Genomic DNA, 113,139 nt, shown 5'->3' on the forward strand with positions numbered 1-113,139 from the left:
CGACTGCTCGGCCACGCCATTCACCTCGTTCATCGTGCGCAGCAGGTCGCGCGGCGGCGCGCAAATTTCGCGCGACGTCGCGCCGATCTCGGTCGTCGTCGCCGCGGTTTCGTTCGCGGTCGCCTGCTGCTCGCGCGATGTCGCCGCGATTTCGGCGACCGACGTCGTCACCTGCAGCGACGACTGCTGCGCGCGCGCGACCAGCTCGGTCAACTCGTCGGCCATCCGGTTGAAACCCGTCTCGAGCGTGCCGAATTCATCGCGGCGGCGCAGGTCGAGGCGGCGCGTCAGGTTGCCGGTGCGCATCACGTCGTGCACCTCGACGAGCCGCGTCATCGGCACGGTGACGGAACGGTATAGCCCGTAGCCCAGCCCCAGCGCGGACAGCAGCACGATCGCCAGCGCGGTCGCGAGCACGACCTCGGTGTCCTGCACGGATTCGCGGATCAGCTTCGCGGACTGGTCGGCGAACTTGCGGTTCTCCTGCACCAGGATATTTGCGTTGCGCACGACCTCGGCCCATGAAGGCTGCACCTTCGCATAGGCGGCGATGGCCTCTTCGCGCGACACGCGACTCTTCTGCACCGCGTCGTTCAGCAGCGGCAGGTAGCGGTCGAAGGCGCCTCGAAACGTCGCGAAGCGCTGGCGGTCGTCATCGCGGAACGTCGTGTTCTGGTAGTCGACCGACAACGACTCGACCTCCTTGAGCGCCTCGCCGATCTTCGCGAAATCGCGCTGCACGAGTTCGGGATCGGTGTCGACGAACGTCGCCTGCTGCAGCGCCGTGAACGATTCGTTGACCGCCCCGCGCAGCGACGCCGCGAGATAGACGCCGGGCAGCGAATCGCGTTCGATGCTGACGGCTTCGCTGTTGATCGCGCGCAGGCGCTCGTAGGACACGCCGGCCATCACCAGCATCAGCACGAACAGCACGCCGAAGCTGATCAGGATACGGTTGCCGAGCGTCAGCCGGGCGGCGCCGCTCGTCGTGTGCAGGCTTTCATTGGTCGCGCGGGGCGTCACGGTGGCCATGTTCGTTATGGGCTTTCTAAAATCAGCGTTGAAAAAATCTGCACCCGCCTGCGCGCCGGACGGCGCGCCACGAGCGCATCGGGGTCTGCGGGCAACGCGGCACCGGCGGGCCGCGCCGCGAAATCATCGCTCCGCTTGTGCCGGCAGCCGAAGCGCGACCATGAAGCCGCGCGCCGTATTGCGCATCAGGATCTGGCCGCGATGCCGCGCGGCCGTCGCGCGGACGAACGCAAGCCCGAGGCCGAAGCCGCCGCGCGCCGCGCCATGCACGGATTCGAGCCGCACGAACGACTCGGTCGCGGCCGTGCGCTGCTCGGGCGCGATGCCGGAGCCGGCGTCCTCGACGCCGATCAGCCAGGCACCGTCGTCGTCGCTCAGCGTGCAATGCACGTCCGTACCGGCCGGGCCGTACTTCAGCGCGTTGTCGATCAGGTTCGCGACCGCGCGCGTGAGCATCATGCGGTCGCCCATCGTCACGCACTCGGTGTCGGGCACGTGGGCAACGACCCGGCTGCCGAATCCGGCCGCCTTCTCCCACAGCTGGTCGACCGCGTCGAGCACGATCTCGTTGAGGCTCAGGACCTCGTGCGCGCGGCGTTCCGACTGCGCGCGGGTCAGGTGGATGAAGCCGTCGGCGAGCGCGAGCGCGCGCCGGGCGTGGCCGGCAATGCGCTCCATGATCGCCGGCATGTCGCCGTGCTCGGTCCGGTAGACCTCGAGCAGCGCGAGAATCGACGTCTGCGGCGAGCGCATGTCGTGCGACAGGAAATCCAGCGCTTCGTCGCGCTGCCGCGACATCAGGTACGAATTCGAGTGATAGCGGATACGCGCGGTCAGCTCCATCGCGTCCGGGAGCTTCACGAGATAGTCGTTCGCGCCGGCGATGAACGCCTCGCGCTTGACGATCGGCTCTTCCTTCGCCGACAGCACGATGATCGGCACGCGTGCGGTGTCGGCGTTCGCGCGCCACGCGCGAACGAGGTCGAGGCCGTCGATTTCCGGCATCACGAGATCCTGCAGGATGACCGTCGGCTTCACGTCGCGCGCGACCGCCATCGCCCGGTGCGCGTCGGTGCACACATGCAGGTCGATATCGTGCTCGCTGCGCAGCGCGCGACGGATCACCTCGCCGACGAACGGCTGATCGTCGACGAGCAGAACCGATAGCCCCGATTCGAGACAATCCGGCGCATTTTCACCGCTGGATTCTTTCATAAATACCGTTTCAAACGCCAAATCTCCAATTGATTCTTTCATAGGAGTTGTTTATCCGACTTGGACGCCATCTTAAAATATGGCGGCAGAGAAATCCGCCTGTGTTGCCGATCTGGCCTGTCGGCATTGCCTCGCGGGGATCCGAACGCCGAATTCACCCCGACGACGGTCGCATTACCTCCGCGCGCTTTCTCTCAATAAAGATAACCGGCTGATTCTAAATGAAATTAGAACACAGCATCTATCTCCTTCCGGTTTAGTTTTGCCAAATATGGTGAGAGAGCGGAATTCAGATAAATCAGATCATTTCCGGGCGCGAAAGACGACAACGTTTGCGAAGCCGTCGCCACGAGGTTTGCATGCGCTGCAAGGCCCACGCGTCGAACGTATCGGGGCCGGATTTCGATGCGACGGAATCGGGGAGGTGGAAACGGGAAAAGCACGCGCCGCGACCGGATCGGCCGCGACGCGGCAGGCATGGAACGCCGCCGGCCGGGGCCGGTGGCGCAGCAAGGCGGCCGTGCGCTCACCGCCCGGCCGCGCGGCCGGTTACCCGCGCGCGTGCTGCGCGGACACTTCCTGCAGGTCGAGATCGCGCTCGACCATGTGCAGCATCTCGTCGTGAATGCGGCCCGAACGATGCAGGCGCAGCAGTTCCACCCGCCCGGCCTTGATCGCGGCCAGCACGACATCGTAGTGAGCGACGCGGACCTCCGCCGGATATTCGGGCTCGTTCTTCGCCCGCTCGGTCAGTTCCGCACGATACGTGTATTGCTCCAGCAGGCGCGGGTGAATCACCTTGCCGCTATCGTCGCGCACCAGCGGCTGGATCGCCGCGAGCTGCGCTGCCTCGATATGCGCCCACGTCTGCGGCTCGGTCAGGTGATGCGCGGCGCGCTCTTCGCGTTGCGGCAGGCGCAGCAGCCGGATCAGCGGCCCGATGGTCGTGCCCTGCAGCAGCACGGTGACGAGGATCACCGCGAACGACGCGACCAGGATCACGTCGCGGCCCGGCAGCGCCTCCGGCAACGACAGCGCGATCGCCAGCGTCACGACCCCGCGCATGCCGGCCCAGCTCATGACCGTCGCGGCCTTCCAGTCGGGCGCGCCGCCGCGCCGCACGATCCCGCGCACCGGCCACTTCAGCGCCTCGACGGCATAGACCCACACGAAGCGCGATACGATCACGGCCGCCAGTACCGCGAGCACGGCCGGCATCATCGTGGCGAGCACCTGCTCGAAGCCGCCGAGCCGGTGGATCGCGCCGCGCAGCGACAGCCCGATCAGCACGAACACCAGCGCTTCGAGCAGGAACACGATGACCTGCCAGAACGCGGTGCCGCGCGTGCGCACGGCCGCCGAGAACACCTCGTGCTGATGCCAGCCGACGATCATGCCGGTCGTGACCGTCGCGATCACGCCCGACACCTCGGCCATCTCGCCCGCGATGTATGCGATCCAGCCGGCGATCACCGCGACGGTGACCACCAGGTAGTCGTCGTCGAGCAGCTTCAGGAACCACACGACGAGCTTGCCGACCAGGAAGCCGACCACGACGCCGCCGAGCCCGAGTTCCGCGAAGCGCACGACCGCGTGCTCGAGGCTGAACGCGCCCGTCAGCGCGGCGGCGACCGCGAAGCGGAACAGCACCAGGCCCGCCGCGTCGTTCAGCAGGCTCTCCCCTTCGAGCAGCACCATCAGACGGCGCGGCAGCGCGACGCGTTCGAGCACCGCCTTCGCGGCCACCGCATCGGGCGGCGACACGATCGCGCCGAGCGCAAAGCACGCGGCCCACGGCAGCGACGGCACGACCCAGTGCACGGCAAAGCCGACCGCGAACGTCGTGAACACCACGGCGCCGATCGCGAGCAGCAGGATGCCGCCCACATTGCGCTTGAACTCTTCCCACACGGTGAAATACGCGCCGTCCATCAGCAGCGGCGGCAGGAACACGAGCAGCACGAGTTCCGGATCGAGGTTGATCGGCGGCAGGCCGGGAATGAACGCGATGCCGATGCCGCCGATCAGCAGCGCGGCCGCTGGCGGCAACCGCAACCGCTTGGCGATGTATTCGAGCGCGACGATCGCAAGGAATGACAACAGAACCAGCTTGAATGCCGAGACGGGCGACATGAATCGACCTCGTGAGGAATGAATGCGCACGCCAGCCGGTGTCGTACCCCGGTTGGCCATTTCGCGCGATTACATCACGATGCGATGCGTGCAGTCGAGCGCGTTCGGCCGGCGCGGCACGCGTTGCCGCGACGATGGCGCACGGCGGGCATCGCCGCGATCCGTCGGTGCGCGCCGAAACGAAAACGGCACGCGAGCCGGCGCGATTCGCCCGCCCGCGTGCCGTCATGCGGCGCCCCGCGCGCTAGCGGCGCCGCACGACCATCAGGCGCGGCTCGGTCATGTCCTCGATCGCGTAGCGGATCCCTTCGCGGCCGAGCCCCGAATCCTTCACACCGCCATACGGCATGTTGTCGACGCGGAACGACGGCACGTCGTTGATCACGACGCCGCCCACCTCCAGCTCGTCCCATGCGCGCTGCGCATGCGCGAGCGAATCGGTGAACACGCCGGCCTGCAGCCCGAAGTCGCTGTCGTTGACGCGCGCGAGCGCATCGTCGAAGCGCTCGAACTTCTCGAGGATCGCGACCGGACCGAATGCCTCCTTGCGATAGAGGTCCTGTTCGCGGCCGACGTTTTCCAGCAACGTCGCCTCGAACATCGCGCCGTCGACCTTGCCGCCCGCGACGATCTTCGCGCCCGCCGCGACGGCCGCATCCATCCAGCCCGACAAGCGGCGCGATTCGGATTCCGAGATCATCGGGCCGACGAACGTCGACGGATCCTTCGGATCGCCCATCTTCAGCGAACGCGTCTTCGCGACCAGCTTGTCGCGCAGCGCGTCGTACAGGTCCGCATGCACGAGGATCCGCTGCACGCCGATACAGCTCTGGCCCGACTGGTAATACGCGCCGAACGCGAGACGCTCGACCACGTAGTCGAGCTGGTCGCGCTGGTCCGCGTCGACGATCGCCGCCGCGTTGCCGCCGAGCTCCAGCACGACTTTCTTCTTGCCGGCCTTCTCCTTCAGCGCCCAGCCCACGGCGGGCGAGCCCGTAAACGACAGCAGCCTGAAGCGCTCGTCGGTCGTGAACAGGTCCGCGCCGTCGCGATGCGCGGGCAACACCGAGAATGCGCCCTTCGGCAGGTCGGTTTCGGCGAGCACCTCGCCGATGATCAGCGCGCCGATCGGCGTGCGGCTCGCGGGTTTCAGCACGAACGGACAGCCTGCGGCCAGCGCCGGTGCGACCTTGTGCGCGGCGAGGTTCAACGGGAAGTTGAACGGCGAGATGAACGAGCACGGGCCGATCGGCACACGCCGCGTATAGCCGGTGTAGCCTTGCGCGCGGGCCGAGATCTCGAGGTTGATCACTTCGCCGTCGATGCGCACCGACTCCTCGGACGCGACGCGGAACGTATCGATCAGCCGCGTCACTTCGCCCTTCGAATCGTTGATCGGCTTGCCGGCCTCGATGCACAGCGCCTCGGCCAGCTCGTCGAAGCGCTCGCGAAAGCGCGCGACACAGTGGTCGAGCACCGCCTGCCGCTTGTAGGCCGGCAACTCGCGCATCGGCTTCGCGGCGTCGACCGCCGCGCCGATGGCCGCATCGATCGCCTTCGCGTCGGCCAGCGCGACGCGCGTCGCGACCTTGCCGCTGAACTTGTCGGTGACTTCCAGCTCGGTGTTCGCGTAGACGGCCTCGTTGGCCAGATGGTACGGATAGGTATCCTTCAGCATGGAACGCTCCTTCCGGTGAACGGCGGATTCAGAGTTGCGCCGACAGGCGCTTGATTTCGCGGTTGAGCACGCGCTCGTTGTCCGAATAGTCGATCGGCACGTCGATCACGTGCACGCCCGGCGTCGCGAAGCAGTCGCGCAGCAGCGGCTCGAGATCGTCGGCCGCTTCGACGCGATGCCCGTGCGCGCCGTAGCTCTGCGCATACGACACGAAATCGGGGTTCTTCAGCGTCATCGCGAAATCGGGGAAGTTCATGTTTTCCTGCTTCCAGCGGATCATCCCGAATGCATCGTCGCGCAGGATCATCACGACGATGTCGAGCTTCAGCCGCACGGCCGTTTCGAGTTCCTGCGAATTCATCATGAAGCCGCCGTCGCCGCACACGGCGATCACCTTGCGCTGCGGATGCACGATCTTCGTCGCGATCGCCGACGGCAACCCTGCGCCCATCGACGCGAGCGCATTGTCGAGCAGCAGCGAGTTCGGTTCGTGCGCGCGCCAGTAGCGCGCGAACCAGATCTTGTACATCCCGTTGTCGAGACAGACGATCCCGTCGACCGGCAACGCGTTGTACAGGTCGTTCACGATCCTCACCGGGTACATCGGGAAGCGCGGGTCGCGCTGGCCCTTCTCCAGGTGCGCGTCGAAATGCGCCTTGATCATCTTGAATCGCTCGAAATCCCAGTGCGCCTGGGGCGTTACCGCTTCCTTCATCTGCCACACCGCGTTCGCGATGTCGCCAACGACTTCGATCTGCGGGAAGTAGACGGGATCGACCTGCGCGCCGAGGAAGTTCACGTGGATCACTGTCTTGTCGTCCGTGCGCATGAAGAACGGCGGTTTCTCGATCACGTCGTGGCCGACGTTGATGATGCAGTCCGCGTGCTCGATCGCGCGGTGCACGAAGTCGCCGTCGGACAGCGTCGCGTTGCCGAGCCACAGCGGATGCGTTTCGTCGATCACGCCCTTGCCCATCTGCGTCGTAAAGAACGGGATGCCCGTCTTGTCGACGAATTCGAGCAGCATCTTGCAGGTCGTCTTGCGATTGCCGCCCGCGCCGATCATCAGCAGCGGATGGCGCGCGGCCTGGATCGCGTCGACCGCGTGCGCGACCGCCTTCTCCTCGGCCACCGGCCGCCGGCTGTAGCTGCGCGGGATCGGCTTGCCGTCGCCCTCCTCGTGCGCGATGTCTTCCGGCAGTTCGAGGTGCGCGGCGCCCGGGCGCTCCTCCTCCGCGCGGCGGAACGCCTCGCGCACCGCCGATGGAATGTTGCCGATCGACACGATCTGCCGCGTGAACTTCGTGAGCGGCTGCATCATGTCGACGACGTCGACGATCTGGAAGTGGCCCTGCTTGCTGGACTTGATCGGCTTCTGCCCGGTGATCATCAGCATCGGCATGCCGCCGAGCTGCGCATACGCGGCGGCCGTCACGAAGTTGGTCGCGCCCGGCCCGAGCGTCGCGAGACACACGCCGGTGCGGCCCGTCAGGCGGCCGTAGGTGGCGGCCATGAACCCGGCCGCCTGCTCGTGCCGGGTCAGCACGAGCTTGATCTTCGATCGCCGCAGCGATTCGAGCAGATCGAGGTTTTCCTCGCCGGGAATGCCGAATACGTACTCGACGCCTTCGGCTTCCAGCGCCTTCACGAACAGATCCGATGCTTTCATGGGGGACTCTCGGTTGATGCCGCCTGCCCGGCTTACGGGCGCGCGACGTTCAGAACGCGCGCCGGCCTACGGCACGCGGACGCTTTACCTACTGGACACTGACCACGGCACTGCCCGCCGTGCAGAACACGGCGGCGCCTCCATGTGCAGGAGGACAAACGGATTCGCCCGCGCGCAGCAAGCACACGCGGGCGGCAAGGACGTTTTTGATTGTAGACGGATTCGCGGAATTCCGACTTCGGCCGAATGGCCGGGTCCGGCCGCGCGAAAGGGTCGGCCTGACGGCCAATTCGACCTCAAGCGGCGCGCGCGGCCCTATCGTTGGGGGCAACCCAATTTCATTCATCGAACCTGTGAACCATGGTTGACATACTGAGATCCATGCCCTACAGTGCCCCTACATTCAGTATCCGGACCACCGATGTCTTCGACGCGTGGTTTGCCGGCCTGCAGGATCGCATCGCCAAGCGGCGCATCCAGGCCCGCATCGACCGCCTGTCGATGGGCAATCCGGGCGACTGGAAATCCGCCGGCTCGCCCGTCGTCGAAATGCGTATCGACCACGGCCCCGGTTATCGCGTCTACTACGTCAGGCGCGGAACGATATGGGTGATCCTGCTCTGCGGCGGCGACAAGTCGACGCAACAGGCGGACATCCGCGCCGCGCACGCGATGCTCGAGCGGCTCGACCTGGAGTAACCGATGGACAAGATCAAGACCCGGCCATGGGATTCGGCCGAACACCTGAAGACCGACGACGACATGGCCGACTACTTCGAGGCCTGTCTGCAGGAAGCCGGCGACGACCCGGCCTTCATCGCGCATGCGCTCGGCGTGATCGCCCGCGCGCGCGGCATGTCGCAGGTCGCGCGCGACGCGGGCCTGTCGCGCGAAGGGCTGTACAAGGCGCTGTCGCACGACGGCAATCCGAGCTTCGGCACGATCCTGAAGGTGATCAAGGCACTCGGCCTGCAACTGCACGGCGCGAAAGCGCACGCGTGATGCGGAGCACATGGCATCGCGCCCGCTGCGCGATGCACGTGGCCGCGTCGATGCAACTACCCTGCCGCCCCCGAACAAGCCAAGCCCGATCGCTGCCGCGAAAGAGCTGCGCGATCTGCGGGCCCCGCCTGGCAACCGGCTCGAAGCGTTACACGGCGATCGGGAAGGCCAGCACAGCATCCGCATCAACGAGCGATGGCGGATCTGTTTCGAATGGCGCGACGATGGCCCCGCCCAGGTCGAGATCGTCGACTATCACTGACTGGAGCCTCGCATGCTCAAGAACGGAATGCGCCCGATTCATCCGGGCGAAGTCCTGCGGGAAGAATTCCTGGTTCCGCTGGAAATGAGCGTCAATGCGTTGGCGCTCGCGCTGAACGTGCCGGCGACGCGCCTGCACGAAATCGTCAAGGAACGGCGCGGCATCACCGCCGACACGGCTTACCGGCTCGCGCGCTACTTCGATACGTCGCCGGAATTCTGGCTGAACCTGCAGGCCGCTTACGACCTGAAGACTCTGCCGACGCGCAGCGAGATCGACCGCAAGGTCGAACCGCGTGAACGCACGCACGCATAGGCACCGACCGACGCGGTCGTTCCCAGCGCAGCCGCATCAATGCAGCCACCCCGCGGCCCAGCGCGGCACCAGCGACACCAGATACAGCCCGAGCCCGATCAGCCCGCCGACCAGCGTGCCGTTGATGCGGATGTACTGCAGGTCCTTGCCGATGTTCAGCTCGATCTGCCGCGACATTTCACGCGCATCCCAGTTGCGCACCGTATCGCGGATGTGACGCATCAGGAAATCCGCGAAATCCGGCGCCATCTCGTGCACGGCCTTCTCGATGTGCTCGTTCAGCGACGCGCGCAGCGCCGGGCTTTCCGCGAGCCGCGCGCCGAGCCAGCCGCCGAGCGTCGCGGCCTGCCGGTGCAGCGTCGAATCGGGCCGTGCGAGATCGGCCTTCAGCCATGCGCGCAACTGGTCCCACAGATCGCGCACGTAGTCGTTGAACGCGTCACCGTCGCGGATGTAGCGCTTGATCTCGTCGCCCTTCGCGATGAACGCCGGGTCGTGCTTCAGCCGCTCGGTCAGCCGCACGACCGTGCGGTCGAAGCGCTGCCGCAGCTCGTGTTCGGGATCGGCCGCCACGCCCTCGAGCACGCGGCTCACCGCGCTCGCCAGCATGCGCGCGCCGTTCTCGCCGAACCACTGCGTCGGCATGATCTTCTCGATCTTCGGGTACTGCGTCTTCAGCCATTCGACGATGAAGCCCGCGATCACCTCGCGGTTCTCCTCCTTGTCGAGCACGTCGACCACCTGTTCGATCGCATCGTCGAGCAGCGCCTGGTGGCGGCCGTCCTTCGTCAGCGTATCGAGGATCGCGCCGGCCGATTGCGACAGGTCGATCCGGTCGATCACCGCGCGGAACGCGTCGTGGACGAACGACTGGATCCGCGCGTCGTCGGTCATGTCGAGCGCGAAGCTCATCAGCTTCGTCACGTAGCCGCCGAGCGCGTCGGTGTTCGCGGGCTCGCCGAGCCACGCGCCGAGTTTCCGCGCGGGATCGTGCTGGCGGATCTGCGCGGCGAGCGCGTCGGGGCCGAGGAATTTCTCGCGCACGAACACCGCGAGGTTGTCGGCGATCTTGTCCTTGTTCTTCGGGATGATTTCGGTGTGGCGCGACACGAACGGGATCGGCACGCGGCGGAACAGCGCGACGACCGCGAACCAGTCGGCAAGCGCGCCGACCATCGCAGCCTCGGCAACCGCCTTGAAGCCGTCGACCCACGGGCCGCGCGGCAGCAGGATCGTCGTGACGAATACCGCGACGGCGGCCAGCAGCAGCCATAGCGCGCGGCGCTTGCTGCGTTTCAGTTCGAGGGCTTTGTCTGTCGTCATGGGCGACCGGTGAAACGGCAATGCCGCTAATATGCACCGATCGCCGGCCCGCGACAAACCCGCACGCATTGCGCGCGCCGGGAATGTTGTCCTGAACGGGTTTCTTCCTGCGTTTGAGCTATCCGACGCGAACACGGCCGCCCCGGCCATGTTCGTGCCTTGCCTCAGAGAAACGTTTTCAGGTTCACGGCAGGATCGGCGAGCTTCACCGGATCGGGCACGGCCCCTGCCGCAATCAACCGCCGCGACGCGCCGATGTCGCGCCCCAGGTTCGCCGCGGCCACCGCCGCGATCTTCCCGTCGCCATCCAGCCCGAACACCGTGAACGGCCCGCTCGCGGGATCGCCGCGCACGACGGTCGTCCGCTCGCTGCCGAACAGCCCGAGCATCTGCAGATTGCAGTCGTACTGATCGGACCACAGCCACGGCAGCTCGGCATAGATTTCGTCCGCGCCGAGCAGGTTCGCGGCCGCGACGGCCGGCTGGTTTTCCGCGACCTGCCACGACTCGATCCGCACGTGACGCCCGAGCAGCGGATTGAAGTGCATCGTCACCTCGCCGGCGGCGAAGATCGCGCGATCGGCCGTCCGGCATCCCGCGTCGACCCGGATCCCGTTGTCGACGTCGAGGCCGGCCGCCTGCGCGAGTTCGACATTGGGCACGACGCCGATCCCGACGACCACGATATCGGCCGGCACGTCGCCGCGATCGGTCTCGACGATCGCGCCGCCGCCCGGTGCGCGGCGAATCTCGCGCGGCAGCGTCGCCATCTGGAAGAGCACGCCGCGCGCGTCATGCAGTTGCCGCGCATACGCGCCGACGACTTCCGGCAACGCACGCTGCAGCAAGCGCGCAGCCGGGTCGATCACCGTCACGTCGCAACCGAGCTGGCGCGCCGCGGCCGCCACTTCGAGGCCGATGAAGCCGCCGCCGAGCACCGCCACGCGACGCCCCGGCGCGAGCTGCGCGCGCAACGCACGCGCGTCGGCCACGGTGCGCACGTAATGCGGGACGACGCCTTCGTCGACCGGCCCGCCGAACGCACGCACGCGCGAACCGGTCGCGAGCACGAGCCGCGTGTACGGCACCGTCGCGCCGTCGTCGAGCCGCACGCGCTGCACGGCGCGCTCGATCGCGTCGACGCGCGAGCCGAGCCGCAGCGTGATGCGCTGCGCGTCGTACCACGCGGCATCGCGGATAAACGCGCGCTGCTCGCCGCCGTCCGTCAGCAGCGCGTCCTTCGACAGCGCGGGCCGGTCGTACGGCAGCTCGCGCTCCGCGCCGATCATCACGATGCGTGCGTCGGCGTCGCGCGCGCGCAGCGCCTCGGCCGTGCGCCGGGCCGCGTGGCCGGCGCCGACGATCACGAACGGGTCAGCCGACATTGACTTCCACCTGCCCGTCGACGATCCGGATCGGATAGGTCCGCACCGGCTCGGTGATCGGCGCGCATTTCGGCGCACCCGTGCGAATGTCGATCAGCCCCTGGTGCAGCGGGCATTCGACGCAGCCGTCTTCCACATAGCCTTCGGACAAGCGCGCGTGACCATGCGAACAGAGGTCATGCATCGCGAACAGTTCGTCGCCGATCCGGAACACCGCGATCGGCTTCTGGCCGGCGACGCGCGCCGCCGGTTCGTCTTCGGAGAATTCGTCGAATGTGCCCAGCGGGTGCCATTCGGCGAGCGTTGCTTCGGTCATGTCGTTTCCTTGGCTGTCGGATCGGTCAGATCGGGGTGGCGAGCAGCGTCTGCACGCGCGACGTGTCGTAGATCACGCGCTTGGTCTTGTAGCGCAGCCCGTCGGGCGTGCGCACGACCGTGTCGTAGTACTTGCCGGCCTGGTACACGTTCGATTCGCCGTTGCTGCGCGTCTGCACGACCACGTAGTTGCTCTCGGTGTCGATCTCGCCGTCGCGTTCGGCGACGATCGTGAGGCCCGACGTCATGTGCCGGTACGTGTGCTCTTCGAAGATGTTCGCGTGCCGCAGCGACACCACGCGATCGCGCAACATCCGCTGGTTCGTGCAGTGGACGATCCCGACCGGCAGCCCGAGATCCGCGTTCTCCTTCGGCACGATCTCGTACGTGCAGTCCTCGGTGAACATTTCCGGCCAGTGTTCGAGCCGGTCGTTGTCGAGGTGGCCGATGTAGCGGTTCTGGAGCATGTAAATCTCGAACCACGTCTTCATGTCTTCCGTCAGGTTTTCCATCGTTCCGCGCTCCCGCTTCAATAGCCCATCAGCTTCTGATAACCGACCCAGAACTTGCGGATCAGGCTTTCGGTGATCACCGTGTCCTGCTGGTCCGGATTGCCGCGCGACATCTCGATCACCGACGTCGCGTCGGCGTCGCGCACCGTGCCGCGCTGCACGAGTTCGGTCGCCTCCGTGTCCTCCATCGAGATGTAGCCGGCCGGCCCGACGAGGTTCGCCTGCTTGATGCGCAGCGCGCGCAGCTCGGGCGTGTCGTCCGCGTAGCCGAAGAAGTGGAAGATCAGCTCGAAGTTGTCCGGCCCCTTCGGCAGGATCTGGCGCGCGACCAGCGTGTTGTGGATCTGCTGGATCACGAGCTGCGGGAAGATCGGCTGGATGTGGTTCGTGCAGTCCTCGTCGTATTCCGACACGAGATCGAGGATCGACTCGTCTTCGAGATGGAAACCCTCGTCGAACGAGCGGATGTTCTGCTGCTTGTACGCTGCCGACGTGTCGTCGCCCGTCTTCGTCACCGTGATGATGCTGTGCAGCCCGTGGTTCGCATCCGGAATCGAGCGCGCCTTCATCCCGACGCGGAAGATGTTGAAGGTCGTATGGAACAGGTGCAGCATGCTCGCGTGATACGGGTCCTTCACGTTCTCCATGTACAGCTTCCAGTTCGACTTCGAATACTGGCGCGTGCAGCCGAGATACTCGATCGGCTTGTGGAAGATCCGGTCGATCCACGGACGCATCTGCTCGCCCAGGTATTCGGGCAGCGGCGCGACCTCGTCGCTGAAGGTCGCGAACACGAGCCCGCGATAGCTGTCGACGCGCAGCTTGCGCAGCCCGTGCTGCTTCGGGTCGAAGTCGGCCGGCATCCCGGTCATCCCCTTCTGGCCGCGCCGGAACGGCACGCCGAGCAGGTTGCCCTGGTTGTCGAAGCTCCACTGGTGGTAGACGCACGTGTGCGAGCTCGCGTTGCCGCGCGACTTGCGGCAGACCTGCGCGCCGCGGTGCGCGCAGCGGTTCACCCAGGCGGACAGCGTGCCGTCCTCGGTGCGCGTGACGACGACCGGCGTATCGCCGACGAACGTGCTCTTGAAGTCGCCGGCGTTCGGGATTTCCGCTTCCAGCGCGACGAAATTCCAGGTCGGCCCGCGGAAGATGCGTTCCTGCTCGCGATCGTAGACCGCGCGCGAGCTGAACACCTTGTACGGCACGCGCGAACCGTCTTCGTGCGGAAAGCGCACATCGGACGCGTCGTCACGCGCGGCGAATACGACGGGCGATTCTGTCTGCTCCATGTCGGACTCCTTGTGGTTCCGGTTCGTTGATTCCATGGAGCCGATTTTTGAAAAGCTAATATTCGGCGGCTATCCGGAAAGTGCGATTGCGGCGGCGCAATATCCACTTTCGGCGGATTTCTGCGCTAGCATGGCGACACACGCGACCCGGCGCACGATCGCGACCCATTCGTCGGATCGAAGCGCGCGTCCACACCAAGGCCGATGCCCATGTCCCCAACGTCGTTCGAGCCGCTTGCGCTGCGCGCGCACCGGCTGTTCGAATCCCGCGATCTCGACGAGACGCGCGAGCGGATCTCGCGCGTGATGCAGCCGCACGCGCTGCTGCCGAGCGGGCGCGTGCAAGGCGCATCGCATATGGATTTCGTCCGGCTCGGCGGGCTCGGGATCGGCACCATCGCGTTCGGCGATGCGATGCGCGTGCAGGTCGACGCCGTCGACGGCTATTACCTGCTGATGTTCTGCCTGTCCGGGCAGGCGGAAGTCCACGCGATGGGGCGCCGGCTCGGCGTCGACGGGCAGACGGGCGTGCTGTGCGCGCCCGGCGAGCGCTTCGACGCGGTGCTCTCCGCCGACTGCGAGCAGTTCGTGCTGCGCATCGATGCCGCGACCGTCGGCTCGCTGACCGGCGACCCGCGCGCGATGCTCGACCCCGTGCTGCACATCAGCGATGCCGCGCTCGCCGCGTGGCGCCAGCAGCTGATGCTCGTCGCCCGCTCGCCCGAATTGCTCGAACGTGCGAATGCGAACCCGCGCGTCGCGTCGCAGCTCGAGCATCTGCTGATCGATCTGCTGATCGAAGGCCACCCGCCATCGATACCGAGCGCGCGCCTCGATCCCGCGCCGGGATTCGTGCGGCGCGCGCAGGAGTTCGTGAACGCGCACTACGCGCAACCGCTGCAGCTCGCCGATATCGTCCAGGCCGCCAACGTGCCGGAGCGGACGCTGCGCGACGCCTTCCTGCAGTTTCGCGGGATGAGCCCGATGCAATACCTCCGCGCGACGCGGCTCGAGCATGCGCGGGAGTTGCTGCGCGGGTCGGCGTCCGAGCGGCGGATCGCCGATATCGCGCTCGATTGCGGGTTCACGCACCTCGGGCGGTTCGCGATCGCGTACCGGGAGAAGTTCGGCGAATCGCCGTCGGAGACGCTCGACGGGAAGCGGTAGGTGGGTGACGGGCTTGTCGGGCTTGTCGGGCTTGTCGGGCTTGTCGGGCTTGTCGGGCTCGGCTGCCTTGTCGCCTTGCTGCCTTACCCGCCTTACCGCCTTACCGCCTTACCGCCTTACCGCCTTACCGCCTTACCGCCTTGCCGCCTTGCTGCCTTACCGCCTTACCGCCTACCGGCCTGGTAGGCTCGCTGCGCACCTGCATCTACGGCAAAAGACATCGCATCGCGCTGCCCTCTCCACATTCGGCGTAGCGCGGCGAAATTGACCGTTAGTTGCAATCGATACAGAAACGACCGGCCCTACGCCGCCGGCGCGATCATCGCCCGCGCGATCGCGCAGAACGCGGTCGTCGCGGCGCTTTCGCCGTGCAGCCGGCGGCTCATGATGATCGGCGACGTCGCCGTGGGTTCCGGCAGCCGCCGGTAGACGACGCCCTTCACGCGCACGCCTTCCACGCTTTCCGGCACCAGCGACACGCCCACCTGCGCGGCGACGAGCCCGAGCGCCGTCTGCAGTTCGCGCACCTCGTGCACGGCCGCCGGCACGAGCGCGCCGTCGCGCAGCGCGGACAGCTGCTGGTCCGCGAAGCTCGGCCGCGGCGTGCTCGGATAGACGATCAGCGTCTCGTTCGCGATGTCCGCGAGCGTCAGCGGCCGGTCCGGATCGGCGAGCGGATGCCCGACCGGCAGCGCCGCGATCAGCTTTTCCTCGATCAGCGCCTCGCGCACGAGCTGGTCGTCGTCGAAGCGCAGGCGGCCGAACCCGACGTCGATCCGCCCGCCCTTCAGCGCGCCGAGTTGCTCGAGCGTGAACATTTCGATCAACGACAGCTCGACGTCCGGCTGCGCCTCGCGAAACGCGCGGATCACGTCCGGCAGCGCGCCATAGAGCGTCGACGGCACGAAGCCGATCACGATCCGCTCCGACAACTGCGCGAGCCGCCGCGTCAGCGGGCCGAGCTCGTCGGCCTGTTCGACGACCCGCGTCGCCTGCGCATAGAACACGCGGCCCGCGTCGGTCAGTTTCAGCGGCCGCGCGCCGCGCTCGAACAGCGGCAGCCCGACCTCGTCCTCGATCGCCTGGAGCTGGCGGCTCAGCGGCGGCTGCGTCATGTGCAGCCGCTCCGCGGCCCGCGTGATGTTCATTTCCTCCGCGACGGCGATGAAGTACCGGAGCTGGCGCAATTCCATTTCATGCCTCAAAGGTATGGAAGTAGTCGGAAAGAGTGTTGGACGACGCCGGGCGGGAATTCCTACCATGTGCACCAACAGGAGGAATCGCATGATAGCAACTGCCGCCACCATCGAACGCATCGACACGCTGCTCGTCGACGTGCCGACGATTCGGCCCCACAAACTGTCGGTCGCCACGATGAATTGCCAGACCCTCGTGCTGGTCCGCGTTCGATGCACGGACGGTATCGAAGGCGTCGGCGAGGCGACCACGATCGGCGGACTCGCGTATGGCGAGGAGAGCCCCGAGAGCATCAAGGTCAACATCGACACCTACTTCGCGCCGCTGCTGCAAGGCATGGACGCGACGCGTCCGGGCGCTGCGATGGCGCGTGCGCGCAAGCTGTTCCAGGGCAACCGGTTCGCGAAGTGCGCGCTCGAAACCGCGCTGTTCGACGCGCAGGCGCGCCGCCTCGGCGTGCCGCTGTCCGAGTTGTTCGGCGGCCGCACGACCGACGCGGTCGACGTGGCCTGGACGCTCGCGAGCGGCGACACGCAGCGCGACATCGCGGAAGCCGAGGCGATGCTCGACGCACGCCGCCATCGCGCATTCAAGCTGAAGATCGGCTCGAATGCGGTCGACGACGACGTCGCGCACGTGATCGCGATCAAGCGCGCGCTCGGCGAGCGCGGCGACGTGCGCGTCGACGTGAACCAGGCCTGGACCGAAACCGATGCGATCCGCGCCGGCGCACGACTCGCCGACGCCGGCGTGAGCCTCGTCGAGCAGCCGATCGCCGCGACCAATCGCGCGGGGCTCAAGCGCCTCACGCAGCTCGCGCAGATTCCTATCATGGCCGACGAAGCGCTGCACGGTCCCGTCGATGCGTTCGCGCTCGCGCAGGACCGCGCGGCCGACGTGTTCGCGGTGAAGATCGCGCAGTCGGGCGGCCTGCTCGGCGCGGCGAGCGTCGCATCGATCGCGTCGGCGGCCGGCATCGACCTGTACGGCGGCACGATGCTCGAAGGCGCGGCCGGCACGATGGCGTCCGCGCAACTGTTCAGCACGTTCGGCTCGCTGAAATGGGGCACCGAGCTGTTCGGCCCGCTGCTGCTCACCGAGGAAATCCTCGTCGAGCCGCTGCGTTACCAGGATTTCAAGCTGCACCTGCCGGCGACGCCCGGCCTCGGCATCACCTTCGACTGGGCCCGCATCGAACGGATGCAACGCGACGCCCGCTGATCCCGCACGACACGACAACCGAAACCGGAGACACAGATGAACAAGCCAGCCATCGACGCCCTGCTGAAGACCTTCGACGACGCCGCGGAAAAGCCCGGCAATCCGCGCGTGCGCGCGATCGTCAACCGGATCGTGAAGGACCTCTGCTACACGATCGAGGATTTCGACGTGCAGCCGAGCGAGTTCTGGACCGCGCTCAACTACCTGAACGAAGCCGGCCGTGAATTCGGGCTGATCGCCGCGGGCCTCGGCCTCGAGCGCTTCCTCGACGTGCGGATGGACGAGGCCGAGGAGAAGGCCGGCTTCCACGGCGGCACGCCGCGCACGATCGAAGGGCCGCTGTATGTCGCGGGCGCACCGGAATCGGTCGGCCATGCGCGTCTCGACGACGGCACCGATCCGGGCCAGACGCTGATCATGCGCGGCCAGGTGCTCGGCCAGGACGGCACGCCGATCGCGAATGCGCTCGTCGAGGTATGGCACGCGAACCATCTGGGCAACTACTCGTACTTCGATCAGTCGCAGCCGGCGTTCAACCTGCGCCGCTCGATCCGCACCGACACCGAGGGCCGCTACAGCTTCCGCAGCGTGCTGCCGGTCGGCTACAGCGTGCCGCCGGGCAGCAAGACCGAGCAACTGCTCGACCAGCTCGGCCGCCACGGCCATCGTCCGGCGCACATCCACTTCTTCGTTTCCGCGGACGGATATCGTAAGCTGACGACGCAGATCAACATCGAAGGCGATCCGCATATCTGGGACGACTTCGCATTCGCGACCCGCGAAGGGCTGATCCCGAAGATCAAGCAGGCCGAGGGCACGGAAGGCAAGCCGTATGGCGTCGACGGGCAGTTCGCGCTGATCGACTTCGATTTCTCGCTGCTCAAGGACAAGCAGGACGTGCCGGCAAGCGAAGTCGAGCGGGCACGGGCGCAGGCCTGAGCGGCCGTCCCGTTCGACGAATCGACAACGCAAGGAGCGCAGGATGCTGTTTCATGTGGAAATGACCGTCCGCCTGCCGGCGGACATGGACCCGGTCAAGGCGGCCACGCTGAAGGCCGAAGAGAAGGCGATGTGCCAGCGGCTGATGAACGAAGGCGTCTGGCGGCATCTGTGGCGGATCGCGGGGAAGTATGCGAACGTCAGTATTTTCGACGTCGAAAGCGTGCAGCAGCTGCATGACCTGTTGAGTCAGCTGCCGTTGTTTCCGTATATGGAGATGGAAGTGCGGGCGCTGTGCCGGCATCCTTCTTCGGTGCGGGAAGATGATCGGTAAGAAGTGAATGTGCAGCGCGGCGTTATCGAACGGCCGCGCGAAGCACGACCCGGGCGGCCGGCGATTTTCTCGCCGGTCGCCCGGGTCGTTTTGCAGCCGCCGGGTTCAGGTAGCGCCCCGCATCACGACGATGCAGTGACGATCACCGCTCGCTCGCCAGATGCGCCGCGAACCCGACCGTCCCCGGCGCGATTTCCGCCTTCAGCGTCAGCGCCGGAATGTCGTAGTCGCCCGCGTTCTGTCGCCGGAACGGAATCGGCTGCGCGGTCCACAGTTCGTCGAGACGCTTGCCGAGCGCCGCACGCGTTTCGTCGAAGCGCCCGTCGTCCATCCGGTGCGTCTGGTAGATCACGAACGGCGGCAGCACGTCGAACCCCGGGTAATACAGAATCCCGTGCTGGATCGGGAACAGCACGTCGTCGATCGGCCCGTTGATGCCGCGCGCGCTGTAATGCGACTCCCAGCCGCCCGTCGTGACGATCACCATCGCCCGTTTGCCCGCCAGCGAACCTTCGCCGTAACGGTCGCCCCAGTGCAGGTCGGAATGCTCGCCGACGCCGTACGCGAAGCCGTACGCATACACCCGCTCGACCCAGCCCTTCATGATCGCCGGCATCGAGAACCACCACAGCGGAAACTGCAGGATCACCGCGTCGGCCCGCTTCAGCTTGTCCTGCTCGCGCGCGATGTCGTCGCGCTGCATGCCCGTCTCGAACGCGCGCTTCGAATCGAGTGCGGGATCGAAGCGCGCATCGGGCGCACGGTCGGTCACGTCATCCGCGTCGAACGCGGCCTTCCAGTTCATCGCATACAGATCGGTCACCTGCACGGCATGGCCTGCCGCTTCGAGATGCTCGACCGCGAAATCCCGCAACGCACCGTTCAGCGAGCGCGGTTCGGGATGGGCATAGACGATCAGCACGTTCATGTTCAATGCTCCGTTGATTGAATGACTGCAGGATGCCGTCGCCGAAGGTATATTGGAAATGAATTCCCGATATCCCAGGTATAGCCGTGAACAATCTCAGACGACTGGATCTGAACCTGCTGGTCACGCTCGACGTGCTGCTCGCCGAGCACAACGTCACGCGGGCGGCCGAGAAACTGAACATGTCGCAGCCGTCGGTCAGCGTGCAGCTGCAGAAACTGCGCGACCTGTTCGGCGATCCGCTGTTGCTGCCGGGGCCGCGCGGAATGCGGCCGACCGCGCGCGCGGAAGCGTTGCGCGAGCCGCTGCGGGACGCACTCGAAGCGGTCGAACGCGCGGTGCTGACGGCCACGCCGTTCGATCCGGCAACCGCGACGAATACGTGGCGCGTAGCCGCAACCGACTACGGCGAATCGACGATCGTGCTGCCCGCGCTGAACACGCTGCGCTCGGCCGCGCCCGCGACGCGCCTCGCTGTCGTCGAACTGGTGCCGCCGCGCCTCGAGCAGGACGCCGAGCGAAACGGTATCGACCTGGCCTTCCACACGACCGAGGGTTCGCCGGAAGGGATGCGGCGCCTGCCGCTGTTCGTCGAGCGTTACGTGCTGGTCGGCCGTGCCGGTCATCCGAGGCTGAAGCGGCGCCCTACGCTCGCGCAGTTCGGCGCGCTGGAACACGTGATCGTGTCGCCTGACGGCGGCGGCTTCTTCGGCGTGACCGACGAAGCGCTCGCGAAAGCCGGCGCCACGCGGCGCGTGGTGCTGTCGGTGCCGCATTTCCTGTTCGTGATGACGGCCGTCGCCAGCACGGACCTCGTCGCGATGCTGCCCGAGCGGCTGGTGCGCAACACGCCCGCATTGCGCGTCGTGGAGGCGCCGGTCGAGGTGCCCGGCTACGAGATGTCGATGCTGTGGCACGAGCGCGTGCACCGCGATCCGGCGCATCGATGGCTGCGGGAGACGATTGCCGCGTCGGTGTAGATCGCCAGCCGGACGGTCGGCGCAGTGAGGTCACCGCGAGGTTCCGAGACACGACGTGCGCAGCGCGATGCAGCGAAGAGCACGGAGCAGAAACGGGCTTCTTACTAATGCGGCTTCATGCGTCGGCCGCCTTCGCCGACCGCCCTCGCCGGTCGCCCGAATCCGCCCGCCCGAAGCCGGTCGCCGCACGAACACATTCATTCAGCACTTGAAACCGCCTCAAACACTGTATATATTTACAGTGCTTTTGTACCATTTGACCCGAATTCCGTCACCCATGACGGACGGACTTTTGTGAGGCGACCATGTTCCAGTCATCCGCATTCGATCCCGAGCAACCCGGCTTCAATCCCGTCCACTTCGAGCGTGCCGCGCGGCAAGCGGTCGTCGATCTTCAGCGTGTCGTCGGCGGCCCCGCGCAGCGGGCGCTCGGCTTGCGGCGCCGCAGCCATCCGGCCGCCGTCCGCACGATGAGCTGGCAGGCGCTGCTGAATGTCGAGGAGCTGGCGTTCTCGAACACCGGCTTCCTGAACCGCAACGATCCGATGGTTGTCGACGCCTTCATCCGGCTGCGCGACAGCCGGATGGTCGCCGCGGACGTCGAGGAAGCCGTCGACTGGAAGCGCGACGACGACGATCTGCCCGCCGTCTATCTGATCGTCAAGGCGATGCTGGAAGCGGAAGAGCGCGAGACACAACGCGTCGAGATGGAGTGACGGCGGCGCCTCGCGGCCGTACCGTTACAGCCGCGCCGCGAGCCGCGCGCCCTGATCGATCGCACGCTTCGCATCGAGCTCGGCCGCCAGTTCCGCGCCGCCGATCAGATGCACGGAGCGTCCGGCCGCCTGCAGCGGCGCGAACAGCGCGCGCTGCGGTTCCTGCCCCGCGCACAGCACGATCGTGTCGGCTTCGATCAGTTCGTGATCGGTGCGCTGCTCGCCGTACGACACGTGCAGCCCGCGCGCATCGATCAGTTCGTAGTTCACGCCGCCGATCATCTTCACCTGCTTCATCTTCAGCGTCGCGCGGTGAATCCAGCCGGTCGTCTTGCCGAGCCCCTTGCCGAGCGGCGCGGCCTTGCGCTGCAGCAGCGTCACTTCGCGAGCGGGCGCCGCGACCTGCGCGCGCGTCACGCCGCCGCGCGTCGCGGCCGGATCGGTCACGCCCCACTCCGCTTTCCACTCTTCCAGATCGAGCGTCGGCGACTCGCCGTCCTGCACCAGATACTCGGCGACATCGAAGCCGATGCCGCCCGCGCCGACCACCGCGACACGCCGGCCGACCGGCTGCCTGCCGGCGAGCACGTCGATATAGCTGAGCACGTTCGGCCCGTCCTGGCCGGGAATCTTCGGGTCGCGCGGCGCCACGCCGGTCGCGAGCACGATCTCGTCGTAGCCGCCCGCGATCAGGTCGCTCGCATCGACGCGGCGGTTCAGGTGCAGGTTCACGCCGGTCAGCTCGACCTGACGGCCGAAGTAACGCAGCGCTTCGTCGAACTCCTCCTTGCCCGGAATCCGCTTCGCCATGTTGAACTGGCCGCCGATCTCCGGTGCCGCCTCGAACAGGTCGACGTGGTGGCCGCGCTGCGCGAGCACGGTCGAGCATGCAAGCCCGGCCGGCCCGGCGCCGACCACCGCGATGCGCTTCGGCTGCTGCACGCGCGTATAGATCAGCTCGGTCTCGTGGCAGGCGCGCGGGTTCAGCAGGCACGACGCGATCTTGTTCCTGAACGCGTGGTCGAGACACGCCTGGTTGCAGCCGATGCAGGTGTTGATCTCGTCGGCGCGGCCCTGCGCGGCCTTGACGACGAACTCGGCATCCGCGAGCAGCGGGCGCGCCATCGACACCATATCCGCGCACCCGTCCGCGAGAATCTGCTCGGCCACTTCGGGCCGATTGATCCGGTTGGTCGTCACGAGCGGAATGCCGACCTCGCCCTTCATCTTCTTCGTCACCCACGCGAACGCGCCGCGCGGCACCGACGTGGCGATCGTCGGCACGCGCGCCTCGTGCCAGCCGATCCCGGTGTTGATGATGGTCGCACCCGCGCGCTCGACGGCCTTCGCGAGCTGCACGGTCTCGCTCCAGTCGCTGCCGTCGGGAATCAGGTCGAGCATCGACAGCCGGTAGATCAGGATGAAGTCGCGCCCGACCGCTTCGCGCGTGCGCTCGATGATCTCGATCGGCAGGCGGATCCGGTTCTCGTACGAACCGCCCCACTGGTCGGTGCGCTTGTTCGTATGCATCGAGATGAACTGGTTGATCAGGTAGCCCTCGGAGCCCATGATCTCGACGCCGTCGTAACCGGCCTCGCGCGCGAGCTGCGCGCAGCGGACGAAGGCACGAATCTGCCGCTCGACGCCGCTTGCGCTGAGTTCGCGCGGCGCGAACGGCGAGATCGGCGACTTGATCTTCGACGGCGCAACCGCGAACGGATGGTAGCCGTAGCGGCCGGTATGCAGGATCTGCAGCGCGATCTTGCCGTCGTCCGCATGCACGGCGTCGGTGATCACGCGATGGCGCCGCGCGCCGGCCGACGTCATCAGCGTGCCGCCGAACGGCTTGGTCCAGCCGGCCACGTTCGGCGCGAAGCCGCCAGTCACGATCAGGCCGACGCCGCCGCGCGCGCGTTCGGCGAAATAGTCGGCGAGCCGCGGCAGCGTCTTGCGGCTGTCCTCGAGGCCCGTGTGCATCGACCCCATCAGCACGCGATTCTTCAGCGTGGTGAAGCCGAGGTCGAGCGGCGCGAGCAGATGGGGAAAGGAGGTCGTCATGATGATCCTGCCGGTAAGCGATGCGTGTCATCGTAGGCTGCGCGCCGCCTTGAACGTGAGGGGGCAAACAGCCATAATGCTTGTCATTTCCGGCCAAATCGACATGACCTCCCCGTCACGCAAGGATCACCTCGGGCTACGCCGGCCGACGATTCCGGTCGCCTATACGCGCCTGCTGCTGCAGGCGCTGGCCGCACGCGGCGTCGATCTGGCCGCCGTGCGCGCGGGCACCGGGCTGCGCGATGCGGTGTTGGCCGAACCGGACGCGCGCGTCGCGCCGTCGCAATGGGGCCGGCTCGTGCTCAACGCGATCGAGATCGGCGGCGATCCGGGCATCGGGCTCGCGTTCGGGCTGCTGCTGAAGCCGACCGCGCACGGCTTCCTCGGCTATGCGACGCTGACCGCGCGGGACATCCGGGAAGCGCTGGTCGTCACGCAGCGCTACTTCCGGATGCGCAACCGCCAATATCGGCTGACCTATGCGGAGGACACGCACGGCGCGACGCTCGAACTGCACGGCGTGCAGGCGAGCCCCGTGCTGCAGCATCACGTGATGTTCGAGTTCGTGCTGACGGGGCTCGCGCAGAACATCTCGCAGTGGTCCGGACGCGCGTCGCCGCCGATCGTGCTGCGCTTCACGTGGCCCGAGCCCGGTTATTTCGCGCGTTATCGCGACCAGTTGCCGCCGGTCGAATTCGGCTGCGCGGCGAACGCGCTGTGGATCGCGCACGACGTGCTCGACTGGCCGCTGCCGCTCGCCGACGAAGTCGCGCACCGGCAGGCGCTGGTGCAGGTCGAGCGCGAGTATGCGCAGGTACGCCAGGAGGAAGGCGATCTCGTCGAGCGCGTGCGCGCGGAACTGGCGCGAACGGCCGGCGACTATTCGAGCCCGGAGGCGCTCGCCGACGCGCTGCTCGTGTCGACGCGCACGTTGCGGCGCCGGCTCGAGGACGCCGGGTCGAGCTATCGGCAATTGCTCGACGAAGCGCGGTTTCGCGACGCGAAGCAATTGCTCTGCGCATCGGACCTCGACCTGAAGACGATCGCCGAGCGGCTGCAGTTCACCGACCCGGCGAATTTCACGCGCGCATTCCGGCGCTGGGCCGGGCAGACTCCGAGTGCGTATCGGGAAGCGGCCGGCGACCCGGCGAGCGAGTAAGCCGGAAAGCGCGCGCTCGCGCTCCGTCGCCCGTATCGACCTGCATCGCCGACGTGAACGGAACCACGCGCTGCCCGTCAGCAGCCGACGAAGATCCGCGCACCGCCACCGCCCTCGCGCGTATCGATCAGCGGCTCACCGATGTGAACGATCCGTGCGCCCCCGTCAGCCGTCGACGAAGATCCGCGCACCGCCACCGCCCTCGCCCGCCTCGATCCGCACATCGCCCGTCGCGGCGACGATCGCGTCGTACACCGCGTCGGTCACATACACCACCGGCACCGCGATCGCATACAGCTCGGCGGCGACGATCGCGCCGATCGAGATGATCAGGTCGCGCTCCTTCAGCACGATCCCGACCGGCCCCGTGCCGTTGCGCACCGCTTCCGCGAGCACGCTGCTGCTCGAACTCGAGCCCTTCGCGTGCGGCATCACCATGATCCGGCCGGCGAGACTTGCACCCGCCTGCGGATGCCCGCGATCGACGATCCGCCCCGCCCCCGAGTCGTAGCCGCCCCAGAAGCTGAGCGGCTTGTCGAGCACGATCGTCTTCGCGCATGCGCTGCCCGGCACGAGCGTGTCACCCGTCAGTTTCCCGATCGTTGCATCAGTCATCGAATCGCACCTTTCCTTCGAACGCGGAACGCACGCACTCGCGCATGCTGCCGTACGCCACCGTGACGCCGATGTTCGCGGGCGCATACGACGCCCACTTCCCCGAGTTGGTCATCACCAGGCCCGACAGCTGTTTCATGACCGGCGTGATGTACGTGCAGGTATCGACGACGATCTGGATGCCGCGCGCGTCGAACTTGCCGGCGAGCCCGAGCTCGCCCAGCTCCCACAGGATGAAGCGGCTCGTGTTCACGTAGAAATCGCACTTCGGCCGGCCGTCGAACTGATCGAGCAGCGCGTCGAGCGTGCGGAACTCGGCCAGCGAGAAGTGCGGCGTGCCGAGCGCGACCGCGACGAGCGCATCGCCGGCCGCGCCGTGGTTCAGCGTGCGGCGGATCTCGTCGAGATCGGCCATCGCGACATCGACCGTGCGCTGTGCCGCCCGCCCGTGCAACGCGGCGTCGAGCGTCGGCGCCTCGGGCGTGACGCCCACCGCATGGAACAGCGCGACCGCCCCGCTCGATGCGGCCGCCGCGCCAAGCGCCTTGAGTTCGTCTTCGGTGGTGTCGGCGGGCAACCCGACGATCGCCGGCACGATCGCGCCGGCGATCCGGCCGATCAGAAGCCCCAGCGCCGCGAAATAGATGTCGCGCGAGGGCCGGTTGCCGAAGTCCGGCGCGTTGAACACGATCCGCGCCGCGCGATTCGCTTCGACGTGCAGCCCCGCATACGGCGCGCGCCCGGTGATCGCGGCGGCCAGGTCGAGAAAGTCGCCGTAGCGGCTGGTACGCGCACCGAGCACCGAATTGGCGAACACGATCGCATTGGATTCGGCCCACGCGATCTGCTCGCCCAGGCGCGGACGATTCTTCAGCTGATACGGCGCACACGTGAAGCTCGATTCGCAGCCGAGCTGCAGATGCGCATCCATCAGCCGCTGCGCGTCGCGCTGGATCGCGCGGTCGCCGTGATACAGCTCGGGATGGATCAGGTCGAGCGACCCGACGTTCAGGGTGGTCGGCACCGCGACCTGCGCGCCGGTGTCGACGAAATACTCGACGAAGTCGAGGCTGGTCCGGCCGTGGTAAAGACAGCCGTCGATATGCGCGGACGTGATGTCGATCAGGTGCGGCGCCGACATGACGTCGGCCGTGCGCGCGACGATCCGCATCGCGCGTGCGACGCCATCGCCGAATGCGCCTCGCAACATCGCGTCGTCGCGCTCGCTCAATTGCAGCATGGGGGCTCCTCGTGTCTCGTCCGGTGGATCCGGATCGCTTTTGTCATACTACCGCGCGCGTCGCGCCTAGCGCTGCGCCGTCAGGCTGAACAACTCGTCGCGCAACGCCTGGGCGCGGCCCTGGCCGAACTGCGTCTCGAACTCGTCCTGCGCGGCTTGCCACGCGACCTTCGCCTGCGCGTAGGTGCGCTCGCCGAGCTTCGTCAGGCTGAGCGCATGCGCGCGGGCGTCATGCTCGGACGCGGCCGCGGCGACGAAGCCGTCGCGCTGCAGCGGCTTCAGCGCGCGCAACAGCGTCGTGCGGTCCATCACCAGCCGATCGGCGAGTTCGCTCATCAACAGGCCGGGCCGGTGCGACAGGTTCGCCATGATCGAGAACTGCGCGGCCGTGACGCCGACCGGGGCCAGATGCCGCTCGTAGAGTTGCGTGACGAAGCGCGCCGCCTGACGCAGCGCGAGGCAATTGCAGGCCTGGGCCATCTGGATGTCGTTCATGACCGGCAATTTATATGTGCATATGCATAAAGTCAATGTACACTCGGCCGTAACAGGGCCGGCGCCGGCCGCGTGCATCCGGTGCCCCGCCCTCGCTTCGAGGAGACGGACATGGACTACATCGACAAGCTGCGGATCTTCCGGTCGGTGGTGGAAATGCGCAGCTTCACGCGCGCGGCCGACATGCACGGGCTCGCGCGGCCGGTCGTGTCGCGGGCGGTCGCGGATCTGGAAGCGCGCTTCGGCAGCCGCCTGCTGCACCGGACCACGCGCCAGGTCTCGCTGACCGAAACCGCCGAGCGCATCTACGAGCGATGTGCAGCGGTGCTCGACGAACTCGACTCGCTGGAAGCGCAGGCGCAGTCGCACACGCGCGAGCCCGAGGGGCTGCTGCGGCTCGTCGCGCACACGACGGCCGCGCTGAACCGGCTCGTGCCGCTGATCGCCGGTTTCAAGGCCGCGCATCCGAAGGTGCGGCTCGACGTCACGCTGACCGAGCGCCCGGTCGACCTCGTCGGCGAAGGCTACGACATCGGCATCGTCGTGCCGTACATGCTGACGAGCGAGACGACCGTCGTGCGGCTGATCGAACGCATTCCGGTGGTGATCGTCGCGACGCCCGCCTACCTGCGCGCGCATCCGCGTCCCGAAACGCCGGCCGAGCTCGCCGGCCACGCGTTCGTGCCGATGTCGCCGTCGCTGCGCCGGCCCGCGCTGTCGTTCCGCGTCGACGGCGACACGCTGACCGTGCCGCTGAGCTTCGACGTCTCGTCGAACAGCCCCGTCTTCAATCGCGAAATGGTGATGCACGACTTCGGCATCGGCGTCGTGCCGAGAGCGCTCGTCGAAGCCGAACTCGCGTCGGGTGCGCTCGTGCAGTTGCTCGAAGGCGCCGATCTCGTCGACGCGTTCGTGGAAATCAAGCTCGCCTACGCGAACCGCGCGCTGCTGCCCGCGAAGGTCAAGGCGTTCATCGACTACACGGCCGCGTACTGCGACCGCGAAGGCTCGATTGTTCCGGCCGCGGCCTGATCCGGCGCACAAACGCGCCTTTCCACCGCCGATTGGTACAGCCACGGCACTAATCTGATCCCGTCTCGCCGCTCGCTTCGCATCGCGTGGCCACCTAATATGTGCACATGCACAAGTCCACGCTTATCGATGACGATTGCTTCGCGGTCCGGCAAGCCGCCCGGCGGATCTCGCAGTTCTACGAGCGCTACCTGTCGCGGGCGGGCGTCACGCCATCGCAGTACAGCATTCTCGCGCTGCTGCGGGAGCGTCCGGGCCTGACGATGGCGACGCTGTCGACCGTGCTGGTGATCGAGCGCACCGCACTGTTGCGCGCGCTGAAGCCGCTGGTCGGCGCGGCGCTGGTCACGGGCCGGCTCGAGCCGCGTTGCCGGCGCCAGACGTTCGCGCTCACCGCGCACGGCGAAACGAAGATCGCCGACGCGCATGTGCACTGGCTCGCCGCGCAGGAAGCGTTCGAGCAGCGGTTCGGGCCGGCGCAGGCGGCCCGCCTCAGAGACGAGTTGTTCCGGATCACGCACAACCTGCCGGAACGCTAACTTCCCCGATCGGCGACGCGTCGTCGGTCGTTTCAATAAGTGCATATACATAGGTGAATCGATGGAAACGACCCAAGCCGCTGCCTCCCGCGAGGCAGCCACAACCGATCGGCCGGCAAAGCAGCGCCGCGTGCCGTGGATGCGGATCGCGGTGGCCGCCGTCGTCGTCGCGGTCGCGGCCGCGGCGCTCGACTGGCAGTTCGTGCTGCGTTTCCAGGAGAGCACCGACGATGCGTATGTCGGCGGCGACGTGACGGTGCTCGCACCGAAGGTGAACGGTTTCGTCGACAAGATCCTCGTGACCGACAACCAGCGCGTGAAGGCGGGCGACGTGCTCGTGCAGCTCGATGCGCGCGACTACGATGCGAAGCTCGCGCAGGCGACCGCCGAAGTCGACAGCGCGCGCTCCGCGGTGGCCGAACTCGAAGCGAAGCAGCAACTTCAATACGCGGTGATCGGCCAGCATGCGGCGGACCGGAATGCGTCGTCGGCCGAGCTCACGCGTGCGTCGTCCGATCGCGTGCGCTACCGCGAGCTCGTGAAATCCGATGCGGTGTCGAACCAGATCGTCGAGCGCGCGGACGCCGACTATTCGAAGGCGGATGCGGCCGTCGCGCGCAGCGACGCCGCGCTGCTCGCGTCGAAGCGGCAGCTCGACGTGCTCGGCGCGCAGCTCGCCGATGCGCGGGCCCGCGTGAACACGGCACTCGCCGCGCAACGCGTCGCGGCGCTGAACGTCGAGTACACGACGATCCGCTCGCCGGTCGACGGTTACGTCGGCAACCGCACGGGCCGCGTCGGGATGCTCGCGAACGTCGGCGTGCCGCTGCTGACGGTCGTGCCCGCGGCCGGGCTGTGGATCGACGCGAACTTCAAGGAAGACCAGCTGCGCAAGATGCGGGCAGGCGATCGTGTCGATGTCACGCTCGACGCGTCGAGCACGCGCCTCTACGGCCGTGTCGACAGCCTGGCGCCCGCGACCGGCGCAACCTTCAGCGTGCTGCCGCCCGAGAACGCGACCGGCAACTTCACGAAGATCGTCCAGCGCGTGCCGGTGCGCGTGCATCTCGATCCGCAGCCGGGCATCGAGCATGTGCTGCGCCCCGGTCTCTCCGCGGTCGTGACCGTGCATACCGACCACGCGAACTGAACGGGAGCCGACGATGACCACCGCGATTTCCGGCGACCCCGCGTCGCAACCGACCAAGCAGCGCGTCTTCGCGTTCGCGCTGATGTGCGTCGGCTTCTTCATGGCGACGCTCGACATCCAGATCGTCGCATCGTCGCTGCGCGACATCGGCGGCGGCCTGTCCGCCAGTCAGGACGAGCTGTCGTGGGTGCAGACGGCCTACCTGATCGCCGAGATCATCGTGATCCCGATGTCGGGCTGGCTGTCGAAGGTGATGTCGACGCGCTGGCTGTTCACCGCGTCGGCGGTCGGCTTCACGATCACGAGCATGCTGTGCGGGCTCGCGTGGGACATCAACTCGATGATCCTGTTCCGCGGGTTGCAGGGCGCGCTCGGCGCCGCGATGATCCCGACCGTGTTCACGACCGCGTTCGTGCTGTTCCCGGGCAAGCAGCGGCTGATCGCGTCGACGACGATCGGCGCGCTCGCGTCGCTCGCACCGGCGATCGGGCCGGTGATCGGCGGCTGGATCACCGATCAATGGTCGTGGCACTGGCTGTTCTACCTGAACCTCGTGCCGGGCATCGCGGTGGCCGCGCTGGTGCCGCGCTACGTGCACATCGACGCACCGGACCCGAGCCTCGTCAAGCGCGGCGACTATCTCGGCATCGTGCTGATGTCCGGCTTCCTCGGCTGCCTCGAATACGTGCTCGAGGAAGGCCCGCGCAAGAACTGGTTCGGCGATCATGTGATCGTGTTTTGCGCGTGGATCTCCGCCATCTGCGGCTTCCTGTTCATCGTGCACGCCCTGACCGCGGAAGACCCGATCGTCGACCTGCGCGCGCTCGCCGTGCGCAACTTCGGGATCGGCAGCCTGCTGTCGTTCGTGACGGGCATCGGGATCTTCGTCACCGTGTTCCTGACGCCGCTGTTTCTCGCGCAGGTGCGTGCGTTCAGTTCGCTGCAGATCGGCATCGCGCTGCTGTCGGTCGGCGCGTTCCAGTTGCTCGCGCTCTGCGCGTACGCGTTCGCCGCGCGCTACTTCAGCATGCGCGCGCTGCTCGTGTTCGGGCTGATCTGCTTCGGCCTCGGCTGCTACCTGTACACGCCGATCACGCACGACTGGGGCTGGCGGGAACTGCTGCTGCCGCAGGCGCTGCGCGGTATCGGCCAGCAGTTCAGCGTGCCGCCGATCGTGACGATGGCGTTGGGCTCGCTGCCGCAGTCGCGGCTGAAATCGGCGAGCGGCCTGTTCAACCTGATGCGCAACCTCGGCGGCGCGATCGGCATCGCGGTGAGCGCGACGATGCTCAACGACCGGCTGAACTTCCACTACCTGCGCCTGAACGAACACGTGAGCGCCGGCGAGCCGCAAGTCGCGTCGCTGCTCGACCGCCAGGCCGCGTACTGGACCTCGGTGGCCGGCAACACGCTGGATACCGCGCAGGCCGGCCTCGCGAACCTGCACCGCCTGATCTATCGGGAAGCGCTGACGCTCACCTACGCGGATGCGTACTACGCGCTGTCGCTGTGCTTCGTGGTCGCGCTGGTCGCCGTCGCGTTTTCCCGTCCCATCACCCTCAACGCGCCGCCACCGGACGCGCACTGAAGCCAAGGTCGTCATCATGAAAAAGCTACTCGTCGCGCTGGCCGTCAGCGCCTTCGCCGCAGGGTGTGCGGTGCAGCCCGCGCAGCATCCCGCGCTGCACGATTCCGTCCAGTCGCTCGCGCCCGCCGCGTGGGACACCGACGTGCCGCGCGCGGACATCGACGCCGCCGCGTGGTGGGCGCAGTTCAACGACCCCGTGCTCGACCGGCTGATCGCGACCGTGCTCGACGGCAACCTCGATCTGCAGGCCGCCGCCGAACGCGTGAAGCAGGCGCAGGCGCTGACCGTGCAGAAGCGCGCGGTGCTGCTGCCCGAACTCGACGCGACCGCGCATGCGGCCGACGAGCGCAAGAACACGCCGCCGCCGCTCGGCTACGTGCGGCAGGCCGGCGCGGGGCTCGCGCTGAGCTGGTCGCCCGACGTGTTCGGCGGCGAACGGCTCGACCTGCTGGCCGCGCAGGCCGAGCTGGTCGGGCAAAAGCATGCGGAAGACGCGATGCGGCTCGCGCTCGCGGCCGATGCGGCATCCGCCTATGTCGACCTGCGCTGGGCGCAGCAGGAATTGAAGATCCTGCAGGACAACGCGGCGATCCGCCGGCACGCGCTCGAACTCACGCGCAAGCGGCAGGCGTTCGGGCTGTCGACGGAGCTCGACGTCACGCGCGCGCAGAACCAGCTCGATGCGCTCGAAGCGCGGATTCCGCCGACGCAAGCGCAGATCGCGCATCAGCTCAACCTGATCGCCGTGTATTCGGGCCGCACGCCCGAGTCAGTCGACCGGCTCGTGCTCGTGCAGGCCGGCGCGATTCCGGCGCCGCCGGCCGGGTCGCCCGCCACGCTGCCTTCGCAGGCGCTGCTGCGCCGGCCGGACGTGCTGACCGCCTACGCGCAGGTCGAGCGGCGCGCGGCGCAGGTCGGTGTCGCGAAGGCCGAGCGGTATCCGAAGTTCTCGCTGAACCTGACGGACGGAATTCTGGCCGCGTCGTATCTCGGGTTGCCGACGCTGACCGACAACCTGTTCAGCGCGGCGTTGAGCGCGACGAGCCCGATCTTCAACGCGGGGCGGATTACCGCCGATATCTCGCAGAGCGAAAGCCGGATGCGCGAGTCGGAACTCGGGTTGCGGCAGACGATGCTGCAGGCGTTGCGGGAGGTCGAGGACGCGCGCGTGAACCTCGTCAGCAGCGATGAAGCGACGCAGCGGCTCGGCAGCGCGCTCGCGGCATCGGACAAGGCACTCGGGCTCGCGAACCAGCTCTACAAGGGCGGCGCGACGGATTTTCTGGACGTGCTGTCCGCGCAGGAGGTGTATCTGCGGGATTCGGACGCGCTCAACCAGGTCCGGCGCGAGCATGCGCTGGCGGCGGTTGCGCTGTATCGGTCGCTCGGCGGCGGATGGAGCCGGAACGATGCGGCGGACGGGACGCCGGCGGCGCCGGTGGCTGTGGCCGCTGCGGTCGTCCCCGCGGCAAAGGAATGACGACGGCCGCGGTGCAGTGCGCTCAGCCGGCTTCGGGCCACCGGTAGCCGATCACTTCGCTCAGCGGATACGCGAGCTCGCGCACTTCGTCGAGCTGGTTGCCGCCGAACAGATGCACGTGCCGGTCGTCGTGACGCAGATAGAACCCGACGTGGCCCTTCCAGCTCGCGGGATCGTCACGCGTCAGGATCGCGATGCAGCCGTACACCGGCCGCTCCAGCGGGCGGCCCCATTCGAGCCACGAACGCGCAAGCGCGGAGCCCGTGCCGCGGATGCCGGCATGCGTCATGCACCAGTTGACGAACGACGAGCACCACGAAATCTTGTCGTCATAGCCGACGAGGTTCGTGTGGTTGTTGTATTCGACGATGCGCGGATTGATGCTGCCGGGCGGAAAGCGGCGGATGCCCAGCTCGGCCAGCGCGACGCGCATCCACGGCGGATGGCCGGCTTGCGGGTTGCCCTCGGGGTTCGATCGGATCACGACGGTCTCGGGTTCGGTTGTCGGAACGGATCGCGAATCTTCGCACGAATGCGGCGACATGACAGCGTGTGCTCGAGCCGTTCCGCGAGATCGACTACCATCTGACCAATCCAGCGATTTCCAAGCAACCTCCTCCGCAGCGAGGCCGCTCGCCATGACTACCCGCCCGGACGGCTCGCTGCCGTCCCGCACCGACAACGCGACGAACCGATCAAGCCAGGACACGGACGCAAAACCGCGCGTCATTCCGCTGCCGGCAAATCTTCGGCAGATACCGTCTTGCGAAGGGATTCCCGACCGGTTCAACACCTATCTGCTCAACATCGGTTTGATGCTGTTATTCGGCACGATGTTCGTCGGGTTGCTCGTAGCGCCCTTCATAGATGCGTCCTCGTCGCGCACCGGGTTCATCGGCTTCGTTCTATGGATTTGCATCCTGGCCTGCCTCGCCTGGATGGTGGTGATCGTGATTCGCGCGACGATGAATATCGGTGGCTGGTTTCAGGTCGACGCAACCGGCTTCCGATATGGCATCGGCAAGCGCACGGATCCGTCCGCCCCGCAGCAGGAACAGTGCATCGAATGGCGCGAAATCGTGCCGAGTCAGGACATGCGCTGCGACGTCGAGTACAACACGGCATCCAGCATAACCATGAGCGCGGCGAACTTCCAGTTCTGGCGACGCGGTGCCAAGCGAGAACCGGCGAAGCGCTACACGCTGCCGGCGAGACTCGCGGAGTTCGACGCGGACAATGCCATTCGCTGCATCCGCTTCAGGAATCGTCACGACCTGCTTGTCGCGCTGCTGTGCGGCCTCGCACATCAGGGGCTGCGCTTCAATCCGAGCGCGTTCATCGCCGCCGGAATTCACCCGGAAACCTGGCAGCCGCTCGCGAAGGCGCGACGTCCGGCCATCGTCTATTTTTCGATCGCCGGCACACCGGCGCTTCTCGCCTTCTGGATATGGGGAAGCCTGTCGCTGCCCTTTTCGCTGGCGATCCTGATTGTCTCCCTCGCGTACTACCAAACCGAGGGCAAATACGATTTCTCGCCGGATATCAAGCGCTATCCGCGCGATCCGATCGTGTTCCGGATCGACGACGACACGCCTGGCGACGATCCGCGATCGTAACGGCGCGGGCGATCGCACATCGATCGCTTTCATTCGCCGCCGCCGTCGCGGAACCGCCCGGCATCGTGCCGACGCAGCTCCGCCAACTAGTTCCTCCCACTACTCGACCGTCACCGATTTCGCCAGGTTCCTCGGCTTGTCGATATCCGCGCCGCGCAGGCAAGCGGCATGATACGCGAGCAGTTGCAGCGGCACGACGTGCAGGATCGGCGACAGCAGCCCGTAGTAATCCGGCATCCTCATCACCGACACGCCTTCGCCGTCGTCGATCCGCGTATCGGCATCGGCGAACACGTACAGCTGCCCGCCCCGCGCCCGCACTTCCTGCATGTTCGACTTGAGCTTCTCGAGCAGCGCGTCGTTCGGCGCGATCGTCGCGACCGGCATCGCGTGCGTCACGAGCGCGAGCGGCCCGTGCTTCAGCTCGCCGGCCGGATACGCTTCCGCGTGGATATACGAAATCTCCTTCAGCTTCAGCGCCCCTTCGAGCGCGATCGGGTAATGCAGCCCGCGCCCGAGAAACAGCGCATTCTCGTGCCGCGAGAATTCCGCGGCCCAGCGCTCGATCTGCGGCTCCAGCGCGAGCACGTCCTCGAGCGCGCCCGGCAGCCGCCGCAGCTGCGCCGTATAGCGCGCGAGCTGCGCATCGTCGACGTAGCCGCGCAGCCGGCCGAGCGTCACCGCGAGAATGAACAGCGCGACGAGCTGGGTCGTAAACGCCTTGGTCGACGCGACGCCGATTTCCGGGCCGGCGCGCGTCAGGAACCGCAGGCCCGTCTGCCGCATCATCGCGCTGGTCGGCACGTTGCAGATCGCGAGCGTATCGATATGCCCGAGCGCCTGCGCATACTTGAGCGCGGCGAGCGTGTCGGCGGTCTCGCCGGATTGCGACACGCTGACCACGAGCGTATTCGGCAACGCGAGCGCATCGCTGTAACGGTATTCGCTCGCGATTTCGACCTGCGCGGGCAGGCGCGCGATCGTCTCGAGCCAGCGGCGCGCGGTCAGGCCGGAATAGTGACTCGTGCCGCACGCGAGGATCAGCACGTTGTCGATCTGCTCGAACGCGCGCGCGGCATCCGGGCCGAACGCCGCCGGATCGAACAGCCCCGCATTGGGGATGGTCGCGGCCACGGCCTGCGGCTGCTCGAAGATTTCCTTCTGCATGAAATGCCGGTACGGCCCGAGCTCGACCGCGCCTTGTGTCGACGAGACGGTCTGGATCGGACGATCGACCTGTGTGCCGCCGCGTTCGAGAATGCGCACGCCGCCCGGCGTCAACTCGACGATGTCGCCTTCCTCGAGAAAGATGAAGCGGTCGGTGATGCCGGCGAGCGCGAGCGCGTCGGACGCGAGGAAGCATTCGTCGTCCTTCAGGCCGACGACGAGCGGCGAGCCGACCCGCGCACCGATCAGCCGCTGCGGCTCGTGCTTGCTGAACACCGCGATCGCGTATGCGCCGTGCAGCTGCGACGTCGCATCGCGCACGGCGGCGAGCAGGTCGCCACGATACTTGCTGTGGATCAGGTGGGCGACGACCTCAGTGTCGGTCTGGCCGTCGAACTGGTAATGCTCGTCTGACAGTTGCCTGCGCAACGTCTCGTGATTCTCGATGATGCCGTTGTGCACGAGCGCGATTTCGTCGCGCGAGAAGATCGGATGCGCGTTGCAGGTGGCGGGCGCGCCGTGCGTCGCCCAACGGGTGTGCGCGATGCCGGTGCTGCCGGACAGCCCGGCGCTGCGCACGTGCGCGTCGAGATCGGCGACGCGCGACACACTGCGTTCGCGGCGCGCCTGGCCGTCGACGACGGTCGCCACGCCGCATGAATCGTAGCCGCGATACTCGAGGCGGCGCAAACCTTCGATCAGAATCGGAACGATGTTCCGTTGCGCGACCGCGCCGACGATGCCACACATGACACGTCTCCTTCCCCTGTTTCCGTTGATCGACCGTGCGCTGTCGTATCAGCGCGATCCGGTCACCGTCGTCTCCGCCGTCGTGAACCCGCATGGGCGGGAGCGAGCGGGTCGACATCGACGTAATGACCGGCACACTCCATCGCGTCGGCAACCGGCCGCGATGCGCGGTCAAGCGCGGCCTGCACGCCGCCCGCCCGGCACGTGTCGTCGCGCCTTGCGGGTTCGTCGTATCGGTATCCCCGCCCTTCCGTCGTCGCTCGAACACGGAGGGACGCGCCTGTCCTGCTGAAACAAGCAAGGGGTGAGCCATGGATCGCCCCGCCCCGTGGTGCAATGGCAGCGAGTACCCGATCGACCTGCTCCGGGCACGGACCGCGTGTTTTTGATTCACCGGTGAATCAGGGTTCGCCTCCCCCTAGCGGGATCTTCCGCCTTCATCGAACCGATACGTCGCGCGCCACCATTTCTGGAAGTCGACCGCTGCAGGCTGTCGTTGCAGGGTCCCTGTCCGGCAACGACCCGTGCGCGTCGCGGCACACATCGACCAGCCGCCTTTCGGATATGGCCGGACGGCTCCGGACGGTCGTTACAGATACGCAACGTTTCGCATCGTCCGGTGCGGACGATGCACGCGCCGCGATGCGTGAGGGCCATCCTTCGCACGGAGGCAATGTGTGGCAGCCGACGACGTCCCGACGTTGCCCGGACAAAACTCGCATGTCGAAACGCTCCGAGGCACGCGAAACGGTGCATGCGGTTCGATCGGCAGCCAACGCGTGACGCAAGTCGCCATCCTTCACATGACGTGACCGGCTCGATGGCGCGAGCGGTCGGATTTTTACCCGTATCGCGGCAGGGCGCCGCAATCGCGCTCGTAGCAATTGTGAAACGTTCCCTCGCATTCCACCGGTGTGGCGCGAAGCGGGGCCGGTCACAGGGCCACTGGTTTGAATATTGCTCTATCGGAAGGAGGAACACGCACGGGCGCGCAGCGACGATAAGACGTGCGCGGCCTGACCGGCAGACATGGCGATCGACACAGCGAGACATGCTCATGACGTGATTGACGAGGTGCAATGGGACGGCCGTAGTTCGACGATTGCGTGGCGCAGACCACGCGGACAAAAACGGCGCGCTCGCCCCGCAACACCGCTACATGTCGCGCGGCTGGCGCCGGCCGGCGCGGACACATGCGGAGACGGGACGGGTTGCCTGCAACCATGCCTGGCGCCAGGCGCCGGATCTTCCGGCGCGAAGATGCTCAACGAGGACAACGATGAAAAAGATCTTGCTTGTGTTCGGCACTCGACCGGAAGCCATCAAGATGGCGCCGCTCGTCCGCGCACTGAAGGCGCGCAAGGATGTCGACGCCCGCGTATGCGTGACCGCCCAGCATCGGGAAATGCTGGATCAAGTCCTCACGTTGTTCGACATCAAGCCCGACTACGATCTCAATCTGATGCGTCAGAGCCAGACGCTGACCGACGTGACGACCGGCATTCTTCAGGCGATCGGGACCGTCTTCGATGACTTGCGTCCGGACGTCGTGCTGGTGCACGGCGACACGACGACGACGCTGGCCGTCAGTATCGCGGCGTTCTACCGCTATCTGCCGGTCGGGCACGTGGAAGCGGGCTTGCGCAGCGGCGACATCTGGTCGCCGTGGCCGGAGGAATTGAATCGCCGCGTGACCGATGCGGTGTCGTCATGGCATTTCGCGCCGACCGGCCAGGCGCGCGACAACCTGTTCAGCGAAGGCGTGCCGGTGGGTGCGGTCGTGATGACGGGCAACACCGTGATCGATGCGCTGCACGACGTCAAGCGCATGCTCGACCACGATACCGCGCTCAACGACAAGGTCGCCGCGCACTTTCCGTTTCTCGAAGCGTCGCGCCGTGTCGTGCTGATCACCGGCCATCGCCGCGAGAGCTTCGGCGAACCGTTCCGGCATTTCTGCGAGGCGCTCTGCACGCTCGCGAAGCGCTATCCCGATGCGCAGTTCGTCTATCCGCTGCACTTGAATCCGAACGTGCGCGAGCCGGCGCGCGCGCTGCTCGGCAGCGTACCGAACATCTACCTGATCGAACCCCAGGAATATCTTTCGTTCGTATTCCTGATGTCACGCTCGCACTTCATCATCACCGATTCGGGCGGCATCCAGGAGGAAGGGCCGGCACTCGGCAAGCCGGTGCTCGTCACGCGCGAGACGACCGAGCGGCCCGAAGCGATCCACGCCGGCACCGCGCGGCTCGTCGGCACGGACCAGGAGCGGATCGTCTGGGAGGCGTCGCGGCTATTCGACAGCGACAGCGCGTATGAGGAAATGGCGCGCGCGAGCAATCCGTACGGCGACGGCCATGCGAGCGAGCGGATCATTCATGCGCTGATGCACACGCCGGGGGCGACCGCGAAGGCGACGAGCTTTTCGATGGGCGCCGCGGAGATGCCGTTCAACCCGCTCACCCTGGGGTTGCAGGCGTTGCGCTCGCGTTGAAGTCGCTCGCCAGACGGCATGCCGACGGTCGGCGACACGTGATGTCGCCAACCGTCATTGGTCGGACGCGAACCCCCATCCATCGCCGTCGAATCGCGCCGTGCGATCGACGGCTGCGACCCGTCTCTGCCGCCCGCTATCCCGCTATCGGACCACGGCATCGGCCATCGATTGCGCCTGCGCGACCAGCCGCGGATAAATCCGCTGGGCCCCCACCTGCCTGGCGAAACACGCCTGCCGCGCGTTCTCGGGCACGCGCGCCGCGCCGCACGCCGCGATCGGGCGCAGCGTCACGCCCCGCCACAGGATATAAACGCGTTGGCCCTGCCGGACCGACACGGCCAGCGTGTTCGGCCCGTCCGGCACGCCGTCCTGGCTTTCGCCCAGCAGCCAGGCCTTCACCACGCCGTCGGCCGGCTGCCGCTTGACGGGCAACTCGGCGAAGCGAAACGCCGCGGCGTCGTCGCTGAATACGTGCGTGTATAGCGTTTCGTTGCCGAACATCGCGGCGACGTCGTCGGTCGGCTTGATGCCGGCGTCCGCCGTGCTCGCCCAGGCCTTCAGCAGCGGAACGGTCGTCACGACGAGATGCGTCTTGCCGTCGTCCGACTTGAAGGACAACCCGTCCGGCCCCGGCGGCATCCCGTCGACGGGGCCGACGCTCTGCACCGTGCCCTCGGCCTGCGCGACGAACCCTCTCGCCCTGACCGTGCCGATCAGCTTGGTGAGCCGCGCGTTCACGTCGGCCGTGTACTGCCGGTCGACGCCCGCCCGATCCTCCATCCGCGCCGCCGCCACGGCCGCCGCGGCCTGCTTCCGATAGGCAAGATACGCATCCGCCGGCGATGCGATCACCTTCGCCCCGACCGCGGCAAGCACCGCCGCGACCACCACCGCCCCCACCCCGACCTTCAGTCTTGAAATGCGCTTCATTTTTATGACGTCACCGATTCCCGCGCCGACAGCGAAAACGGCTGCCGTACCCCCACGGCAGCCGTCCCTCAGAAACGCGCCATTCTAACGTCGCGTGGACGCTATTCATCTACCTTGAACGCCGATACCAGTCGCGTCAGATCCGCCGCCTGCTGCTTCAGGCTCTCCGCGGCCGCCGCGCTTTCCTCGACCAGCGCCGCGTTCTGCTGCGTCATCTGATCGAGCGACTGCACCGCGTCGCCGATCTGGTCGATGCCCGCGCTCTGCTCCAGGCTCGCCTCGGCGATCTCGCTCATCATCGCGCTGACGCCCTGCACCTGCGACACGACATCGCGCATCACCTTGCCGGCCTCGCCGACGAGCCGCGACCCGGTGCTCACCGTCCCTGCACTGTGCTCGATCAGCGCCTTGATCTCCTTCGCCGCCTGCGCGCTGCGCTGCGCGAGGTTCCGCACTTCCGACGCAACGACCGCGAACCCGCGCCCCTGCTCGCCGGCGCGGGCGGCCTCGACCGCCGCATTCAGCGCGAGGATGTTGGTCTGGAACGAGATGCTGTCAATCATCACAATGATCTCGGCGATCCGCCGCGACGCGTCGCTGATCTGCTCCATCGTGGTCACGACTTCGCCCACGACCTGGCCGCCGCGCGTCGCCGTGTCGGCTGCGCCGGTAATCAGCTGCGCGGCCGTCGTCGCGGTTTCGGTGTTGTTGCGCACGACCGCCGTGATCTCCTCCATCGACGAAGCCGTCCGCTCGAGGTTGCCCGACTGCCCTTCGGTCCGTTCGCTGAGGTCGGCATTGCCCGACGCGATCTGCGCGGACCCGGTCGCAATCGACGCGGATGCCGCGCGGATCCTGTGGACGAGCGTCGACAACGACGACACGAAACGGTTGAACGCGTCCGACAGCTGGCCGATCTCGTCCTGGCTTTCGACCGTCATCCGGCGCGTCAGGTCGCCCTGGCCGCCCGCGATGTCCGACAGCAGCGTCGCCGCGCGGCGGATCGGCGCGGCGATCGCACGCCCGACCAGCCAGATCACGACCAGCGCGACGCCGAGGCCCGTGATCGCGGCGACGAGTGCCGCACTGCGAATCGCACGCGTCACCGGCCCGAGCAGTTCGGTCTGCGGCACTTCGACGACCACATACGCATTCAGCTCCGGAACGAACGACGTCGCGATGAAGCGCGTGCCGCCGTCGCCGTCGTAGCTCAGCGTCGCATACGGCTTGCCGGCCAGCAGCGTCGACGATGCGTCGCCAGGCAGGCCCGGTTCGTCCTTCAGGAAGTGCTTGCCGTCGATCAGCGACGCATCGCGATGCATCATGATCGCGCCGTCCGGCCGCACGAGGTACGCAAACCCGGTGTCGCCGATCCGGTATGCGGCGATCCCCCTCGCGAGCGCGTCGACGGACAGGCTCATGCCGGCCGCGCCGATCGGCTCGCCGTCGATCTCCACCCGGCTGTTGATGAACATCATGTAGCCGCCGGCCGTGACCTCGCGATCCATGTTCACGTCATAGGCCTTGCCCGACGCGAGGAAATCCGTCAGCCACCGATCCTGGTCGGTGACCTTCCGCTGCAGGCCGGCTTCGTTGTAGTAGTTGCCGCTCTTCACCGATACCCACTGCACGGACGCCGCCTTCTGCTCGTCCTTCACGTGCTTCGCCAGCTGAATCCAGCTGCGCGTGCCGGCATCGGGCTCGCCGTCGGCCTCCCATTGCAGCAGGAACGCATCGCGCGCAAGGAGGCGCGATGCGGCGATCGGCCCGGCCATCTGCCGCTGCACGTCGGCACGGATGCCGCTCACGGCCGTCGGCAGTTCCTCGCGGACGACGCGATCGCGCACGGCGTTGCCGATCAGACGGACGCTCAACCCGCTCGAAATCGCGACGAACACGAGCAGGCAACTCGTCATGCTGAGAATCAGCTTGTTCTGAATGGACAGCTTGCGCCAGAAATGCATGGAGAACCCTCGATAACCGCTCGGTCTGAGCCAGCCTGGGTTATCGGCAGGCACGCGCGGAATCGCAGCGCCGGGTTCACATGTTCGTCATGCGAGATCCGATATGTCGTCGACGGGCGGCCGTCGCGCGCCCGTCGAGGTTCGCGCGCTCAATACGCGACGAAGATCGTCACCCGCCGGTTGCGCGCCCGCGCGGCCGCATCGTCGCCCGCGACGAGCGGCTGCGTATCGGCCCGCCCGATCGCGGCGAGCCGGTGCGGCGCGACGCCGCGATCGGCCAGATAGCGCACGACGCTGCCCGCCCGCGCGGACGACAGCTCCCAGTTCGACTCGTATTTCGCGTTCGCGATCGGCACGCTGTCGGTATGCCCTTCGACGAGGATGTCGCCGCTCGCATGCGCGCTCAGCACCTGCGCGATCTGGCTCAGCACCGGCGTCGCGTCCGGCAGCAAGCGCGCATCGCCGACGTTGAACAGGATCTTCGCGTCGATGCCGATCTCGATGCCGTGCGGCGCGCGCACGAGCGAGATGCGGCCGGCCGTCTTCAGCGCGTCGAGCGATGCGAGCCAGGCAGGCGCGCGCCCGGGCATCGTTGCGGCGGGCGCGCTTGCTGTCCCACCGTCATGCCGCGCAAGCGTCTGATAACGCGCATCGAGCGCGTTGTATTTCGCGAGCTGCAGCACGTACAGCGCGAGAAACAGCACCATCAGCGTCGTGACGAGATCCGCGTAGGAAATCAGCCAGCGCCCGGACTGCGTGCCTTCTGCCTCGTCGTCGTCGCGATCGGCCGCGGCCGAACCCGCACGCGCGCCATCAGTTCGAGCCGTCATGTCGATGCTCCCGGTGCGTCATGCGAGCGACTCCGCCGCGCGGCCGCGCACGTCGCCGATGAGCCGCGTCTCGATCGTGTGAGGCGACTCCTTGCGCGAGATCGCGAGCAAACCGTCGAGATACAGCTTGCGGAACCGCAGCTCGCTGTCGATCTGCGCGCGCAGCTTGCCGTAGAGCGGCAGGAACACGAGGTTCGCGAACGCGAGGCCGTAGAGCGTCGCGATGAACGCGACCGCGATGCCCGGCCCGAGCTGCGCCGGTTCGAGAATATGGCTCGTCACCTGCACCAGCCCGAGCACCGAGCCGAGAATGCCGAACGTCGGCGCATAGCCGCCGGCCTGCTGCCAGACGCGCGCGGCCGCGAGGCGGCTGCGCTCGTAGGCGTCGAGCTCGCGCTGCAGCGCGTCCTCGAGCACCGCGGTCGACACGCCGTTCGCGAGCAGTTCGAGCCCGCGCCGCGCGAACGGATGGATGCCGCTCACGTCCATCGATTCGAAGGCGAGCAGCCCGTCGAGCTTCGCGCGATCGCCCCACTCCAGCAGGTCGGTCAGGTGCTTGCGATCGACTTCCTGCGCGCGCACGAACGCGAGCCGCAGCTGCTTCACCGCATCGAGGAAGCGCGCCCACGTATTCTGGATCATCACCGCGCCGAGCGTGCCGCCGAGCACGATCACGAGCGCTTCGAACTGGAACAACATTGAAAAATGTCCGCCTTCCAGCGCGAAGCCGAACACGATCGCCACGCCGCCGAGCAGCACGCCGGCCAGGGTCAACAGGTCCATGGATGTCTCCGTCGGGTGGGCGTCACGCAGCGGACGAAGCCGGCGGCGCGGACGCCGCCGGCGCCTTGGCCGCGCGCACGGCATCGAGCACGCGCCGCTCGATCTCCTCGATCTCGATCGGGTCGAGCTTGAGCTCGCGGCGCATCACCCACGACACCTCGTTGCGCCGCGCTTCCGTCATCACGGAGAACAGCTTGTCGGCCACCGCGCGATCGTCGAGGCTCGCGATCAGCTTCGCGAGGTCGTACGTATCGAACGCGCTGATCACGTCGAACAGCGTGCGCTGGTCGACCCCCACGAGATCCTCGAGCGCGCGCACCTCGCCGCCGGCGCGCGGGCTGCGCCGCGAGAAATACGCGACGCCCTTCTGCCCGACGTAACCGAGCACCTTCGACTTGCGGAACGCGAACACCTCGTCGGCGATCTCGCCGTGCGACAGCTTGTTGAGCAGCAGCTTCCGGTCGACGCCGATCAGCGCTTCGAGATCGGCGAGCTCGATCAGCTCCAGTTCGCTGTTGATCGACACGTCGAGATCGTGATCGGCAACCTGCTGCGCGCGATCGACCACGCGCGCGGCATCGAACGTGACGGCCTGGCGCGCATCCGACGACGCCGGGTAATCGGCCGCGCCGCCGGCATGGTCGCCCTGCGCGGCTTCGATCGTGACGAGATTGAGCTTCTCCATGCGGCGCAGCATCGCAAGCACGTGCGGGCGCGAATGGCCGGCAATCGCGCGGCACCGGCGGATCACCTCCGCGAGCGGCACCGACACCTCCGCGTGTGCCTGCATCGGCCGCCGCGACCACGCATCGTCCGGGCCGCGCGCGTCGGCGCCCGCCATCAGCGACAGCACGTGCGCATACGACAGCACGCCCGGCATGAAGTCGGCATGCGTATAGGTCGCGAGCTGGTCGTCCTTGCGCTTCACGCGCCGGATCATCGTGCGCACGATGTGGCGAAGCAGCGCCGACACGTGCTCGATTTCCTCGTCGATCGTCGCGGCCGGCACGACCGTGAGCTGGCAGAACGACAGCGCCTTCGCGGTATGCGCGCGCGGCTCGGCGGCGAGCAGCGCCGATTCGCCGAAGAACTCGCCGCGCCCGAGCGTCGCGACGACGACGCGCTTGTCGTCGCAGCGCGTCGACAGCTCGACCTTGCCGTCGGCGATCAGAAAGATGACGGGCTCGCCGGCGAAGCCCTCCGAGTAGATGATCTCGCCGGGCGCGGCCGTACGCGTCCACGATTGCTGACGATTCATGTTGGTTCCCCTGCAGCGCTGGTTGTTGCGGACTGCGCGTCGCATGTCGCATGCATGCGATCGGCAGTCATCCCCGTGCCCGTTTAACGTCATCGGCGCCGACATCCTTTAGCGAAATCCTGCTCGTTACCGACGAAAATCAACGTGAAACGTTTGCGGATTGCCGCGCATCGTCAGCAGATTCTTCGATGCGTGCGCATTCGTGCGCTCCCGCCCGCAAGCGGATCACCGCACGGCCATCGCGAACGATGCGGTCGATCGTGAGCACGGCAGTGTTGACGATGCCGGCGTCGAAGCCGAAGCCGATGCCGATGCCGAAGTCGAAGTCGAAGCCGCTGAAGTCGAAGCCGAAGCTGACATCGAAGCCGAAGCCGACGTCGATGACGACGTCGAAGTCGAAGTCGAAGTCGAAGCCGAAGCCGAAGCCGAAGCCGGAGCCAAAGCCAAAGCCGGAGCCGAAGCCGGAGCCGAAGCCGGAGCCGAAGCCGAAGCCAAAGCCGAAGTCGAAGCCGAATCACAGCGCGTATACCCGAATGCGCCACCCACGCCCGCTCGTCAGGAGATTCCCCGCGCCGGCCATACCGATGCCGCGTGCAAACGTTTCGGGATGCTGCGTTTTTGATCGCGAGCCAGCCGCGGAGCAATTTCCATTCCGCGGCATCCGCCCCCTTATTGCGCATATCGTCCGATAATTGCCTTTTATTTTCGTCTAAAATCGCGCTTCTTCTTACCTTAGGATGGATGCGAAGTTTTGATTAAACTGACGAAAACTATCTCGCGCACGGCCATTGCCGCATGCGTTGCTTATGCCGGGCTGATGCCCTTGTCCCAATCCGCCAGCGCCCAGGTCGAACCGCTGAAGAATCCGGTCTACGGCGTCACGCTCGATGACCTGACGAAACTGGATGCGATCATCGCGTCGCTGCAGAACCTGCCGTACCGACCGACGGTGCGCGTCGTGTTCGATCCGGGCACGTCGGCCGCCGACTACTACGCACCGCTGCTGCGCCTGCACTCGGTCGCCTACGTGATGGGCGAAGTCTACGATTCGTACTATTTCCCGACGGATATCACGACGTACAAGGCGCGCACGCAGGAACTGGTGTCGCAGCTGAAGAACACAGTCGACGTGTGGGAAATCGCCAACGAAATCAACGGCGAATGGTTGCGCAAGGATCCGAGCGGCACGAACACCGTGGTCAATTCGGAAGAGCAGCAGATCGGTCAGATGGTCGCCGCAGCCAACACGATCGTCAAATCGAATGGCGGCAAGACCGCGATCACGCTGTACTACAACGACGACAGCAAGGGCACCAACTGCTGGGCGAAGCCGCAGGATTACTGGAAGACCTGGCCGACCGCGTTCCTGCCGGCGACGGTTCGCCAGCAGGCCGACTACGCGCTGTTCAGCTACTACCCGTACCAGGATTGCCCGGGGCTGAATCCGTCGTGGAAAAACGATTTCGCGGCGCTGGAAAGCATCTTCCCGAACGCGAAGGTCGGCTTCGGCGAAATCGGCGTGTCGGATATCTCGGCGCCGGCGTCGGTGCAGCAGAACCTGATCAAGACCTACTACCCGATGGTCAACAGCATGACCGATCCGCGCTTCATCGGCGGGTTCTTCTGGTGGACCTACGTCGAGCAGATGCTCCCGTATTCGACGAGTTCGTACTTCCAGCTGCTGCGTCAAACGATCATCACGCTCAAGTCGCCCAACTGATCGGCCCCACCATCGAGTCGCCTAATCGTCAGCGCAGTCGCTCAGAACCACAATGTCGCGCGTACCACGAGACCACGTGCGCGTGCCGCTGACGTCAACCCAAACCGGTATTGCACCGTCACGTCGAGATAGCTTGCCGGCGCGCTATACCTGCCTTCGCGAAACCAGTACCTGAACTGGACCCCTGGCCCCGCACCGATTGCCGTCTTGTCCGGCTGACGGTTGTCGTGATCGCCCGCCACCGCGGCGTGCGGGTAGACGGTCAGCCGGTCGCTGAGCATCGGCAAGCGCCACGTGTGCCCGTAACGCAACTCCGAATAGATGATGTAACGCCCGGCATTGATGAAGTACGCACCTTCTACATAGGCCTGCCAGCTGCGCCAGCTCGGTTCGGTGACCCGCAGGTCGGTGCCTGCCTCCGACGAGTAACCCAGGCGCATCAGCCAGTCCGTCATCGACAGGCTGCCAATATGGAACAATCGCTCGGCGGTCACCACCACGTTCTGGTCGGGTATCGGCTTGTAGCGCACGCCCACCGACCCCTGCACGGTCGGCATGCCGGTCACGTTGCCCGTGCCGTCATAGGCCGTGCCGTATCCGCGCACGAAGAACTGGAGAATGCGGCCGTTCCGATAGCCGATCTTTGGCGGCTGCCAATACGCCTCGACACCCGGCTGGAGCACGCTGATCGTGCCTTGCGGGCCGAATGCGGCCGACTGGTATGGCGCGCTCAGCACGAAACCCCAGGTGCGCTCGAGTTGTTCGACTTCCCGCCGATAGCCGAACTTGCGCTGCGCGTCGAACGCATGTTCGTTTTCGTCGGCGTCGAGACTCTGCTCGAACATCTGGATGGACTGCTCGTTCAATCCGATCCGCTTGGCCGCATAGCCGGCGTCCGCGTAGTTCATCGCGTTGCCGGCGCCACCGGCGAAACCTTCCTGAAATGCGTCGAGCGCGTCGCGATCCTTGTGCTCGCGCAGGAGATCATAGGCGTGCTGCAAGGTCCGTTGCGCGGTATCGTCCACCGGTACCTCGGGCGGCTGATCGGCTTGCCGCGCCTGTGCCGCGATCGACGCGGCCATGCTCCGCTCGGCATCGGTCGATGCGTCGCCGGCCGCCAGCTCAGCCACGCGGAGCGCGCTGTCGTGGTCGCCCGCCTGCAAGCTCATCTGCGCGATACGCAACTGAATCACGGCCGATTTTTCATCGGCCAGCGGCGCCAGTGCGACGCCGGCCTCGTGCGGACGCTTCGCCGCGAGCGCACTGTCCGACCACGCGAGGCGCAAGTTGCGCTGCTGCTCCTTGCTCCAGTTTCCAGTCGCGACGGCCGCCGCGAAATTGCTGCACGCTACGTCGTAGCGCATCTGGCGCTGCGCCAGGTAGCCATGCTGCGCCAGTACCGCCGCGCTTTTCGGAAAACGAACGCTCAGCGATTCCAGCAGCGCGTCCGCTTCGTCGACTTTCCCTTCGCGCCGGTACACATCCACGAGCAACAGCCCGAGTTGTTCGCTTCCCGGTTGAATCTTGAGGGCGCGCAACGCATACGCTTCCGCGCGGGGCAGGTCGCCTGCGTTGATCGCCTTGTAGGCGCCATCGGCGAGCCGATAGGCTTTGGGATTGAGCTGCTGGGCGGCAGATGCCGGCGCCTGCCAGGCGAGCGACATGGCAATGGCCAGCGCGCTCAACCGTGCGCAGCGCTTGAGGCCAGCCGCGATCGGACGTGTCGAGCGCTTCATGCCTGTTCTCCCGACGGCTTTTTCACCGGCACTGCCTGCTGCGTCGCGTCGTCGCCGTCGCGCAGCCGCGCGATTTCGACGAAGCGCGAGTGCCGGCCGAGTTCGGCGGCGATCTCCGCATCGCAGGCAATGAAATAGGCAACGTTCGTCCGGGCGCCGCGCCTCACGACGTCCTGTTCGTCCTGCGTGAGCGGCCGCCCGATCGCGACGTTCAGCGTCCCGTCGGCGGCGGTCGAAAACGGGACGACACGATACGCGTACTGCAGCTCGAATGCCAGCGAGTCCGCGAAGTGGCCCACCGCGACGTTGCCCAGGCTCACCCGCGGCAGATCGGCCTGCTCGGCAATCGCATCCGCCAGCGATTCGGTGGACAACGCACTGCCTTCGAGCAATAGTTCACCCAGCCGCTTGCCGCATGTCAGTTGCCGCTCGAGGCCGTCCTCCAGTTGCGCCAGGGAAACCACGCCCCAGCCGACCAGGATCTCGCCGATCTTGCGGCGCGCTTTCCCGAGTTCTTCGTTGGACAGGTATGTGTGACTGGTCTTGTCCCACGCGATCGGCTTGCCGCTCACGAGGTGGCCGACATAGATGCGCCACGCGCGACTCACCGCGCAGAAATTGATCAGGTTGTTGACGAACATCCTCGGGATCGAGAGCAGCCCCTGGAGCGGGCCGTTCAGCTTGCTGACGAAGTAGAAGCGCTGTCCGGCACGGGCGAACAGCATGAGGGTGTTGACCCACAGCAGCGGCGTGACCCAGGCACCGGCCGTCACGAGATGAGCGCTGGCGGGAATGACGTGACCGGCTTTCTGAAGCGCGGAAAGCAACACGAAGTTGAGCAGCACGCCATAGGCGATCACCGAAAACAGCGACGTCACGATGCCCTTGCGATCGTGGAAGAACATGTAGCGGGTGAGGAAGTCGCCCTTCCAGCCGAGTTGCTCCCAGCCTTGAAACGCGATGCCGAGAATCCAGCGCGCGCGCTGCCGGTAGGCGGTGCGGAATGTCTTGGGAAAGTACTCGCGCGTGGCCAGCAGGTTTCGACCGGCGGCACCGTCCTTGGCGCGCTCGCCGCCGGCATCGCGCACGATGTCCGAAAGCGGCGTGCGGGCGAAGGTTTCCTTCATGCCGAGGTCTCTCAACCGGAAGCTGAAATCATAGTCCTCGGTCAGCGAACGCGTGTTGAACGGGCCGCCGTTGCGCTCCTTCATCGCTGCTTCGATCGAACGCCGGCTGTAGCACGATGCAACACCCGCGCCCGGGACGACCCCGGTCAAGCGTGCGCGCACCGGCACGTCCTTCTGGTGCGTTTCGCTGAAATCGTCGAGATAGCAGCCGGCGACGAACTCGTTCCATTTCCGGGGCAACGACAGCACGGGAAGCTGGACCAGATCGCTCTCCGCCACCGCATGGTTGAGGTACTTGAGTTCGACCGGATGAATGACATCTTCGCAGTCGTGCATGACGACGCCTGCGAACTGAATATGATGGACAGCTTCGTAACGCTGGATCGCTTCGAGAATCCAGTTGAGGCAATCCGCCTTGCAGGTCGGCCCGTCGTTCATGACCGTGGCTCGCGTCACCCTGCCCGGATACCGGCGGACCATCCGTTCGACTTCCGCCGTGGTTTCGGCGTCGTTGTGATAGGTGCCGACGAAGATGACATACCGCTCGTACTCGATGGTCGCCAGCGTGTTTTCGATCATCTTGGCGATCACGTCATACTCTTTCCACGCCGGCACCATGAGTGCCAGATGGCGCTCTTCCAGCGCGCGCAGCATGCCGATGTCGACGGTCTGCGATTTCTCGCGACGCAGTATGCGCCCGATTTCGAATGACCAGTAACAGCCATCCAGCGTCAGGTCATCCAGCGTGCTGATCAGGATGACGAGGGCGGTCACAATGGCGACAAGGTTGAGCGCATATAAATACGCACTCCATATCATATTATCCATTACCTTTCCGCGATTTTCGCTTGTCTGTATTTCTTCCCCTCGTACCAACGGAAGACGAAAGCGCCCCGTCCCCGTCGACCCCGTCACGTCCACTCCTGCGGCTAACGCCACATCCGTTCTCGTCGTTCTCAAAAGACTCGAGGCTGCCTGGAGCGCCGTTGATACGACCACGCAACATCACCAAAAATGCAACGTGTTCAGCGGATGACTTTTGACAGCCGGTTTCCCGCTTGCTTGCATCCGTCCCTGCGTGCGCCGGCGCTTGCAACCGCCCCCGGATCCAGCGCCTCGCAGTGCGCCCCATACACCGTCTTTTCAAAACACTGCGCTTCAAGCAAGTCGTGCGCCATCGTCCACCACCCTTGCGCCTTCCGGGTACCGGGCGTGTGCCGCGCACGATCGGCGAATCGAAACCGAGCCAAATGTTTCAGTGCTGAAACGTGCGGTCCGGCGTTCCGAATATGAGACGTTTGGCAGGTTCGCTACCCGCGCCCCCGATCGTCGCGACCGGAGCGCGTCACGCGATTCCGTCGATCCTGGACGGAAGGATCGACGTCGAAACCGAAAATCCGGTGCTCCGGTCGCCGTTGCATGGGTGCGCCGGCCGGCTCGGTTGCCGCGTTGCCGTGGGCGCAACGCAGCGCGCAACCGGTTTCACCTGAATCGCCCAAACAGGTGTTACGCGTTTGTCGAACCCAATTCCCGAAACCGGTCGCGTTGCATGCGTGAAACGTTTATCGAGACAATTTTGGACGGTCTCGACGCACCGATTTTGGCGTCCCGGCCCGGTGTTCATTTGCGGCGGATGGTACAGAACTAGCTTGAAAGCCAACTGTCCGGTTTCGTTTCATTAACCGGTATCAAGCGCAAAAAATAACGACATAACACCCGATTTCAAATCGGCAATGGGGCGTGCTCGTTTCGTTAACGAGAATCCAATTTTCATATCAAAGGATGAAAATCATGCCCTCGCATCGCAATCGATCTTTTCGAATCGGGTTGAGCACCGTTGGGCTACTCCTTGCATTGAGTCCCGCGCTCGTCATCACAAGCGCGGTTCAGCATGCGAGTGCGCAGCAGACGCACCACTCGTCCGGCGGCAAGATCACGCCCCCGCCATTGCCAAACGGTTCTGCCCACATCAACGTGAAACCCGGCATGTCCGAAGAGGATTGGGAAAAGGCGTACAAGGAGACCGGACGCCCCAAGTTCGACCTGAAGTCCGTCAAGAAAGCCAATGGCAACGTGGAACGTGACTAGGGAGAAACGGCCATGAAAAAGATCTTGATCGTCATCGCCCTGCTTGCCGGACTCGCGCAAATGACCTTGCCGGGCACGGCGCACGCGCAGGCCACCACTGCACATACGCTCGTGCTGTACGACAACCCGCCCAACGTCCCGTATTCGAAGCTCGGCCTGATGTACAGCATCATGTTGAGGAACCTGCTCGGCCACTTCAATACGACGGTCGACATGGTGCCGATACAGAACTACACGCCCGGGATGATCGGGAGCCACGACGCCACGTTCTATGTCGGCGATTACTACAACAATCCGATTCCGGCCGCTTTCATGAGCGACGTCATGACCGCCACGAAGACCGTGGTCTGGTTCAAGTACAACCTGTGGCAGCTCGCCTGGAACACCGCCTACACGTTCAACCAGACCTACGGGTTCAGTTTCCTCGGCCTGGCCGGCATGAGTGCGACGCCGTCGTCGAGCAATCCGAATCCCGGCTTCTACGACACGGTCACGTACAAGAACCTGTCGATGGTCAAGTACTACACGTATGACGCATCGACCGGCACCGTCAACGCGGACCCGGATGTCGGCCTGACCCAGGTGCTCGACACCACGAAGGCGCAGGTGCTCGTCACCATCAAGAACAGCCAGAGCGGCGCGACCACGCCTTATATCGTTCGCTCCGGCAAGCTCTGGTACTTCGCGGACATGCCGTTCTCGTACATCGGGCCGACAGACCGCTACCTGGTGATCTGCGACATCCTGCACGACATCCTGCAGACCAATGCACCGGTGAATCATCGTGCGCTCGTCCGCCTCGAGGATCTTGACCCATTCACGACGACGAGTTCGATGAAACAGCTGTCGGATTATATGTACTCGAAGAAGATCAAGTTCACGATGGCGACCATTCCGCTGTACACCGATCCGAACGGGTATTACAACGGCGGCGTGCCGCAGACGATTCACCTCGCGCAGGCGACGGGCCTCAAGAGCGGGTTGAACTACGCGCTCCTGCACGGCGGCTCGATCGTGATGCACGGCTACACCCACCAGTACAATTCGACACCGAATCTTCTGAACGCGGTCAGCGGCAGCGACTACGAGTTCTGGTATGCGGTGCAGAATCGTCCGGTCGACGAGGACTCCGTGCAATGGGCGAAAGGCAGAATGGCCGACGGATTGCTCGAGTTCACGCTCAATGGCTACAAGGTGGTCGGTTGGGCCGCGCCGCAGTACCAGGTGTCGCCGAAGGCTGCAACGGCCACCGCTCAGACGTTCCCGACCACGTTCCAGCGGGCCGTCTACTACACGGCGACCAATCCGCAAATCGGGACGGGCGCGCCCAACCAGGACTTTTCGGCCGGGCAGTTTTTCCCGTACATCATCAACTCCGATTACTACGGTCAACGAATCATTCCGGAGAACCTTGGCAGCCTTCAGTACAACATCTGCAATATCGACCCGTTCTCGTGCATCACGTACACGTGGCAGCAACTCGTCACCAACGCGCGATACGGTCTGGCGGTGCGAGACGGATTTGCATCGTTCTTCTTCCATCCGTTCTGGCTCGAACCCGAGCTCGGCTTGCCGGCGTTCCAGGACTTCCAGAGTCTCATAACCGGCATCACGAACCTCGGCTATACGTGGGCGGACGGCACGACGGCCAAGTGACGCGAGCCGGTGGAAGCCTCGTGCGACCCGCAGCAGCAAGGCGGGTCGCACGTTTGCGTGTGATCGGCTACGATGTCGCGCAGGAACGCTTCCGGGGAGGCCGCGATGATCACGTACGCCATCCCGGCCTTGCGCAGGATTCGACTGCGTCTGGGCCGGTTCCGGCACGCGCACGCGCCGGGTTCGTCCCGCGCGGCGATGCTCGCGGCCGTCGGTGCATCGCTCGCCGTGGCCGCGTGTAGCTGGACGGCGCATGACGTGCATGCCGACGGCATCGTCTGGCAGGTGGACAACGCGACGACGAATCCCGTCGGAAACTGGCAGATGCTCGGCGTGCACGATCTGTTGATCCAGTGGATTGTCGTCGACGATACCGCGTTCGTCGCCAACACCCGCATCCGTCCCGCGGCGCACCTGCCCGATTGGGAACGCATCGGTCGCGAGCCGTGGGCCAGAAACGTCATCCTGGGCCTGGCCGGCTATCAGGACGAAAAGCGTGCGCGCACCCATCTGTCGACACTCGCGGATCAATCCGCGGAGGTCGCGCGCATGCCGGTTCCGCTGCATGTCACCGGCTACTACTTCCCGGTCGAAATCGACCCGACCTGGCAGGACGCGCCGCAGCTTGCCGAAATCCTGAAGCGCTTGCCGCGTCCGCTTTGGGTGAGCGTCTACGACCAGACCAATATCGGCGGGAAGGCGCTGGCGGACTGGCTCGTGTCGTGGCTACCCCCGGACGTCGGCGTATTCTTCCAGGACGGCTGCGGCGTCTATGCGCGCGAACCCTACGTCGCGCGCACCTACGTCGACGAGTTGGCCTCGCGCCTCGGAAAGCAACGTGTGCGGGTAATCGCGGAGGCCTTCCGGCCCGCCGAGCATGGTGGATTCCGGGCGGCCAGCGCCGACGAATTGAGCAGGCAGCTGACAACCTACCGGGGCTATCAAGTCTATCTGTTCGATGGCCCGCACTATGTGTCGGACAACCTCACACGTGAACTCCTCAGCCGACCGGCCAAGCCAGCCGCGGCCGAGCCGGCCAAAACGAGTCCCTGATCCTGCTGCGCCGTGCTGCAATGCGGGGAGCGAGCGTCAGGGTGCCTGGCAGCAGGTAAACCACGCCCCGCGGAAACGGCGGGGCGCGATGCCCGACAGATGCTGCGCGGGCAATGCGCGAGCAGAACACGCGCGGCCGCATCGGCAATTCGTCTCGATGCACGTGCACGTCATCCGATTGAAAGCGCGAAGGGGCCTTGCAGGTCAGAACTCCATGTCGAGTTCGTCGATGTCTTCGTGCTCCGCCTTCGCGGCATCGATCCACTCCGCCACGAACGGATGCGCGAGCATGCGCATGCAGTACTCGGCGATATCGGGCTCGAGTTTCACGTCGTACGTCAGGAATCGCGTGACGACCGGCGCGTACATCGCATCGGCGATGCCGATCTGCTCGCCGAACAGCCAGGGGCCGCCGTACGCGGCCAGACACGCGCGCCAGATCGTCACGATGCGCTCGATGTCGTGCTGCGCACGCGACCAGATCCGGAAGCCGGGAAAATGCGCACGCAGGTTCATCGGCAGCGCGGAGCGCAGCGCACTGAAACCGGAATGCATCTCGCCGCAGATCGACCGGCAATGCGCGCGCGCACGCCGGTCGTCGGGCAGCAGCCGCGCCTGCGGCCGGATTTCGTTCAGGTATTCGGCGATCGCGAGCGTGTCCCATACCGTGCTGCCGTCGTGCATCAGGCACGGCACGAGAATCGACGGCGACAGCAGCAGCAGTTCCGCGCGCGATGCCGCATCGATCGGCACGCTGATCGTCTCGAACGCGAGCCCGCTCAGCTTCGCGAGCAGCCAGCCGCGCATCGACCACGACGAGTAATTGCGGCTGCTGATGGTCAACGTCGTCTGTCCGGTAACGTCCATGTCGCTCCCCTGCTGATTGCCGTTCGTACCCCTGCACCGAAATCACGCGCCGCGCCGTGCAAAGCGCACCATGCCGGTGCGGCACATTCGCCGAAGTGGCGCAGCGCGCTGCCCGGTGCAGCGGCACGGCCAGTACGCCGAGCCGCGGTGGCCGCGGCGGCGCATCGCGTTCGGTCGTCCGGCCGCACGCGCCGCATGCATCGCCGCATGAGTCGCCACACGCATCGCCGCGTTCGCAAACCGCGTGCAACGCGCGTGCCAGCCGCACGCTGGCACACGGCTTGCCTCGTTCGACGTAACGCGACGCAACGAACGATGGCCATGAACCTGCTTGCCTATCCCTTCTACCAATGGTCTGCCGAATGCCTGCGTCCGGCGCGCGCATGGGCGGCCGCCACCCGCGCGACGATGTCGCTGTGGCCGCCCGCCACGTCGACCCCGACGGGCCGCATGGTCGACGCGCTGTGCGAACTGCTCGAATGCTGCGCGTTCTCGCACCGGCGTCCGCCGTTCGGCATCGCGTCGACCGTCGTCGACGGCGACGCGGTGCCGATCGTCGAGGAAGCCGCGGCGGCCACGCCGTTCGGCACGCTGCTGCATTTCCGCAAGGCGCGGCCGGTGGCGCGCCAGCCGCGCGTGCTGATCGTCGCACCGATGTCCGGGCATTTCGCGACGCTGCTGCGCGGCACGGTCAGCACGATGCTGGCCGATCACGACGTGTACATCACCGACTGGCACAACCCGCGCGACATCCCGCTCGCGGCCGGCCGCTTCGGCTTCGACGAATACGTCGGGCACGTGATCGATTTCATTCGCCAGATCGGCCCGGATGCGCATGTGCTCGCGATCTGCCAGCCGACCGTCGCCGCGCTTTCGGCGGTCGCGCTGATGGCCGCCGCCGGCGATCCCGCCCAACCCGCGAGCCTGACGCTGATGGCGGGGCCGATCGACTGCCGCGTGAATCCGACGAAGGTCAACGCGCTCGCCACGAGCCGGCCGATCGAATGGTTCGCGCGCAACCTGATCAGCGTGGTACCGGCCGGCTTCGTCGGTGCGCAGCGTCGCGTGTATCCGGGCTTCGTGCAGGTCGGCGCGTTCATGTCGATGAATCCCGACCGCCATGCGGCGTCGTTTGCCGACCTGTACTACGAGCGCGCGAAAGGCGACCCCGCGAAGGCCGACACGCTGCGCCACTTCTACGACGAATACTTCGCGACGGCCGACCTCACCGCGGAGTTCTACCTGGAAACGGTCGAGAAAGTGTTCCAGCAATACGCGCTCGCGCGCGGCGAGCTGACGGTCGGCGACCGGCTGGTGGAACCGGCCGCGATCCACCGCACCGCGCTGTTGACGATCGAGGGGGAGAAGGACGACATCTGCGCCGTGGGCCAGACGGTAGCCGCGCAGGAGCTGTGTTCGGGATTGCCGCCCTACCTGAAAACGCACCACGTGCAGACGGGCGCGGGCCATTATGGCGTGTTCAACGGCGGCCGCTGGGAAACGCAGATCTACCCGATCGTGCGCGCGACGATCCACGACAACGAGCCGTACGATCGCACCGCCGCCACGGACGGCAGCGCGAGCGGCGCGCACTACGTGACGCTGCGGGCGTTGCTCGACGCGCGCGCGGCCGGTCGCGACGCGACGGCGGCCGCGACGCCATCCGATCACGTGCACTGATCCCGCGCGGGATGGCAACGATCGGCGCGGCACACCGGCGTTGCGCTTGAATCGCCCCGCCAGGATGGCGGGGCGCGATGCCGGGCAGTGCGCGAGCGGCACCGCTCGCGCGTTCCGCCGGTATTACGAACAGGCCTTGCCGTGCGACGCGTGGTAGCCCTTCGCCTTCGCATCGGCTTCCGACATGTAGCTGCCGTGCTTCGTCTTGCCGTAGTACTTGTCGGTCGAGCAGTGGTAGACCTTCGTGCCATCGTTGGCCCACACCTTGCCCGCGCCGCCGCCGGGCGCCGCCGCGGCGGTCGTCGCGGGCGCGCTCTTCGCCGGCGCGGCGCCGGATGCGGCGGAAGCGGAAGCCGCGCTCGCGGGGGCCGCGGCCGGCGCGCTCGCCGCGGCTGCCGACGATGCGCCATACCACGTCTTCACGCCCTTATGGCCGGCGCATGCGCCCTTCTTCGACGCGCCCGAGTAGAACGAGCCGTCCTTGCACAGCCCGGTCGTGCCGGCCGGCGCGCTGGCCGGAACCTGTGCGAACGCACCGATCGACACACCCATGCCCGCGACGAGCGCGGCGATCAACATCGTCTTTTTCATAGTCCTCTCCTGATTTGCCTGAATGGGAAAAACGTCCCGGCGCCCTGCCGGGAATACGGCGCCAAGGGTCAACGGACCCAGCGGCACACGTGGTGATGGTGGTGATCGAAATGGCACACGCGGTGCGAATGGGCTTCGGCCAGCGCCGGCACGAGGGCGGCACAGGCGACGGCCGTCACGGTCAGGATCTTCGCGATGCGGGTCATGGACATTCTCCTGGGTAGGCCAGCCGGTGGTCCGGCTGTTACGTCCTTAACGCCGGCCGCCGACGCGCCGTGCACCGCGCCTGCATCGAATTGACGATCTTTGACGCCGTGTAACGAAACATCACGCGAAGCTGACAAATTGCCGCCGGTCTTTTCGATTTCCTTACGCGACAAATGCTTCGGATGTCGAATGACCCAGGCAGGACCCGATGCCCGAACAGGATCCATAAAAAAAACCGCCCGAAGGCGGTCTGTCGTGGGCACGCGGATGCTTCGCATCCGATGCGACGAAGGGCTACGCGCCCGCGTCGCCCCACGGCGTCGGCGCAGGCACCTCGCATGGCCCTTCGACGTCGATCGACTTGAAATCGGCCGGCCCGACGATCTCCAGGTACTCCATGTCGGGCGAGTAGTCGAACAGGTAGTGCACGATTCCCGGCGCCTGGTGCACGCAGTCGCCGGCGCTCACCAGCGTCTCGCGATCGCCGTACATGAAGCGCGCCCAACCCTTCAGCATGAACACGATGTGGAACTCGGCCTCGTGACGGTGCCAGCCGGTGCCCGCCGCCGGTGCATGATTCGCCCTGACGAGTTGCGCGACGACCTTGCCGTTCGTCGCGGCCGCGATGCCGAGATCGCGATACAGGAAGAAGTCGCGCAGGCCTTCGCCTTGATATGCGGTGTCCTGCGGCTTCACGTGGGAAAACGCGGTAGGGGTCGGCGTGCTCATCGCGGTGCTCCTCGATTGAAAGAGTCGTCCGAAACAAGCATTTAGCGTTCCAGGCTGCGGCGGCCCCCGCTTACTTGAGCCGCCCCGACAGGAACTGCCCGAGCCGCTCGCTCTTCGGGTTCACGAGAATCTCCCGCGGATCGCCCTCTTCCTCGATCTTCCCCTGATGCAGGAAGATCACGTGGTTCGACACGTTGCGCGCGAAACCCATCTCGTGCGTGACGACGACCATCGTGCGGCCTTCCTCGGCGAGCTTCTGCATCACCTTCAGCACTTCGCCCACCAGTTCCGGGTCGAGCGCCGACGTCGGCTCGTCGAACAGCATCACTTCGGGCTCCATCGCGAGCGCACGCGCGATCGCGACACGCTGCTGCTGGCCGCCCGACAGGTGCGACGGATACATGCCTTCGACGCGCGGCGCGAGCCCGACCTTCTCCAGATACTTGCGTGCCCGCGCAACGGCTTCGTCACGGCCGATCCCCAGCACGGCCATCGGTGCCTCGATCACGTTCTCGAGCACCGTCATGTGCGACCACAGGTTGAAGTGCTGGAACACCATCGACAGCTTCGTGCGCATCCGCTGCAGCTGCTTCTGGTCGGCCACGCGCAGCGAGCCGTTACGGTCGCGCGCGGTCTGGATCGGCTCGCTGCCGATCGTGATCTGCCCCGAGCACGGCTGCTCGAGGAAGTTGATGCAGCGCAGGAACGTGCTCTTGCCGGAGCCGCTCGAGCCGATGATGCTGATCACGTCGCCGGCCTTCGCCTTCATCGATACGCCCTTCAACACCTCGTTGTCGCCGAACTTCTTGTGCAGGTTGTCAACGGTGAGCTTGTACATGCTTGGTCCTTCCTTGCGAATGCATTAGTGGCTGCGCGGCGAGAGGTACGCGAGCCAGCGCGTCTCGAGCTTGCGGAACGCCCAGATGAGCGTGAAAACGACGATGGCGTACAGCACGGCGGCGATGCCGTAGGCCTGGAACGACATGTACGTCGCGGAGTTGACGTCGCGCGTGACCTTCAGGATGTCGGGCACGGTCGCGGTGAACGCGAGCGTCGTCGCGTGCAGCATCAGGATCACTTCGTTGCTGTAGCTCGGCAGCGAACGGCGCAGCGCGGACGGCAGGATGATGCGCGTATAGAGCTTGAAGCGCGACATCCCGTAGGCCATCCCGGCCTCGATCTCGCCGGCCGACGTCGCCTTGATCGCACCCGCGAAGATCTCGGTCGCATACGCGCATTCGTTCAGCACGAACGCGAGCAGCGTACAGTTCATCGCGTTGCGGAAGAACGTGTCGAGCAGCACGTGGTTGTGCACGACCTGCAGGCTGTAGATGCCGGTGTAGCACATCAGCAGCTGCACGTAGAGCGGCGTGCCGCGGAACACGTACGTATAGAGCCACACGGGGCCCGAGATCCAGCGGTTCGACGACGCGCGCGCGATCGCGAGCGGCACGGCCAGCGCGAAGCCGAGCGCGATCGACACGACCAGCAGCCACAGCGTGATCGCGAGGCCGCTGAAGCGGTAGCCGTCGGTATAGAGATAGCTTTGCCAGTACTGGCTGACGAGTTCGATCACAGTGCAAGCCTCCGGACGCCGACGGAATAACGCTTCTCGAGGTGGTGCAGCACGACGTTCGACACCGTCGTGATCGCGAGGTAGATCGCGCCGGCCGCAAGCGTGAAGAAGAAGAAATCGAGCGTGCTCTTGCCGGCGTCCTGCGACGCCTTCACGACATCGGCGAGGCCGATGATCGACACCAGCGCGGTGGCCTTCACGAGCACCTGCCAGTTGTTGCCGATGCCCGGCAGCGCGAAGCGCATCATCTGCGGGAACAGGATGCGGTGGAACACGCGCCAGCCGCTCATCCCGTACGCGAAACCCGCTTCGAGCTGGCCGCGCGGCACCGCGAGGAATGCGCCGCGGAACGTCTCGGTGAAGTACGCGCCGTAGATGAAGCCGAGCGTCACGACGCCGGCCACGAACGGGTCGATGTCGATCTGGTCCCAGCCGAGCAGGTCGGTCGCGTCGTTCAGCAGGATCTGGATCCCGTAGAACAGCAGCAGCATCAGCACGAGATCGGGTACCGCGCGGATCAGCGTCGTATAGAACGTGCCGACCGACTTGAGCACGCGATTGGTCGAGAGTTTCGCTGCCGCGCCCGCGAGGCCCAGTATGAGCGACGCGGCAAGCGACAGCACCGCGAGCTTCACGGTCTCGACCGTGCCGGCCCACAACAGCGGGCCAAATCCTTGGAAGATCATATAAGGGATCCAGAACGATGTGGCTGGATTGTCAATAGCCATTAACCGCGCATCAAACGAGTTCTGCGCACTACCTGATGCCGTCTGCTCATCAAGCCAGGGGCATCACGCGAAGCGGGCGGCGCGCGCCAACCGACGTGGCGCGCGCCACGGCCGGTGCACGCCGCGAAGGCGTCAGCCGCCGTAGACGTCGAATGCGAAGTACTTCTTCTCGAGCTTCCTGTACGTGCCGTCCTTGATCATGTCGGCGATCGCATGGTCGATCTTCGCCTTCAAGTCGGCGTCGTCCTTGCGCAGGCCGATGCCGGCGCCGTTGCCGAGCGTCTTCGGATCGTCGATGTTCTTGCCGGCGAATTCGAAGCTCGCGCCGCGCGGCGTCTTCAGGAAGCCGAGGTCGGCCTGCACCGCATCCTGCAGCGCGGCGTCGAGGCGGCCGGACATCAGGTCCTGGTACACGCCGTCCTGGTTCTGGTAAGGCACGACCTGCACGCCCTTCGGCGCCCAGTAGGCCTTCGCGTAGGTTTCCTGGATCGTGCCCTGCTCGACGCCGACCGACTTGCCCTTCAGCGAGTCGGCCGTCGGCTGCAGGTTCGCGCCCTTCTTCGCGACGAGGCGCGTCGGCGTGTTGAACAGCTTGTCGGAGAACGCGATCTGCTCGGCACGCGCCGGCGTCATCGACATCGACGACAGCACGCCGTCGAACTTCTTCGCCTTCAGCGCCGGGATCATCCCGTCGAAGTCGTTCTCGATCCACACGCACTTCGCCTTCAGTCGCGCACAGATCTCGTTGCCGAGATCGACATCGAAGCCGACGACCTTGCCGCTTGCATCCTTCGATTCGAACGGCGGATAGCTGGCGTCGACGCCGAACCGGATCGTCGACCAATCCTTGGCGTGGGCACCGACCGCGAGGCAGGCAAGGGCAATACTGAGCGCGAGTTTCTTCATGGCGTTCCTGTCATAGGCGAACTGGGCACGGGTCCCGTCGGGCGTCGCCGCCGCGAACCCTTCCAACCGGAACGCCATCCGTCAGGCGACGCCCCAAGTTGTACATACAACTTTGCCTTTTTCAGGTCACTGCCAGCAATCCGTGTTTATCTCTAATTGTCGGCGGATTGTTTACGTGGGCGAATTTTCCTTATATTTCAATTCGCTACACATTACATACAGCTGAACCCGTTCTTTCGGTTCGGCTTCGGCGCATCGTCGCCGCGCATGTATTTGTCTATACTTTTCGTTTGCCGCGCGCGCCGGCGCGGCGGCGGCGGTCCGTACGGCCCCTGCGGGCCCTTGGCCGGCGCGCCGGATGCGGGCCGGAATAACCCGAATCCCGGGCCCACAGTCGGGCCCGCGCGGCGTCGAACCCGGTACACTCCGCCCGGACACCGCACGAAGGCCCGCGCGCGACGGCACGCGGCCGCCGTCTCTCGAACAGCAATGCAATGACCACACCGATCTATCAGGAAATCAAGGACTTCATCCTCGCGCGCATTCATGCCGGCGAGTGGGCGGAAGGCGACCAGGTGCCGTCGGAAAACGAGCTCGCGCGCGAATTCAACGTCGCGCGGATGACGGTCAACCGCGCGCTGCGCGAGCTGACGGCCGAGCAGGTGCTCACGCGCACGCGCGGCTCGGGCACGTATGTCGCGTCGCCGAAATACGAATCGACGCTGGTGGCGATCCGCAGCATCTCAGACGAAGTCGCTGCGCGCGGCCATGGGTATCGCGCGCAGGTGCTGGAGGTCGGCGCGGCCATCGCCGACGCGAAGCTCGCCGACGAGCTGCGGCTCGACGCCGGCAGCCCGATCTTCCATTCACGCGTGCTGCACTTCGAGAACGACACGCCGGTGCAGCTCGAGGAACGCTGGGTCAATCCGGCCTGCGCGCCCGAATACGCACTGCAGGACTTCACGACGACGACGCCGAACCAGTACCTCACGCGCGTCGCGCCGCTGCAGCGGGTCGAATACCGGATCGAGGCCGCGATGCCCGATGCGGAAACGCGCCGCCACCTGACGATGGACGAGCGCGAACCCTGCCTGCTGCTGCATCGGCGCACGTGGTCGCAGGGGATGGTCGCGTCGGTGGCCAATCTGTGGCATCCGGGCAGCCGCTACCGGTTCACCGGGCATTTCTGACGCGGCGCCGGCGCGTTCACCGCATGCCGGGCCGCCCCCAGCGCTCGATCGCGCCGACCGCCCGCCGCACCCCGTCCTCCCGCGCGATCCGCGCTCCGAGTTCGGCGGCGCGCGCTTGCGTGTCGGCACGCGCCGCGAACGCGATCGCGCGTGCGAGCGCGGCGGCGTCGATGCGCCGGCCCGACACCGGCGCATCGGCTACACCGAGCCGTTGCAGCCGGTTCGCCCAGAAGCACTGATCGCCCGCGAATGGCACGACGACCGACGGAATGCCCGCCCGCGCGGCCGAATGCGTGGTACCCGATCCGCCGTGGTGGATCGCCATCGATACATGCGGAAACAACCGGTCGTGCGGCGTCTCGCCGATCACGCACACGTGCGCCGGCAGCATCGACGCATCGATGCCGCTCCAGCCCGGATGGAACAGCGCGCGCCGGCCGTCGAGCGCCTGCAGCAGCGCGCCGACCATCGCGGCGCGATCGAACCCGGCCATGCTGCCGAAGCCGATGTACACGGGCGGATCGCCCGCGCCGAGAAAGGTCGACAGCGCGGGCGGCGGCGTCCACGCCGGCGCGTCGACGTGCCACTGACCGCAGGCCTGCACGTGCGACGGCCAGTCGGCCGGATCGGACAGCAGCACGGGCGACACGCCGTACAGCATCGGATGATCGGCCCAGACGTGCCGGCGCGGCGGCAGGCCGCACACGCTGGCGCGCGCTGCATTGGTCGCGTGCCTGAACGCGTGCCACAGCAGCGTGTTCACGAGCCGGTGGCTCGCGCGATTGAGCCAGCGCGGCACCTTGCCGGGCGGCAGGAACGGCGACGCGAATGCCGCGGTCGGCGTGATCGGAATCATCCCCGTGCCGATCGCCGGCACGCCGCGATACTCGGCGACCGACAGCCCGACGAACGACGCCAGCCCCGACACCAGGATCGCATCGCAACCGGCCGACGCGGCCGCGACTTCGCGCATCCATGCCGCCGTGTTCGCATTCGCGATCGCCGCGAGCGCCTTCGACGTGTCGTTGAAGCCGCCGCGCCCGCGCACCGCGTCGGACAACGCGCCATCCGGCGCGATCGCCGCGCGGATATCGCCGGACAACGGCGCGCACGGCACACCGAGCGCGGCGGCCGAACCGAGCGTCGCGGCGTCGGCCAGCAACCGGACCTCATGGCCGGCATCCAGCAGCGCACGGCCGAGCGCCGCGAGCGGACGCGTGTCGCCTTCGGTGCCGTAAGTGACGATGACAAGCTTCATGCGTGAACTCCCCCTGCACGATGCAGGCGAGTGGATTCATAAAAATGCACGTCGTATACTAATGCAATTCGTGCACTTTCATTCGATACCGAACCATGCCGACGACGACCGACGCTCCGGGCCGCCGCGCACGCAAGCGCATCCAGATGCTCGCGCATCTCGCCGACACTGGCGCCCGCCTGTTCGATGCGCACGGCTACGATGCCGTGACGATGGAGCAGATCGCCGCACGGGCCGATGTCGCGAAACGAACGCTGTACAACCACTTTCCGACGAAGGAAGCCGTGCTCGCGCACTGGCTCGAAGGCGAACTCGCGCGCGACCTCGCGCACCTGCAGCGCGACGTCGCGCGACGGAAGACCTTCGCGTCGCGGATCGCCTGCGTGCTCGACGCGTCGGCCGCGTGGTGCGAGCAGCACCCGGTGTACCTGCTCGCCTACCTGCGGCATCGGTTCCTGAGCATCGGCATGACGGAAGCGGAAAGCGGGAAGGACGACGGCGGCGACATCGCGCTCGTGTGGCAGCAGCTGATCGCGGCCGGGCAGCAGGCGGGCGAACTGAACCCGGCGCTGGCGGTCGACCAGCTCGCCACGTGGTTCCATCATCTGTATCTCGCGGCGATGCTGCGCTGGCTGACCGTGCCGGGGTTGTCGCTGAAGCGGGAATTCCGGTCGGTCGCGAAGCTGTTCGTCGAAGGCGCGCAAGCGAAAGGCTGAGCGGCCGCCCAAGTGACGCTCGGGCAGGAAGGTGCGCGCGCATCGAACGTGCACGGCGCGCCGACGCAATTCACGCGCACGCCGGGCGCGCTGCGCGCTGGCCTGCGACCTGGAACCCCATCCGGAATGGCTGCTGCCCGGCAACGCGGGCGACACGCAACCGGCCGACGCGTCGCGCTCCGCGAGCGAAGACCGCTGAACGCTTCGCGCGATGCGCCGGGATTTTTACAACGCATGCACGCACGGGATGCCAAATCTTCCGCGCAGCAGTATGCTGGTGTCGTACGGCCCCGCACGATGCCTCGGGCAATCCCTTAGTCCGCACGTCGTCGCGCCGCCGTCGCGACCGCAATCATGCGTTTGCAAGGAGGGCTTCGTGATGGCTACCACGCATCAGCACTTCCACCTCGAACTACGGCACGCCACGGCGCCGACGTATTTCATCAGCTACCTGTTTCCCGCCTTGCTGTTCGTCTACGAACTGCTGCGCATCGGCCAATGGATCCGCGATCACGGGATGCAATTCGCCGCGTTCAAGCAGATGGGTTACGAGTACCTGCTGATGCTGCTGTTCGTCGGGCTGCAGATCGTCGTCGAGGCGATCTTCCTGCTCGGTGCCGCGATGCGCCGCGACAATCGCGACTTCGAACACCGGTTGCCGAACGTGGTCCTCGGCATCGGCTGCTCGATCGCGATTCTCGCGCTCGATCTCGCGATCCAGCTGTCGTTCTGAGCGCCGGCGGGTTCGGCCCGCCGGTCGCATCGCGCGCCGGCGCCCGGCCGTTCAGCCGAGCGCGCCGCGCAGGAACGTCGCCACGGCCGCGAGCACGTCGCCGGTCCGCTCGCGATGCGGCATGTGTCCGCATCCGTCGAGCAGCAGGAACGACGACGGCCCCGCGACGCGCGCGGCGAGCCGCTTCGGATGCACGTCCGACCCGTATTCGTCCTGCTCGCCGTGAATCGCGAGCGTCGCACAGCGCACGCGCGGCAGCTCGTCGTCGAGACTCCAGTCGCGAAACGCCGGCGACAGCCACGTGCCGACCCACGCATGCAGCACCCATTCGGCCTTGTCGCCGTGATAGCGCACGAGCCGCTCGAGCTGGCCGGGCGCGTCGAACTGCTGCCCCGCCTCGCGAATGCCGTCGAGCGTGCGATCCTCGACGAACGCCTGCGCGGCGACCGTCACCAGCGCGCGGCAACGCGCGGGATACGCGGCCGCGCATCCGACCGCCATGCCGCCGCCGACGCTGTGCCCGAACGCCACGAACGCATCGATGCCGAACCGCTCGAGCAGCGCGTGGAAGCCATGATCGGCCTCGTCGCGCACGAACGTCGTGCCGAGTTGTCCCGGATGGCGGTCGGACCGGCCGAAGCCCAGCCGGTCGTATGCAATCACGTCGCGTTGCGTGGCGCGCGCGAGTTGGGCGGGGAAGTCGCGCCAAAGTTCGACACAGCCGAGCGAATCGTGCAGCAGCACGATCGGCGCGGCCTGCATAGGGGCGGCCGGAATAGGCGCAGCCGGCCCGGTCGCGGCCGTCGCCTGCGCAGGCACACCGCGCCAGCGCTTCGCGAAGAGACGCCCTTGCGGCGTCTCGACCCAGGTCTCCTCGGTCACGATGTCAGTCATGTGCATGTCGTCGTCTGCATGAAGGCTGCATGAAGGCGGCCGCACGCGGGCGGACCGCAGAATGCCGACGATGGTGGCCCGCCGACGCGCGCGGCGTCAAGCGAGCCCCCACCGCCCGCGCGCTCATTCGGGCTGCGGCGGCAGATACTCCATCTGCGACTCGTCATACAGCCGGTAGATCAGCGCCTGCATCGCGCGGATGTCCTCCGATTCGTCGAGCATCCGCATGCTCATGATGATCGGCGACACGAGGTTCGGATCGTCGAGCGGCTTGTAGCTGATGTCGTCGCGCTTCAGGCCGTACACGCTGTGCGGCACGACCGACACGCCCTCGCCCATCGCGACGAGCCCGAGCGCGATCTGCAGTTCGCGTGTCTCGTAGATCTTGCGCGGTTGCAGCGCGCGATCGTGGAATGCCGCGAGCACCTGGTCCGCATAGCTCGGCCGCGGCGCCTTCGGGAAGATGATCAGCGTGTCGTTCACGAGATCGTGCAGCGACAGCACGGGCTTCGCGCCGTCGAGCACGTGACCGACCGGCAGCGCGACGATCATCCGCTCCTCGCGCAGCACGACGCGTCGCACGCTCGGGTCCTCGTGACGGATGCGCCCGAAGCCGACGTCGATGCGCCCTTCCTTCAGCGCCTTGATCTGGTCCATCGTCGACATCTCGTGCAGGCTCAGCTCGACGGCCGGATACTCGCTGCGAAAGCGCCGGATGATCTTCGGCAGCATCCCGTACAGCGTCGAGCCGACGAACCCGACCGACATGCTGCGCTCGATCTTGCCGACCCGCTTCGTCATCGATTCGAGCTCGGTCGTCTGCGCGAGCAGCTGCACCGCGTGCGAATAGAAGAACCGTCCCGCGTCGGTCAGCTTCAGCGGCCGCGCGCTGCGCTCGAACAGCGGCACGCCGAGCGCCTCCTCGAGCTGCTGGATCTGCCGGCTGAGCGGCGGCTGCGCGATGTGCAGGCGCTCGGCCGCGCGCGTGAAATTCCGCTCCTCGGCAACCGCGACGAAGTAGCGGAGGTGTCTCAACTCCATGTTCGAACCCTCCCGGACAGGCCACGGACGTTCATTCGGCCCCGCGCGGACACGTGCCGCGCCGGTCGTCCCGTGAGCGCCTGCTCCCGATGCCATGACGATACCTCAGCCCGCGCCGATACCGGCGCGAGCAGCGCCGCGCCCGCCCTCGCGGGCGGCACCGCGCAAAGCCGCAAAGCAAAACGGGAAGCCGCCAGGCTTCCCGTTGCTTCATCGACGCCGCGTCGCGGCAGCGTCCCGACCGCGTGTCATGCCTCGGTCGCGTACAGCGCATCGCGCTGCGCGTCGCTCAGCGAGTCGAGCGGCACGTCCGGCAGCCGATAGCAGATCATCGCGCCGTACAGCTCGGCCAGACAGTTGCTGCCGGCGTCGAGCGCGTAGCCGTCCTCGCCGTCCGGCGCCGGCGGATACACTTCGCGCCACGCGTTGATCGCGGCTTCGATTCGCACGATGGAAACGGGTCCGGCCTTCCGCTCGGCGGGTGATGCGCTCATGGATTCCTCTGGATTGCGCGCTCCGCGGGCCGGGCCGGCCGCGGCGGAACGATGGAAACGCCGGGCGCCGCCGGCCGCCGCAACAGGCGCGCGCCGGATGCCCGATCCGCGCCGCGCTCGTCGCGCCGGCCGGGCCATGGCCCGGTAGGGTCGGGAAATATAACCGGCTTTGACCCCGTGCAGCGCAAAGCCGACAAAAAAAGCGGGTTCGGCGCCGGCTGGAACGGTATCGGGAACGACGCACGCGTCGGCTATTGACGTCGGCGGCACACCGCGTCGCCCCGGACGTCCCAACGAAAAACGGGAAGCCCGCGGGCTTCCCGTTTTCAACGCGCACCACGCGGCCGGTGGCCGCATCGGCATCAGCCCACGGTTTCGCGGTTCTCCACGTGCTGCAGCTGCGCGCCGCGGTTCGCGGCCGCCCACGGCGCGATTTCCATGTCCTCGTAGCGCACGAAGCGGCTCTTGTTCAGGAGCCGGTAGCCGAGCCACACGACGAGGAACAGCGGAATGCCGACGTAGGTCGCGACCACGCCCGCCCAGTCGATCCGGTTCGCGAGAAACGCCTGGTAGTCCTGGCCGAGCGCGATCACGAGACACAGCGCGAACGCGAACAGCGGGCCGAACGGAAACCACTTCGACTGGTACGGCAGCTGGTCGAGCGCGTAACCCTGCTTCACGTAGCCCTTGCGGAACCGGTAGTGGCTGATCGCGATGCCGAGCCACGCGATGAAACCCGTCATCCCCGACGTGTTCAGCAGCCACAGGTACACCGTCTTGTCGCCGTACAGCGACGTGAAGAAGCACAGCGCGCCGACGGCGGTCGTCGCGTACAGCGCGTTGCGCGGCACGCCGCCCGGCGACAGCTTCGCGAACAGCCTCGGCGCGCGGCCTTCCGTCGCGAGGTTGTAGAGCATCCGCGTCGACGCGTACATGCCCGAGTTGCCGGCCGACAGCACGGCCGTCAGGATCACCGCGTTCATCACGCCGGCCGCGAACGCGAGGCCCGCGTGGCGGAACACGAGCGTAAACGGGCTCACGCCGATGTCGGTCACGTCGCTCTTCAGCAGGTTCGGGTCGGTATACGGAATCAGCACGCCGATCACGAAGATCGCCAGCACGTAGAACAGCAGGATCCGCCAGAACACCTGACGCACCGCGCGCGGGATCGTCGTGCGCGGATTCTCCGATTCGCCGGCCGCGACGCCGATCAGCTCGGTGCCCTGGAACGAGAAGCCCGCGATCATCGCGACGCCCATCAGCGCCGGCAGGCCGCCCGCGAACGGCGCATCGCCGATCGTCAGGTTGCCCCAGCCGTTGCTCGGCGCGCCTTTCAGAATGCCGAAGATCATCAGCAGGCCGACGCCGATGAACGCGACCACGGTGACGACCTTGATCAGCGCGAACCAGTATTCGGCTTCCCCGAAGCCGCGCACGGTCAGCGCGTTGAGCAGGAACATCACGCCGAGGAACGCGGCGCTCCACCAGACCCCCGGCACGTCCGGGAACCAGTAGTGCATCACGAGCTGCGCGGCGACCAGCTCGACCGCGATCGTCACGGCCCAGTTGTACCAGTAGTTCCAGCCGAGCGCGAAGCCGAAGCCTTCGTCGACGTATTTCGCGCCGTAGGTCGCGAACGAGCCCGACACCGGCATGAACGCGGCCATTTCGCCGAGGCTCGTCATCAGGAAATAGACCATCAGGCCGATCAGCATGTACGCGACCATCGCGCCGCCGGGGCCGGCCTGCGAGATCGACGCGCCGGACGCGACGAACAGGCCCGTGCCGATCGAGCCGCCGATGGCGATCATCGTCAGATGGCGCGCCTTCAGCGCGCGATGAAGCTTGGGTGGGTTCGCGGACGAACCGGGTTGGTCGGAATTCGGGATTGCGGACATAAACGAGACGAACGTTGAGCGGGCCGGCATCCGGGGCCGGCGCATGCGGGATCGGGGCGCGTCGCGCCGCCTGCTGCGATGCATTCGATGCGGCCCCGATACGCGTTGCGCGCCGGGCGCCAGCGGCGAAGCGCGGATTCTACCTGATTCGCCGTGGAGACCGCTCGGGTCCGGACGCCCCGGCGCCGCATGCCGGCGCGGGGTGATCCGCGCCGGCGAACCCATCCGTCCAATACGCAATCGCGCCGGCGCAATAGCCCGATCCTGTATTAAAACGACAAAATCGATCGGCATGCGCTAATAATCAGACAAAATACCGGCCGCCCATAATCGCGATTCAAATCGAAACGAACACCCGGCTCACGGTAATGATGCGTAATCGTTCCGAATCGGATTGGCCATGCATGTTTTGCATCGAGCGGCGGGATTCGGGAATTCGCGAGATAATGCCGACTAATGCGAATTAATCAGAGCGCGGAATCGTCGACGACGCAAATATCCGCCGCCTGCCCCGAGGATGAAGCCACCCACGCCGCTCGCTACGCTGCGCCGTCATACCGCGACGGGCGTGGCACGCATACTGTCGCCCCGCGGCGTACTCGTCGCCGGCATCGTGCTGCTGCTGTTCAGCTGGGGACTCTCGACGTCGCTTTTAATCGAGGCGCGCCACGACGCGTATGACCATGCGGTCGAAAATGCGCGCAACCTGATGCTGCTGATCGAGCGCGATATTTCCCGCAATATCGAACTGTATGATCTGTCGCTGCAAAACGTCGTCGACGGGCTCGCCGATCCGGAACTGACGGCATTGCCGCCGCGCCAGCGTCACCGGCTGCTGTTCGACCGCGCCGCGACCGGCGCGTATCTCGGCGCCATTTTCGTGATGGATCCGCACGGCAATATCGTGATCGATTCGGCCGCATCGCCGCCGCGACAAGGCAATTTCGCCGACCGCGAGTATTTCACCGTGCATCGCGATCGGCTCGCGCAGGGCCTCTATATCAGCCGGCCCTATGCGTCCCGGCTGCGCGGCGGCGCGCTGACGATCGCGCTCAGCCGCCGGATCACGCTGGCCGACGGCCGCTTCGGCGGAATCGTCGTCGGCACGCTCAACATCGGCTACTTCCGCGCGCTGCTCGACGGGCTCGCGGTCGGCAAGCACGGCAGCGCGGCGATCGTCGAGGACAACGGCGCGCTCGTCTCGCGCCTGCCGTACGATCCGCGCGTGGTCGGCCTCGACCTTCACGACGCCCCGCTCTTCATCAAGGCGCAGCGCAGCAGCGAAGGCGTGTTGACGGGCATCGGAGCAATCGACGGCGTGCGGCGCGTCTACGTTTACAAGCATCTCGCGCATCTGCCGCTGATCGTCGACGTCGCGCCGGCCGAGATCGACATCTACGCGCCGTGGCGCCATCGCGCGATCTGGACCGCCGTGCTGATGGGCCTGTTTACCGTGTTCATCGTGGGGGGCTCGCTCGCGCTGTCGCGCGAACTCGAGCGCCGGCAGGTCACCAAGTTGAATCTGTACCGGCTCGCGCACACCGATTCGCTGACCGGGCTCGACAACCGCGGCACGTTCGATGCCGTGCTCGCGACGGAGGCACAGCGCGCGTCGCGCAGCGGCCGCCCGCTGTCGGTGCTGTTCGTCGACGTCGATCATTTCAAGGCGTTCAACGACTACTACGGCCACCTCGCCGGCGACGACGTGCTGCGCCGCGTCGCGCAATCCGCGTCGCGCTGCCTGCGCCGCGACAGCGACCATGTCGCACGCTACGGCGGCGAGGAATTCGTCGTCACGCTGCCCGACACCGACGCGCAGGGCGCGGCGACCGTCGCCGAAGCGATCCGCCGTGCGATCGCCGGGCTCGACATCGCGCACGTCCGCAGCCCGTACGGGCACGTGACGGCGAGCATCGGCGCCGCGACCACCGCCGGCGGGCGCGTCAACGCCGCGACGCTGCTGCGGCAGGCCGACGCGGCGCTGTACCACGCGAAGTCCGGCGGCCGCAATCGCGTGTCGAACGCCGAGGCGAATACGGCCGACGCGTGACGCGGCGGCCGGCGGCACCCGCGCCGCGCCGCCGTGGACAGCCCGCGCGCGTTCGGCTAGCGTTACGTCAGCTGCGCGTGCGGCGTGGCGCCGGCCCGCCCGCGCAGGCCGCCCGCGCATTCCGGCCATCCCGCCGGCCAACCCGCTCCGTCATGACCGCCCAGCTCCCTGCCCGATTCCCGCCGCTCCTGCGCCACGCGCTCCGTCCCCTGCTGGACCCGTACCGCCGCTACCGGCACGCGAAGCTGATCCATGCGGCGCGCGTCGCGCTCGCGATCCTCGTGTCGATCGCCTTGTCCACCGGCCTGCGCGTGCCGCACGGCGAATGGTCGACGATCACCGTGCTGATCGTCGTCGGCGGGCTGCAGCACCACGGCAACATCCGCAAGAAGGCGGCCGAGCGCGCCCTCGGCACGTCGATCGGCGCGCTCGCGGGGCTCGGGCTGATCCTGCTCTACTCCGTCCTGCACGCGCCGCTCGCGATCTACCTGCTGATGGCGATCGCGTGCGGGCTCTGCGCGTATCACGCGATCGGCAAGGCCGGCTACATCGCGCTGCTGTCGGCGATCACGATGGTGATCGTCGCCGGGCACGGCGACAACGAGATCGTCGATGGCCTGTGGCGCGCCGTGAACGTGCTGACCGGCATCGCGATCGCGCTGGCGTTCTCGTTCGCGCTGCCGCTCTACGCGACCTACTCGTGGCGCTACAAGCTCGCCGACGCGCTGCGCGCGTGCGCGGCCGTGCATGCGCGGCTCGCGGGCGACCGCCACGTGAGCGACGACGCGCACCTGAAGGAAATGGCCGCGCTGAGCGCACTGCTGGTGCAGCTGCGCTCGCTGATGCCGTCGGTGTCGAAGGAATGCGACATCCCGGTCACGCAGCTCGAGGCGATCCAGCGCGGCCTGCGCCTGTGCATCGGCTATCTGGAGATCCTGTCGAGCACGGTGCCGGCCCGCGACGACCTCGCCGCGCGCGAATACATGCGCGTCGAGATGAAGGCGATGAACCGGCGCATCCGCGACACGCTCGTCGGCGCGAGCCGCGCGCTCAAGTTCGGCACGCCGAGCCGGCTCGCACCGCGCCGCCGGCCGGCCGAGCCGCCGCACGACGCACCGCCGGCGCAGTTGTCGGGCTACGTGTCGATCACGGCCAAGCTGGCCGGCGAAGTGGATCAGTTGCGCGAGAAACTGCTCGATACCGCGCAGGCGTGGAATATCTGAACCTGGAGCTTTGACGATTCGAAGGCCGACGGATGCCGGGCGCCTCAGGACATCTTTCATTAGCCTTTCATAAAGGTGACCCGGCATCCTGGGCGCGGATGCCGCACCGGCTGACCGATCTGGCCCCGCCAATCGGGCGTGCACGCCGGCGCGCCTTCGCCAGTTTCGACCCAGGCTCGAGGCCGGTTCGCGGCGGATTCTCCGGCCGGTTAACCGCCCGCCGCGCCCGCCAGGCCCGCCGCGACAGGCCCGAAGACGTATTGGCGCGAAAATCAGGTCTTGCCCCAACTTCCCGGACAGCCGATACTCGCATATTCCGCGAAATACGATCCCACCGGCTTCAATCCACGGTAATTCCTATGAGCACGATTCTCGAAAGCCTCCCGACCGGCCAGAAGGTCGGTATCGCCTTCTCCGGCGGCCTGGACACCAGCGCCGCGCTGCACTGGATGAAACTGAAGGGCGCCGTCCCGTACGCATACACGGCGAACCTCGGCCAGCCCGACGAAGACGATTACGACGCGATCCCGAAACGCGCGATCGAATACGGCGCAGCCGGCGCCCGCCTGATCGACTGCCGCGCGCAGCTCGTCGCCGAAGGCATCGCCGCGCTGCAAAGCGGCGCGTTCCACATCACGACGGCCGGCGTCACGTACTTCAACACGACGCCGATCGGCCGCGCCGTGACGGGCACGATGCTCGTCGCCGCGATGAAGGAAGACGGCGTCAACATCTGGGGCGACGGCAGCACGTACAAGGGCAACGACATCGAGCGTTTCTACCGCTACGGCCTGCTCGTGAACCCGGATCTGAAGATCTACAAGCCGTGGCTCGACCAGACGTTCATCGACGAACTCGGCGGCCGCGCCGAAATGTCCGAATTCATGAACCAGGCCGGCTTTGCGTACAAGATGTCGGCCGAGAAGGCGTATTCGACCGACTCGAACCTGCTCGGCGCGACGCACGAGGCGAAGGATCTGGAAAGCCTCGAAAGCGGCATCAAGATCGTGAACCCGATCATGGGCGTCGCGTTCTGGCGCGACGACGTGAAGATCGCCGCCGAGGAAGTGACGGTGCGCTTCGAAGCCGGCCAGCCGGTCGCGCTGAACGGCGTCGAGTTCAAGGATCAGGTCGAGCTGCTGCTGGAAGCGAACCGCATCGGCGGCCGTCACGGCCTCGGCATGAGCGACCAGATCGAGAACCGCATCATCGAGGCGAAGAGCCGCGGCATCTACGAGGCCCCGGGCCTCGCGCTGCTGTACATCGCGTACGAGCGTCTCGTCACCGGCATCCACAACGAAGACACGATCGAGCAGTACCGCGAGAACGGCCGCCGTCTCGGCCGCCTGCTGTACCAGGGCCGCTGGTTCGACCCGCAGGCGATCATGCTGCGCGAAACGGCGCAGCGCTGGGTCGCGCGCGCGATCACCGGCGAAGTGAAGATCGAACTGCGCCGCGGCAACGACTACTCGATCCTGAGCACGAAGTCGCCGAACCTCACGTATCAGCCGGAACGCCTGTCGATGGAGAAGGTGGCGTCGACGTTCTCGCCGCGCGACCGGATCGGCCAGCTGACGATGCGCAACCTCGACATCACCGATACGCGCGACAAGCTGCGCGTGTATTCGCAAGTCGGCCTGCTGACGCCGGGTGAATCGTCGGCGCTGCCGCAGATCAAGGGCGACGACAAGTAAGTCGCTTCGTTCGACGCCGGGGCGCGTAGCCGATACGCGCCCCGGCCGGGCAGGCCGCATGTGCATCGGTGCATGCGCGGCCTGCTGCTTTCCCCTCCGCTGCTCCCCTTCCTGCTTTCCCTCCGCTATCGCATCACGCCGCGTCACGCCGCGTAGTGGGCGAATGCCTCGTTCACGCGACCGCCGGCACCGAAGCGGAACACCTCGACCGCGCCGCGTCCATTGGCGCCGCGATAGTGAATGGCGACGCTATCCACGCCCGCCAGCACCGCAGTGAACTCGAACCGCAGGTCCGGAATGAGCTGCAGCGCCTTTGCCCAGTACGCGCGCACCGCCTCCTTGCCGCGCAGGCATCCGCTCGGCTCGCCCGCGATCCGCACGATCATCGGCGAATGCATGACGAAGGCGTCATCGTAGTGCGACAGGATGCGGTCGAGATCGTGCGCGTTCCATGCGTCGATCCATTCCTGTGCAAAGTGCTGCGCGAATGCGTCGGTGATCGGTTCCATCCGGCTCGTCGTCTCCGTGTCGGGCGCGGCGGGAATGCCGGCCCGTGCGCTCGAGTGTAGCAGCGGCCGCACGGCGCCCGTGCACGCACCGCGTCCGGCAGGCCCCGCCGTCAATGATGGTGCCGCACCTCCGGCACGACCTGTTCGCGCGCCCCCTTGCGGCTCAGCATCAGCGTGACGACCGCCGACACCGCGAGCGTGCCCGCCACCACGTACAGCCCGGCCGCATAGCCGCCCGTCACGTGCTTGAGCCAGCCGATCGCGAACGGCCCGACGAAGCCGCCGAGGTTGCCGATCGAGTTGATCATCGCGATCCCCGCGGCCGCGCCGGCGCCGGACAGGAACGCGCTCGGCATCGCCCACAGCGGCGCCTTCGCCGCGCTGATCCCGATGTTGACGACGACCAGCGCGAGCACGGTCAAGAGCGCGGTGCCCGCCTGTCCCGCGAACACGAAGCCGATGCAGGCCAGCGCGCACGGCATCACCACGTGCCAGGTGCGCTCGCCGGTGCGATCCGAATGCCGTGCCCAGCCGATCATCGCGACGACCGCGGCGATGCTCGGGATGCCGGTCAGCAGGCCCGTCTGCAACGCGGTGAAGCCGAACTGCCTGACCATCAGCGGCGCCCACAGGCCGAGCGTATAGAGCCCCGCCGACGTGCCGAAGTAGATCAGCGCGAGCGCCAGCACGCGCGGGTCGCGCAGCGCCTGCCACGCGCCGGCCGTGTGCCCGGCATGCGTGTGCCGCGCGTCGGCTTCGGACTTCAGCTTCGCGATCAGCCAGTCGCGCTCGTCCGGCTGCAGCCACCCGGCCTTCGACGGCGCATCGGTCAGGCACTTCAGCACGACGAAGCCGAGCAGGACCGCGGGCAGCGCCTCGACGATGTACAGCATCTGCCAGTCGGCGAGCCCGAACATCGGCGGCATCTGCATGATCGCGCCCGACAGCGGCGAGCCGATCGCGGTCGAGATCGGCGCGGCCGCCATGAACCACGCGGCCGCCACCGCGCGCTGCTTCGCGGGAAACCACAGGCTCAGGTACAGGATGATGCCGGGGAAGAAGCCGGCTTCCGCGATGCCGAGCAGGAAGCGCAGCACGTAGAAGCTCGTCGGCCCGGCCGCGAACGCGGACACCGCCGACACGATGCCCCACGTGATCATCACGCGCGCGATCCAGATGCGCGCGCCGACGCGATGGAGAATCAGGTTGCTTGGCACTTCGAACAGAAAGTAGCCGATGAAGAACAGGCCGCCGCCGAGTCCGAACGCGGTCGGCGACAGGCCGATCGCCTTGTTCATCGTCATCGCCGCGAAGCCGACGTTGACGCGATCGAGAAAGCTGACGAAGTAAAGCAGCATCACGAACGGAATGATGCGCCACATCAGTTTCCGCGCGACGCGGGTTTCCAGATCCGTTTGCATGTGTCTCCTCCTTCGAGGTCGAGCCGCGCGCTGTCCGCGCAGGCTCGGTGGGTGCGGCCGGCGTCACGACGCAGCGTGCGCGCCGGCGCCCGGCTCGCGTCGAATGCGCGAGTCGCGGGCAAAAAAATCCGGGGTACGGCGAACGGAAGGCGGCCGGCTGCGCACGCGGCCGTCGCCGTCCTCGTTGCCGTCAGGCGGCGACCGCCGCGTGCGCGACGCGCTCGCAGACGGCGGCCGTCACCTGCGCGGTCGTCGCGCTGCCGCCGAGGTCGCGCGTATGCAGCGACGGATCGGCCGTCACGGCCTCGATCGCCTGCATCACGCGCGCGGCCGCTGCCGTCTCGCCGAGATGCTCGAGCAGCATCACGACCGACCAGAACGTGCCGACCGGATTCGCGAGGCCCCGGCCCATGATGTCGAACGCGGAGCCGTGGATCGGCTCGAACATCGACGGATAGCGGCGCTCGGGATCGATGTTGCCGGTCGGCGCGATGCCGAGGCTGCCGGCCAGCGCGGCCGCGAGATCGCTGAGGATGTCCGCGTGCAGGTTGGTCGCGACGATCGTGTCGAGCGACGCCGGGCGGTTCACCATGCGCGCGGTCGCGGCGTCGACGAGTTCCTTGTCCCACGTGACGTCGGGGAATTCCTGCGCGACCTGCTTCGCGATCTCGTCCCACATCACCATCGCGTGACGCTGCGCGTTGCTCTTCGTGATGACGGTCAGCAGCTTGCGCGGACGCGACTGCGCGAGCCGGAACGCGAAGCGCATGATGCGTTCGACGCCGGCACGCGTGAGGATCGACACGTCGGTCGCCGCCTCGATCGGATGCCCCTGGTGCACGCGGCCGCCGACGCCCGCGTATTCGCCCTCCGAGTTCTCGCGCACGATCACCCAGTTCAGGTCGGCCGGCCCGCAGCGCTTCAGCGGCGCGTCGATGCCGGGCAGGATGCGCGTCGGCCGCACGTTCGCGTACTGGTCGAAGCCCTGGCAGATCTTCAGGCGCAGGCCCCACAGCGTCACGTGGTCGGGCACGTCGGGGTCGCCGGCCGAGCCGAACAGGATCGCGTCCTTGCCGCGCAGCGCGTCGAGGCCGTCGGCCGGCATCATCGCGCCATGCTGGCGGTAGTAATCGGCGCCCCAGTCGAAATCCTCGAACTCGAACGCAAAGCGGTCGCTGCCGCGGGCCAGCGCTTCCAGCACCTGCTTGGCCGCAGGCACCACTTCCTTGCCGATGCCGTCGCCGGGAATGGTCGCGATACGGTAGGTCTTCATGCTGACATCCTCGATTGATCGTGAGCGTGAAGGCACTTTACCGAACCGGCAGTGCTGTAACCGGCGCTATACTCAAAGCATCTTTAACTTTAATTCATGAATCCCGTCATGGCGGATACCGTCCAGCCGGCCGATCTCGGCTTCTTCTCGACGCTGGCCGCAGCGGGCAGCCTGAGCGCGGCCGCGCGCGAGCTCGGGCTGACCGCGGCGGCCGTCAGCAAGCGGCTCACGCAGATGGAGCGGCGCGCGGGCGTGACGCTCGTCAACCGCACGACGCGGCGCATGATGCTGACGCCCGAGGGCGAGGTGTATCTCGACTACGCGCGCCGGATCCTCGATCAGATGGACGAACTGGGCGAACTGCTCGGCAGCGCGCAGCAGCGGCCGAAGGGGCTGCTGCGCGTGAACGCGACGCTCGGCTTCGGGCGCAGCCACGTCGGCCCGGCGATCTCGCGCTTCGTCGCGCGTTTTCCGGAGGTATCGGTGCAGTTGCAACTGTCGGTAATGCCGCCGCCGCTCACCGACGACGCGTTCGACGTGTGCATCCGCTTCGGCGAGCCGCCCGATACGCGCGTCGTCGCGCGACGGCTCGCGCCGAACCGCCGGCTGCTGTGCGCGGCGCCCGCATATCTCGCGCGGCACGGTACGCCGGGCACGCCGCACGAGCTGACGCGGCACAACTGCATCGGCATCCGGCAAGGCGACGAAGGCTACGGGATCTGGCGGCTGACGAGCGGACGCGGCGCGGCGCGCAACACGGAAGCCGTGCGGATCAACGGCAACCTGACGACGAACGACGGCGAGATCGCGGTGAAGTGGGCGCTCGACGGGCACGGCATCCTGATGCGCGCCGAGTGGGATATCCGCGACTATCTGGCCGACGGGCGCCTCGTCGTCGTGCTGCCCGACTACGAAACGCCGAGCGCGGATATCTACGCGGTGTATGCGCAACGGCATCAGATGTCGGCGCGGATACGGGCGTTCGTGGATTTTCTGGCGGGGGAGCTGGGCGGGTGACGGGAGGCAGGCGGAAAGCGCTGACACACGCTGCAGGACGAGGAGGCACCGTGCGTCCCGCGCAAACCGCATGCGGCGTCGAATCGGCCGGCCGGCATAATGCCAATATTTCGGCTATTTTTCATAAAAAACGCCAAAATATTTACATTTTCATCCATGAGTCAGACTCGGGATGCCGCGTGCCTCAAGCCAAAGTGCTATTATTTTGGCGTTATTCCACAAAAAGCGCTGAAATATTAGCTCCGACCATGGCAAAGAAGACTGCCCCGCTCTTGCCGGCATCCAATCGGCTGCTCGTCGACTTCGGCGAGCGGCTGAAGTTGGCGCGCCTGCGCCGAAAGCTGACGGCCAAGCAGGTCGCGGAACGCGCGGGCATGTCGCCAATGACGCTTCGCTCACTCGAGGCGGGCGGTTCGGGGGTAACGATGGGGGCCTATCTTTCCGTCATGCAGACGCTCGGGCTCCAGGGTGATCTGGAAAAGCTGGCCGCCACGGACCCGCTCGGCCGCCAGCTTCAGGACGCCCGACTCGCCACGCCGCGGCGCTCGAAGCAAGTGGCTTCGACACCGGCCGCGGCAGCGCTGCACACGTCCGGCAAGCGCGCTCGCGCGAGCGTTTCCCCCACCGCCCAAGCCGAGGGAACAGCGACGACGGCATCCGGTCACGCAGTGCCTGACGAAAATCGCGGCACGACCGCCGCGGATCTGACCGCATTGCTGAAACCCGTGAGCAAGCGACACGGAGGGGCGACCAGGAAATGACGACCATCTCCGTCTATGCAGACTGGGACGGCCTGCCCGCTCCCCGAAAACTCGGTCTTCTGCACAGTCGACAGACACGTGCCAGCGAACGGTTCGAATTCCAGTACGACGCGGTTGCGCTGGATGCACCCGAGTTCGCCGGCGTGCAACTCGACCCCGGGATCGGCCTCTTCGAAGGACCGCAATATCCGGTTCCGCCGCGGCACGCGTTCGGCGCGTTCGCCGATTCGAGCCCCGATCGATGGGGCCGCATGCTGATGGATCGCCGGCTGGAGCGTGACGTTCGCGCAGGTCTTCGGCCGAAGGGCACGCGACTCCATGAGTCGGACTGCTGATGGACGCCGGCTGCATTTTGCCTCGGCCATGACGATGACCGGCCATGTCGACGGCGACGATGCATCGACCGGTGTCAGCTACCTGGAACTGGCGGAAGTTCTCATGCGACATGGCGCGCAACCGAATGCCGACCTGCGCGAACTATGGGCCCGGATCGTCTTCAACCTTCTCGTCTCGAATACCGACGACCATCTTCGCAATCACGGGTTCATGCTCGAACCGGCTGCGGGCTGGCGACTCTCCGCGGCCTACGATATGAATCCCGTCGCCGTAGCCGATGGTCTCAAGCTCAACATCACGGAAGCGGATAACGCGCTGAACCTCGAACTCGCTCGCGAGGTATGTGAATACTTCCGGCTGAGCCTGAAGGATGCCGACGAGATCATCGATGATTTCCGCGGCGTCGTCGGCCAATGGCGCACGCTCGCGACACGACTCGCGCTTTCTGCCCGGGAACAGGAGCGCATGGCCGACGCGTTTCGCCTCGCAAGCACCTGAGCCCCCGTTCATTCATTCGACGCCCCGCTGTCACGCCGCTGCCGCCAGCCTCCCGTCGGGCTCGCACGCGGCGATCGCCGGTGCCGCCATCTGCCGCAGCGCTGCCCCAGGCACGCTCACACCGGCCCTGTCCTGCGCGGCCTCCTCGAAACGCTCCGCGATCCAGTCGACGAATGCGCGCACGCCCGGCGACACGTGCCGGCGCTTCGCATAGACGGCCGACACCGAAACCGCGCCCGGCCGCCACCGCGGCAGCACTTCCTGCAACTGTCCCGCGTCGATCAGCGGCTGCGCGACGACGCGCGGCGGCTGGATCAGCCCGAGGCCATGCACGCCGCAAGCCAGGTACGCCTGCTCGTCGTCGACGCTGACGATGCCGTCGAGCCGGATCTTGCGCAGCGCGCCGTCGATCGCGAATTCGAGTTCGGCGGTGCGCTGGGCCGACGCGAACGCGCCGTTGACCGCGCGATGCCCGGCAAGCGCATCGAGCGAACGCGGCACGCCGCAGCGCTCGAGATACGCGGGGCTCGCGCAGGTCACGCGCTCGAGTGCGCCGAGCGGGCGCGCAACCAGCGACGAATCGGGCTGCGCGCCCAGCCGGATGCTGCAGTCGACCGCATCGCCGATCAGGTCGGCCGCGCGTCCGGACACGCCCAGCATCAGCATGAGTTCGGGATGGCGCGCATGGAACGCGCCAAGCGCAGGCAGCACGATCGCGTCCGCTACCGATCCCGGCAACTCGACGCGCAGCGGCCCGCTCGGATGCCGCGCCGCGTTGCGCAGGCTCGCTTCGAGCTCGTCGACGTCCGCGGTGATGCGCTGGCACCGCCGGTAATACGCGTCGCCCTCCGGCGTCGCCCGCAGCGCGCGCGTCGTGCGCACCAGCAACGGCATGCCGAGCGCCGCCTCGAGTTCCTGCACGGTGCGCGTCGCGGTCGCGCGCGAAATGCCGAGCGAGTGCGCCGCGCGCGTAAAGCTGTTCATCTCGACGATGCGCGTGAAAATGCGCATCGCGCGAATCGGATTGTCCACCGGAAACTCCCGCGGAATGCGGCATGATGCGCCGTCGCGCGAACGCGACGCGGCGCATGCCTGTCAGTGAGAAAGCCGCGCCGCCGGCGCGGCGACCGGTTCAGTCGCGCGTGGCCGCGGCCGCGCGGGCCGGCGCGGCGAGCAGCTGCCGTGCCAGCGCGAGCGCCTCGTCACGATTCGCCGCCGCGTTCAACGGATAACCCCAGACCTTCTCGAACGCGGCCGAGAACGCATCGAGCGCCGCGCGCCGCTGCGCGTCGGGCTCGACCGCGATCATCGCGGGAATCCATTCGCGCGATTGCGCGCGATTCGCCTTGCTCCATTTCGCGAGCTGCTTGCGCATCTCGTGATCCTGCGCATCGCGATCATCGCCGGACGGTGCATCGTCGGTCAGGAACACGAAACGTTCCCGGCGCGCGAGCAACGCGTCGAGCTCGGCCAGCAAGTGCGCGGGATCGCTCGACGGCGAACGCGCGTAACGCAACCACACCAACGGAAATTCAGTCGTGACGATCTGCATGTCGACCTCCAGATGAGAATGATTCTCATGTTAGGGATCGACGCCCGTCCCGTCATTTCTCGCGCCGGCCAACCGCTTGTTCGATCCGGCCAAGCACGCGCGCGTGCCGACCTGACACGGCACGGCTCAGCACGGCACGGCTCAGCACGGCACGGTCAGCGCTGCCGGTCGGTCAGGTATTGGGTCGGCGACTTGCCGGTCGCCTTGCGGAACATCGTCACGAAGCTGCTCGCGCTCTCGTAGCCGAGGTCGATCGCGATCTGGTGCACGCGGCGGCCCGCCGTCAGCATCCGCAGCGACAGCGCGACGTGCAGCCGCCGGCGCCAGTCGCCGAGGCTCATGCCGAGTTCCTTCGCGGCGAGCCGCGTGAGGCTGCGCTCGCTGACGCCGGCGCGGCGCGCGAGTTCGGGCAGCGGCGACTTGTCGGCCGGGTCGTCGAGCAGGTGATCGATCAGCCTGCGCAGCCGGCGGTCGGCCGGCATCGGCAGATACAGGTCCTCGACCGGCGCCGCGACGAGTTCGTCGAGCAGCGTCGCCATCAGCCGCCCCTGCGGACCGTCGACGTCGTACAGGCTCGGGAAGCTCGCGGCCTTCAGCAGCAGTTCGCGCAACAGCGGCGACATGCCCAGCGTGCAGCAGCGCGCCGGCAGGCCGGGCGCCGCATCGGGCTCGACCAGCACCGCGTAGAACGTCGCGCCGGCCGAACCGCGCGCCGAATGCGTGACACCGCCCGGAATCCACACCGTGCATTGCGGCGGCGCGCTCCACACGCCGCCGTCGATCTCGCAATAGATGACGCCGCTCAGCGTGTACAGCAGTTGCGCCTGCGGATGGCTGTGCCGTTCGAGCCGCCATTCGGGCTCGACGACCGAGCCGCCGAACACGACGAGCGGACGCGGCACGTGATAGACGTCGGCGTCGGCAGCGGGGTCGGTAACGGGTGGCAGGTTGCGCATGGAGCGATGGTGTTGAAAGCGGCCGGACGGCGTGCCCGCGCGGCCTTTCGTGCTTATACCAGAAAGGCGCCGGCGCGGCGGCGCGGTGCCCGGCCGGCGTCGGCAGCCGCGCGCCGATCCGAATACAATGCGTCGATCCCCCGCCGCTGCGCCCACCTTGCCGGAGCCGCCATGTTCGACCTGACCACGCTGACCACCTTCATGGCCGTCGTCCTGGGCCTGTTCCTGATCCCCGGCCCCGCCGTGCTGCTGGTGCTGAGCCGCGCCGTGCAGGGCGGCCGCAAGACCGGTATCCTGACCGGCCTCGGCGTCGCGAGCGGCGACTTCGTGCATACGCTGTTTGCCGCCGTCGGGCTGTCGGCGCTGCTGATGACGTCGGCGCTCGCGTTCAACGTCGTGAAGCTGGTCGGCGCGGCTTACCTCATCTACCTGGGCGTGCGCGCGCTGCTCGACGGGCCGTCCGATCCGTCGCTGCCGAAGGTGCCGCCCGTCACGCCGCTGAAGGCCTACCTGCAGGCGATTCCCGCCGAAGTGCTGAACCCGAAGACCGCGCTGTTCTTCCTCGCGTTCATGCCGCAGTTCGTGCATCCGGAACGCGGCTCGACGTTCGTGCAGTTCGCGGTGCTCGGGCTGATCTTCGTCGTGCTCAGCTCGCTCTATACGACGCTGATCGCATGCTCGATCCGCCCGCTCGGCCGCGTCGTGAAGCGGCTCGCGTGGCTCACGCGCTGGCAGGGGAAGATCATCGGCTCGATCTTCATCGCGCTCGGGCTGCGCGTCGCGGTGCAGCAGCGCTGACAGGCGCGTTTCGCATGACGTCCGGCTCGGCAACTGCCGGCGAAATCCTCTATGCCGATCCACGTCTCGTCGCGGTCTATGACCGGTTCAACGCCGGTGATCGCGACTTCGCGTTCTACGCGTCGCGCATCGGCACAACGCCGCAACGGATTCTCGATCTCGGCTGCGGCACTGGCACGTTCGCGCGCCGGCTCGCGGCGGCCGGGCACGACGTCGTCGCGATCGACCCCGCACCCGCGATGATCGACCATGCGCGACGCCAGCCGGGTGCCGGCGCGGTGCGCTGGGTCGCGTGCGATCTCGGCGGCCTGCCGCCCGGCGCGCCGTTCGATGCCGTCGTGATGACCGGGCACGCGTTCCAGTGCCTGCTGACCGACGCGGAGATCGACGCGACGCTGTGCGGCGCGCGGCGCGTGCTGGCCAACGGCGGGCGCTTCCTGTTCGAAACGCGCAACCCGAGCGTCGAGCCGTGGCGCAGCTGGACGCCACAGGCGTCGGCATCCCGGATCGATTCGCCCGAATTCGGCAGCGTGGAGCTGCATCATGAAGTGACCGCAGTCGACGGCTCCATTGTGTCGTTCGACACGCATTACCGCTTCCGTCGTGACGACATGCAACGGAAAAGTACGAGCCGGCTGCGCTTCATCGCTCAGCGCGATCTGCAGGCACGCGTTGTGGCGGCCGGGTTCTCGTCGGCGGACTGGTACGGCGACTGGCAACGCGCGCCGTTCGACGACGCGGCCAGCGCGGAGATCATTGCGGTCTGCCACGCGTGAATGGTGGAACATCGTTCACGCGCGGCTACCGCGCAGCGAGCACTCCGCGAATCGAGTCCGACCCGGTCGCGTCGTACCCCGATTCGGCCAACGCACGTCGACCGGCAGCCTGTGAAGAAAAAGACAAGAATAGATGGAAGCATCATGCTTTCACGAGCTTGCGCCGGACGACTGAAGGGGCGATCGAAGGTGAAGCAAATGAGTAACGATGATTTTCAGGTGATGGAACTGGCGAACGGCAAGCCGGTGAAGATGTGGACGCAAGGCGTCGCGGTCGAGGACGACGCGCGCACGCAATTGCGCAACACCGCGCGGATGCCGTTCATCTTCAAGCACGTCGCGGTGATGCCGGACGTCCACCTCGGCAAGGGCTCGACGATCGGCAGCGTGATCCCGACGAAGGGCGCGATCATCCCGGCCGCGGTCGGCGTCGACATCGGCTGCGGGATGATGGCCGCGCGCACGACGCTCACGGCGGCGGACCTGCCGGACGCGCTCGGCGGGCTGCGCAGCGCGATCGAACGCGCGGTGCCGCACGGCCGCGCGCCGGGCCGCCGCGATCCGGGCGCATGGGGCGATCGCACGCCGGCCGCCGTGACCGAATCGTGGAAGTCGCTGCTGCCGGGCTTTCAGCGGATCGTCGGCAAGTATCCGAAGCTGGAGAAGACGAACCATTACGTGCATCTGGGCACGCTCGGCACGGGCAACCACTTCATCGAGGTGTGCATCGACGAAGCGGATCACGTGTGGTTCATGCTGCACAGCGGCTCGCGCGGCGTCGGCAACGCGATCGGCAGCCTGTTCATCGAACTTGCGCAGGCCGACATGCGCCAGCACATCGCGAACCTGCCGGATCGCAACCTCGCGTATTTCACCGAGGGCAGCCGGCACTTCGACGATTACGTCGAAGCGGTCGGCTGGGCGCAGGACTACGCGCGCCGTAACCGGCAGGCGATGATGGACGCGGTGATCGGCGCGGCGCGCGGCGTGATCGCGAAGCCGTTCGCGGTCGACGAGCACGCGGTGAACTGCCACCACAACTACGTGCAGCGCGAACGTCACTTCGGCGAGGACGTACTCGTGACCCGCAAGGGCGCGGTGTCCGCGCAGAAGGGGCAACTCGGGATCATTCCGGGCTCGATGGGCGCGAAGAGCTTCATCGTGCGCGGGCTCGGCAATCCGGAGAGCTTCTGTTCGTGCAGCCACGGCGCCGGCCGCGCGATGAGCCGGACCGAAGCGAAGCGCCGCTTCACGGTCGACGACCAGGTCAAGGCGACGCGCGGCGTCGAATGCCGGAAGGACGCGGGTGTCGTCGACGAGATCCCGATGGCCTACAAGGACATCGACGCGGTGATGGCGGCGCAGCGCAGCCTCGTCGAAGTGGTGCACACGCTGCGTCAGGTGGTGTGCGTGAAAGGATAGCGCGGCGCGCGGCCGAAGGCCGGGCGGCCGCGCGCCGCCATCACTTCACGCACCGACGTTCCACTGCTCCTGATCCATCGCGCACCCTTCGTCCGAGAAAAAACGCATTCCATGCGCGGCAGCCCCATAAGCAACAAACCATTCGTTCTAAGGACGTCAGCGCACCTGCTCCTATAATCGCTCGATCACGACAACAACAGATGGAGCACTCATGACCGATCAGGCCTCTTCGAACTGGCGCCTCGAAACCATCGCCGTGCACGGCGGCTATCGCCCCGACCCGACCACGCGCGCGGTCGCGGTGCCGATTTACCAGACCGTTGCGTACGCATTCGACGACACGCAGCACGGCGCGGACCTGTTCGACCTGAAGGTCCAGGGCAACATCTACACGCGGATCATGAACCCGACGACGGACGTGCTCGAGCAGCGGATCGCCGCGCTCGAGGGCGGCATCGGCGCGCTGGCGCTGGCGTCGGGCCAGGCGGCCGTCACGTACGCGATCCAGACGATCGCGGAAGCCGGCGACAACATCGTGTCCGCCAGTTCGCTGTACGGCGGTACCTACAACCTGTTCGCGCATACGCTGCCGCAATACGGCATCACGACGCGCTTCGCGGATCCGCGCGACCCCGCGTCGTTCGAGCCGCTGATCGACGCGCGCACGAAGGCGATCTTCGCGGAATCGGTCGGCAATCCGCTCGGCAACGTGACCGACATCGCCGCGCTCGCGGAAGTCGCGCATCGCCACGGTATCCCGCTGATCGTCGACAACACGGTGCCGTCGCCGTACCTGCTGCGTCCGTTCGAACACGGCGCGGACATCGTCGTGCACTCGCTGACGAAGTATCTCGGCGGCCACGGCACGAGCCTCGGCGGCGCGATCGTCGATTCGGGCAAGTTCCCGTGGGCGCAGCACGCGGACCGCTTCAAGCGGCTCAACGAGCCCGACGTCAGCTATCACGGTGTCGTCTACACGGAAGCGTTCGGGCCGGCCGCGTATATCGGCCGCGCGCGCGTCGTGCCGCTGCGCAACATGGGCGCGGCGATCTCGCCGTTCAACGCGTTCCAGATCCTGCAAGGCATCGAGACGCTCGCGCTGCGCATCGAGCGCATCAGCGACAACGCGCTGAAGATCGCGCAGCATCTCGCGCGCCATGAACACGTCGAATGGGTGAACTACGCGGGGCTGCCCGATCACCCGGATCATCCGCTCGTCGCGCGCTACCTGTCGGGCCGCGCGCCCGGCATCCTGACGTTCGGCGTGAAGGGCGGGCGCGACGGCGGCGCGAAGTTCCAGGACGCGCTGAAGCTGTTCACGCGGCTCGTCAACATCGGCGACACGAAGTCGCTCGCGACGCATCCGGCCTCGACGACGCACCGCCAGCTGTCGCCGGCCGAGCTCGCGAAGGCCGGCGTGAAGGAGGAAACGGTACGGCTGTCGATCGGCATCGAGCACATCGACGACCTGCTCGCCGATCTCGACCAGGCGCTCGCGCAGCTGTGACCCGCAGCGGGCGCGCCGGTTTGCCGGCGTGCCCCGTTCGCCACCGCCGCGTTCTTCGTCGGCTTCATCGTGTTCTTTCCATCGGTGCGCGATCGTGAAGGCCCGACGACGGTTTCGTCACCGATCGAAGACGATTCAGGCGAATCGGTACTGCGACCTGCCGGTGCCTGCGTGACAAAAATTTCATCTTCTGATCAGCTTCGCGACGGGTCACTTCGATACGATCGACAGCGTGACGGGCGATGCCCGTTACCACCCACGCAAGCGATTCGTTGCCGCACGGCACGAACACGCGTTAGGCCCGGACACGCACAGTGCCGGGCCTTTTTTTCGTGATCGTTCACGCCACCGCGACCGTCAGCGCGCGACGTTCCGCTGCGGAAACAGGCATGGATGCGTTTTCACGTGAAAGTCCGGATTGCTGCAGCGATGTCCCGCGTAGTCGATCTGCTCGCCCGGCATCCGTGTGGCGGCAACGGGCTTTTCCTTTGCCGCACGGGCCGGTGCAACTGATCCGGTGCCGTGGCGCACGGACGCGCAGCCCGCGAGAAGCGGAACGAGCAACATGACGATGAGCGATGAGCGGAGAGACAAGCGTTTCACTTGGGGACGAGAGGAAGTGTCGTGACAGGCCGTCCGCCATCGGGACTGCCGCGGCGAACGGTGCGCAAGCCAGCGTCCGGGTCGCCTGTCGGCAGCCATCCTGCCGACGCGTCCGCCGCTGGGTGACTGCATGTTCCGCCCTGGTCCCGTCGCAGGCATGACCCGAACATGACGATCGCATCACGTCGGCCGAGCCCGCACGTCACGGCCCTCGGCCCCGCAATCTGACGCATTTGTCATCTGCCCATCACGGTCACGCTTGGCGGCTTTCGCATACTGGGCTCATGGATCGCCACCCGGCGGCCTCATCAAGGAGAGCTCCATGAAAACGGCAAAACTCGCAGCCCTGTTCGTCACCGCCACGCTGTCGCTCGGCGTCGCCTCGCAAGCCGCCTTCGCGCAAGCGCAAACTCAAACGCAGGGCAAGACCCGCGCGCAAGTCATCAACGAACTGAAGCAGGCGCAGCACGACGGCGTCGTGCCGACGAGCAAGACGCAGTACCCGCCGACCAGCGAGATCGTCGCGCGCAACAAGGAACTTCACGGGCTTTCGGTGCATGCCGACGAGAAGGCGCCGCAGGCCGACAATCACGACAGTCTCGCGACCCGCTGATGCAAGTCAGGCGTGGACGCTGCCCGGCGATCGCCGGCAGCGTGCCGCGCGCCGCCGGATCGCGGCGAACGCGCGGCCGTGCCGTGCGGTGCGATTGCAGCACCGCAGGAAGGTGAAGTTCGGGCAGACGACACTGCCGGCTCGACAGTGTCCGCCACGCAGCTTTACACGCGGCCCCGCTTCGCGCGCCGGCGTTGCACCAGCCAGTCGAGCAACTGCTGCCCGTCGCGTTCGCCGAACCATTGCGCATGCCCGATCAGATAACCGTCGTACGCAATGTCGACGATCTCCGGCGCATTGACGATGCAGCCGAAATACGCGACTTCCGACAGCGCGAATTCGGTATGCACGATGGGCAGCATCGCGACCAGCGCCGCATACGCGTCGTCGCTCAGCGGTTCGAGCGATTCGTAGCCGTCGAGCAGCGCGCCGATCTGTTCATACTCGACGCGACGTGCATCGGCCGGCGCCATCCAGTCGATCGCGTTGCGTTCGATCGCGAGCGCGAGATCCATGACGGCGCACGTGCGATCCGACAGGCCGAAATCGAGCACGGTCCGCACCTGCGCGCCGGGCGCGGCGTCGGTCCACAGCAGATTCGACGCATGCCAGTCGCCGTGCGTCCACAGCGGCGCCAGCGCGGGCAGCAGCGGCACGAGGCGCGCGTGGTACGGGCCGATCGCGTCCGCGACATCGCCGCGCCAGTCGCGCGTGCCGAGCGCGCGCACCAGCAGCGGCTGCGCATCGACCCAGCGTTCGAGCGCACCGGGAAGATCGGCGGACGACAGCACCCGGAAACTCGACAGCAGCGTGCGCAGGGGCCGCGCCGGCGCATCGTAGCCGGCCGACGCGCGATGCAGTTCGGCCAGCGCGCGGCCTGCCGCGTACGCATGCGAAGGATGCGTGAACGGCTGCCACGACATCACGCCGCGATACGCGTCCACACCCGGCGCCACCACGTGCACTTCATAGGTCCAGTCGCCGGATGCGAACGCGGTCGCGCCGTCGCGACCGGCGAGCACGTCCGCGACCGGCACACCGCGATCGCGCAGATGCGCGATGAAGCGATGCTCCTCCTCGAGCCCGGCGACGTCGCGCAGGCTCGCATGATGACGCTTGACGAACAGCGCGCGCGCGTCGGCCGTGTGCACCAGCACCGCCGCCGAGAACGGCCGCGGGCTGTGCCACGTAAGCCGCGCCGGCGCGCCGACGCCATCGATCCGCGCAAGCACGCCCGCGACTTCGTCGTGCGTCATCAGCGGCCAGTCGCGTTCGGCCTGCTCGCCGTCGACGCCGAATTGCGGCGGCGCGACGTCCCGCATGTCGGCGACGTCACGCGATGCAGGCGCGTCCGGCTCGAGTGGAAATGACATGAACGACGTCGCTCCGAAATTGAATCAGCCCGTGAATCGGCTCGTGAATCGGCCTTTGAATCAGCCTTTGAATCAGCCCGCGGATCAGCCCTTGGATCAGCCTTTGAATCAGCCCGCGGATCAGCCCTTGGATCAGCCCGCCGGGCTCGCCGTCGCGCGCAGCGCATTCGCCGTCCGGCTCCAGTCGCGCCAGCCGACGACGGCGAGCGCGATGAACAGCGCGTAGAGTCCGGCCGTCAGATACAGCGCCTTGAACACGAACATTCCGACGTACACGACGTTCACGACGATCCACAGCCCCCACGACGCGATGTAGCGCCGCGCGGTCCAGTATTGCGCGACGAGGCTGAACGCGGTCAGCGACGCATCGACGAACGGCAGCGCCGCATCGGTCCAGCGCGCCATCATCCCGCCGAGCAGCGCGCTGCCGACGACGGCCGCGATCAGGTCGGGCAGCATCTGCCGCGGCCGCACGCCGGTGACGGGCGCGACGTCGCCTTGCGGCGCCGCGCCGCCGCCCGCCTCGAGCGTACGCTGCGCGATCCAGCGGCGCCAGCCGTACACCTGCAGCACCGCGAACGCGCCCTGCAACAGCATGTCGGAATACAGCTTCGCGTCGAAGAAGATCCAGCCGTACAGCGCGACCGACGCGAGCCCGACCGGCCAGCACAGCATGCGCCGCTTCGCGGTCAGCCAGATCGCGAGCGCGCTGACGATCACGCCGGCGATTTCGAGTGGGGACATCGTCTGTGCTCTCCTGGTTGGCTGCCGGTGCCGCGCATCACGCGGCCGGGTCCGGACGATCAGAAATCATAGGTCAACGACACGCGCGCGGTGCGCGGCGCGCCGGGGAACAGGTACGCGTCGCCCTGCTGCTCGCCCGCGTCGCGCCAGTAGAACTTGTTGAACAGGTTATCCACCGACACGCGCAGCACCGTGCGATGGCCCGCGATCTTCGTCGTATAGCGCGCGCCGAGATTGAACACGAACCACGACGGCACGCGCGCGGTACCCTCTTCGTTCGCGTTGCGGCCCGCGCTGTACTCGACGCCGCCGAGCACGTTCAGACCGGCGACGCCCGGCACCGCGTAGTCCGCATACAGCGACGCGCGCAGCGCCGGCACGTTGATGATCTGGTGCCCTTCGTACGCCGGCGAACCCGAGTCGTACGCGCGCGCGCGAATCGCCGCGACGCTGGCCGTCAGCCCGAGCCGCTCGGTCACGCGCCCGGCCGCGCCGAGCTCGATCCCCTGGTGGCGCTGCGTGCCGCGCTGCACGAACGTATAGCTGGTGCCCGACGCATCGGGATCGGCGAACTGGAACGGCTTGCTGATCGAGAACACGGCGGCCGTGAGGCTCAGCCGGTCGAGCCAGTCGTATTTCGCGCCGAGCTCGAACTGATGCGATTCGACCGGCGGCAGGAACGCATACGCATTGGTCGCGCGCACCGGCGCCTGGTCGCCGAGCGACAGCGCCTTGCTGTACGACGCGTACAGCGACAGCACGTTCACCGGCTTGTAGACGAGCGCGACCTGCGGCAGGAACACCGAGCGGTCGGTGTGCGTCGCGTCGCCGTCGAGGCTGTCCCAGCTGCGCTGGCGCAGCAGCACTTCCTTGCCGCCCGCGAGCACCTGCCAGTGCTCGCCGATGCTGATGCGGTCGAGCCCGAACACGCCGTACTGCCACGCGTCGAGGCGCGGATACGACGGCCCCGGCGAATTCGGCGACGGCGAGAAGGTCACGTCGGGTCCGTAGATGTTCTCGCTGCCCACGTAGTCGTACACGGCGTCGGCCATGCTCACGACGCGGCGCTGCACGCTCACGCCGAGCGTCAGCTCGTGCCGCAGCGGGCCTGTCGCGAACTTGCCCGTCGTGACTGCGCGCAGGTCGTCGTTGCGGCGGTATTCGCCCGGGCTGCGGAAGTCGTACACGTCGTAGTCGCCGTTCGCGCCGAAGAAGAACGGCGACGTCGTGCCGGCCGCGCAGCTCGCCGCGTAATAGCAGCCGTACGCGAACGCGCTGTTGTCGTCGATCATCGTGCGGCTGCGGCCGGCGGCGACGTAGGCCTTCCAGTCGTCGTTGAACTGGTAGTCGAAGCGCGCGTTCAGGTTCAGTGCGTCGGTCGTCACCGGCTTCGCCCACGGCTGCGTGCCGAGCGCCTTCGACGTCGTCTTGACCGACGGCACGACGGTGCCGCCGAGCAGCTGGTAGCCGGGCGCGGAACGCTGGATCCACTGCTGGAATTCCGCGTTGAACTGCATGCTCGCGCGCGGGCTGATGTCCCAGTCGGCGGCGATCGAGCCGAACGTGCGCCGCCCGTTGGTGCCGTCGATATAGGAGTGCATGTTCTCCTTCGCGGCGTTGATCCGGAAGCCGAACTGATTGTCGGGGCCGAAGCGGCGGCCGAGATCGACGGCCGCCGACGTCGAGCCGCGGCTGTCGACGCCGCCCGTCACGCTCGCGACGTTCGCCGAGCGCTTCGTCACGAAGTTGATCACGCCGCCCGGCGCGACCACGCCGCTGTCGATGCCGGCCAGCCCCTTCAGGATCTCGACGCGCTCCTTGTTCTCGAGCGGCACGTTCTGCTCGCCGGACACCGTCAGTCCGTCGATCCGGATCGCGCTCGCGAGATCGACCGGGAAGCCGCGGATCGCGAAGCCTTCGAAGTAGCCGACCGGTGCATAGTCGTTGACGACCGAGGCATCGTTGCGCACCACGTCGCTCAGGCGCTTCGCCTGCTGGTCGTCGATCTGCGCCCGCGTGACGACGTTGACGGAGGCCGGCGTGTCGCGCAGCGGCGCATCGTCGAGCCCCGCGACCGACGCCGTGCGTGCGCGCAGCGTGTTGCCGCGCTCGCCGCTCACCGTGATCGTCGGCAGCGTCGCGCTGCCGGCCGCACCGGCGTCGGGCGCCGGCGCGTCGCCCGGTGCCGCGGCGGCCTGCGCCGCGAAAAGCGTGATGCCGAGACCGACGCCAAGCCCGGCCTTCGCGCGCCGCCGCCGTGCAGGCGACGCTGTTGTTCTATTCACCGTCATTGTTCTGGATGGAAAACTCGCCACTCGACCCTGTCGAAACACTCGAAATACCCGAAACCCGTTGCGCCGCTGCGAAGCGCGACCTCGCACATGAACCCGCGACGGCGCCGGCGAACCGCATGACCGCCGGACCGCCGGACCGCCGGGCACGAACGTCGACACGACATTCATCAGACGAATCGGACGATCGGGCAGCATGCGTGCCGATCGATCGGGAAAGCGCAGGATGGGACATCGGATGACGGTGACGCGCCGGGCACCGACGCAGCCGGCGATCCCTGGATCGCGAGCATGTCGGGCGGCCGGCCGCGTCGCGCGGTCTTGTCATGCGGGGGACGCTTCGAACGCCCCGGTTGCGGGCGCCGGGCAGTTGCGTACGCCGTTCGTCGGAACGGCGGCATGCCCGTCGCGCGCGACATCGCGGCGTGGCGCGCATTTTACCCCGGGCGGGGCTGAAGGCCGTGGAATCGGGTGGAACGGGAGACGGGAACCGCGGGATGGGGGAAATACGCTTCGAATGGTGCGACAGCGGCGGCGATGCGATCGCGATGCGCATCGTGCGCGGCGACCTCGACAACCGGTGCAGTCACGCGCCGGTCGAACGAGCGAAAACCGGAGCGGGAATGACGGCCCGCTGCCGGTTCACCCGACGCTCAGAAACCCTGCATCGTCGCGGTCGGATCGACAACCAGATGCACGACGCCGTAGATGACCGCGCCGACCAGCAGCGCGAGCACAATCGCCACGAACGGCAGCAACGTGTAGTTGACGTTCGCGAGATCGGCCGCGTGCGCCTTGCTGTTGCGTACGCCGAAGAAACTCCACAGGACCAGCTTGATCATGCCGAGCAGTTTCATGGTTGTGCTCCTTTCATCGAATCGGTTGACGCTATCGTCGATCCGACCGGCATTCGAAAAAAGAAGCAGTTGCGCGTGCTTTTCGCGCAGCAGGCCGTCTGCGGCGGCATGTCGCAGGGTCCATCAGCGGTCGAGCACGAGCGCCTCCGTGGTGCCCGTCGCGGGCCGCGCGACGCACAGCAGCGCACAGCCCGGTTCGACCGGCGCGTCGGGTGCTTGCACGTAATCGACCGAACCGGACAGCACGCGCGTCGCGCACGTGCCGCACGACCCCGACCGGCATTCGGACGGCACCGCCACGCCCCGGCCTTCGGCGAATTCGAGCAGCGTGCCGTCGGCGGGCCTCCAGGCGGCATCGCGTGCCGAGCGGCGGAACACGACCGGCAAGCTTGCCGCCGGCGGCGCCCCGGCCGCGCGGGCCGCGCTGCGCACGACGCTCGATGGTCCGAATGCCTCGAAGCGGATACGCTCGTCCGGCACGTTCAGCGCGCGCAATCCGTCGTACATATCGCGCATGAACGCGGCGGGTCCGCACAGGTAGAAATCGTAGTCGTCGAACGGCAGGATGCGCTTCAGTTGCGTGATGTCGACGCGACCCGGTCGTGCCGCGCCGTCGCGCTGCGGCCGGCTGTCGAACCAGTGCAGCGATACGCGCGGGTCCGCGTCCGCGATGCGCGTCAGTTCCGCTGCAAACGGCCGGTCGGCCGTATCGCGCGCGCCGTGCACGAACACCACGCGGCGCGACGGTGCGTCGTCGGCCAGCGCGCGGCGCAGCATCGCGATCATCGGCGTGATGCCGATGCCGGCCGACACCAGCACCGCCGGACGCGGGCTCGCGACGTCGAACGTGAAACGGCCGCGCGGCATCTGCGCATCGAGCGTCATGCCGGCACGCGCGTGGTCGTGCAACCAGGCCGACACGCGTCCTTCGCGCTTCACGGTGATCCGGTAATGCGATGCGCCGGGTGCATCGGACAACGTGTAGCTGCGGATCGTCGGCGTATCTTCGTCCGGCAGCGCGACGCGCAGCGTCAGATGCTGCCCGGCTTCGTAGGCCGGCAACGCGTCGCCGTCCGCCGCTTCGAAATGAAACGAGCGGATCGCGCGCGCTTCGTCGACGATCTTCGCGATGCGCAGCGGGCGCCAGATGGAGGGGGATGCCGATGTGGGCACCGACGTCGATGTCGATGTCGATGCAGACGCCGAAGTCGATGCTGACTCAGATGCGGGCGCGGATGCCGGTGCCGGTGCCAGTGCAGATGCCGATACCGCCGGCGAGACAGATGCCACCGCCCCACCCGCGATCGCCGCCACCACCCTCCCCGCAAACTGCGGCGCCCGCTCGACCGCCGACCACCTGAACGGCAGCACGCCCTGCGTGCGCCGCACTTCGCGCACGTGAAACCGCACGACCCGCTGCGCGCCGTCGAACGACGCGACGAGCGGCCCGTCCCACACGATCTCCGCGTGCGCAGCGACATACAGCAGGTCGCCGCTGTCGAAATCGACGAACAACAGCCCCGCGCGCGGATCGTGCTGCAGGTTGCCGAGCGTATTGAAGAAGCGGTTGCCGCTGAAATCCGGCGTCGTCAGCGTGTGCGCGTGGTCGACGCGCACGAAGCCGGGCATGCCGCCGCGATGCGACACATCCGCGCCGCGCGCGGCACCCGCACCGGCCGACGTGTTCGCACTCGCGACGAAGAACGTATCGGCCTGCGCGAGCAGTGCGCGATCTGCGTCGCTCAGCCGGTCCGACACGTCGGCCGCGATGGACGCATCGCCTGCGCGCGACACGAACGTCGGCGTGCGGCCCTGAATGTACTTCGCACAGTTGCCGAAGCTCTGCTCGACCGCGATCTTCAGCGCGCCGCCGTCGACCGCGCGCACGACACCGTTCACGCGATTGCGCCGGCGCGTGTCGAACTCGATCCCGAGCCCACCAAGCGGCACACCGGGCTGCCATGCACCGGCCAGCGGATCGCCGGGCAGCGCGTCGCCGTCGATGCGCAGCGTGCGCGCGTCCGGCGTCGTCACGAAGCCGGGTATCCCGACCCGCAGCGTCGCCCACGGCTGGCCGTGCGCATCGACGCCGCCGAGCACGAAGAACGGCAGCTGCGCGAAGAACGTCCGGTGCTGGTCCGGCATGAAGCGCCGGATGCCGCGCCGGCCGGCCGCGCCCGCGGCCTCCGTCACGCCCGCGCGCTGCTGCACGGCCAGCTCGCCCGCATGAAACGGCGCAACATCCAGTTCCCAGCCCGGTACGGCGGCGGTCGGCGCGGTCATCGCGTTCTCCCGGTGAAGTCGCGGCTTCGCCGTCAGGCGGCGAGCAGGCCGGCGCGGGTCGGCGGCATCGCGACGAAGCCCGGCAGCGCCTCGACGCGCGCGAGCCACGCGCGCACCTGCGGATACGGTTCGAGCGACACGCCGCCTTCCGGCGCGTGCGCGATGTACGTGTAGGCAGCGACGTCGGCGATCGTCGGCTGCGCACCCGCGGCGAACGGCTTGCCGGCGAGTTCCTGGTCGATCACGGCGAGCACCTTCGCGGCCGTGCGCTTGGCCGCGTCGTGATCGAGCGGCGCGCCGAACACGGTGACGAGCCGCGCGGCCGCCGGCCCCGTTGCGATCGGCCCGGCCGCGTACGACAGCCAGCGCTGCACGGTCGCCGCGCCGGCGGCATCGTCGGGCAGCCAGTGCGCGTCGCCGTAGCGCTTCGCGAGATAGACGAGGATCGCATTCGAATCGGCGAGCACGGTGCCGTCGTCGTCGATCACCGGCACCTGGCCGAGCGGATTGAGCGCGAGGAACGCGGGTTCGCGCTGCGCGCCGGCCGCGAGGTCGACGTCGACGGTCTCGAACGGCAGCCCGAGCAGCGACAGGAACAGCCGGACGCGATGCGCGTGCCCGGACAGCGGGAACGAATAGACACGAACCGGACGGGCGGGCTTGCTGGCGGCTGGCATGGAAAGGCTCCTGGATCTCGCGCCGCCGGGAATCGGCGACGAACGGCCCCAGCGTAGCGCTCGCCGTTCGCAGCCAGAAGACGGATAATCGCTGAAACATTATCCGCTTCCATAGGACAATCGACGATGGCAGATCTGCGCGACGTGAACCTGAACCGGCTGGCGATCTTCGTCGCGGTGGTCGATGCCGGCTCGCTGACGGCCGCGGCCGAGCGGCTCGGCCTCGCGAAGACGGTCGTCAGCACGCACATGCAGCGCCTCGAGTCCGAGGTCGGCGCGAACCTGCTGGTGCGCACCACGCGACGGCTGAGCGTGACCGATGCGGGGCGCGCGTTCTACGACGCGTGCCGCGACATCGTGCGCGCGACCGAAAGCGCGCTCGACGCGGTGTCGTCCGATGCGGGGCCGCTGCGCGGCACACTGCGCGTGAGCGTGCCGATCGACTACGGCGCGCTGGTCGTCGCGCCGGCCGTCGTCGCGCTGCGCGACGCGCATCCGCGGCTCGACGTCGAATTGATCGCGAACGACCGCATCGCCGATCTCGTCGCGGACAATCTCGACGTCGCGATCCGCATCGGCCGCCTCGCGGATTCGAACTATCGCGCGGTGCAACTCGGCGAGTACGAGAAATGGCTGGTCGCGAGCCCCGCGTTCGTCGCGCGGCACGGGCTGCCGCGCGACCCGGATGCGCTCGCCGCGCTGCCGTTCGTGATGCTGTCGACGCTGCACCGCCCGCATACGCTCGAACTCGACCATGCGCGCGGCGGTCAGGCGTCGGTGCGCTGCGTCGCGCCGGTCGTGTCGAACACCGCGACGGCGTGCCGCGCGATCGCGCTCGCGGGCGGAGGCTTCGGGCTCCTGACGGATTTCTCGATCGCGGAGGACGTCGCGGCCGGCCGGCTCGTGCGGCTGCTGCCCGCCTGGCGCTCGGCGCGGGCCGGGATTCATGCGGTGTATCCGTCGACGCGGTTGCCGTCGCCGAAGGTGCGGGCGTTCATCGATGCGATGAAGGCAAGGATCGGGGCAACGGCTGCCGCGCCGCGTGTGTGCGCGACACGGGCGCGACGCGCTGACGATTGAAAGGGCAACCGCGCATCACATGAACTTCGCGTAGCAGCGCTTTGTTGCGGCACCTTCGCGTTTTGAATCACTTCTGGTTCAGGCTCGACGCGAATTCGTGTTCCTGCGCGGATGCCTTGCAGCTGAGCACGGCGTTCGCGCGACGGCGCACGACATACACGCGCTCCCGACCGCCTACCCCGCTTCCCGCAACGTCCCCAGCAGCACCTTCCTGCAACTCGCGACCATCTGCGCCTCCGGGTCGCGATACCCGGTGAGCAGCCACGCCGCGCCGACGTTCGTCATCGCGCCGACCAGCGCGAGCCCGACGAGCCGCTGCTCGGTACGCTCGGCGGGTGTCACGGCCTCGCGCGCCGTGCCGATCGCCATGATCAGCTTGCCGAAGTCGAGCAGCATCCGCTGGTACGTCATGTCGGTATCCGCGCTCACGCCCATCACCTCGAGCAGCAGCACGCGCGCCGCGCACGGGTCGCGCAGGAAGCCGAAGAACGCGGCGAGCCCCGCGTCGACGCTTTCGCGCAGATCGCCGCCGCGCTCGGCCACCGCGCGTGCGACCGCGTCGTGCAGCTGCTGCGCGTGATGCAGGTAGGTGCAGCGCAGCAGATCCTCGGTGCTGTCGAACGCCGCATAGAAATAACGGTCGTTGAGCTTCGCTTCCTGGCAGATCGACCGCACGGTCGCCTTGCGGAAGCCGACCGTGCCGAACACGCGCGTCGCCGCGCGGATCAGCGCATCGCGCCGCTCGGCGGCCCGCACCTCGGGCGCCACGCCGCCGTACGCCCGACCCCGTTTTTCCGTTTCGAGTGCTTTCTCCATTTCGCTATTTGACATCAGGACACCCGAAAACTAAAGTGGTGACGAACAACACCACAATAGGCGCGCCGCCGATGCAGCGCAAGCGGAACGGGAGGAACGACGCATGAAGGGGTTTTCCGGCAAGGTCGCCGCGATCACGGGCGCCGGTTCGGGCATGGGCCGCAGCCTCGCGGTCGAGCTCGCGCGGCGCGGCTGCGAGGTCGCGCTCGCCGACGTCAACGATGTCGGGCTCGCCGGCACCGCGGCCGCGTGCGCGAAGCACGGCGTGCGCGCGAGCACGCGGCGGCTCGACGTCGCCGACCGCGATGCGGTGTTCGCGTGGGCCGATTTCGTGCGCGCCGAACACGGCAAGGTCAACCTGGTCTTCAACAACGCGGGCGTGTCGCTGGCCGCGAGCGCCGAGACCGCGCGCATCGCCGATCTCGAATGGATCGTCGGCATCAACTTCTGGGGCGTCGTGCACGGCACGCAGGCGTTCCTGCCGCATCTGCGCGCGTCGGGCGACGGGCACGTGATCAACACGTCGAGCCTGTTCGGGCTCGTCGCGATGCCGACGCAGAGCGCGTACAACGCGACCAAGTTCGCGGTGCGCGGCTTCACCGAGGCGCTGCGGATGGAACTCGAACTCGACGGCGCGCCGGTCAGCGCGACCTGCGTGCATCCGGGTGGCGTCGCGACCAACATCGTCGACGCGAGCCGCGTCGACACCAGCATCCACGCGCTCACGGGCCAGGACGAAGCGACCCACCGCCGCCAGGCGAACCGCCTGATCAACGCGACGACGGCCGACGACGCCGCGCGGCAGATTCTCGCCGGCGTCGAGCGCAATGCGCGCCGCGTGCTGGTCGGCGCCGACGCGCGCCGCCTCGACAAGCTCGCGCGCCTGCTCGGCGCCGGCTACCAGCGGCTGGTGCTGCGCCACGTGCGCCGCGCGCGCGCACGCAATCTCGAGCGCACCCGTGCCCCGGCCGCGCGCCCGACCACACCGACCAAGGATCCCGCATGACCTCGACGACGACCGACCGGCGCGACGCGCCGTCCGCCTCCGGCGACAGCCGCGACCTCGACGTGCTGATCGTCGGCGCCGGTCTGTCCGGCATCGGCGCCGCCTATCACCTGAAAAAGCGCTGCCCGCATGCGAGCGTCGCGATCGTCGAGGCGCGCGACGCGATCGGCGGCACCTGGGACCTGTTCCGCTATCCCGGCGTCCGTTCGGATTCCGACATGTTCACGCTCGGCTACAGCTTCCGCCCGTGGCACAGCGACAAGGCGATCTCGGACGGCCAGACGATCCTCGACTACATCCGCGACACCGCGCGCGCGTACGGCATCGACAAGACGATTCGCTACGGCCAGAAAGTGGTCGCGGCCGACTGGGATTCGAACCGCGCGCGCTGGACGGTGCGCATCGAGCGCACGCGGGACGGCGCGCCCGACACGCTGGTCTACACGTGCCGCTTCCTCTACATGTGCAGCGGCTATTACGACTACGACGGCGGCTACCTGCCCGACTGGGCCGGCATGGAATCGTTCGAAGGCCGGATCGTGCATCCGCAGCAATGGCCGAAGGACCTGTCGTACGCGAACCGGCGCGTCGTCGTGATCGGCAGCGGCGCGACGGCCGTCACGCTGGTGCCGTCGATGGCGGCCGATGCGAAACACGTGACGATGCTGCAGCGCTCGCCGACCTACATCGTGTCGCTGCCCGCCCGCGACAAAATCGCGAACGCGTTGCGCCGCGTGCTGCCGTCGCGGCTCGCGCACCGGATCGTGCGCATGAAGAACGTACTGCTGACGATGTACCTGTACAACGTGTCGCGCCGCAAGCCCGAGCGGACGAAGCGGTTCATCATCCGCGCGGCCGGCAGGCAGCTCGGCCCCGATTTCGACGTCGCGAAGCACCTGACGCCGCGCTACATGCCGTGGGACCAGCGCGTGTGCCTCGTACCGAACGGCGACCTGTTCAAGTCGATCCGCGCGGGCCGCGCATCGATCGTCACCGACGAGATCGAGCGCTTCACGCCGACCGGCCTGAAGCTGAAGAGCGGCCAGCAGCTTGTCGCGGACGTGATCGTCACCGCGACCGGGCTGAAGGTGAAGCTGCTCGGCAGCGCACGCGTCACGGTCGACGGCCGCGCGGTCGACCTGCCGCAGACCGTGTCCTACAAAGGCATGATGTACAGCGACGTGCCGAACCTCGCGTCGTCGTTCGGTTACACGAACGCGTCGTGGACGCTGAAAGCCGAGCTGATCGCGCGCTACGTGTGCCGGCTGCTCAACCACATGCGCGCGAACGGCTACGACACCTGCGTGCCGCGGCTCGGCGCCGGCGATCTCGGCGACGTGCCGGCGGTGAACCTGAGCTCGGGTTACATCCAGCGCGCGGCCGGCATCCTGCCGAAGCAGGGGCACCGCAAGCCGTGGAAGTTCCATCAGAACTACGTGCTCGATCTCGCGTCGCTGAAGTTCAGCGGGCTCGCCGATTCGGCCATGCAGTTCGAACGCCGCGCGAAAGCCGGCCCGGCCGCCGCGCCGGTCGCCGAACCCGTACTCGAAACCCGTTGAGGCCGACATGAACCATACGCTTCACCTGATCCAGAACGTGCTGCTCGGCGTCGTCGCGATGCTCGCCGCGCTCGCGCTGTTTTCCGGCTACGTCGCGCGCCGCGTGACGCGCGCGTTTCCGCCCGAAGGCCGCTTCGTCGACGTCGGCGGCGACCACATCCACTACGTCGAGTACGGCAGCGGGCCGCCGCTCGTGTTCGTGCACGGGCTCGCCGGGCAGATGCGCAACTTCGCGTACCTGCCGCTCACGCGGCTCGCGCAGCACCATCGCGTGATCCTCGTCGACCGGCCCGGCGCCGGCCGCTCGCGGCGCGGCGCAAGCTCGCAGGCGAACGTGTTCGCGCAGGCCCGCACGATCGCAGCGTTCATCGACGCGCTGAAGCTCGACCGGCCCGTGCTCGTCGGCCACTCGCTCGGCGGCGCGATCGCGCTCGCGGTCGGGCTCAACCATCCGGAGCGCGTGAGCCGGCTCGCGCTGATCGCGCCGCTGTCGCACGAGCAGACCGAGCCGCCGGCACCGTTCAAGCCGCTGATGCTGCCGTCGCCGCTGGTGCGCCGCTTCGTGTCGTGGACCTTCGCGATCCCGCTGACGATCCTGACCGGCCGCAAGGCCGTCGATCAGGTGTTCGCACCGGAAGCCGTGCCGCGCGACTTCCCGGTGAAGGGCGGCGGGCTGCTCGGGCTGCGGCCGCACGTGTTCTACGCGACGGCGACGGACCTGCTGTCGGCCCCCGTCGACCTGCCCGCGATGGCGCGCCGCTACGCGGCACTCACGCTGCCGGTCGACGTGCTGTACGGCCGTGCCGATCCGATCCTGAACTGGCGCACGCACGGCGAAGCGCTCGCGCAGAAGTCGGCACGCGTGAGGTTGAAGGTCGTCGAAGGCGGGCACATGCTGCCGGTCACGATTCCCGACGCAACGGCGGACTGGCTGCTCGAAATCGCCGCCGCGCCGGTCGAGGCGCCGGCGCAGGGCGCGCACGTCGAGCATTGAGCGTCGGCGAGCCTGCCGGCCGCGCTGCGGCGCGCGCCGGTCAGGCTTCGTCGTCGGGCAGCGACAGCCCGAGCTCCGTGATGACCTCGCGCGCGCTGCGGAACGCCTCGACCGCCGCCGGCGCGCCCGCGTACAGCGCGCTGTGCAGCAGCACCTCGCGGATCTCGACGAGGCTCGCGCCGTTGTTGAGCGCGCCACGCACGTGGCCCTTCAGTTCCGTGCCGCGGCCGAGCGCCGCCAGCATCGCGCACGTGCAGAGGCTGCGCGTCTTCAGGTCGATGCCGCCGCGCTGCCACGTGCTGCCCCACGCGTGCTCGTTCAGCCAGTTCTGCAGCGGACGCGAAAAACCGTCGAGGTCGCGCATCGCGCGCTCGACGAATGCCTCGCCCATGACTTCGGTGCGGCGCGCCTTGCCCTGTTCCCTGTCCTGTTCGCTCATGTCGTGTCCTGTCTGAAGTCGTGACCGCTTCGGCGTCGCCCGCGGCCGGGTGGGTTCGCGTCATGTTCGCGGCGCGCGGGCGTTTCGTCAAAGACCGTGCCCTCGGGTCGCGGCCGGCTGCGTCACACGCGGAACGCCGGGCCGAACGCTACGTAACATCCAGCCCGGCGTTACGGCACCTTACGGGAACATCACAGCGCGTACACCGGCGCACCCGGCGCGCCCGTCCCGCGAAATCGCCATTCCTCCGTTTAATTCGCGCCGATATTCCCGATTCTCGCAACAAAGCGCCAGCGCATTGCGCGGAAGATGTCATGGCGCGGAATTTGCAGTAATGGCCCGGACACAACTTCCAATGTCGAGGCCACCATGCACCATTACTTAAAGAAGACGACGGTATCGCTGGCCGTCCTGTCGCTGCTCTCACTGTATGGCTGCGGCTCGGTCGACGGGCCGGTCACGCCGTCGATCAAGCCGAGCACGTCGGGGACGTCCGGGACTTCGGGGACTTCCGGGACGTCGGGCGGCGGCTCGTCGGGTACGTCCGGCGGCGGTAGTTCGGGGACTTCGGGTTCGTCGGGGACTTCCGGTACTTCCGGTACTTCCGGTACTTCCGGTACTTCCGGTACTTCGGGCACTTCGGGCACTTCCGGTACGTCAGGCACCTCCGGTACGTCGGGCACTTCCGGTACGTCGGGCACCTCCGGTACGTCAGGCACTTCCGGTACGTCGGGCACTTCCGGTACGTCGGGCACTTCCGGTACGTCGGGCACCTCCGGCACGTCAGGCACCTCCGGTACGTCAGGCACCTCCGGTACGTCAGGCACTTCCGGTACGTCGGGCACCTCCGGTACGTCAGGCACTTCCGGCACATCAGGCACTTCCGGTACGTCGGGCACTTCCGGTACGTCGGGCACCTCCGGCACGTCAGGCACCTCCGGTACGTCGGGCACTTCCGGTACGTCGGGCACCTCCGGCACGTCAGGCACTTCCGGCACGTCAGGCACCTCCGGTACGTCGGGCACTTCCGGTACGTCGGGCACTTCCGGTACGTCAGGCACCTCCGGCACGTCAGGCACTTCCGGTACGTCAGGCACTTCCGGTACGTCGGGCACCTCCGGCACGTCGGGCACTTCCGGCACTTCCGGCACCAACGCCACCCCGCTCGGCAACGTCCTCCAGCAAACCGGCACGCTCGTCACCGGACTGGGCACGACGGTCGCGAACGGCGGGTCGCAGGTCGGCGGCGTACAAGTCCCCGGCACGAACCCGGCGACGGCCACCAGCATCGGCAATGCAGTCACCAGCCTCGGCAACGGCGTGCAGTCGCTCGGCAACGGCGTCGCGGCCGGCCTCGGCTCGATCGGCGTGTCGCCGAACCCGCTCGGCCCGACGCTCACGTCGACCACCGGCCTGCTGACTGGCGCCGGCGGCGCCGTCAACAACCTCGGCAACGCGGTGACGAGCCTCGGCACCGGTCCGCTGGCGCCGCTCGCGCCGGCGACGACCCTGGTCGGCAGTCTCGTCAACACGGTCGGCCCCGCGGTCAACTCGACCGCATCGGCGCTGAACACGGCGCTGAACAGCGCGCCGGTCCAGCAACTCGAGACGCAGCTCGGCAGCGTGATCAACCCGATCACCAACACGCTGACCGGCGGCGTCACGACGCCTGGCGCCACGCAGACGCTCGGCAACGCGACCCTGCTCGGCGCCCCGCTCAGCGGCCTGCTGAACACGCTTGGCAGCGGCCTCGGCCTCGCCGGTACGCAGGTCGGCAGCGCGACCGGCAACCCGGTCGGCACGAGCGCGGGCGGCAGCGTGTCCCAGCTCGGCAACACGGTGACGTCGACCGGCGGCCTGCTGTCCAGCGGCAGTTCCAGCAGCGGCACCAACCCGCTCGCCCCGATCACGGGCGTGCTCGGTTCGCTGACGGGCGCCCTCGGCGGCGGCAGCAGTTCGAGCGGTTCGGGCAGCACCAGCGGCACCAGCGGCGGCCCGCTCGCGCCGATCACGGGCCTGCTCGGCACGGTGACGGGCGCGCTCGGCGGCCTCGGTTCGAGCGGCACCAGCGGCACGAGCGGTACCAGCAGCTCGGGCGCCGGCAGCCTGCTGGCTCCGGTCACCGGCCTCGTCAACTCGCTGACGCCGCTTGGCGCGAGCCTCACCGGCACGGTCACGACGCCTGGCGGCAACCTGACCAGCAACCTCGGCGGTGCGCTGACGAGCGGCCCGGTAGGCACGCTGACGGGCTCGCTGACGTCGGCGGCCGGCACGCTCGGCGCAGTCGGCACGGCCAGCCCGAGCGGCGCGGCCGGCACGGTGACGACGCCGTCCGGCAGCGGCACCGTCACGGCCGGCCTGACCGGCAGTTCGAACGGCGGCACCGCGGCTGGCGCGACCAACCTGCTGGCACCGGTGACGAACCTGCTCGGCGGCCTGCTCGGCGCCGCCCCGAAGCAGTAACGCGTCACGTATCAGAACCACAGGCCAATGGCCGGGCACATACCAATCCAAAGCCCGGCCGACGCCCGGCGCCACCCGCCAAGCGGGGGCGCCGGCCGTCATCCCGACGAGGATCCGATCATGAATTCCACGCTCGACGGCATCGCCGCGGCCCAGGACCGCCCGCCCCGTTCCGCCACGCCGTTCCGCGCCGGCCTGCTCGGCATCGCGGCCGGTCTCTTCGCGCTGTGGATCACGCGCGACCAGCCGACCCTCGACGCGGCCACGCGCGCGGTCGTCGCCAGCCTCGCGATCATCGGCACGATCGCGCTACATGAAATCTTCATCTCGCGCGTCTACCTGCGCCCGAGCGCGGGACTGTCGCGCCAGGCCGTGCGCCCGCTCGGGCTTGCTCGCGTCGCGACGCGGCTCGGCGCGCTGACGTCGATCTACGCCGGCATCGCCGCGATCTACTGGCTGCTGCCCGAATATCACGGCGCGTTCTACCTGCCGTTCTGGTCGCTGCTGCGCTCGCTCGCGCCGTACGTGATCGTCGCCGCGCCGTTCTACTTCGCGTGGATGGATCGCCACCAGCGCGAGACCGACGACGCGTACCTGCTGTGGGGCCGCTACCTGTTCCGCCGCGAGCAGCCCGCGAGCTGGCAGCCCGTGCGCGAGATGCTCGCCGGCTGGGGCGTGAAGGCGTTCTTCCTGCCGCTGATGACGGTCTACCTGTCGAAGGACGCCGATCACCTGAGCGCATCGCTTGCGCACGCGGCGAACGCGCCGATGACGATCGCGACCTTCGTGTTCCTGTACGACCTGTCGTTCACGATGGACCTGATGTTCGGCACCGTCGGCTACCTGTGCACGTTCCGTATCCTCGACAGCCACGTGCGCACCGTCGAGCCGACCACGCTCGGCTGGGTCGCCGCGCTGATGTGCTACCAGCCGTTCTGGTCGCTGATCTCGAACAACTACATCCGCTACGAAGGCTCGCTCTTCTGGGACAACTGGCTGCTGTCCGCGCCGACGCTGCGCGTGATCTGGGGCGCGGTGATCATCATGCTGCTGATGACCTATGCGCTATCGACAATTTCGTTCGGACTGCGATTCTCCAACCTGACGAACCGCGGGATCATCACGTCGGGCCCGTATCGTTTCACGAAGCATCCGGCGTACATCGCGAAGAACCTGTCGTACTGGATGGTGTCGGTGCCGTTCGTCGAGCCGCTCGGCTGGCAGGTCGGGTTGATGCACTGCGCGGGGCTCGTCGCGGTCAATCTGATCTACTACACGCGGGCGAAGACGGAGGAACGTCATTTGATTCGTGATCCTGACTATCGCGCGTATGCGGAATGGATCGCGCAGCATGGGTTGTTCGCGCGGATCAGGCAGGCGTTCGGGGTGCGGCAGGCGGGGTGAGGCGACGACGCGAGGAGATCGCCGCAACCACCGGGTGGAGCAGGTCGTTGTGGCTCAGCGATCCGTGGACGGGCCCGCTCCCATGGTCAGATCCTGGTGAAGTTCGTTTGCCGTGAAGTGTGTGTGATTTCGAGACGAACGCCGGCAAGCGACATCGACACGTCCGCCCCTTGCGACCGATTGTCGCGAAACACCCCCGATTCCCCGCGTTTCGTCGCTTTTCTCCCGCCGTCCGGTTGCCCGCCCCGTGCCCGTCGCGTATGGTGCTGACCGTCCGCGCGCCTGCCGCCCGGACCTTCGACCGTCGTCCCGCACGACGGCCGCGCGGGCCGTGCCCGCCATCACCGTCTCCGCGGCACCGCCCTTCGGCGCCGCGCGTTCATGAGGAGAGAGGCGTGATCCACAAAGTCCTGATCCTGTTCGCACTCTGCATCGCGGGCCTCGCCGCGATCGCCGCCGGTTTCCAGCACATCCCCAGCTGATTCGCGGCCCCGGCTCGCACGTCGAGCCCGGGGGCCGCTGCCATTTCCTTTCCCGTTTGCGATGAACCCCTTTCTCGATGCGCCCGGGACGGGCGCCTTTTGCCATGCGTATCGACGTACAGCATTCCCAGCACGACATCGACGATGAACTCGACACGCTCCATGCGCGTCTGCACCAGCCGGGCCATCGCCTGCACGGCCTGCCGGCCGTCGCGCTCGGCGACTCGGGCCTGATCGTCCGCCACCGCGAGGCCGACGGCGAATATTTCCTTTACATCGAGGATCCGTCGGCCCGGCAGCTCGCCGGCTACACGATCTTCAACCGGCTTCCCGAACTGCCGCGCCGCGCGGACCACTACCTGCGCGCGCCGCATACGCGGCTGCGCGGGTCCGCGCAACGCAAGGGGCTTGCGACGACGCTGTATCGATGGGGACTCGACGCGGGTCTCTGCCTGATCAGCGGCGCACGCCAGTCGGTCGGCGCGGCGCAGCTGTGGACCGCGCTCGCGCACGACTACCGGCACGGCTTCGTCGACGTCGAAGGCCGCGCGCTGCGCTATCTCGGCGAAACCGTCGCGGACGACGTGTACGGTGCGCTGCATACGCGCCGCCTGTTGCTCGGCAACGGATGGACACTCGGTGACCTGGCACGGGCAACCGGGATGAGCGACACGGTTGCCACCCAGCGTCAGGACACGACGTTTCCGCGGGACGGACGCGAATCGCATCACCTGCGCCTCGTCGCCAACGCGCGGCACGTTGCTCACGCGCCGATGCGATAATCCGGCGGATCCGCGCGCCGTCGCCGCGCAAGACTCCCACCCCTACGCTCCTCGATGACTACCGACCCCCGAACCGATTCCGAGCACCGCATTGATATCGTCGCGCTGTGCGGCAGCCTGCGTGCGCAGTCGTACAACGCGGCGCTGCTGGACGCGGCCGCACGCGTCGCGCCGCACGGGATGCGCGTCACGCGTTTCGATCGTCTCGGCGAGTTTCCGCTGTTCAACCCCGATATCGAAGATCCGTCGCCGGCCGCGGTGCGCGACCTGATCGAGCGGCTGAACGCCGCGGACGGCGTGCTGATCGCGAGCCCGGAATACGCGCACGGCGTGACGGGCGTGATGAAGAACGCGCTGGACTGGGTCGTGGGATGCGAGGCCGTCGTGTACAAGCCGGTCGCGGTATTGAACGCGTCGCCGCGCGCGACGCATGCGGACGCGGCGCTGCGGGAAACGCTGTCGGTGATGTCGGCGTGCATTGTCGAGCGCGCGTCGATCACGCTGCCGATCCTCGGCAGCCAGCTCGACGCGGCGGGCATCGCCGCGCATCCGCCGTTCGCGTCGGCACTGACCGACGCGTTGCACGCGCTACGCGCGGTGATCGACGAGCAGGCGCCGGGGCGCTAGACGACGACCGGCGCGGCCGAAGGCGGCCGCTATCGCGCCTTGGCGCGCGTGGTCTTCTTCGCGGGTTTCGCCAGCTTCGCGGCCTTCCCACGCGGCGCCTCCTTCTCCGGCTGCGCGCCACCGCCGGCCAGATCCTCGAGCCACGCCAGCGCATCGACGTACGACAGGAACTGCTGCAGGTATTCCGGCGACAGCTCGCGCATCGTCGCGAGCGACCGATGTACGAGGCTGTTCGAATTGAGCGGTCCCGCGTTGCGCGGCACCTGGTCGAGCGACTGGCGGTACTGCTGTTCGGTGCGGACCTTCGACCACATCGCGCGGAAGTAGTCGATCAGCGCGGGATCGATCCCGCGCCGGTCGGCCTGTGCATCGCGCGCGAGGCGCTCGACGAGCCCGCCGATCGCACCGCGCGCAGGCGCCTGCAGGTTCGCTTGCGCCGCTGAGCTGGCGGATGCCGCTTCACCGGCTCGCGCGACGATCTCCGCAAACCCTTCCAGCAGCATCGCGAGCCGCGCATCGAGCAACGCGCGCGCATCGCCGTCGAGCGCGGCTGCGCGCTTCTCGAGCGCGTCGAGCCGATGGAAGCGCACCGGATCGAGCCGGTCGGCGCCCTGCTCGCGCCACGCGTCGAGCGTCGCGCGCACGTGCGTCGCGTCGTCCGTCACTTCGCCTTCCCTCCGCTCGACGCGGTCTTGCGCGGCACCGGCGCGATCTCCACGCGGCGGTTCTTCGCGCGGCCTTCATCGTCCGCATTCGAGCTGACCGGCTGCTCGGAGCCGAACGCGGCCGCGAACACCGACTTCGCCGGCACGCCGGCATCGATCAACGCACGCGTGACCGTCAGCGCGCGCTTGGCCGACAGTTCCCAGTTGTCCGTGAACTGGCGGTTGCCGGCGCGCACCTGCTGGTCGTCGGCGAAGCCGCTGATCATCAGGATCTCGTCGCGCGTCTTCAGGTAGGCGGCCAGCGGCGCAGCCAGCGTCTTCAACAGGTCGCGGCCCTCGGGCTGCAACTGGTCGGAGTTCAGCGCGAACAGCACGTTGCCGCTGATGCCGATGCGGCCGTTCACGAGCGTCACGCGGCCGGCCGCGAGCGGCCCGGCCAGCGCCTCCTCGAGCGACTTGCGCTGCTGCGCTTCCTGCTGGCGCGCCCGCACCGCTTCCTCGAGCTTCGACGTGAGCTGCAACTGCATGCCGATCACGCCGACGAGGATCAGCACGAATGCGCCGAGCAGCACCGACATCAGGTCGGCGAACGCGGGCCACACCGGCGCGGAAGGCGCGCCGTCGTCGATTTCGTCGTGCATGCGTTACGCTCCGACCGATGCCCGCCGACCGGCGATCTGCTGCAGGTCCTCGACGATCTGCTTCTGCGACATCATGCTCAGGTCGATCACCTCGCGCGCCTGCGCGACGTAGTACTCGAGCTGCTCGTCGCTGCGCGCGAGCGATTTCTCGAGCGCGGCCTCGATGCGCTGCAGGTGGTTCAGCAGCTTGTCGTTCGAGTCGCCGAACACCTGCACGGCCGCACCGAACGCATCGCCGAGGCTCGCGACCTCGACGGCGCCCGCCGTGACCTGCGCGGCCACCGCATCGAGCTTGCGCGTTTCGGCATCGACGGTGTCGTTGAAGCGCGCGCCGACGCGGTCGAGCAGGTCGGCCGACGTGCTGACGAGCGCGTCGATCGCGGTACGCTGTTCGGTCGACGCGTGATTGACCGCGCCGAGCAGCGTCTCGAGCGTCGCGAGCAGGCGGCTGCGCTCCTCGAGCATCGCGGTGTCGCGCACCATGCTGTCGGACAGGCGCTGGCGCAATTCGGCGACGACGTCGGCCGCGGCCTTCGGCGCTTCCGACGCGGCCTGCACGAGGCGCGAGATCTCGTGGATCGTGTCGCTTGCATGCACCTGCGCCTGCGCGGTGATGTCGTTCGCGGTGCGGGTCAGCGTGTCGCAGATGTCCTGCTGGCGCGTCGCGGCCTGCGCGCTCGTCTGCGCCCATTCGTCGCGCAGCGCGGCGGCCATCGCGGCGAGCGAGTCGTTCCACGCGGACAGGCGTTCTTCGTCGCGAGCGGCCAGTTGCGTTTGCAGGCCCGTGTGCGATTCGCGGATCGTCGACAGCAGGTCGTTCGAGCGTTGTTCGAACGTAGACGCTTGTGCCGCCAGATCGCGCGTCGTCTGTGCCAGCGCGTCGCAGATTTCCTGCTGACGGCCCGCGCTGTGCACGCCCGCGCGCTGCCACTCTTCGCCGAGCTTTGCAGCCATCGCGGCCAGCGAATCGTTCCATGCCGACAGGCGTTCTTCGTCGCGTTCGGCCAGTTGCGTCTGCAGGCCCGTGTGCGATTCGCGAATCGTCGACAGCAGGTCGTCCGAACGTTGTTCGAAGGTGGACGCTTGTGCGGTCAAATCGCGCGTCGTTTGTGCAAGGGCGTCGCAGATTTCCTGCTGACGGCCCGCACTGTGCACGCCGGCGCGCTGCCACTCGTCGCCGAGCTTCGTCGCCATCGCGGCGAGCGAGTCGTTCCATGCGGAGAGGCGTTCCTCATCGCGCGCGGCCAGTTGCGTTTGCAGACCCGTGTGCGAATCGCGAATCGTCGACAGCAGATCGTTCGAACGTTGTTCGAACGTAGACGCTTGTGCCGCGAGATCGCGCGTCGTTTGCGCCAGCGCATCGCAGATTTCCTGCTGACGGCCCGCGCTGTGCACGCCGGCGCGCTGCCACTCGTCGCCGAGCTTCGTCGCCATCGCGGCCAGCGAGTCGTTCCATGCGGACAGACGCTCCTCGTCGCGTGCCGCGAGTTGCGTCTGCAAGCCCGTATGCGACTCGCGGATCGTCGACAGCAAATCGCTCGAACGTTGTTCGAACGTAGACGCTTGTGCCGCGAGATCGCGCGTCGTTTGCGCCAGTGCATCGCAGATTTCCTGCTGACGGCCCGCGCTGTGCGCGCCCGCGCGCTGCCATTCGTCGCCGAGCTTCGCGGCCATCGCCGTCAGCGACGCATGCCACGCCGCCAGGCGTTCCTCGTCGCGCGCGGCCAGTTGCGTCTGCAGCCCCGCATGCGACTCGCGCATCGCGGCAAGCGCCGCGCCCGAATGCCGCTCGAACGTCGCGGCGGCTTCGCCGAGCGCCTGCGCATGCTGGCCGGCCAGCGTCGCGCCGACCTGCTCCTGGCGCGCGAGCGCATCGCGCCACGCGTCGGACAGCCGGCTTTCGGTCGATTCGAGGCGCGTCGCGACGCCGTCGAGCAGGTCCGTCGACCGCTGCGCGAAGGTGTCGGTGAACTGGCCGAGCGTCGTCTGCAGCTGCTGCGCGACGGCGTCGCCCGCACGGCGCTGCTCGTCGAGCGCACGGTTCCAGACGGCCGTCACGTTCCCGGTGGTCTTCTCGAAACCGTCGGTCAGCCCGTCGAGCTGACGCTGCACGGCGCCCGTCACGGTGTCGCGCAGCGCGGCCATCTCCTGCGCGAGCCCCGTCATCGTCGCCGCGACGACCGGCTGCAGCGCGGCACCGGCCACGCGCGCGCTCTCGGCGGCGCTTTCCTTCAGCGCGTCGCCGACGTTCGATGCCAGGCCCGCATACGCGCGCTCGGTCCGATCGAAGAACGCCTGCTGGCTTTCGATCTGGCGATCGTGCAGCGCGACGCTGCGCGCCTCGAGCGTCGTCATCATCGTCTGCAGCCGGTCGACCAGGGCCGGCATCACGTCGGCCTGGCGCTGCAGCAGCCGGAAGGATTCGTCGCGCTGGTGTGCGGACGAATGCACGCGCAGCGTCGTCGCGATCTTCGCGTCGAGTTGCTGGCCCGCATCGAGCCGTTCGCGGCGCACGAGCGCGGACAGGAGGCCGAGCATCGCCGACGTCGCGACGCCCGCGATCGACGTGCCGAACGCGAAGCCGAGGCCCTTCACCGGCGCGATCAGCGACGCGCGGATCGCGTCGAGGTCGGTCGCGCTTTCGAGCGCGGCGCCCGTGCCCTTCAGCGTGACGACCATCCCGAGCAGCGTACCGAGCATGCCGAGCAGCACGAGCAGGCCGACGAGATACGGCGTCAGCGACGGGCCCGGCAGCGCGACGCGCGCACCTTCGACGCGTGCCCGCACGGCGCCGCGCAGGCCCGGGGGCAGCGTGTCGAGCCAGGTGTCGAGCTGCGCCGGCGGTTCGGTCAGCCCGGCCACGGCGCGCGACAGCGTGGCGGTCGCCTGCCGGTAGCGCCGCAGCTCCCACGCACCGGCGACGTAGCACGCGCCGATCAGCAGCGTGACGGCCGTCGCGAGCGGGTTCGACGCGACATAGCCGACGCCGATCCAGCACACTGCGAGCAGGCCGGCGATGAAGACAACGAGATCAAGACGAATTCTGGACATAGCGTAGGGATTAGCAGGTACGAAGGGCCGCGAGCAGCCCGTCTACCGTTTGAAACCGGACTTCGAGTTCGGCGAGCAGGATGCTTTGCATCTCGTTGCGGAACGTGTCGAGCCACGTGCCGGGCACGATCGCCGCGGCGCACGGTGCGTCGCCGTCGGGATCGGCATCGGCATCGGCCGCCGCTTGCGCGTCGGCCAGCGCCTGCCGTTCCGCGTCGCGCAGCCGCTCGAAGCGCGTGCCG

104 protein-coding genes (1 of these 104 only partly in view) are annotated in these 113,139 nt (G+C 67.4%); 47 read left to right on the forward strand and 57 right to left on the reverse strand.

The window, feature by feature from the left end; translation table 11 throughout:
* From U4Y91_RS00005 to U4Y91_RS00025, 5 genes are all read right to left on the reverse strand, one after another.
* Positions 1-1,032: methyl-accepting chemotaxis protein (locus tag U4Y91_RS00005; protein ID WP_321802362.1), on the reverse strand; the 1,032-nt coding region annotated here is incomplete at its 3' end.
* Positions 1,033-1,155: 123 nt separating this feature from the next.
* Positions 1,156-2,289: a hybrid sensor histidine kinase/response regulator gene (locus U4Y91_RS00010; protein ID WP_321802364.1), complete on the reverse strand. Its 1,134-nt coding sequence runs from the start codon at positions 2,287-2,289 to the stop codon at positions 1,156-1,158.
* A 507-nt stretch (positions 2,290-2,796) separates the two neighbouring features.
* Positions 2,797-4,380 carry a Na+/H+ antiporter gene (locus U4Y91_RS00015; RefSeq protein WP_321802365.1) on the reverse strand — a complete coding sequence of 528 codons (1,584 nt, stop codon included), beginning with the start codon at positions 4,378-4,380 and terminating at the stop codon, positions 2,797-2,799.
* A gap of 244 nt (positions 4,381-4,624) precedes the next feature.
* Positions 4,625-6,058, reverse strand: coding sequence for an aldehyde dehydrogenase family protein (locus tag U4Y91_RS00020; protein ID WP_321802366.1), 1,434 nt, complete (start codon positions 6,056-6,058; stop codon positions 4,625-4,627).
* 28 nt (positions 6,059-6,086) lie between these two features.
* Entirely contained in the window at positions 6,087-7,727 is a 1,641-nt protein-coding gene (locus tag U4Y91_RS00025) for an acetolactate synthase large subunit (protein ID WP_321802367.1), read from the reverse strand.
* 381 nt (positions 7,728-8,108) lie between these two features.
* Between U4Y91_RS00025 and U4Y91_RS00030 the strand changes: the two genes are divergently transcribed.
* The 4 genes from U4Y91_RS00030 to U4Y91_RS00045 are packed head-to-tail and all read left to right on the forward strand — an operon-like array spanning position 8,109 to position 9,306.
* Positions 8,109-8,426 (forward strand): type II toxin-antitoxin system RelE/ParE family toxin, encoded by a 318-nt coding sequence (locus tag U4Y91_RS00030; RefSeq protein ID WP_321803132.1) that lies wholly within the window; start codon positions 8,109-8,111, stop codon positions 8,424-8,426.
* A gap of 3 nt (positions 8,427-8,429) precedes the next feature.
* The gene (locus tag U4Y91_RS00035; protein WP_006750245.1) at positions 8,430-8,729 is read left to right on the forward strand and encodes an addiction module antidote protein; all 300 of its coding nucleotides are present in this window, start codon (positions 8,430-8,432) and stop codon (positions 8,727-8,729) included.
* 10 nt (positions 8,730-8,739) lie between these two features.
* The gene (locus U4Y91_RS00040; RefSeq protein WP_321802369.1) at positions 8,740-8,991 is read left to right on the forward strand and encodes a type II toxin-antitoxin system RelE/ParE family toxin; all 252 of its coding nucleotides are present in this window, start codon (positions 8,740-8,742) and stop codon (positions 8,989-8,991) included.
* A 12-nt stretch (positions 8,992-9,003) separates the two neighbouring features.
* On the forward strand, positions 9,004-9,306 hold the full coding sequence (locus tag U4Y91_RS00045; protein WP_047901479.1) for a HigA family addiction module antitoxin: 303 nt from the start codon (positions 9,004-9,006) through the stop codon (positions 9,304-9,306).
* Between the two features lie 36 nt (positions 9,307-9,342).
* On the opposite strand, the gene U4Y91_RS00050 is transcribed toward U4Y91_RS00045, so the two are convergent.
* From U4Y91_RS00050 to andAc, 5 genes are all read right to left on the reverse strand, one after another.
* Positions 9,343-10,629, reverse strand: a complete 1,287-nt coding sequence (locus tag U4Y91_RS00050) for a DUF445 domain-containing protein (protein WP_321802372.1) — start codon at positions 10,627-10,629, stop codon at positions 9,343-9,345.
* A 164-nt stretch (positions 10,630-10,793) separates the two neighbouring features.
* Positions 10,794-12,014 carry an anthranilate 1,2-dioxygenase system ferredoxin--NAD(+) reductase gene (gene andAa, locus U4Y91_RS00055; protein ID WP_321802373.1) on the reverse strand — a complete coding sequence of 407 codons (1,221 nt, stop codon included), beginning with the start codon at positions 12,012-12,014 and terminating at the stop codon, positions 10,794-10,796.
* Positions 12,004-12,330 carry an anthranilate 1,2-dioxygenase ferredoxin subunit AndAb gene (gene andAb, locus U4Y91_RS00060; RefSeq protein WP_044847551.1) on the reverse strand — a complete coding sequence of 109 codons (327 nt, stop codon included), beginning with the start codon at positions 12,328-12,330 and terminating at the stop codon, positions 12,004-12,006. The genes andAa and andAb overlap by 11 nt, the downstream gene beginning before the upstream one ends.
* Before the next feature lie 25 nt (positions 12,331-12,355).
* A complete protein-coding gene (andAd, locus tag U4Y91_RS00065) occupies positions 12,356-12,841 on the reverse strand; it encodes an anthranilate 1,2-dioxygenase small subunit AndAd (RefSeq protein WP_059531699.1) in 486 nt (161 codons plus the stop codon).
* Between the two features lie 17 nt (positions 12,842-12,858).
* Positions 12,859-14,130 (reverse strand): anthranilate 1,2-dioxygenase large subunit AndAc, encoded by a 1,272-nt coding sequence (andAc, locus tag U4Y91_RS00070; RefSeq protein WP_321802375.1) that lies wholly within the window; start codon positions 14,128-14,130, stop codon positions 12,859-12,861.
* A 210-nt stretch (positions 14,131-14,340) separates the two neighbouring features.
* On the opposite strand from andAc, the gene andR reads away from it, so the two are divergent.
* The gene (gene andR / locus U4Y91_RS00075) at positions 14,341-15,297 is read left to right on the forward strand and encodes an anthranilate 1,2-dioxygenase regulatory protein AndR (protein WP_321802377.1); all 957 of its coding nucleotides are present in this window, start codon (positions 14,341-14,343) and stop codon (positions 15,295-15,297) included.
* A 302-nt stretch (positions 15,298-15,599) separates the two neighbouring features.
* Here the strand turns inward: andR and U4Y91_RS00080 are convergent, their stop codons facing one another.
* Positions 15,600-16,490, reverse strand: coding sequence for a LysR family transcriptional regulator (locus tag U4Y91_RS00080; RefSeq protein ID WP_044847554.1), 891 nt, complete (start codon positions 16,488-16,490; stop codon positions 15,600-15,602).
* Between the two features lie 91 nt (positions 16,491-16,581).
* Here U4Y91_RS00080 and U4Y91_RS00085 point away from each other — a divergent pair, with 91 nt between their 5' ends.
* The 3 genes from U4Y91_RS00085 to catC are packed head-to-tail and all read left to right on the forward strand — an operon-like array spanning position 16,582 to position 18,988.
* A complete protein-coding gene (locus tag U4Y91_RS00085; protein WP_321802379.1) occupies positions 16,582-17,715 on the forward strand; it encodes a muconate/chloromuconate family cycloisomerase in 1,134 nt (377 codons plus the stop codon).
* Positions 17,716-17,751: 36 nt separating this feature from the next.
* Complete coding sequence (gene catA, locus U4Y91_RS00090; RefSeq protein ID WP_321802381.1) at positions 17,752-18,654, forward strand: catechol 1,2-dioxygenase; 903 nt, start codon at positions 17,752-17,754, stop codon at positions 18,652-18,654.
* Positions 18,655-18,697: 43 nt separating this feature from the next.
* Positions 18,698-18,988: a muconolactone Delta-isomerase gene (gene catC / locus U4Y91_RS00095; protein ID WP_044847557.1), complete on the forward strand. Its 291-nt coding sequence runs from the start codon at positions 18,698-18,700 to the stop codon at positions 18,986-18,988.
* 142 nt (positions 18,989-19,130) lie between these two features.
* Here catC and U4Y91_RS00100 read toward each other — a convergent pair whose 3' ends face one another.
* Positions 19,131-19,916, reverse strand: coding sequence for an NAD(P)H-dependent oxidoreductase (locus tag U4Y91_RS00100; protein ID WP_321802383.1), 786 nt, complete (start codon positions 19,914-19,916; stop codon positions 19,131-19,133).
* 86 nt (positions 19,917-20,002) lie between these two features.
* Between U4Y91_RS00100 and U4Y91_RS00105 the strand changes: the two genes are divergently transcribed.
* Together U4Y91_RS00105 and U4Y91_RS00110 are read left to right on the forward strand one after the other, a co-directional pair.
* Complete coding sequence (locus tag U4Y91_RS00105; protein ID WP_321802385.1) at positions 20,003-20,896, forward strand: LysR family transcriptional regulator; 894 nt, start codon at positions 20,003-20,005, stop codon at positions 20,894-20,896.
* Positions 20,897-21,201: 305 nt separating this feature from the next.
* On the forward strand, positions 21,202-21,612 hold the full coding sequence (locus tag U4Y91_RS00110; protein WP_044847560.1) for a DUF2471 family protein: 411 nt from the start codon (positions 21,202-21,204) through the stop codon (positions 21,610-21,612).
* Positions 21,613-21,636: 24 nt separating this feature from the next.
* Here the strand turns inward: U4Y91_RS00110 and U4Y91_RS00115 are convergent, their stop codons facing one another.
* Complete coding sequence (locus U4Y91_RS00115; protein WP_321802386.1) at positions 21,637-23,670, reverse strand: NADPH-dependent 2,4-dienoyl-CoA reductase; 2,034 nt, start codon at positions 23,668-23,670, stop codon at positions 21,637-21,639.
* Between the two features lie 76 nt (positions 23,671-23,746).
* Here U4Y91_RS00115 and U4Y91_RS00120 point away from each other — a divergent pair, with 76 nt between their 5' ends.
* Positions 23,747-24,829, forward strand: a complete 1,083-nt coding sequence (locus U4Y91_RS00120; RefSeq protein ID WP_321802388.1) for an AraC family transcriptional regulator — start codon at positions 23,747-23,749, stop codon at positions 24,827-24,829.
* Positions 24,830-24,994: 165 nt separating this feature from the next.
* On the opposite strand, the gene U4Y91_RS00125 is transcribed toward U4Y91_RS00120, so the two are convergent.
* The 3 genes from U4Y91_RS00125 to U4Y91_RS00135 all read right to left on the reverse strand — a co-directional run bounded on the left by U4Y91_RS00125 (position 24,995) and on the right by U4Y91_RS00135 (position 27,179).
* Entirely contained in the window at positions 24,995-25,444 is a 450-nt protein-coding gene (locus U4Y91_RS00125) for an aconitase X swivel domain-containing protein (RefSeq protein ID WP_321802389.1), read from the reverse strand.
* Entirely contained in the window at positions 25,437-26,684 is a 1,248-nt protein-coding gene (locus U4Y91_RS00130; protein ID WP_321802391.1) for an aconitase X, read from the reverse strand. Before U4Y91_RS00130 ends, U4Y91_RS00125 begins: the two co-directional genes overlap by 8 nt.
* 66 nt (positions 26,685-26,750) lie before the next feature.
* Positions 26,751-27,179 carry a MarR family winged helix-turn-helix transcriptional regulator gene (locus U4Y91_RS00135; protein ID WP_321802393.1) on the reverse strand — a complete coding sequence of 143 codons (429 nt, stop codon included), beginning with the start codon at positions 27,177-27,179 and terminating at the stop codon, positions 26,751-26,753.
* Positions 27,180-27,290: 111 nt separating this feature from the next.
* Between U4Y91_RS00135 and U4Y91_RS00140 the strand changes: the two genes are divergently transcribed.
* The 5 genes from U4Y91_RS00140 (at position 27,291) to U4Y91_RS00160 (ending at position 32,968) form a co-directional block, all read left to right on the forward strand.
* Positions 27,291-28,211: a LysR family transcriptional regulator gene (locus U4Y91_RS00140; protein WP_321802395.1), complete on the forward strand. Its 921-nt coding sequence runs from the start codon at positions 27,291-27,293 to the stop codon at positions 28,209-28,211.
* Positions 28,212-28,318: 107 nt separating this feature from the next.
* Positions 28,319-28,750, forward strand: coding sequence for a MarR family winged helix-turn-helix transcriptional regulator (locus U4Y91_RS00145; RefSeq protein ID WP_321802397.1), 432 nt, complete (start codon positions 28,319-28,321; stop codon positions 28,748-28,750).
* A gap of 61 nt (positions 28,751-28,811) precedes the next feature.
* On the forward strand, positions 28,812-29,900 hold the full coding sequence (locus tag U4Y91_RS00150) for an HlyD family secretion protein (protein WP_321802399.1): 1,089 nt from the start codon (positions 28,812-28,814) through the stop codon (positions 29,898-29,900).
* Positions 29,901-29,913: 13 nt separating this feature from the next.
* Positions 29,914-31,488: a DHA2 family efflux MFS transporter permease subunit gene (locus U4Y91_RS00155; protein ID WP_321802400.1), complete on the forward strand. Its 1,575-nt coding sequence runs from the start codon at positions 29,914-29,916 to the stop codon at positions 31,486-31,488.
* 16 nt (positions 31,489-31,504) lie between these two features.
* Positions 31,505-32,968, forward strand: coding sequence for an efflux transporter outer membrane subunit (locus U4Y91_RS00160; RefSeq protein WP_321802402.1), 1,464 nt, complete (start codon positions 31,505-31,507; stop codon positions 32,966-32,968).
* A 22-nt stretch (positions 32,969-32,990) separates the two neighbouring features.
* On the opposite strand, the gene U4Y91_RS00165 is transcribed toward U4Y91_RS00160, so the two are convergent.
* On the reverse strand, positions 32,991-33,401 hold the full coding sequence (locus U4Y91_RS00165) for a TIGR02594 family protein (RefSeq protein WP_321803133.1): 411 nt from the start codon (positions 33,399-33,401) through the stop codon (positions 32,991-32,993).
* 205 nt (positions 33,402-33,606) lie between these two features.
* On the opposite strand from U4Y91_RS00165, the gene U4Y91_RS00170 reads away from it, so the two are divergent.
* Positions 33,607-34,584, forward strand: a complete 978-nt coding sequence (locus tag U4Y91_RS00170; protein WP_321802404.1) for a hypothetical protein — start codon at positions 33,607-33,609, stop codon at positions 34,582-34,584.
* 99 nt (positions 34,585-34,683) lie between these two features.
* Here U4Y91_RS00170 and glmS read toward each other — a convergent pair whose 3' ends face one another.
* Complete coding sequence (gene glmS, locus U4Y91_RS00175) at positions 34,684-36,501, reverse strand: glutamine--fructose-6-phosphate transaminase (isomerizing) (RefSeq protein ID WP_321802405.1); 1,818 nt, start codon at positions 36,499-36,501, stop codon at positions 34,684-34,686.
* Between the two features lie 1,279 nt (positions 36,502-37,780).
* Here glmS and wecB point away from each other — a divergent pair.
* Positions 37,781-38,998 (forward strand): non-hydrolyzing UDP-N-acetylglucosamine 2-epimerase, encoded by a 1,218-nt coding sequence (gene wecB / locus U4Y91_RS00180; RefSeq protein ID WP_321802406.1) that lies wholly within the window; start codon positions 37,781-37,783, stop codon positions 38,996-38,998.
* Between the two features lie 144 nt (positions 38,999-39,142).
* Here the strand turns inward: wecB and U4Y91_RS00185 are convergent, their stop codons facing one another.
* The 5 genes from U4Y91_RS00185 to U4Y91_RS00205 form a co-directional block, all read right to left on the reverse strand.
* On the reverse strand, positions 39,143-39,931 hold the full coding sequence (locus U4Y91_RS00185) for a hypothetical protein (RefSeq protein WP_321802407.1): 789 nt from the start codon (positions 39,929-39,931) through the stop codon (positions 39,143-39,145).
* Positions 39,932-40,032: 101 nt separating this feature from the next.
* Positions 40,033-41,895, reverse strand: coding sequence for a methyl-accepting chemotaxis protein (locus tag U4Y91_RS00190; protein WP_321802408.1), 1,863 nt, complete (start codon positions 41,893-41,895; stop codon positions 40,033-40,035).
* A gap of 149 nt (positions 41,896-42,044) precedes the next feature.
* Positions 42,045-42,725, reverse strand: a complete 681-nt coding sequence (locus tag U4Y91_RS00195) for a flagellar motor protein MotB (protein WP_321802409.1) — start codon at positions 42,723-42,725, stop codon at positions 42,045-42,047.
* An 18-nt stretch (positions 42,726-42,743) separates the two neighbouring features.
* The gene (locus U4Y91_RS00200) at positions 42,744-43,508 is read right to left on the reverse strand and encodes a flagellar motor protein (RefSeq protein ID WP_321802411.1); all 765 of its coding nucleotides are present in this window, start codon (positions 43,506-43,508) and stop codon (positions 42,744-42,746) included.
* 22 nt (positions 43,509-43,530) lie between these two features.
* On the reverse strand, positions 43,531-44,766 hold the full coding sequence (locus tag U4Y91_RS00205) for a cyclic nucleotide-binding domain-containing protein (RefSeq protein ID WP_321802413.1): 1,236 nt from the start codon (positions 44,764-44,766) through the stop codon (positions 43,531-43,533).
* A gap of 160 nt (positions 44,767-44,926) precedes the next feature.
* On the opposite strand from U4Y91_RS00205, the gene U4Y91_RS00210 reads away from it, so the two are divergent.
* Together U4Y91_RS00210 and U4Y91_RS00215 are read left to right on the forward strand one after the other, a co-directional pair.
* Entirely contained in the window at positions 44,927-45,388 is a 462-nt protein-coding gene (locus tag U4Y91_RS00210) for a hypothetical protein (protein ID WP_321802415.1), read from the forward strand.
* A 195-nt stretch (positions 45,389-45,583) separates the two neighbouring features.
* Complete coding sequence (locus U4Y91_RS00215) at positions 45,584-46,486, forward strand: hypothetical protein (RefSeq protein WP_321802417.1); 903 nt, start codon at positions 45,584-45,586, stop codon at positions 46,484-46,486.
* Positions 46,487-46,527: 41 nt separating this feature from the next.
* Here the strand turns inward: U4Y91_RS00215 and U4Y91_RS00220 are convergent, their stop codons facing one another.
* Together U4Y91_RS00220 and U4Y91_RS00225 are read right to left on the reverse strand one after the other, a co-directional pair.
* Positions 46,528-48,222 carry an NfrA family protein gene (locus tag U4Y91_RS00220; RefSeq protein WP_321802418.1) on the reverse strand — a complete coding sequence of 565 codons (1,695 nt, stop codon included), beginning with the start codon at positions 48,220-48,222 and terminating at the stop codon, positions 46,528-46,530.
* On the reverse strand, positions 48,219-50,177 hold the full coding sequence (locus U4Y91_RS00225) for a glycosyl transferase family protein (protein WP_321802421.1): 1,959 nt from the start codon (positions 50,175-50,177) through the stop codon (positions 48,219-48,221). The genes U4Y91_RS00220 and U4Y91_RS00225 overlap by 4 nt, the downstream gene beginning before the upstream one ends.
* Before the next feature lie 963 nt (positions 50,178-51,140).
* Between U4Y91_RS00225 and U4Y91_RS00230 the strand changes: the two genes are divergently transcribed.
* The 3 genes from U4Y91_RS00230 (at position 51,141) to U4Y91_RS00240 (ending at position 54,146) form a co-directional block, all read left to right on the forward strand.
* Complete coding sequence (locus U4Y91_RS00230) at positions 51,141-51,437, forward strand: hypothetical protein (protein ID WP_321802423.1); 297 nt, start codon at positions 51,141-51,143, stop codon at positions 51,435-51,437.
* 12 nt (positions 51,438-51,449) lie between these two features.
* Positions 51,450-53,093 carry a DUF2334 domain-containing protein gene (locus U4Y91_RS00235; RefSeq protein WP_321802425.1) on the forward strand — a complete coding sequence of 548 codons (1,644 nt, stop codon included), beginning with the start codon at positions 51,450-51,452 and terminating at the stop codon, positions 53,091-53,093.
* Between the two features lie 105 nt (positions 53,094-53,198).
* The gene (locus U4Y91_RS00240) at positions 53,199-54,146 is read left to right on the forward strand and encodes a hypothetical protein (protein ID WP_321802427.1); all 948 of its coding nucleotides are present in this window, start codon (positions 53,199-53,201) and stop codon (positions 54,144-54,146) included.
* Positions 54,147-54,350: 204 nt separating this feature from the next.
* Here U4Y91_RS00240 and U4Y91_RS00245 read toward each other — a convergent pair whose 3' ends face one another.
* Positions 54,351-55,013 carry a glutathione S-transferase family protein gene (locus U4Y91_RS00245; RefSeq protein WP_321802428.1) on the reverse strand — a complete coding sequence of 221 codons (663 nt, stop codon included), beginning with the start codon at positions 55,011-55,013 and terminating at the stop codon, positions 54,351-54,353.
* Positions 55,014-55,334: 321 nt separating this feature from the next.
* On the opposite strand from U4Y91_RS00245, the gene U4Y91_RS00250 reads away from it, so the two are divergent.
* The gene (locus U4Y91_RS00250) at positions 55,335-56,693 is read left to right on the forward strand and encodes a polyhydroxyalkanoate depolymerase (RefSeq protein ID WP_321802430.1); all 1,359 of its coding nucleotides are present in this window, start codon (positions 55,335-55,337) and stop codon (positions 56,691-56,693) included.
* A 123-nt stretch (positions 56,694-56,816) separates the two neighbouring features.
* Here U4Y91_RS00250 and U4Y91_RS00255 read toward each other — a convergent pair whose 3' ends face one another.
* The 7 genes from U4Y91_RS00255 to U4Y91_RS00285 all read right to left on the reverse strand — a co-directional run bounded on the left by U4Y91_RS00255 (position 56,817) and on the right by U4Y91_RS00285 (position 61,430).
* The gene (locus U4Y91_RS00255; protein ID WP_321802432.1) at positions 56,817-57,284 is read right to left on the reverse strand and encodes a hypothetical protein; all 468 of its coding nucleotides are present in this window, start codon (positions 57,282-57,284) and stop codon (positions 56,817-56,819) included.
* A gap of 68 nt (positions 57,285-57,352) precedes the next feature.
* The gene (locus tag U4Y91_RS00260; protein ID WP_321802433.1) at positions 57,353-57,490 is read right to left on the reverse strand and encodes an HHHH-motif protein; all 138 of its coding nucleotides are present in this window, start codon (positions 57,488-57,490) and stop codon (positions 57,353-57,355) included.
* A gap of 295 nt (positions 57,491-57,785) precedes the next feature.
* Positions 57,786-58,220 carry a cupin domain-containing protein gene (locus tag U4Y91_RS00265; RefSeq protein ID WP_321802434.1) on the reverse strand — a complete coding sequence of 145 codons (435 nt, stop codon included), beginning with the start codon at positions 58,218-58,220 and terminating at the stop codon, positions 57,786-57,788.
* A gap of 70 nt (positions 58,221-58,290) precedes the next feature.
* Positions 58,291-59,058 carry an ABC transporter ATP-binding protein gene (locus tag U4Y91_RS00270; protein WP_321802435.1) on the reverse strand — a complete coding sequence of 256 codons (768 nt, stop codon included), beginning with the start codon at positions 59,056-59,058 and terminating at the stop codon, positions 58,291-58,293.
* Between the two features lie 24 nt (positions 59,059-59,082).
* Positions 59,083-59,796 carry an ABC transporter permease gene (locus U4Y91_RS00275; protein WP_321802436.1) on the reverse strand — a complete coding sequence of 238 codons (714 nt, stop codon included), beginning with the start codon at positions 59,794-59,796 and terminating at the stop codon, positions 59,083-59,085.
* Positions 59,793-60,482, reverse strand: coding sequence for an ABC transporter permease (locus U4Y91_RS00280; RefSeq protein WP_044848077.1), 690 nt, complete (start codon positions 60,480-60,482; stop codon positions 59,793-59,795). The genes U4Y91_RS00275 and U4Y91_RS00280 overlap by 4 nt, the downstream gene beginning before the upstream one ends.
* A gap of 174 nt (positions 60,483-60,656) precedes the next feature.
* Positions 60,657-61,430 carry an ABC transporter substrate-binding protein gene (locus U4Y91_RS00285; protein ID WP_321802437.1) on the reverse strand — a complete coding sequence of 258 codons (774 nt, stop codon included), beginning with the start codon at positions 61,428-61,430 and terminating at the stop codon, positions 60,657-60,659.
* Positions 61,431-61,924: 494 nt separating this feature from the next.
* Between U4Y91_RS00285 and hutC the strand changes: the two genes are divergently transcribed.
* Complete coding sequence (hutC, locus tag U4Y91_RS00290; RefSeq protein WP_321802438.1) at positions 61,925-62,620, forward strand: histidine utilization repressor; 696 nt, start codon at positions 61,925-61,927, stop codon at positions 62,618-62,620.
* A gap of 16 nt (positions 62,621-62,636) precedes the next feature.
* Here the strand turns inward: hutC and U4Y91_RS00295 are convergent, their stop codons facing one another.
* On the reverse strand, positions 62,637-63,878 hold the full coding sequence (locus U4Y91_RS00295; RefSeq protein ID WP_321802439.1) for a glycosyltransferase: 1,242 nt from the start codon (positions 63,876-63,878) through the stop codon (positions 62,637-62,639).
* 95 nt (positions 63,879-63,973) lie between these two features.
* Between U4Y91_RS00295 and U4Y91_RS00300 the strand changes: the two genes are divergently transcribed.
* Both U4Y91_RS00300 and U4Y91_RS00305 read left to right on the forward strand, forming a co-directional pair.
* Complete coding sequence (locus U4Y91_RS00300; RefSeq protein WP_321802441.1) at positions 63,974-64,594, forward strand: TetR/AcrR family transcriptional regulator; 621 nt, start codon at positions 63,974-63,976, stop codon at positions 64,592-64,594.
* A 379-nt stretch (positions 64,595-64,973) separates the two neighbouring features.
* A complete protein-coding gene (locus U4Y91_RS00305) occupies positions 64,974-65,327 on the forward strand; it encodes a hypothetical protein (protein WP_257770793.1) in 354 nt (117 codons plus the stop codon).
* Positions 65,328-65,378: 51 nt separating this feature from the next.
* Here U4Y91_RS00305 and U4Y91_RS00310 read toward each other — a convergent pair whose 3' ends face one another.
* The 4 genes from U4Y91_RS00310 to U4Y91_RS00325 all read right to left on the reverse strand — a co-directional run bounded on the left by U4Y91_RS00310 (position 65,379) and on the right by U4Y91_RS00325 (position 69,654).
* Positions 65,379-66,221 (reverse strand): alpha/beta hydrolase, encoded by an 843-nt coding sequence (locus tag U4Y91_RS00310; protein WP_321802442.1) that lies wholly within the window; start codon positions 66,219-66,221, stop codon positions 65,379-65,381.
* Between the two features lie 123 nt (positions 66,222-66,344).
* The gene (locus U4Y91_RS00315) at positions 66,345-67,262 is read right to left on the reverse strand and encodes a LysR family transcriptional regulator (protein WP_321802443.1); all 918 of its coding nucleotides are present in this window, start codon (positions 67,260-67,262) and stop codon (positions 66,345-66,347) included.
* Positions 67,263-67,510: 248 nt separating this feature from the next.
* On the reverse strand, positions 67,511-67,756 hold the full coding sequence (locus tag U4Y91_RS00320) for a DUF3717 domain-containing protein (RefSeq protein ID WP_006761486.1): 246 nt from the start codon (positions 67,754-67,756) through the stop codon (positions 67,511-67,513).
* Positions 67,757-68,118: 362 nt separating this feature from the next.
* Positions 68,119-69,654, reverse strand: coding sequence for an amino acid permease (locus U4Y91_RS00325; RefSeq protein WP_321802444.1), 1,536 nt, complete (start codon positions 69,652-69,654; stop codon positions 68,119-68,121).
* 517 nt (positions 69,655-70,171) lie between these two features.
* On the opposite strand from U4Y91_RS00325, the gene U4Y91_RS00330 reads away from it, so the two are divergent.
* The 3 genes from U4Y91_RS00330 (at position 70,172) to argG (ending at position 74,621) form a co-directional block, all read left to right on the forward strand.
* Positions 70,172-71,704 (forward strand): sensor domain-containing diguanylate cyclase, encoded by a 1,533-nt coding sequence (locus U4Y91_RS00330; RefSeq protein ID WP_321802446.1) that lies wholly within the window; start codon positions 70,172-70,174, stop codon positions 71,702-71,704.
* 152 nt (positions 71,705-71,856) lie between these two features.
* Positions 71,857-72,927, forward strand: a complete 1,071-nt coding sequence (locus U4Y91_RS00335) for an FUSC family protein (protein ID WP_321802447.1) — start codon at positions 71,857-71,859, stop codon at positions 72,925-72,927.
* A 359-nt stretch (positions 72,928-73,286) separates the two neighbouring features.
* On the forward strand, positions 73,287-74,621 hold the full coding sequence (argG, locus tag U4Y91_RS00340) for an argininosuccinate synthase (protein WP_321802450.1): 1,335 nt from the start codon (positions 73,287-73,289) through the stop codon (positions 74,619-74,621).
* Positions 74,622-74,764: 143 nt separating this feature from the next.
* Here the strand turns inward: argG and U4Y91_RS00345 are convergent, their stop codons facing one another.
* The 3 genes from U4Y91_RS00345 to U4Y91_RS00355 all read right to left on the reverse strand — a co-directional run bounded on the left by U4Y91_RS00345 (position 74,765) and on the right by U4Y91_RS00355 (position 77,824).
* Positions 74,765-75,130, reverse strand: a complete 366-nt coding sequence (locus U4Y91_RS00345; RefSeq protein ID WP_321802452.1) for a nuclear transport factor 2 family protein — start codon at positions 75,128-75,130, stop codon at positions 74,765-74,767.
* A gap of 110 nt (positions 75,131-75,240) precedes the next feature.
* Complete coding sequence (locus U4Y91_RS00350) at positions 75,241-76,551, reverse strand: MFS transporter (protein ID WP_321802454.1); 1,311 nt, start codon at positions 76,549-76,551, stop codon at positions 75,241-75,243.
* Between the two features lie 190 nt (positions 76,552-76,741).
* On the reverse strand, positions 76,742-77,824 hold the full coding sequence (locus U4Y91_RS00355) for a tartrate dehydrogenase (protein ID WP_321802456.1): 1,083 nt from the start codon (positions 77,822-77,824) through the stop codon (positions 76,742-76,744).
* Positions 77,825-77,932: 108 nt separating this feature from the next.
* Between U4Y91_RS00355 and U4Y91_RS00360 the strand changes: the two genes are divergently transcribed.
* Genes U4Y91_RS00360 through U4Y91_RS00375 form a run of 4 tightly spaced genes read left to right on the forward strand, consistent with a single transcriptional unit; the run spans position 77,933 to position 80,436 of the window.
* On the forward strand, positions 77,933-78,841 hold the full coding sequence (locus U4Y91_RS00360) for a LysR substrate-binding domain-containing protein (protein ID WP_321802457.1): 909 nt from the start codon (positions 77,933-77,935) through the stop codon (positions 78,839-78,841).
* 50 nt (positions 78,842-78,891) lie between these two features.
* Positions 78,892-79,602, forward strand: coding sequence for a helix-turn-helix transcriptional regulator (locus U4Y91_RS00365; RefSeq protein ID WP_321802459.1), 711 nt, complete (start codon positions 78,892-78,894; stop codon positions 79,600-79,602).
* Positions 79,599-79,937 carry a hypothetical protein gene (locus U4Y91_RS00370; protein ID WP_321802461.1) on the forward strand — a complete coding sequence of 113 codons (339 nt, stop codon included), beginning with the start codon at positions 79,599-79,601 and terminating at the stop codon, positions 79,935-79,937. The genes U4Y91_RS00365 and U4Y91_RS00370 overlap by 4 nt, the downstream gene beginning before the upstream one ends.
* The gene (locus tag U4Y91_RS00375) at positions 79,921-80,436 is read left to right on the forward strand and encodes a HipA domain-containing protein (RefSeq protein ID WP_321802463.1); all 516 of its coding nucleotides are present in this window, start codon (positions 79,921-79,923) and stop codon (positions 80,434-80,436) included. Before U4Y91_RS00370 ends, U4Y91_RS00375 begins: the two co-directional genes overlap by 17 nt.
* 30 nt (positions 80,437-80,466) lie before the next feature.
* Here the strand turns inward: U4Y91_RS00375 and U4Y91_RS00380 are convergent, their stop codons facing one another.
* The 3 genes from U4Y91_RS00380 to U4Y91_RS00390 all read right to left on the reverse strand — a co-directional run bounded on the left by U4Y91_RS00380 (position 80,467) and on the right by U4Y91_RS00390 (position 82,944).
* Positions 80,467-81,468, reverse strand: coding sequence for a LysR family transcriptional regulator (locus U4Y91_RS00380; RefSeq protein ID WP_321802465.1), 1,002 nt, complete (start codon positions 81,466-81,468; stop codon positions 80,467-80,469).
* A 100-nt stretch (positions 81,469-81,568) separates the two neighbouring features.
* Positions 81,569-81,988: an ATP--cob(I)alamin adenosyltransferase gene (locus U4Y91_RS00385; RefSeq protein WP_124528896.1), complete on the reverse strand. Its 420-nt coding sequence runs from the start codon at positions 81,986-81,988 to the stop codon at positions 81,569-81,571.
* A gap of 155 nt (positions 81,989-82,143) precedes the next feature.
* On the reverse strand, positions 82,144-82,944 hold the full coding sequence (locus U4Y91_RS00390; protein WP_321802467.1) for a helix-turn-helix transcriptional regulator: 801 nt from the start codon (positions 82,942-82,944) through the stop codon (positions 82,144-82,146).
* 171 nt (positions 82,945-83,115) lie between these two features.
* Between U4Y91_RS00390 and U4Y91_RS00395 the strand changes: the two genes are divergently transcribed.
* The 5 genes from U4Y91_RS00395 to U4Y91_RS00415 all read left to right on the forward strand — a co-directional run bounded on the left by U4Y91_RS00395 (position 83,116) and on the right by U4Y91_RS00415 (position 88,663).
* Positions 83,116-83,742 (forward strand): LysE family translocator, encoded by a 627-nt coding sequence (locus tag U4Y91_RS00395; RefSeq protein ID WP_321802468.1) that lies wholly within the window; start codon positions 83,116-83,118, stop codon positions 83,740-83,742.
* A 14-nt stretch (positions 83,743-83,756) separates the two neighbouring features.
* Positions 83,757-84,518, forward strand: coding sequence for a class I SAM-dependent methyltransferase (locus U4Y91_RS00400; RefSeq protein WP_321802470.1), 762 nt, complete (start codon positions 83,757-83,759; stop codon positions 84,516-84,518).
* A 198-nt stretch (positions 84,519-84,716) separates the two neighbouring features.
* On the forward strand, positions 84,717-85,940 hold the full coding sequence (locus U4Y91_RS00405) for an RtcB family protein (RefSeq protein WP_321802471.1): 1,224 nt from the start codon (positions 84,717-84,719) through the stop codon (positions 85,938-85,940).
* A gap of 211 nt (positions 85,941-86,151) precedes the next feature.
* Complete coding sequence (locus tag U4Y91_RS00410; RefSeq protein ID WP_321802472.1) at positions 86,152-87,447, forward strand: O-acetylhomoserine aminocarboxypropyltransferase/cysteine synthase family protein; 1,296 nt, start codon at positions 86,152-86,154, stop codon at positions 87,445-87,447.
* A 925-nt stretch (positions 87,448-88,372) separates the two neighbouring features.
* On the forward strand, positions 88,373-88,663 hold the full coding sequence (locus U4Y91_RS00415; protein ID WP_321802473.1) for a DUF4148 domain-containing protein: 291 nt from the start codon (positions 88,373-88,375) through the stop codon (positions 88,661-88,663).
* 164 nt (positions 88,664-88,827) lie between these two features.
* Here the strand turns inward: U4Y91_RS00415 and U4Y91_RS00420 are convergent, their stop codons facing one another.
* The 6 genes from U4Y91_RS00420 to U4Y91_RS00445 all read right to left on the reverse strand — a co-directional run bounded on the left by U4Y91_RS00420 (position 88,828) and on the right by U4Y91_RS00445 (position 96,888).
* Positions 88,828-90,036, reverse strand: coding sequence for a phosphotransferase enzyme family protein (locus U4Y91_RS00420; RefSeq protein WP_321802475.1), 1,209 nt, complete (start codon positions 90,034-90,036; stop codon positions 88,828-88,830).
* A 132-nt stretch (positions 90,037-90,168) separates the two neighbouring features.
* Positions 90,169-90,780, reverse strand: coding sequence for a nicotinamide riboside transporter PnuC (gene pnuC, locus U4Y91_RS00425; RefSeq protein ID WP_044848104.1), 612 nt, complete (start codon positions 90,778-90,780; stop codon positions 90,169-90,171).
* Between the two features lie 59 nt (positions 90,781-90,839).
* Positions 90,840-93,071 carry a TonB-dependent siderophore receptor gene (locus U4Y91_RS00430; RefSeq protein ID WP_321802476.1) on the reverse strand — a complete coding sequence of 744 codons (2,232 nt, stop codon included), beginning with the start codon at positions 93,069-93,071 and terminating at the stop codon, positions 90,840-90,842.
* A 653-nt stretch (positions 93,072-93,724) separates the two neighbouring features.
* Positions 93,725-93,928, reverse strand: a complete 204-nt coding sequence (locus U4Y91_RS00435; protein WP_021164122.1) for a DUF2970 domain-containing protein — start codon at positions 93,926-93,928, stop codon at positions 93,725-93,727.
* 123 nt (positions 93,929-94,051) lie between these two features.
* Positions 94,052-96,211, reverse strand: coding sequence for a pyridoxamine 5'-phosphate oxidase family protein (locus U4Y91_RS00440; RefSeq protein WP_321802479.1), 2,160 nt, complete (start codon positions 96,209-96,211; stop codon positions 94,052-94,054).
* Positions 96,212-96,243: 32 nt separating this feature from the next.
* Positions 96,244-96,888, reverse strand: a complete 645-nt coding sequence (locus U4Y91_RS00445; RefSeq protein ID WP_321802481.1) for a glutathione S-transferase — start codon at positions 96,886-96,888, stop codon at positions 96,244-96,246.
* Positions 96,889-97,014: 126 nt separating this feature from the next.
* Between U4Y91_RS00445 and U4Y91_RS00450 the strand changes: the two genes are divergently transcribed.
* Positions 97,015-97,968 (forward strand): LysR family transcriptional regulator, encoded by a 954-nt coding sequence (locus U4Y91_RS00450; RefSeq protein ID WP_321802482.1) that lies wholly within the window; start codon positions 97,015-97,017, stop codon positions 97,966-97,968.
* A gap of 174 nt (positions 97,969-98,142) precedes the next feature.
* Here U4Y91_RS00450 and U4Y91_RS00455 read toward each other — a convergent pair whose 3' ends face one another.
* Complete coding sequence (locus U4Y91_RS00455) at positions 98,143-98,799, reverse strand: TetR/AcrR family transcriptional regulator (protein ID WP_321802484.1); 657 nt, start codon at positions 98,797-98,799, stop codon at positions 98,143-98,145.
* 88 nt (positions 98,800-98,887) lie between these two features.
* Here U4Y91_RS00455 and U4Y91_RS00460 point away from each other — a divergent pair, with 88 nt between their 5' ends.
* From U4Y91_RS00460 to U4Y91_RS00470, 3 genes are read left to right on the forward strand one after another with little or no spacing between them, the layout of a single operon-like run.
* The gene (locus U4Y91_RS00460; RefSeq protein ID WP_321802486.1) at positions 98,888-99,790 is read left to right on the forward strand and encodes an SDR family NAD(P)-dependent oxidoreductase; all 903 of its coding nucleotides are present in this window, start codon (positions 98,888-98,890) and stop codon (positions 99,788-99,790) included.
* Positions 99,787-101,349, forward strand: a complete 1,563-nt coding sequence (locus tag U4Y91_RS00465; protein ID WP_321802488.1) for an NAD(P)/FAD-dependent oxidoreductase — start codon at positions 99,787-99,789, stop codon at positions 101,347-101,349. Before U4Y91_RS00460 ends, U4Y91_RS00465 begins: the two co-directional genes overlap by 4 nt.
* Before the next feature lie 7 nt (positions 101,350-101,356).
* A complete protein-coding gene (locus U4Y91_RS00470; RefSeq protein ID WP_321802489.1) occupies positions 101,357-102,343 on the forward strand; it encodes an alpha/beta hydrolase in 987 nt (328 codons plus the stop codon).
* A 40-nt stretch (positions 102,344-102,383) separates the two neighbouring features.
* Here the strand turns inward: U4Y91_RS00470 and U4Y91_RS00475 are convergent, their stop codons facing one another.
* Together U4Y91_RS00475 and U4Y91_RS00480 are read right to left on the reverse strand one after the other, a co-directional pair.
* The gene (locus U4Y91_RS00475; RefSeq protein WP_321802491.1) at positions 102,384-102,782 is read right to left on the reverse strand and encodes a carboxymuconolactone decarboxylase family protein; all 399 of its coding nucleotides are present in this window, start codon (positions 102,780-102,782) and stop codon (positions 102,384-102,386) included.
* Between the two features lie 377 nt (positions 102,783-103,159).
* A complete protein-coding gene (locus tag U4Y91_RS00480; RefSeq protein WP_321803134.1) occupies positions 103,160-104,086 on the reverse strand; it encodes a highly repetitive protein in 927 nt (308 codons plus the stop codon).
* Between U4Y91_RS00480 and U4Y91_RS00485 the strand changes: the two genes are divergently transcribed.
* From U4Y91_RS00485 to U4Y91_RS00500, 4 genes are all read left to right on the forward strand, one after another.
* A complete protein-coding gene (locus tag U4Y91_RS00485; RefSeq protein WP_321803135.1) occupies positions 104,070-105,245 on the forward strand; it encodes a collagen-like triple helix repeat-containing protein in 1,176 nt (391 codons plus the stop codon). The genes U4Y91_RS00480 and U4Y91_RS00485 overlap by 17 nt on opposite strands.
* 120 nt (positions 105,246-105,365) lie before the next feature.
* Positions 105,366-106,649 (forward strand): isoprenylcysteine carboxylmethyltransferase family protein, encoded by a 1,284-nt coding sequence (locus tag U4Y91_RS00490; RefSeq protein ID WP_321802493.1) that lies wholly within the window; start codon positions 105,366-105,368, stop codon positions 106,647-106,649.
* A gap of 586 nt (positions 106,650-107,235) precedes the next feature.
* On the forward strand, positions 107,236-107,913 hold the full coding sequence (locus U4Y91_RS00495) for a histone acetyltransferase (protein ID WP_321802495.1): 678 nt from the start codon (positions 107,236-107,238) through the stop codon (positions 107,911-107,913).
* 54 nt (positions 107,914-107,967) lie between these two features.
* Positions 107,968-108,540 (forward strand): NADPH-dependent FMN reductase, encoded by a 573-nt coding sequence (locus U4Y91_RS00500; protein WP_321802496.1) that lies wholly within the window; start codon positions 107,968-107,970, stop codon positions 108,538-108,540.
* Positions 108,541-108,569: 29 nt separating this feature from the next.
* Here U4Y91_RS00500 and U4Y91_RS00505 read toward each other — a convergent pair whose 3' ends face one another.
* The 4 genes in view from U4Y91_RS00505 to U4Y91_RS00520 are tightly spaced (at most 10 nt apart) and all read right to left on the reverse strand, a layout consistent with a single transcriptional unit that may run on beyond the window.
* A complete protein-coding gene (locus U4Y91_RS00505; protein ID WP_321802498.1) occupies positions 108,570-109,205 on the reverse strand; it encodes a DUF2894 domain-containing protein in 636 nt (211 codons plus the stop codon).
* Positions 109,202-109,846 (reverse strand): OmpA family protein, encoded by a 645-nt coding sequence (locus U4Y91_RS00510; RefSeq protein WP_321802500.1) that lies wholly within the window; start codon positions 109,844-109,846, stop codon positions 109,202-109,204. Before U4Y91_RS00510 ends, U4Y91_RS00505 begins: the two co-directional genes overlap by 4 nt.
* Before the next feature lie 3 nt (positions 109,847-109,849).
* Complete coding sequence (locus U4Y91_RS00515; protein ID WP_321802502.1) at positions 109,850-112,897, reverse strand: DUF802 domain-containing protein; 3,048 nt, start codon at positions 112,895-112,897, stop codon at positions 109,850-109,852.
* 10 nt (positions 112,898-112,907) lie between these two features.
* Positions 112,908-113,139: the end of a DUF3348 domain-containing protein gene (locus tag U4Y91_RS00520; protein WP_321802503.1), read on the reverse strand. 524 nt of this gene lie beyond the right edge of the window; the window shows 232 of its 756 coding nt (coding positions 525-756); its start codon lies beyond the right edge, outside the window; its stop codon occupies positions 112,908-112,910.

The organism is Burkholderia sp. BCC1993 (genome assembly GCF_905339865.1).
Taxonomy (GTDB): domain Bacteria; phylum Pseudomonadota; class Gammaproteobacteria; order Burkholderiales; family Burkholderiaceae; genus Burkholderia.

Excerpts from the sequence above, each read along its gene's own strand:
- U4Y91_RS00010 (WP_321802364.1), bottom strand. The coding sequence starts at position 2,289 with ATGAAAGAATCAATTGGAGATTTGGCGTTTGAAACGGTATTTATGAAA.
- U4Y91_RS00015 (WP_321802365.1), bottom strand. The coding sequence starts at position 4,380 with ATGTCGCCCGTCTCGGCATTCAAGCTGGTTCTGTTGTCATTCCTTGCG.
- U4Y91_RS00020 (WP_321802366.1), bottom strand. The coding sequence starts at position 6,058 with ATGCTGAAGGATACCTATCCGTACCATCTGGCCAACGAGGCCGTCTAC.
- U4Y91_RS00025 (WP_321802367.1), bottom strand. The coding sequence starts at position 7,727 with ATGAAAGCATCGGATCTGTTCGTGAAGGCGCTGGAAGCCGAAGGCGTC.
- U4Y91_RS00030 (WP_321803132.1), top strand. The coding sequence starts at position 8,109 with ATGCCCTACAGTGCCCCTACATTCAGTATCCGGACCACCGATGTCTTC.
- U4Y91_RS00035 (WP_006750245.1), top strand. The coding sequence starts at position 8,430 with ATGGACAAGATCAAGACCCGGCCATGGGATTCGGCCGAACACCTGAAG.
- U4Y91_RS00040 (WP_321802369.1), top strand. The coding sequence starts at position 8,740 with ATGGCATCGCGCCCGCTGCGCGATGCACGTGGCCGCGTCGATGCAACT.
- U4Y91_RS00045 (WP_047901479.1), top strand. The coding sequence starts at position 9,004 with ATGCTCAAGAACGGAATGCGCCCGATTCATCCGGGCGAAGTCCTGCGG.
- U4Y91_RS00050 (WP_321802372.1), bottom strand. The coding sequence starts at position 10,629 with ATGACGACAGACAAAGCCCTCGAACTGAAACGCAGCAAGCGCCGCGCG.
- andAa (WP_321802373.1), bottom strand. The coding sequence starts at position 12,014 with ATGTCGGCTGACCCGTTCGTGATCGTCGGCGCCGGCCACGCGGCCCGG.
- andAb (WP_044847551.1), bottom strand. The coding sequence starts at position 12,330 with ATGACCGAAGCAACGCTCGCCGAATGGCACCCGCTGGGCACATTCGAC.
- andAd (WP_059531699.1), bottom strand. The coding sequence starts at position 12,841 with ATGGAAAACCTGACGGAAGACATGAAGACGTGGTTCGAGATTTACATG.
- andAc (WP_321802375.1), bottom strand. The coding sequence starts at position 14,130 with ATGGAGCAGACAGAATCGCCCGTCGTATTCGCCGCGCGTGACGACGCG.
- andR (WP_321802377.1), top strand. The coding sequence starts at position 14,341 with ATGTCCCCAACGTCGTTCGAGCCGCTTGCGCTGCGCGCGCACCGGCTG.
- U4Y91_RS00080 (WP_044847554.1), bottom strand. The coding sequence starts at position 16,490 with ATGGAATTGCGCCAGCTCCGGTACTTCATCGCCGTCGCGGAGGAAATG.
- U4Y91_RS00085 (WP_321802379.1), top strand. The coding sequence starts at position 16,582 with ATGATAGCAACTGCCGCCACCATCGAACGCATCGACACGCTGCTCGTC.
- catA (WP_321802381.1), top strand. The coding sequence starts at position 17,752 with ATGAACAAGCCAGCCATCGACGCCCTGCTGAAGACCTTCGACGACGCC.
- catC (WP_044847557.1), top strand. The coding sequence starts at position 18,698 with ATGCTGTTTCATGTGGAAATGACCGTCCGCCTGCCGGCGGACATGGAC.
- U4Y91_RS00100 (WP_321802383.1), bottom strand. The coding sequence starts at position 19,916 with ATGAACGTGCTGATCGTCTATGCCCATCCCGAACCGCGCTCGCTGAAC.
- U4Y91_RS00110 (WP_044847560.1), top strand. The coding sequence starts at position 21,202 with ATGTTCCAGTCATCCGCATTCGATCCCGAGCAACCCGGCTTCAATCCC.
- U4Y91_RS00115 (WP_321802386.1), bottom strand. The coding sequence starts at position 23,670 with ATGACGACCTCCTTTCCCCATCTGCTCGCGCCGCTCGACCTCGGCTTC.
- U4Y91_RS00120 (WP_321802388.1), top strand. The coding sequence starts at position 23,747 with ATGCTTGTCATTTCCGGCCAAATCGACATGACCTCCCCGTCACGCAAG.
- U4Y91_RS00125 (WP_321802389.1), bottom strand. The coding sequence starts at position 25,444 with ATGACTGATGCAACGATCGGGAAACTGACGGGTGACACGCTCGTGCCG.
- U4Y91_RS00130 (WP_321802391.1), bottom strand. The coding sequence starts at position 26,684 with ATGCTGCAATTGAGCGAGCGCGACGACGCGATGTTGCGAGGCGCATTC.
- U4Y91_RS00135 (WP_321802393.1), bottom strand. The coding sequence starts at position 27,179 with ATGAACGACATCCAGATGGCCCAGGCCTGCAATTGCCTCGCGCTGCGT.
- U4Y91_RS00140 (WP_321802395.1), top strand. The coding sequence starts at position 27,291 with ATGGACTACATCGACAAGCTGCGGATCTTCCGGTCGGTGGTGGAAATG.
- U4Y91_RS00145 (WP_321802397.1), top strand. The coding sequence starts at position 28,319 with ATGCACAAGTCCACGCTTATCGATGACGATTGCTTCGCGGTCCGGCAA.
- U4Y91_RS00150 (WP_321802399.1), top strand. The coding sequence starts at position 28,812 with ATGGAAACGACCCAAGCCGCTGCCTCCCGCGAGGCAGCCACAACCGAT.
- U4Y91_RS00155 (WP_321802400.1), top strand. The coding sequence starts at position 29,914 with ATGACCACCGCGATTTCCGGCGACCCCGCGTCGCAACCGACCAAGCAG.
- U4Y91_RS00160 (WP_321802402.1), top strand. The coding sequence starts at position 31,505 with ATGAAAAAGCTACTCGTCGCGCTGGCCGTCAGCGCCTTCGCCGCAGGG.
- U4Y91_RS00165 (WP_321803133.1), bottom strand. The coding sequence starts at position 33,401 with ATGCGCGTCGCGCTGGCCGAGCTGGGCATCCGCCGCTTTCCGCCCGGC.
- U4Y91_RS00170 (WP_321802404.1), top strand. The coding sequence starts at position 33,607 with ATGACTACCCGCCCGGACGGCTCGCTGCCGTCCCGCACCGACAACGCG.
- glmS (WP_321802405.1), bottom strand. The coding sequence starts at position 36,501 with ATGTGTGGCATCGTCGGCGCGGTCGCGCAACGGAACATCGTTCCGATT.
- wecB (WP_321802406.1), top strand. The coding sequence starts at position 37,781 with ATGAAAAAGATCTTGCTTGTGTTCGGCACTCGACCGGAAGCCATCAAG.
- U4Y91_RS00185 (WP_321802407.1), bottom strand. The coding sequence starts at position 39,931 with ATGAAGCGCATTTCAAGACTGAAGGTCGGGGTGGGGGCGGTGGTGGTC.
- U4Y91_RS00190 (WP_321802408.1), bottom strand. The coding sequence starts at position 41,895 with ATGCATTTCTGGCGCAAGCTGTCCATTCAGAACAAGCTGATTCTCAGC.
- U4Y91_RS00195 (WP_321802409.1), bottom strand. The coding sequence starts at position 42,725 with ATGACGGCTCGAACTGATGGCGCGCGTGCGGGTTCGGCCGCGGCCGAT.
- U4Y91_RS00200 (WP_321802411.1), bottom strand. The coding sequence starts at position 43,508 with ATGGACCTGTTGACCCTGGCCGGCGTGCTGCTCGGCGGCGTGGCGATC.
- U4Y91_RS00205 (WP_321802413.1), bottom strand. The coding sequence starts at position 44,766 with ATGAATCGTCAGCAATCGTGGACGCGTACGGCCGCGCCCGGCGAGATC.
- U4Y91_RS00215 (WP_321802417.1), top strand. The coding sequence starts at position 45,584 with ATGCCCTTGTCCCAATCCGCCAGCGCCCAGGTCGAACCGCTGAAGAAT.
- U4Y91_RS00220 (WP_321802418.1), bottom strand. The coding sequence starts at position 48,222 with ATGAAGCGCTCGACACGTCCGATCGCGGCTGGCCTCAAGCGCTGCGCA.
- U4Y91_RS00225 (WP_321802421.1), bottom strand. The coding sequence starts at position 50,177 with ATGGATAATATGATATGGAGTGCGTATTTATATGCGCTCAACCTTGTC.
- U4Y91_RS00230 (WP_321802423.1), top strand. The coding sequence starts at position 51,141 with ATGCCCTCGCATCGCAATCGATCTTTTCGAATCGGGTTGAGCACCGTT.
- U4Y91_RS00235 (WP_321802425.1), top strand. The coding sequence starts at position 51,450 with ATGAAAAAGATCTTGATCGTCATCGCCCTGCTTGCCGGACTCGCGCAA.
- U4Y91_RS00240 (WP_321802427.1), top strand. The coding sequence starts at position 53,199 with ATGATCACGTACGCCATCCCGGCCTTGCGCAGGATTCGACTGCGTCTG.
- U4Y91_RS00245 (WP_321802428.1), bottom strand. The coding sequence starts at position 55,013 with ATGGACGTTACCGGACAGACGACGTTGACCATCAGCAGCCGCAATTAC.
- U4Y91_RS00250 (WP_321802430.1), top strand. The coding sequence starts at position 55,335 with ATGAACCTGCTTGCCTATCCCTTCTACCAATGGTCTGCCGAATGCCTG.
- U4Y91_RS00255 (WP_321802432.1), bottom strand. The coding sequence starts at position 57,284 with ATGAAAAAGACGATGTTGATCGCCGCGCTCGTCGCGGGCATGGGTGTG.
- U4Y91_RS00260 (WP_321802433.1), bottom strand. The coding sequence starts at position 57,490 with ATGACCCGCATCGCGAAGATCCTGACCGTGACGGCCGTCGCCTGTGCC.
- U4Y91_RS00265 (WP_321802434.1), bottom strand. The coding sequence starts at position 58,220 with ATGAGCACGCCGACCCCTACCGCGTTTTCCCACGTGAAGCCGCAGGAC.
- U4Y91_RS00270 (WP_321802435.1), bottom strand. The coding sequence starts at position 59,058 with ATGTACAAGCTCACCGTTGACAACCTGCACAAGAAGTTCGGCGACAAC.
- U4Y91_RS00280 (WP_044848077.1), bottom strand. The coding sequence starts at position 60,482 with ATGATCTTCCAAGGATTTGGCCCGCTGTTGTGGGCCGGCACGGTCGAG.
- U4Y91_RS00285 (WP_321802437.1), bottom strand. The coding sequence starts at position 61,430 with ATGAAGAAACTCGCGCTCAGTATTGCCCTTGCCTGCCTCGCGGTCGGT.
- hutC (WP_321802438.1), top strand. The coding sequence starts at position 61,925 with ATGACCACACCGATCTATCAGGAAATCAAGGACTTCATCCTCGCGCGC.
- U4Y91_RS00295 (WP_321802439.1), bottom strand. The coding sequence starts at position 63,878 with ATGAAGCTTGTCATCGTCACTTACGGCACCGAAGGCGACACGCGTCCG.
- U4Y91_RS00300 (WP_321802441.1), top strand. The coding sequence starts at position 63,974 with ATGCCGACGACGACCGACGCTCCGGGCCGCCGCGCACGCAAGCGCATC.
- U4Y91_RS00305 (WP_257770793.1), top strand. The coding sequence starts at position 64,974 with ATGGCTACCACGCATCAGCACTTCCACCTCGAACTACGGCACGCCACG.
- U4Y91_RS00310 (WP_321802442.1), bottom strand. The coding sequence starts at position 66,221 with ATGACTGACATCGTGACCGAGGAGACCTGGGTCGAGACGCCGCAAGGG.
- U4Y91_RS00315 (WP_321802443.1), bottom strand. The coding sequence starts at position 67,262 with ATGGAGTTGAGACACCTCCGCTACTTCGTCGCGGTTGCCGAGGAGCGG.
- U4Y91_RS00320 (WP_006761486.1), bottom strand. The coding sequence starts at position 67,756 with ATGAGCGCATCACCCGCCGAGCGGAAGGCCGGACCCGTTTCCATCGTG.
- U4Y91_RS00325 (WP_321802444.1), bottom strand. The coding sequence starts at position 69,654 with ATGTCCGCAATCCCGAATTCCGACCAACCCGGTTCGTCCGCGAACCCA.
- U4Y91_RS00330 (WP_321802446.1), top strand. The coding sequence starts at position 70,172 with ATGAAGCCACCCACGCCGCTCGCTACGCTGCGCCGTCATACCGCGACG.
- U4Y91_RS00335 (WP_321802447.1), top strand. The coding sequence starts at position 71,857 with ATGACCGCCCAGCTCCCTGCCCGATTCCCGCCGCTCCTGCGCCACGCG.
- argG (WP_321802450.1), top strand. The coding sequence starts at position 73,287 with ATGAGCACGATTCTCGAAAGCCTCCCGACCGGCCAGAAGGTCGGTATC.
- U4Y91_RS00345 (WP_321802452.1), bottom strand. The coding sequence starts at position 75,130 with ATGGAACCGATCACCGACGCATTCGCGCAGCACTTTGCACAGGAATGG.
- U4Y91_RS00350 (WP_321802454.1), bottom strand. The coding sequence starts at position 76,551 with ATGCAAACGGATCTGGAAACCCGCGTCGCGCGGAAACTGATGTGGCGC.
- U4Y91_RS00355 (WP_321802456.1), bottom strand. The coding sequence starts at position 77,824 with ATGAAGACCTACCGTATCGCGACCATTCCCGGCGACGGCATCGGCAAG.
- U4Y91_RS00360 (WP_321802457.1), top strand. The coding sequence starts at position 77,933 with ATGGCGGATACCGTCCAGCCGGCCGATCTCGGCTTCTTCTCGACGCTG.
- U4Y91_RS00370 (WP_321802461.1), top strand. The coding sequence starts at position 79,599 with ATGACGACCATCTCCGTCTATGCAGACTGGGACGGCCTGCCCGCTCCC.
- U4Y91_RS00375 (WP_321802463.1), top strand. The coding sequence starts at position 79,921 with ATGAGTCGGACTGCTGATGGACGCCGGCTGCATTTTGCCTCGGCCATG.
- U4Y91_RS00385 (WP_124528896.1), bottom strand. The coding sequence starts at position 81,988 with ATGCAGATCGTCACGACTGAATTTCCGTTGGTGTGGTTGCGTTACGCG.
- U4Y91_RS00390 (WP_321802467.1), bottom strand. The coding sequence starts at position 82,944 with ATGCGCAACCTGCCACCCGTTACCGACCCCGCTGCCGACGCCGACGTC.
- U4Y91_RS00395 (WP_321802468.1), top strand. The coding sequence starts at position 83,116 with ATGTTCGACCTGACCACGCTGACCACCTTCATGGCCGTCGTCCTGGGC.
- U4Y91_RS00400 (WP_321802470.1), top strand. The coding sequence starts at position 83,757 with ATGACGTCCGGCTCGGCAACTGCCGGCGAAATCCTCTATGCCGATCCA.
- U4Y91_RS00405 (WP_321802471.1), top strand. The coding sequence starts at position 84,717 with ATGAGTAACGATGATTTTCAGGTGATGGAACTGGCGAACGGCAAGCCG.
- U4Y91_RS00410 (WP_321802472.1), top strand. The coding sequence starts at position 86,152 with ATGACCGATCAGGCCTCTTCGAACTGGCGCCTCGAAACCATCGCCGTG.
- U4Y91_RS00415 (WP_321802473.1), top strand. The coding sequence starts at position 88,373 with ATGAAAACGGCAAAACTCGCAGCCCTGTTCGTCACCGCCACGCTGTCG.
- U4Y91_RS00420 (WP_321802475.1), bottom strand. The coding sequence starts at position 90,036 with ATGTCATTTCCACTCGAGCCGGACGCGCCTGCATCGCGTGACGTCGCC.
- pnuC (WP_044848104.1), bottom strand. The coding sequence starts at position 90,780 with ATGTCCCCACTCGAAATCGCCGGCGTGATCGTCAGCGCGCTCGCGATC.
- U4Y91_RS00430 (WP_321802476.1), bottom strand. The coding sequence starts at position 93,071 with ATGACGGTGAATAGAACAACAGCGTCGCCTGCACGGCGGCGGCGCGCG.
- U4Y91_RS00435 (WP_021164122.1), bottom strand. The coding sequence starts at position 93,928 with ATGAAACTGCTCGGCATGATCAAGCTGGTCCTGTGGAGTTTCTTCGGC.
- U4Y91_RS00440 (WP_321802479.1), bottom strand. The coding sequence starts at position 96,211 with ATGACCGCGCCGACCGCCGCCGTACCGGGCTGGGAACTGGATGTTGCG.
- U4Y91_RS00445 (WP_321802481.1), bottom strand. The coding sequence starts at position 96,888 with ATGCCAGCCGCCAGCAAGCCCGCCCGTCCGGTTCGTGTCTATTCGTTC.
- U4Y91_RS00450 (WP_321802482.1), top strand. The coding sequence starts at position 97,015 with ATGGCAGATCTGCGCGACGTGAACCTGAACCGGCTGGCGATCTTCGTC.
- U4Y91_RS00455 (WP_321802484.1), bottom strand. The coding sequence starts at position 98,799 with ATGTCAAATAGCGAAATGGAGAAAGCACTCGAAACGGAAAAACGGGGT.
- U4Y91_RS00460 (WP_321802486.1), top strand. The coding sequence starts at position 98,888 with ATGAAGGGGTTTTCCGGCAAGGTCGCCGCGATCACGGGCGCCGGTTCG.
- U4Y91_RS00465 (WP_321802488.1), top strand. The coding sequence starts at position 99,787 with ATGACCTCGACGACGACCGACCGGCGCGACGCGCCGTCCGCCTCCGGC.
- U4Y91_RS00470 (WP_321802489.1), top strand. The coding sequence starts at position 101,357 with ATGAACCATACGCTTCACCTGATCCAGAACGTGCTGCTCGGCGTCGTC.
- U4Y91_RS00475 (WP_321802491.1), bottom strand. The coding sequence starts at position 102,782 with ATGAGCGAACAGGACAGGGAACAGGGCAAGGCGCGCCGCACCGAAGTC.
- U4Y91_RS00490 (WP_321802493.1), top strand. The coding sequence starts at position 105,366 with ATGAATTCCACGCTCGACGGCATCGCCGCGGCCCAGGACCGCCCGCCC.
- U4Y91_RS00495 (WP_321802495.1), top strand. The coding sequence starts at position 107,236 with ATGCGTATCGACGTACAGCATTCCCAGCACGACATCGACGATGAACTC.
- U4Y91_RS00500 (WP_321802496.1), top strand. The coding sequence starts at position 107,968 with ATGACTACCGACCCCCGAACCGATTCCGAGCACCGCATTGATATCGTC.
- U4Y91_RS00510 (WP_321802500.1), bottom strand. The coding sequence starts at position 109,846 with ATGCACGACGAAATCGACGACGGCGCGCCTTCCGCGCCGGTGTGGCCC.
- U4Y91_RS00515 (WP_321802502.1), bottom strand. The coding sequence starts at position 112,897 with ATGTCCAGAATTCGTCTTGATCTCGTTGTCTTCATCGCCGGCCTGCTC.